Source organism: Candidatus Pelagibacter sp. PS_17 (genome assembly GCF_059417945.1).
In genome coordinates this window covers 57672-173014 of the sequence record NZ_CM182073.1, presented here as the reverse complement: position 1 = coordinate 173014, position 115343 = coordinate 57672, and the positions used below count along the sequence as shown (strand labels likewise).

At 27.4% G+C, this 115343-nt stretch carries 123 protein-coding genes, 5 tRNA genes, 2 rRNA genes and 1 riboswitch (2 of these 131 cut by a window edge); of the genes, 47 read left to right on the top strand and 83 right to left on the bottom strand.

Annotated features, from left to right (window positions below):
- The 3 genes in view from AC5SML_RS00920 to AC5SML_RS00910 are tightly spaced (each overlapping or abutting the next) and all read right to left on the bottom strand, a layout consistent with a single transcriptional unit that may run on beyond the window.
- Positions 1-928: the 5' portion of a GDP-L-fucose synthase family protein gene (locus AC5SML_RS00920; protein WP_494617326.1), read on the bottom strand. 17 nt of this gene lie to the left of the window's left edge; 928 of the gene's 945 nt are visible here — the first part of the coding sequence; it begins with the start codon at positions 926-928; its stop codon lies beyond the left edge, outside the window.
- On the bottom strand, positions 921-1964 hold the full coding sequence (gene gmd, locus AC5SML_RS00915) for a GDP-mannose 4,6-dehydratase (protein ID WP_494617324.1): 1044 nt from the start codon (positions 1962-1964) through the stop codon (positions 921-923). Before gmd ends, AC5SML_RS00920 begins: the two co-directional genes overlap by 8 nt.
- Positions 1961-2635 (bottom strand): glycosyltransferase family 2 protein, encoded by a 675-nt coding sequence (locus tag AC5SML_RS00910; RefSeq protein ID WP_494617323.1) that lies wholly within the window; start codon positions 2633-2635, stop codon positions 1961-1963. Before AC5SML_RS00910 ends, gmd begins: the two co-directional genes overlap by 4 nt.
- Before the next feature lie 50 nt (positions 2636-2685).
- Here AC5SML_RS00910 and AC5SML_RS00905 point away from each other — a divergent pair, with 50 nt between their 5' ends.
- Positions 2686-3480: a hypothetical protein gene (locus AC5SML_RS00905; RefSeq protein ID WP_494617322.1), complete on the top strand. Its 795-nt coding sequence runs from the start codon at positions 2686-2688 to the stop codon at positions 3478-3480.
- Here the strand turns inward: AC5SML_RS00905 and AC5SML_RS00900 are convergent.
- The 8 genes from AC5SML_RS00900 to AC5SML_RS00865 form a co-directional block, all read right to left on the bottom strand.
- Positions 3470-4189 (bottom strand): FkbM family methyltransferase, encoded by a 720-nt coding sequence (locus tag AC5SML_RS00900; RefSeq protein WP_494617321.1) that lies wholly within the window; start codon positions 4187-4189, stop codon positions 3470-3472. The two genes, AC5SML_RS00905 and AC5SML_RS00900, sit on opposite strands and share 11 nt — an antisense overlap.
- A 17-nt stretch (positions 4190-4206) precedes the next feature.
- On the bottom strand, positions 4207-5328 hold the full coding sequence (locus AC5SML_RS00895; RefSeq protein ID WP_494617645.1) for a DUF8201 family protein: 1122 nt from the start codon (positions 5326-5328) through the stop codon (positions 4207-4209).
- Positions 5325-5903, bottom strand: coding sequence for a DUF8201 family protein (locus AC5SML_RS00890; protein WP_494617320.1), 579 nt, complete (start codon positions 5901-5903; stop codon positions 5325-5327). The genes AC5SML_RS00895 and AC5SML_RS00890 overlap by 4 nt, the downstream gene beginning before the upstream one ends.
- Positions 5904-6929, bottom strand: coding sequence for a hypothetical protein (locus tag AC5SML_RS00885; RefSeq protein ID WP_494617318.1), 1026 nt, complete (start codon positions 6927-6929; stop codon positions 5904-5906).
- Positions 6919-7431 (bottom strand): D-glycero-alpha-D-manno-heptose-1,7-bisphosphate 7-phosphatase, encoded by a 513-nt coding sequence (locus tag AC5SML_RS00880; RefSeq protein WP_494617317.1) that lies wholly within the window; start codon positions 7429-7431, stop codon positions 6919-6921. The genes AC5SML_RS00885 and AC5SML_RS00880 overlap by 11 nt, the downstream gene beginning before the upstream one ends.
- On the bottom strand, positions 7428-8195 hold the full coding sequence (locus tag AC5SML_RS00875; protein ID WP_494617643.1) for an O-antigen ligase family protein: 768 nt from the start codon (positions 8193-8195) through the stop codon (positions 7428-7430). Before AC5SML_RS00875 ends, AC5SML_RS00880 begins: the two co-directional genes overlap by 4 nt.
- 507 nt (positions 8196-8702) lie before the next feature.
- Positions 8703-9659, bottom strand: a complete 957-nt coding sequence (locus AC5SML_RS00870; protein ID WP_494617316.1) for an NAD-dependent epimerase/dehydratase family protein — start codon at positions 9657-9659, stop codon at positions 8703-8705.
- 56 nt (positions 9660-9715) lie between these two features.
- Positions 9716-10459: a glycosyltransferase family 2 protein gene (locus AC5SML_RS00865; protein WP_494617314.1), complete on the bottom strand. Its 744-nt coding sequence runs from the start codon at positions 10457-10459 to the stop codon at positions 9716-9718.
- A 37-nt stretch (positions 10460-10496) separates the two neighbouring features.
- On the opposite strand from AC5SML_RS00865, the gene AC5SML_RS00860 reads away from it, so the two are divergent.
- A complete protein-coding gene (locus AC5SML_RS00860; RefSeq protein ID WP_494617313.1) occupies positions 10497-11597 on the top strand; it encodes a glycosyltransferase in 1101 nt (366 codons plus the stop codon).
- Here AC5SML_RS00860 and AC5SML_RS00855 read toward each other — a convergent pair.
- Positions 11594-12259 (bottom strand): methyltransferase domain-containing protein, encoded by a 666-nt coding sequence (locus AC5SML_RS00855; protein ID WP_494617312.1) that lies wholly within the window; start codon positions 12257-12259, stop codon positions 11594-11596. The two genes, AC5SML_RS00860 and AC5SML_RS00855, sit on opposite strands and share 4 nt — an antisense overlap.
- Between AC5SML_RS00855 and AC5SML_RS00850 the strand changes: the two genes are divergently transcribed.
- Positions 12247-12873, top strand: coding sequence for a class I SAM-dependent methyltransferase (locus AC5SML_RS00850; protein ID WP_494617310.1), 627 nt, complete (start codon positions 12247-12249; stop codon positions 12871-12873). The two genes, AC5SML_RS00855 and AC5SML_RS00850, sit on opposite strands and share 13 nt — an antisense overlap.
- Positions 12874-12876: 3 nt before the next feature.
- Here the strand turns inward: AC5SML_RS00850 and AC5SML_RS00845 are convergent, their stop codons facing one another.
- Positions 12877-14013: a glycosyltransferase gene (locus tag AC5SML_RS00845; RefSeq protein WP_494617309.1), complete on the bottom strand. Its 1137-nt coding sequence runs from the start codon at positions 14011-14013 to the stop codon at positions 12877-12879.
- Positions 14014-14053: 40 nt separating this feature from the next.
- Between AC5SML_RS00845 and AC5SML_RS00840 the strand changes: the two genes are divergently transcribed.
- Positions 14054-15055, top strand: a complete 1002-nt coding sequence (locus AC5SML_RS00840) for a glycosyltransferase family 2 protein (protein ID WP_494617308.1) — start codon at positions 14054-14056, stop codon at positions 15053-15055.
- A 5-nt stretch (positions 15056-15060) separates the two neighbouring features.
- Here AC5SML_RS00840 and AC5SML_RS00835 read toward each other — a convergent pair whose 3' ends face one another.
- Both AC5SML_RS00835 and AC5SML_RS00830 read right to left on the bottom strand, forming a co-directional pair.
- Positions 15061-15663: an SIS domain-containing protein gene (locus AC5SML_RS00835; protein WP_494617306.1), complete on the bottom strand. Its 603-nt coding sequence runs from the start codon at positions 15661-15663 to the stop codon at positions 15061-15063.
- Between the two features lie 17 nt (positions 15664-15680).
- Positions 15681-17366 carry an ATP-binding cassette domain-containing protein gene (locus AC5SML_RS00830; RefSeq protein ID WP_494617305.1) on the bottom strand — a complete coding sequence of 562 codons (1686 nt, stop codon included), beginning with the start codon at positions 17364-17366 and terminating at the stop codon, positions 15681-15683.
- 202 nt (positions 17367-17568) lie between these two features.
- Here AC5SML_RS00830 and AC5SML_RS00825 point away from each other — a divergent pair, with 202 nt between their 5' ends.
- Positions 17569-18153: an FkbM family methyltransferase gene (locus AC5SML_RS00825; protein WP_494617303.1), complete on the top strand. Its 585-nt coding sequence runs from the start codon at positions 17569-17571 to the stop codon at positions 18151-18153.
- Positions 18128-18799, top strand: coding sequence for an SDR family NAD(P)-dependent oxidoreductase (locus AC5SML_RS00820; protein ID WP_494617302.1), 672 nt, complete (start codon positions 18128-18130; stop codon positions 18797-18799). The genes AC5SML_RS00825 and AC5SML_RS00820 overlap by 26 nt, the downstream gene beginning before the upstream one ends.
- Position 18800: 1 nt before the next feature.
- Here AC5SML_RS00820 and AC5SML_RS00815 read toward each other — a convergent pair whose 3' ends face one another.
- The gene (locus AC5SML_RS00815) at positions 18801-19826 is read right to left on the bottom strand and encodes a zinc-binding dehydrogenase (protein ID WP_494617301.1); all 1026 of its coding nucleotides are present in this window, start codon (positions 19824-19826) and stop codon (positions 18801-18803) included.
- 21 nt (positions 19827-19847) lie between these two features.
- Between AC5SML_RS00815 and AC5SML_RS00810 the strand changes: the two genes are divergently transcribed.
- Positions 19848-20927, top strand: coding sequence for a TIGR04372 family glycosyltransferase (locus AC5SML_RS00810; protein ID WP_494617299.1), 1080 nt, complete (start codon positions 19848-19850; stop codon positions 20925-20927).
- 73 nt (positions 20928-21000) lie between these two features.
- Here the strand turns inward: AC5SML_RS00810 and AC5SML_RS00805 are convergent, their stop codons facing one another.
- From AC5SML_RS00805 to AC5SML_RS00775, 7 genes are read right to left on the bottom strand one after another with little or no spacing between them, the layout of a single operon-like run.
- Positions 21001-22023 carry a hypothetical protein gene (locus tag AC5SML_RS00805; protein ID WP_494617298.1) on the bottom strand — a complete coding sequence of 341 codons (1023 nt, stop codon included), beginning with the start codon at positions 22021-22023 and terminating at the stop codon, positions 21001-21003.
- A gap of 4 nt (positions 22024-22027) precedes the next feature.
- Positions 22028-23014 (bottom strand): GDP-mannose 4,6-dehydratase, encoded by a 987-nt coding sequence (locus AC5SML_RS00800; RefSeq protein WP_494617297.1) that lies wholly within the window; start codon positions 23012-23014, stop codon positions 22028-22030.
- The gene (locus AC5SML_RS00795; RefSeq protein WP_494617295.1) at positions 23014-24111 is read right to left on the bottom strand and encodes a DegT/DnrJ/EryC1/StrS family aminotransferase; all 1098 of its coding nucleotides are present in this window, start codon (positions 24109-24111) and stop codon (positions 23014-23016) included. Before AC5SML_RS00795 ends, AC5SML_RS00800 begins: the two co-directional genes overlap by 1 nt.
- The gene (locus AC5SML_RS00790) at positions 24112-25221 is read right to left on the bottom strand and encodes a DegT/DnrJ/EryC1/StrS family aminotransferase (protein WP_494617293.1); all 1110 of its coding nucleotides are present in this window, start codon (positions 25219-25221) and stop codon (positions 24112-24114) included.
- A gap of 2 nt (positions 25222-25223) precedes the next feature.
- Positions 25224-26303 carry an alpha-ketoacid dehydrogenase subunit beta gene (locus tag AC5SML_RS00785; RefSeq protein ID WP_494617292.1) on the bottom strand — a complete coding sequence of 360 codons (1080 nt, stop codon included), beginning with the start codon at positions 26301-26303 and terminating at the stop codon, positions 25224-25226.
- Complete coding sequence (locus tag AC5SML_RS00780) at positions 26293-27258, bottom strand: thiamine pyrophosphate-dependent dehydrogenase E1 component subunit alpha (protein ID WP_494617291.1); 966 nt, start codon at positions 27256-27258, stop codon at positions 26293-26295. The genes AC5SML_RS00785 and AC5SML_RS00780 overlap by 11 nt, the downstream gene beginning before the upstream one ends.
- On the bottom strand, positions 27245-28246 hold the full coding sequence (locus AC5SML_RS00775) for an NAD-dependent epimerase/dehydratase family protein (protein ID WP_494617290.1): 1002 nt from the start codon (positions 28244-28246) through the stop codon (positions 27245-27247). The genes AC5SML_RS00780 and AC5SML_RS00775 overlap by 14 nt, the downstream gene beginning before the upstream one ends.
- A 44-nt stretch (positions 28247-28290) precedes the next feature.
- On the opposite strand from AC5SML_RS00775, the gene AC5SML_RS00770 reads away from it, so the two are divergent.
- The 3 genes from AC5SML_RS00770 to AC5SML_RS00760 are packed head-to-tail and all read left to right on the top strand — an operon-like array spanning position 28291 to position 31463.
- Complete coding sequence (locus AC5SML_RS00770) at positions 28291-28956, top strand: class I SAM-dependent methyltransferase (RefSeq protein ID WP_494617288.1); 666 nt, start codon at positions 28291-28293, stop codon at positions 28954-28956.
- A gap of 13 nt (positions 28957-28969) precedes the next feature.
- On the top strand, positions 28970-29953 hold the full coding sequence (locus AC5SML_RS00765; protein WP_494617642.1) for a GDP-mannose 4,6-dehydratase: 984 nt from the start codon (positions 28970-28972) through the stop codon (positions 29951-29953).
- Positions 29946-31463, top strand: coding sequence for a PfkB family carbohydrate kinase (locus tag AC5SML_RS00760; RefSeq protein WP_494617286.1), 1518 nt, complete (start codon positions 29946-29948; stop codon positions 31461-31463). Before AC5SML_RS00765 ends, AC5SML_RS00760 begins: the two co-directional genes overlap by 8 nt.
- Positions 31464-31466: 3 nt before the next feature.
- On the opposite strand, the gene AC5SML_RS00755 is transcribed toward AC5SML_RS00760, so the two are convergent.
- From AC5SML_RS00755 to AC5SML_RS00735, 5 genes are read right to left on the bottom strand one after another with little or no spacing between them, the layout of a single operon-like run.
- Positions 31467-31895 carry an NUDIX domain-containing protein gene (locus AC5SML_RS00755; protein WP_494617285.1) on the bottom strand — a complete coding sequence of 143 codons (429 nt, stop codon included), beginning with the start codon at positions 31893-31895 and terminating at the stop codon, positions 31467-31469.
- On the bottom strand, positions 31892-32470 hold the full coding sequence (locus AC5SML_RS00750; RefSeq protein WP_494617283.1) for a phytanoyl-CoA dioxygenase family protein: 579 nt from the start codon (positions 32468-32470) through the stop codon (positions 31892-31894). The genes AC5SML_RS00755 and AC5SML_RS00750 overlap by 4 nt, the downstream gene beginning before the upstream one ends.
- A gap of 51 nt (positions 32471-32521) precedes the next feature.
- Entirely contained in the window at positions 32522-32683 is a 162-nt protein-coding gene (locus AC5SML_RS00745; protein WP_494617282.1) for a hypothetical protein, read from the bottom strand.
- 21 nt (positions 32684-32704) lie between these two features.
- The gene (locus AC5SML_RS00740) at positions 32705-33817 is read right to left on the bottom strand and encodes a radical SAM/SPASM domain-containing protein (protein ID WP_494617281.1); all 1113 of its coding nucleotides are present in this window, start codon (positions 33815-33817) and stop codon (positions 32705-32707) included.
- Positions 33814-34929: a hypothetical protein gene (locus AC5SML_RS00735; RefSeq protein WP_494617279.1), complete on the bottom strand. Its 1116-nt coding sequence runs from the start codon at positions 34927-34929 to the stop codon at positions 33814-33816. The genes AC5SML_RS00740 and AC5SML_RS00735 overlap by 4 nt, the downstream gene beginning before the upstream one ends.
- Before the next feature lie 43 nt (positions 34930-34972).
- Between AC5SML_RS00735 and AC5SML_RS00730 the strand changes: the two genes are divergently transcribed.
- Together AC5SML_RS00730 and AC5SML_RS00725 are read left to right on the top strand one after the other, a co-directional pair.
- Entirely contained in the window at positions 34973-35704 is a 732-nt protein-coding gene (locus AC5SML_RS00730) for a hypothetical protein (RefSeq protein WP_494617278.1), read from the top strand.
- Positions 35705-35759: 55 nt separating this feature from the next.
- Positions 35760-37031: a TIGR04372 family glycosyltransferase gene (locus AC5SML_RS00725; RefSeq protein WP_494617277.1), complete on the top strand. Its 1272-nt coding sequence runs from the start codon at positions 35760-35762 to the stop codon at positions 37029-37031.
- A gap of 86 nt (positions 37032-37117) precedes the next feature.
- On the opposite strand, the gene AC5SML_RS00720 is transcribed toward AC5SML_RS00725, so the two are convergent.
- From AC5SML_RS00720 to AC5SML_RS00665, 12 genes are all read right to left on the bottom strand, one after another.
- The gene (locus tag AC5SML_RS00720; protein WP_494617275.1) at positions 37118-37330 is read right to left on the bottom strand and encodes an ATP-binding cassette domain-containing protein; all 213 of its coding nucleotides are present in this window, start codon (positions 37328-37330) and stop codon (positions 37118-37120) included.
- Positions 37331-37412: 82 nt separating this feature from the next.
- Positions 37413-38654 carry a polysaccharide pyruvyl transferase family protein gene (locus AC5SML_RS00715; RefSeq protein ID WP_494617640.1) on the bottom strand — a complete coding sequence of 414 codons (1242 nt, stop codon included), beginning with the start codon at positions 38652-38654 and terminating at the stop codon, positions 37413-37415.
- A 186-nt stretch (positions 38655-38840) separates the two neighbouring features.
- On the bottom strand, positions 38841-39983 hold the full coding sequence (locus tag AC5SML_RS00710; RefSeq protein ID WP_494617274.1) for a hypothetical protein: 1143 nt from the start codon (positions 39981-39983) through the stop codon (positions 38841-38843).
- Entirely contained in the window at positions 39961-40797 is an 837-nt protein-coding gene (locus AC5SML_RS00705) for a hypothetical protein (RefSeq protein ID WP_494617273.1), read from the bottom strand. The genes AC5SML_RS00710 and AC5SML_RS00705 overlap by 23 nt, the downstream gene beginning before the upstream one ends.
- A gap of 55 nt (positions 40798-40852) precedes the next feature.
- On the bottom strand, positions 40853-42238 hold the full coding sequence (locus tag AC5SML_RS00700; protein ID WP_494617271.1) for a Coenzyme F420 hydrogenase/dehydrogenase, beta subunit C-terminal domain: 1386 nt from the start codon (positions 42236-42238) through the stop codon (positions 40853-40855).
- Position 42239: 1 nt separating this feature from the next.
- Positions 42240-43082, bottom strand: coding sequence for a hypothetical protein (locus tag AC5SML_RS00695; protein WP_494617270.1), 843 nt, complete (start codon positions 43080-43082; stop codon positions 42240-42242).
- A complete protein-coding gene (locus AC5SML_RS00690) occupies positions 43075-44283 on the bottom strand; it encodes an ABC transporter ATP-binding protein (protein WP_494617269.1) in 1209 nt (402 codons plus the stop codon). Before AC5SML_RS00690 ends, AC5SML_RS00695 begins: the two co-directional genes overlap by 8 nt.
- A gap of 4 nt (positions 44284-44287) precedes the next feature.
- The gene (locus AC5SML_RS00685; protein WP_494617267.1) at positions 44288-45061 is read right to left on the bottom strand and encodes a hypothetical protein; all 774 of its coding nucleotides are present in this window, start codon (positions 45059-45061) and stop codon (positions 44288-44290) included.
- A complete protein-coding gene (locus AC5SML_RS00680; RefSeq protein ID WP_494617265.1) occupies positions 45061-45657 on the bottom strand; it encodes a D-sedoheptulose-7-phosphate isomerase in 597 nt (198 codons plus the stop codon). Before AC5SML_RS00680 ends, AC5SML_RS00685 begins: the two co-directional genes overlap by 1 nt.
- 10 nt (positions 45658-45667) lie before the next feature.
- Positions 45668-46546, bottom strand: a complete 879-nt coding sequence (locus tag AC5SML_RS00675; protein ID WP_494617263.1) for an N-acetylneuraminate synthase family protein — start codon at positions 46544-46546, stop codon at positions 45668-45670.
- Positions 46524-47045, bottom strand: coding sequence for an SDR family oxidoreductase (locus tag AC5SML_RS00670; protein ID WP_494617639.1), 522 nt, complete (start codon positions 47043-47045; stop codon positions 46524-46526). Before AC5SML_RS00670 ends, AC5SML_RS00675 begins: the two co-directional genes overlap by 23 nt.
- 26 nt (positions 47046-47071) lie before the next feature.
- Positions 47072-47314, bottom strand: a complete 243-nt coding sequence (locus tag AC5SML_RS00665) for an SDR family NAD(P)-dependent oxidoreductase (RefSeq protein ID WP_494617261.1) — start codon at positions 47312-47314, stop codon at positions 47072-47074.
- Between the two features lie 49 nt (positions 47315-47363).
- Here AC5SML_RS00665 and AC5SML_RS00660 point away from each other — a divergent pair, with 49 nt between their 5' ends.
- The 3 genes from AC5SML_RS00660 to AC5SML_RS00650 are packed head-to-tail and all read left to right on the top strand — an operon-like array spanning position 47364 to position 49797.
- The gene (locus AC5SML_RS00660; protein ID WP_494617259.1) at positions 47364-48104 is read left to right on the top strand and encodes a class I SAM-dependent methyltransferase; all 741 of its coding nucleotides are present in this window, start codon (positions 47364-47366) and stop codon (positions 48102-48104) included.
- 4 nt (positions 48105-48108) lie between these two features.
- Complete coding sequence (locus tag AC5SML_RS00655; protein WP_494617258.1) at positions 48109-48765, top strand: class I SAM-dependent methyltransferase; 657 nt, start codon at positions 48109-48111, stop codon at positions 48763-48765.
- The gene (locus AC5SML_RS00650) at positions 48766-49797 is read left to right on the top strand and encodes a Gfo/Idh/MocA family protein (protein WP_494617257.1); all 1032 of its coding nucleotides are present in this window, start codon (positions 48766-48768) and stop codon (positions 49795-49797) included.
- Here the strand turns inward: AC5SML_RS00650 and AC5SML_RS00645 are convergent.
- The 6 genes from AC5SML_RS00645 to AC5SML_RS00620 all read right to left on the bottom strand — a co-directional run bounded on the left by AC5SML_RS00645 (position 49771) and on the right by AC5SML_RS00620 (position 55946).
- Positions 49771-50544 carry a sugar phosphate isomerase/epimerase family protein gene (locus AC5SML_RS00645; RefSeq protein ID WP_494617256.1) on the bottom strand — a complete coding sequence of 258 codons (774 nt, stop codon included), beginning with the start codon at positions 50542-50544 and terminating at the stop codon, positions 49771-49773. The genes AC5SML_RS00650 and AC5SML_RS00645 overlap by 27 nt on opposite strands.
- The gene (locus tag AC5SML_RS00640) at positions 50541-51230 is read right to left on the bottom strand and encodes an acylneuraminate cytidylyltransferase family protein (protein ID WP_494617255.1); all 690 of its coding nucleotides are present in this window, start codon (positions 51228-51230) and stop codon (positions 50541-50543) included. Before AC5SML_RS00640 ends, AC5SML_RS00645 begins: the two co-directional genes overlap by 4 nt.
- A 77-nt stretch (positions 51231-51307) precedes the next feature.
- Positions 51308-54061, bottom strand: a 23S ribosomal RNA gene (locus AC5SML_RS00635).
- A 149-nt stretch (positions 54062-54210) separates the two neighbouring features.
- Positions 54211-54286, bottom strand: a tRNA-Ala gene (locus AC5SML_RS00630).
- A gap of 11 nt (positions 54287-54297) precedes the next feature.
- Positions 54298-54374, bottom strand: a tRNA-Ile gene (locus AC5SML_RS00625).
- Positions 54375-54471: 97 nt separating this feature from the next.
- Positions 54472-55946 (bottom strand): 16S ribosomal RNA (locus AC5SML_RS00620).
- Together the 16S and 23S rRNA genes with 2 tRNA genes alongside form the textbook arrangement of a ribosomal RNA operon.
- 330 nt (positions 55947-56276) lie before the next feature.
- Between AC5SML_RS00620 and AC5SML_RS00615 the strand changes: the two genes are divergently transcribed.
- Positions 56277-57575 carry a M23 family metallopeptidase gene (locus tag AC5SML_RS00615; protein WP_494617253.1) on the top strand — a complete coding sequence of 433 codons (1299 nt, stop codon included), beginning with the start codon at positions 56277-56279 and terminating at the stop codon, positions 57573-57575.
- 2 nt (positions 57576-57577) lie between these two features.
- On the opposite strand, the gene AC5SML_RS00610 is transcribed toward AC5SML_RS00615, so the two are convergent.
- From AC5SML_RS00610 to AC5SML_RS00590, 5 genes are read right to left on the bottom strand one after another with little or no spacing between them, the layout of a single operon-like run.
- Positions 57578-58054, bottom strand: coding sequence for a DUF4167 domain-containing protein (locus AC5SML_RS00610; protein WP_494617251.1), 477 nt, complete (start codon positions 58052-58054; stop codon positions 57578-57580).
- Positions 58055-58066: 12 nt separating this feature from the next.
- Positions 58067-58909, bottom strand: coding sequence for a peptide chain release factor N(5)-glutamine methyltransferase (gene prmC / locus AC5SML_RS00605; RefSeq protein ID WP_494617249.1), 843 nt, complete (start codon positions 58907-58909; stop codon positions 58067-58069).
- A gap of 1 nt (position 58910) precedes the next feature.
- On the bottom strand, positions 58911-59984 hold the full coding sequence (gene prfA / locus AC5SML_RS00600) for a peptide chain release factor 1 (RefSeq protein ID WP_271564949.1): 1074 nt from the start codon (positions 59982-59984) through the stop codon (positions 58911-58913).
- Between the two features lie 5 nt (positions 59985-59989).
- The gene (gene ispG, locus AC5SML_RS00595; RefSeq protein WP_020169062.1) at positions 59990-61090 is read right to left on the bottom strand and encodes a flavodoxin-dependent (E)-4-hydroxy-3-methylbut-2-enyl-diphosphate synthase; all 1101 of its coding nucleotides are present in this window, start codon (positions 61088-61090) and stop codon (positions 59990-59992) included.
- 3 nt (positions 61091-61093) lie between these two features.
- Positions 61094-62305, bottom strand: a complete 1212-nt coding sequence (locus AC5SML_RS00590) for an aspartate kinase (protein ID WP_494617247.1) — start codon at positions 62303-62305, stop codon at positions 61094-61096.
- A gap of 65 nt (positions 62306-62370) precedes the next feature.
- On the opposite strand from AC5SML_RS00590, the gene ubiG reads away from it, so the two are divergent.
- The gene (ubiG, locus tag AC5SML_RS00585) at positions 62371-63093 is read left to right on the top strand and encodes a bifunctional 2-polyprenyl-6-hydroxyphenol methylase/3-demethylubiquinol 3-O-methyltransferase UbiG (protein ID WP_494617246.1); all 723 of its coding nucleotides are present in this window, start codon (positions 62371-62373) and stop codon (positions 63091-63093) included.
- On the opposite strand, the gene AC5SML_RS00580 is transcribed toward ubiG, so the two are convergent.
- Complete coding sequence (locus AC5SML_RS00580; RefSeq protein ID WP_494617244.1) at positions 63090-63521, bottom strand: DUF1178 family protein; 432 nt, start codon at positions 63519-63521, stop codon at positions 63090-63092. The genes ubiG and AC5SML_RS00580 overlap by 4 nt on opposite strands.
- Before the next feature lie 41 nt (positions 63522-63562).
- Entirely contained in the window at positions 63563-64864 is a 1302-nt protein-coding gene (gene argJ, locus AC5SML_RS00575; RefSeq protein WP_494617242.1) for a bifunctional glutamate N-acetyltransferase/amino-acid acetyltransferase ArgJ, read from the bottom strand.
- Positions 64865-64929: 65 nt separating this feature from the next.
- Here argJ and secA point away from each other — a divergent pair, with 65 nt between their 5' ends.
- Positions 64930-67494: a preprotein translocase subunit SecA gene (gene secA / locus AC5SML_RS00570; RefSeq protein WP_494617240.1), complete on the top strand. Its 2565-nt coding sequence runs from the start codon at positions 64930-64932 to the stop codon at positions 67492-67494.
- Here secA and AC5SML_RS00565 read toward each other — a convergent pair.
- Positions 67489-68595: an acetyl-CoA carboxylase carboxyltransferase subunit alpha gene (locus AC5SML_RS00565; RefSeq protein WP_006997392.1), complete on the bottom strand. Its 1107-nt coding sequence runs from the start codon at positions 68593-68595 to the stop codon at positions 67489-67491. The genes secA and AC5SML_RS00565 overlap by 6 nt on opposite strands.
- Before the next feature lie 91 nt (positions 68596-68686).
- A riboswitch (glycine riboswitch) is annotated at positions 68687-68774 on the top strand.
- A gap of 70 nt (positions 68775-68844) precedes the next feature.
- Between AC5SML_RS00565 and AC5SML_RS00560 the strand changes: the two genes are divergently transcribed.
- The gene (locus AC5SML_RS00560) at positions 68845-71040 is read left to right on the top strand and encodes a malate synthase G (RefSeq protein ID WP_494591993.1); all 2196 of its coding nucleotides are present in this window, start codon (positions 68845-68847) and stop codon (positions 71038-71040) included.
- Here the strand turns inward: AC5SML_RS00560 and recR are convergent.
- The 5 genes from recR to kdsB form a co-directional block, all read right to left on the bottom strand.
- Positions 71027-71638: a recombination mediator RecR gene (recR, locus tag AC5SML_RS00555; protein WP_006997394.1), complete on the bottom strand. Its 612-nt coding sequence runs from the start codon at positions 71636-71638 to the stop codon at positions 71027-71029. The genes AC5SML_RS00560 and recR overlap by 14 nt on opposite strands.
- Positions 71639-71642: 4 nt before the next feature.
- Positions 71643-71960 (bottom strand): YbaB/EbfC family nucleoid-associated protein, encoded by a 318-nt coding sequence (locus AC5SML_RS00550; RefSeq protein WP_006997395.1) that lies wholly within the window; start codon positions 71958-71960, stop codon positions 71643-71645.
- A gap of 3 nt (positions 71961-71963) precedes the next feature.
- Entirely contained in the window at positions 71964-73637 is a 1674-nt protein-coding gene (dnaX, locus tag AC5SML_RS00545) for a DNA polymerase III subunit gamma/tau (RefSeq protein WP_494617238.1), read from the bottom strand.
- A gap of 144 nt (positions 73638-73781) precedes the next feature.
- On the bottom strand, positions 73782-74612 hold the full coding sequence (locus tag AC5SML_RS00540; protein WP_494617237.1) for a prephenate dehydratase: 831 nt from the start codon (positions 74610-74612) through the stop codon (positions 73782-73784).
- A 1-nt stretch (position 74613) separates the two neighbouring features.
- Positions 74614-75354 carry a 3-deoxy-manno-octulosonate cytidylyltransferase gene (gene kdsB, locus AC5SML_RS00535; RefSeq protein WP_011281759.1) on the bottom strand — a complete coding sequence of 247 codons (741 nt, stop codon included), beginning with the start codon at positions 75352-75354 and terminating at the stop codon, positions 74614-74616.
- A gap of 103 nt (positions 75355-75457) precedes the next feature.
- On the opposite strand from kdsB, the gene AC5SML_RS00530 reads away from it, so the two are divergent.
- The gene (locus tag AC5SML_RS00530; protein WP_011281758.1) at positions 75458-75997 is read left to right on the top strand and encodes a c-type cytochrome; all 540 of its coding nucleotides are present in this window, start codon (positions 75458-75460) and stop codon (positions 75995-75997) included.
- Here AC5SML_RS00530 and argF read toward each other — a convergent pair.
- From argF to AC5SML_RS00515, 3 genes are read right to left on the bottom strand one after another with little or no spacing between them, the layout of a single operon-like run.
- Positions 75989-76918 (bottom strand): ornithine carbamoyltransferase, encoded by a 930-nt coding sequence (gene argF, locus AC5SML_RS00525; RefSeq protein WP_494617236.1) that lies wholly within the window; start codon positions 76916-76918, stop codon positions 75989-75991. The two genes, AC5SML_RS00530 and argF, sit on opposite strands and share 9 nt — an antisense overlap.
- Before the next feature lie 2 nt (positions 76919-76920).
- Positions 76921-78087: an aspartate aminotransferase family protein gene (locus tag AC5SML_RS00520; RefSeq protein WP_011281756.1), complete on the bottom strand. Its 1167-nt coding sequence runs from the start codon at positions 78085-78087 to the stop codon at positions 76921-76923.
- A 3-nt stretch (positions 78088-78090) separates the two neighbouring features.
- Entirely contained in the window at positions 78091-78903 is an 813-nt protein-coding gene (locus AC5SML_RS00515) for an ABC transporter permease (protein WP_027306772.1), read from the bottom strand.
- A gap of 123 nt (positions 78904-79026) precedes the next feature.
- On the opposite strand from AC5SML_RS00515, the gene AC5SML_RS00510 reads away from it, so the two are divergent.
- Positions 79027-79527 carry a GcrA family cell cycle regulator gene (locus tag AC5SML_RS00510; protein WP_006997403.1) on the top strand — a complete coding sequence of 167 codons (501 nt, stop codon included), beginning with the start codon at positions 79027-79029 and terminating at the stop codon, positions 79525-79527.
- A gap of 171 nt (positions 79528-79698) precedes the next feature.
- Here AC5SML_RS00510 and AC5SML_RS00505 read toward each other — a convergent pair whose 3' ends face one another.
- Positions 79699-80667, bottom strand: a complete 969-nt coding sequence (locus AC5SML_RS00505; RefSeq protein ID WP_494617234.1) for a complex I NDUFA9 subunit family protein — start codon at positions 80665-80667, stop codon at positions 79699-79701.
- Between the two features lie 16 nt (positions 80668-80683).
- On the opposite strand from AC5SML_RS00505, the gene AC5SML_RS00500 reads away from it, so the two are divergent.
- The 14 genes from AC5SML_RS00500 to AC5SML_RS00435 are packed head-to-tail and all read left to right on the top strand — an operon-like array spanning position 80684 to position 93113.
- Positions 80684-81295 (top strand): ribonuclease D, encoded by a 612-nt coding sequence (locus AC5SML_RS00500; protein WP_011281753.1) that lies wholly within the window; start codon positions 80684-80686, stop codon positions 81293-81295.
- Positions 81296-82267: a KpsF/GutQ family sugar-phosphate isomerase gene (locus tag AC5SML_RS00495; protein WP_494617233.1), complete on the top strand. Its 972-nt coding sequence runs from the start codon at positions 81296-81298 to the stop codon at positions 82265-82267.
- Positions 82268-82852, top strand: a complete 585-nt coding sequence (gene lptC, locus AC5SML_RS00490; RefSeq protein ID WP_494617232.1) for an LPS export ABC transporter periplasmic protein LptC — start codon at positions 82268-82270, stop codon at positions 82850-82852.
- Position 82853: 1 nt separating this feature from the next.
- Positions 82854-83630 (top strand): ATP-binding cassette domain-containing protein, encoded by a 777-nt coding sequence (locus AC5SML_RS00485; protein ID WP_011281750.1) that lies wholly within the window; start codon positions 82854-82856, stop codon positions 83628-83630.
- Positions 83631-83633: 3 nt separating this feature from the next.
- Positions 83634-84962: a 3-phosphoshikimate 1-carboxyvinyltransferase gene (gene aroA / locus AC5SML_RS00480; protein WP_494617231.1), complete on the top strand. Its 1329-nt coding sequence runs from the start codon at positions 83634-83636 to the stop codon at positions 84960-84962.
- Entirely contained in the window at positions 84959-85612 is a 654-nt protein-coding gene (locus tag AC5SML_RS00475) for a (d)CMP kinase (RefSeq protein WP_494617229.1), read from the top strand. Before aroA ends, AC5SML_RS00475 begins: the two co-directional genes overlap by 4 nt.
- The gene (locus tag AC5SML_RS00470) at positions 85612-87342 is read left to right on the top strand and encodes a S1 RNA-binding domain-containing protein (RefSeq protein ID WP_006997411.1); all 1731 of its coding nucleotides are present in this window, start codon (positions 85612-85614) and stop codon (positions 87340-87342) included. The genes AC5SML_RS00475 and AC5SML_RS00470 overlap by 1 nt, the downstream gene beginning before the upstream one ends.
- Before the next feature lie 3 nt (positions 87343-87345).
- Positions 87346-87636, top strand: coding sequence for an HU family DNA-binding protein (locus AC5SML_RS00465; RefSeq protein WP_006997412.1), 291 nt, complete (start codon positions 87346-87348; stop codon positions 87634-87636).
- Positions 87629-88318 carry an orotidine-5'-phosphate decarboxylase gene (gene pyrF / locus AC5SML_RS00460; protein ID WP_494617228.1) on the top strand — a complete coding sequence of 230 codons (690 nt, stop codon included), beginning with the start codon at positions 87629-87631 and terminating at the stop codon, positions 88316-88318. Before AC5SML_RS00465 ends, pyrF begins: the two co-directional genes overlap by 8 nt.
- The gene (locus tag AC5SML_RS00455; RefSeq protein ID WP_494578183.1) at positions 88315-88944 is read left to right on the top strand and encodes a phosphoribosylanthranilate isomerase; all 630 of its coding nucleotides are present in this window, start codon (positions 88315-88317) and stop codon (positions 88942-88944) included. The genes pyrF and AC5SML_RS00455 overlap by 4 nt, the downstream gene beginning before the upstream one ends.
- A complete protein-coding gene (gene trpB, locus AC5SML_RS00450) occupies positions 88934-90166 on the top strand; it encodes a tryptophan synthase subunit beta (protein ID WP_271623059.1) in 1233 nt (410 codons plus the stop codon). The genes AC5SML_RS00455 and trpB overlap by 11 nt, the downstream gene beginning before the upstream one ends.
- A 1-nt stretch (position 90167) precedes the next feature.
- Positions 90168-90965 (top strand): tryptophan synthase subunit alpha, encoded by a 798-nt coding sequence (trpA, locus tag AC5SML_RS00445; RefSeq protein ID WP_271485508.1) that lies wholly within the window; start codon positions 90168-90170, stop codon positions 90963-90965.
- Positions 90962-91891 (top strand): acetyl-CoA carboxylase carboxyl transferase subunit beta, encoded by a 930-nt coding sequence (locus AC5SML_RS00440; protein WP_011281746.1) that lies wholly within the window; start codon positions 90962-90964, stop codon positions 91889-91891. Before trpA ends, AC5SML_RS00440 begins: the two co-directional genes overlap by 4 nt.
- Positions 91845-93113, top strand: coding sequence for a bifunctional folylpolyglutamate synthase/dihydrofolate synthase (locus tag AC5SML_RS00435; protein WP_011281745.1), 1269 nt, complete (start codon positions 91845-91847; stop codon positions 93111-93113). The genes AC5SML_RS00440 and AC5SML_RS00435 overlap by 47 nt, the downstream gene beginning before the upstream one ends.
- Here the strand turns inward: AC5SML_RS00435 and AC5SML_RS00430 are convergent.
- The 4 genes from AC5SML_RS00430 to AC5SML_RS00415 all read right to left on the bottom strand — a co-directional run bounded on the left by AC5SML_RS00430 (position 93110) and on the right by AC5SML_RS00415 (position 96756).
- Positions 93110-93427 carry a thioredoxin family protein gene (locus tag AC5SML_RS00430; protein ID WP_011281744.1) on the bottom strand — a complete coding sequence of 106 codons (318 nt, stop codon included), beginning with the start codon at positions 93425-93427 and terminating at the stop codon, positions 93110-93112. The genes AC5SML_RS00435 and AC5SML_RS00430 overlap by 4 nt on opposite strands.
- A 75-nt stretch (positions 93428-93502) precedes the next feature.
- On the bottom strand, positions 93503-94930 hold the full coding sequence (locus AC5SML_RS00425) for an exonuclease domain-containing protein (RefSeq protein ID WP_494574092.1): 1428 nt from the start codon (positions 94928-94930) through the stop codon (positions 93503-93505).
- A gap of 1 nt (position 94931) precedes the next feature.
- On the bottom strand, positions 94932-95621 hold the full coding sequence (locus AC5SML_RS00420) for a hypothetical protein (RefSeq protein WP_041185804.1): 690 nt from the start codon (positions 95619-95621) through the stop codon (positions 94932-94934).
- 37 nt (positions 95622-95658) lie between these two features.
- Positions 95659-96756 carry a DNA recombination protein RmuC gene (locus AC5SML_RS00415; protein WP_011281741.1) on the bottom strand — a complete coding sequence of 366 codons (1098 nt, stop codon included), beginning with the start codon at positions 96754-96756 and terminating at the stop codon, positions 95659-95661.
- Positions 96757-96820: 64 nt separating this feature from the next.
- On the opposite strand from AC5SML_RS00415, the gene AC5SML_RS00410 reads away from it, so the two are divergent.
- A complete protein-coding gene (locus AC5SML_RS00410) occupies positions 96821-96952 on the top strand; it encodes a hypothetical protein (protein WP_269077266.1) in 132 nt (43 codons plus the stop codon).
- On the opposite strand, the gene hisG is transcribed toward AC5SML_RS00410, so the two are convergent.
- The 12 genes from hisG to AC5SML_RS00350 form a co-directional block, all read right to left on the bottom strand.
- Positions 96938-97627 carry an ATP phosphoribosyltransferase gene (gene hisG / locus AC5SML_RS00405; RefSeq protein ID WP_011281740.1) on the bottom strand — a complete coding sequence of 230 codons (690 nt, stop codon included), beginning with the start codon at positions 97625-97627 and terminating at the stop codon, positions 96938-96940. The two genes, AC5SML_RS00410 and hisG, sit on opposite strands and share 15 nt — an antisense overlap.
- Positions 97627-98679 (bottom strand): ATP phosphoribosyltransferase regulatory subunit, encoded by a 1053-nt coding sequence (locus AC5SML_RS00400; protein ID WP_011281739.1) that lies wholly within the window; start codon positions 98677-98679, stop codon positions 97627-97629. Before AC5SML_RS00400 ends, hisG begins: the two co-directional genes overlap by 1 nt.
- Positions 98657-100054, bottom strand: a complete 1398-nt coding sequence (gene hisS, locus AC5SML_RS00395) for a histidine--tRNA ligase (RefSeq protein WP_011281738.1) — start codon at positions 100052-100054, stop codon at positions 98657-98659. The genes AC5SML_RS00400 and hisS overlap by 23 nt, the downstream gene beginning before the upstream one ends.
- Before the next feature lie 5 nt (positions 100055-100059).
- Positions 100060-100134 (bottom strand) — tRNA-His (locus AC5SML_RS00390).
- Positions 100135-100369: 235 nt separating this feature from the next.
- Positions 100370-100582, bottom strand: a complete 213-nt coding sequence (locus AC5SML_RS00385) for a cold-shock protein (protein ID WP_006997426.1) — start codon at positions 100580-100582, stop codon at positions 100370-100372.
- 88 nt (positions 100583-100670) lie between these two features.
- Positions 100671-100746 (bottom strand) — tRNA-Phe (locus AC5SML_RS00380).
- Between the two features lie 5 nt (positions 100747-100751).
- A complete protein-coding gene (infA, locus tag AC5SML_RS00375) occupies positions 100752-100967 on the bottom strand; it encodes a translation initiation factor IF-1 (RefSeq protein WP_006997427.1) in 216 nt (71 codons plus the stop codon).
- 2 nt (positions 100968-100969) lie between these two features.
- Positions 100970-102256: a histidinol dehydrogenase gene (gene hisD / locus AC5SML_RS00370; RefSeq protein ID WP_494617226.1), complete on the bottom strand. Its 1287-nt coding sequence runs from the start codon at positions 102254-102256 to the stop codon at positions 100970-100972.
- On the bottom strand, positions 102256-102651 hold the full coding sequence (locus AC5SML_RS00365) for a DUF2948 family protein (RefSeq protein WP_011281736.1): 396 nt from the start codon (positions 102649-102651) through the stop codon (positions 102256-102258). Before AC5SML_RS00365 ends, hisD begins: the two co-directional genes overlap by 1 nt.
- Positions 102651-103904 (bottom strand): UDP-N-acetylglucosamine 1-carboxyvinyltransferase, encoded by a 1254-nt coding sequence (gene murA, locus AC5SML_RS00360; protein ID WP_011281735.1) that lies wholly within the window; start codon positions 103902-103904, stop codon positions 102651-102653. The genes AC5SML_RS00365 and murA overlap by 1 nt, the downstream gene beginning before the upstream one ends.
- A 2-nt stretch (positions 103905-103906) precedes the next feature.
- Complete coding sequence (gene dcd, locus AC5SML_RS00355) at positions 103907-104464, bottom strand: dCTP deaminase (RefSeq protein ID WP_006997431.1); 558 nt, start codon at positions 104462-104464, stop codon at positions 103907-103909.
- Positions 104465-104564: 100 nt separating this feature from the next.
- Positions 104565-104762, bottom strand: coding sequence for a hypothetical protein (locus AC5SML_RS00350; RefSeq protein ID WP_006997433.1), 198 nt, complete (start codon positions 104760-104762; stop codon positions 104565-104567).
- A 101-nt stretch (positions 104763-104863) separates the two neighbouring features.
- On the opposite strand from AC5SML_RS00350, the gene AC5SML_RS00345 reads away from it, so the two are divergent.
- Positions 104864-104937 (top strand) — tRNA-Thr (locus tag AC5SML_RS00345).
- A gap of 2 nt (positions 104938-104939) precedes the next feature.
- Here AC5SML_RS00345 and AC5SML_RS00340 read toward each other — a convergent pair.
- Positions 104940-105659, bottom strand: coding sequence for a TVP38/TMEM64 family protein (locus AC5SML_RS00340; protein ID WP_011281734.1), 720 nt, complete (start codon positions 105657-105659; stop codon positions 104940-104942).
- A gap of 92 nt (positions 105660-105751) precedes the next feature.
- Between AC5SML_RS00340 and rpmH the strand changes: the two genes are divergently transcribed.
- From rpmH to AC5SML_RS00290, 10 genes are read left to right on the top strand one after another with little or no spacing between them, the layout of a single operon-like run.
- Positions 105752-105916: a 50S ribosomal protein L34 gene (gene rpmH, locus AC5SML_RS00335; RefSeq protein WP_006997435.1), complete on the top strand. Its 165-nt coding sequence runs from the start codon at positions 105752-105754 to the stop codon at positions 105914-105916.
- Between the two features lie 10 nt (positions 105917-105926).
- The gene (gene rnpA / locus AC5SML_RS00330) at positions 105927-106271 is read left to right on the top strand and encodes a ribonuclease P protein component (protein ID WP_011281733.1); all 345 of its coding nucleotides are present in this window, start codon (positions 105927-105929) and stop codon (positions 106269-106271) included.
- Positions 106271-106522, top strand: a complete 252-nt coding sequence (gene yidD / locus AC5SML_RS00325; RefSeq protein WP_006997437.1) for a membrane protein insertion efficiency factor YidD — start codon at positions 106271-106273, stop codon at positions 106520-106522. Before rnpA ends, yidD begins: the two co-directional genes overlap by 1 nt.
- The gene (gene yidC, locus AC5SML_RS00320; protein ID WP_011281732.1) at positions 106522-108198 is read left to right on the top strand and encodes a membrane protein insertase YidC; all 1677 of its coding nucleotides are present in this window, start codon (positions 106522-106524) and stop codon (positions 108196-108198) included. Before yidD ends, yidC begins: the two co-directional genes overlap by 1 nt.
- Positions 108199-109065: an acetylglutamate kinase gene (gene argB, locus AC5SML_RS00315; protein ID WP_011281731.1), complete on the top strand. Its 867-nt coding sequence runs from the start codon at positions 108199-108201 to the stop codon at positions 109063-109065.
- Positions 109062-109733, top strand: coding sequence for a pyrimidine 5'-nucleotidase (locus tag AC5SML_RS00310; protein WP_271615770.1), 672 nt, complete (start codon positions 109062-109064; stop codon positions 109731-109733). The genes argB and AC5SML_RS00310 overlap by 4 nt, the downstream gene beginning before the upstream one ends.
- 29 nt (positions 109734-109762) lie before the next feature.
- A complete protein-coding gene (dapD, locus tag AC5SML_RS00305) occupies positions 109763-110590 on the top strand; it encodes a 2,3,4,5-tetrahydropyridine-2,6-dicarboxylate N-succinyltransferase (protein WP_006997441.1) in 828 nt (275 codons plus the stop codon).
- Complete coding sequence (gene dapE, locus AC5SML_RS00300; RefSeq protein WP_494617225.1) at positions 110591-111748, top strand: succinyl-diaminopimelate desuccinylase; 1158 nt, start codon at positions 110591-110593, stop codon at positions 111746-111748.
- The gene (locus AC5SML_RS00295) at positions 111745-112674 is read left to right on the top strand and encodes a histone deacetylase family protein (RefSeq protein WP_494617223.1); all 930 of its coding nucleotides are present in this window, start codon (positions 111745-111747) and stop codon (positions 112672-112674) included. Before dapE ends, AC5SML_RS00295 begins: the two co-directional genes overlap by 4 nt.
- A 31-nt stretch (positions 112675-112705) precedes the next feature.
- Positions 112706-113185, top strand: a complete 480-nt coding sequence (locus tag AC5SML_RS00290; RefSeq protein ID WP_271726402.1) for an SET domain-containing protein — start codon at positions 112706-112708, stop codon at positions 113183-113185.
- Here the strand turns inward: AC5SML_RS00290 and truA are convergent.
- The 3 genes in view from truA to def are tightly spaced (each overlapping or abutting the next) and all read right to left on the bottom strand, a layout consistent with a single transcriptional unit that may run on beyond the window.
- Positions 113175-113915: a tRNA pseudouridine(38-40) synthase TruA gene (gene truA, locus AC5SML_RS00285; RefSeq protein ID WP_494617222.1), complete on the bottom strand. Its 741-nt coding sequence runs from the start codon at positions 113913-113915 to the stop codon at positions 113175-113177. The two genes, AC5SML_RS00290 and truA, sit on opposite strands and share 11 nt — an antisense overlap.
- Positions 113908-114840 (bottom strand): methionyl-tRNA formyltransferase, encoded by a 933-nt coding sequence (gene fmt, locus AC5SML_RS00280; protein WP_271726403.1) that lies wholly within the window; start codon positions 114838-114840, stop codon positions 113908-113910. The genes truA and fmt overlap by 8 nt, the downstream gene beginning before the upstream one ends.
- Positions 114841-115343, bottom strand: partial view of a peptide deformylase gene (gene def, locus AC5SML_RS00275; RefSeq protein ID WP_020169025.1) — the 3' portion only. It continues 16 nt past the right edge of the window; only the last 503 of its 519 coding nucleotides appear in the window; its start codon lies off the right edge, out of view; it ends in the stop codon at positions 114841-114843.

The window sequence follows — 115343 nt, the reverse complement described above, 5'->3', positions numbered from 1 at the left end:
TTTTTAAAAAACTTTTATAAGTTTTTGTTATTGCGTCATCTAACTTTGTTTTGGTTTTCCAGCCATATTTACTTGCTAATTTAATATCTAAAACTTTTCTTGGTGTTCCATTTGGTTTTGATAAATCATATTTTATTTTAATCTTATTTTTTGGCATAACATGATTTATGATCATTTTTGCATATTGTTTAATTGAAAAATCTTTTCCTGTGCCAATATTAAGCACTGTTTCAAAAAATCTCTTTTTCATAAAAAAAATGCACGCATCAGCTAAATCATCGACATAAATAACTTCTCTTTTAGCGAGGCCATTCCCCCAAAGTGTTAATTCTTTTTTATTATTTAATTTTAAATCATGTATTTTTTTAATTAATGCGGGTATAAAATGAGAATTTAAAGCATTATAATTATCATTTGGTCCAAATGTATTTGTTGGCATTAAACACTTATAGTTTGTTTTATACTGAATATTATAACTCTCACACATTTTAATTCCTGCAATTTTAGCAATAGCATACGCATCGTTAGTTTTTTCAAGCTCTCCAGTTAATAAATCACTTTCTTGAATAGGTTGCTTACAGTTTCTGGGGTAAACACAACTAGATCCAAGAAAAATTAGATTTTTTATTCCACATAAATATGCAGAGTTAATTAAATTAGTTTGAATAGACAGATTATTAAAAATGAATTCTGCTCTATACTTGTCATTTGAGTAAATTCCCCCTACTTTTGCAGCAGCAATGAAGATAAAATCAGGTTTGTTTTTTTTTAAAAAACTATGAACCTTTTTTTGATTTCTTAAATCCAATTGTTTTTTGGATCTAAAAATAATATTTTTATAGCCTTTTTGTTTTAGTTTTCTTATAATTGCACTTCCAACTAAGCCCTTATGACCAGCAACATATATCTTTGATTTTAGACTAATCATTTTTTAGTTTGGAAATCTCAGAATCAACCATTTCTTTTATAAGCATATTTATACTTATCTTTGGTTTCCAATTAAGTTCTTTTTTAGCTTTAGTGGGATTACCAAGTAATGTGTCTACCTCTAAAGGTCTGAAATATTCTTTATCACATTGGATTATGCATCTTCCACTCATATCAAAGCATTTTGTATTTACCCCTGACCCTTTCCAATAATATTCTATTCCTAACTGATTAAGAGTTAAATCTACGAATTGTTTAACAGTATATTGCTTTCCAGTAGCAATTACATAATCGGAAGCTTTTTTCTTTTGCATCATCTTCCACATAGCCTCTACATAATCTTTGGCATGTCCCCAATCACGTTTTGCCTCTATATTTCCTAGGTATAGTTTTTTTTTAAATCCTAATTTGATTTTACACAAGGCTGCAACTATTTTTCTTGTTACAAATGTTTCACCTCTGACTGGGCTTTCATGATTAAATAAAATTCCATTACACGCAAATATATTGTAGGCCTCTCTATAGTTTACCGTTATCCAGTGGGCATAAACTTTAGCAACTCCATACGGGCTTCTTGGATAAAAGGGTGTATTTTCAGATTGTGGAACCTGCTGTACTTTACCAAACATTTCAGAAGTTCCTGCTTGATAGAATTTTGTGTTTTTTTGAAACCCATGAAACTTAATAGCCTCTAATATTCTTAATGCCCCAATAGCATCTGCATTTGCTGTATATTCAGGAACCTCAAAGGAGACGGCCACGTGTGATTGTGCAGCTAGATTATAAATTTCATTTGGTTTTATATTTTTAATCATTGTTGAAACAGAAAGTGAATCTGTGATATCTCCATAATGTAAGATAAAATTTCTATTTTTTACTTGAGGCTCTTGATATAAATGATCTATTCTTCCTGTATTGAACGATGATGACCTTCTTTTAACACCATGAACAATATATCCTTTATCAATTAATAATTCAGCAAGGTAAGAACCATCTTGCCCTGTGATGCCAAAAATTAAAGCAATTTTCTTTTTCATTTTATAAAAAACATTTTAACCATCTTGAATAAAATTAATAGTCCATCTTTTAATGCATTAACTTTTTTCAAGCCACCAATTCTATTTCTTTCATATGATGGCATAGTCTGATATTTTGCTCTGTGCCTTTTAGCTTTAATAGGTAGTTCAACACAAAAAGTAAAATCTTCTGAAGTTATTTTAAGATTTTTAAAAGTTTCTTTTTTTCCTAAAACATAAGTGAACAAAATATCAGAAATATTTAAAGAAAAAAATAAATTTCCAATATTGGTAAAAAAAAAATTACCTATTAATGTTATAAAATTGTCATCATCACTGCCTCCATTTGGCTTTTCATATCTACTTGCGAATAAAAAATCTAAATTATCATTTTTTACTTTTTCTAACATACTAAATAAGTATGAGGGATTCATGGAGCCATCAGCATTAATTATACAAAAAAAGGTGGTGTTAACAGAATTAATTCCTTCGATTAAGGCTGAACCATATCCTATTTTTTTTTGATACAAGATTTCAATATCATCAAATTTTTTAATTGCATCAACAGTTTTAAAGTCATTCTCATCCAATACGATAATTTTTTTACAGGGAAGCTGATTAATTTCTTTTAAAAAAATTGGCAAAGATTCACTTTCGTGCTTTGCAGGGATTACTAATGTAAGATCTTGCATTATTTAACAAAGGTTATAAATTTGTTACTTAAATAACTGGTTATCACAAATTGTCTATAAAATTTACAATAATAATTACAGCAGAAAAAAAAGAAAAATATATTTTGGAAACAATTAAGTCTTGTTTAGAGCAAAGTTTAGTAAAAAAATCAAGGATTATAGTAGTTTACTCAAAATTAAATAATGAGAAATTAGTCAAGAGTAGTTTTCCACATCTAAAAAATTTATTATTTTTAAAATGTCCTCTTAAAAAAATATCACCTACAAATGATCAACTTTATAAAATTGAAATGGCTACGAAATTTCTTAAAGACGAATGGGTGTTATTATTGGATGGGGACGACTTATTTTTAAAAAAAAAATTAAATACTTTACAAAATTTAGATCTAAATAAAGATAGGATATACTTACATGATCATAAAATAATAACAGGAAAAACTTTAACTAATTCTGCAAATCATAAAAAATACAAAAAATTATTCATATACAAACTTTTATTTAATGACTGGCCTGAAAAAATTAATACTAGCTCAATCTTACTATCTTCAAAAACATTAAAAAAATTTTATAGAACAACTAATCCGTATCGATGGAAATATTTAGCAATAGATGTCCAACTAGTTTTATATTTTTATTATAGAAATAAATTTGTTTTCTTAAATAAAGTTTTAACTTTAAAAAGAGAAAATATTAACAACTTGGACAAAGTATATTCAAATTATTTTAGTAAAATATATTGGTTAAGAAGACTTGAACAGCACAATATGACAAAAAGAAATTCAGGTAGAAATAATGTTTTTGACAGGCTTATTACTGTTTTTTTTTTAAAAATTTTTATATATTAGTATTTCTATATATATATTCAAAAGATTTTCTAAAAACCATTTTAGACTTATAAATTTTTTTAAAGCCTAAATTTATAAGTATTCGATTAATATCTGAGTATGTGTAATTCTTTTTTATCATATCATCGTAATGATGTTCGAAGTAGATATATTTTACAATATTACTGAATTCTTCTAAACTTTTAACAACATTTAATTCAAAGCCTTCTGTATCAATTTTTAAAATATCAATATTTGTAATCTTATTTTTTTTTATATAAGTACTTAATTTTATAATATTAATTGTTATCTTTTGGTAAAAATTATCTATTTTTTTAATATTTAAAATCTTTAATTTTCTTTTTAAGTAGTTGGAATGTTCATTAAATTCATTAATTGTGGAAGAAGAAGACTCCTCTGTTTGATTTAAAAAATTTTTGCCCTCTATATCACCAATACCAACGTTATTGAGTACACAAATATCCGTTAATTTATTTTTAATTAGGTTATCTTTTAATGTTATAAAATTTATGTTACTTGCTTCAAAACAATGAATTTTTTTAATATTAAAATTTTTGTTAAATAATTGAACAGTTTCTCCCAAATGAGACCCTACATCAAAAATAATTAAATCACTTCCACAATTTTTTTTTAATATATTAATAATTTTTTTTTGTTGAAATGAATCAAATATATTTAATATCTTTCTAATAGTTGAGATAAAGTTCATAGATTATTTTTTTAATATCATTTATTTAATTTTCTTTTAATAAAATAGTATCCATTTTTTTTAATTGAAAAAAGGTTATCTCCTCCACCTCCTGCACATGGAGTTGGTATGCCCCAACAATGACCACTATCCTGAGTATAAATGTTCAACCCACTGTCTAATTTAGTTCGAGTAAACTCTTTATTTTTGATAACAAAAAAAGGGAAATTTCTAAACTTAAAAATATCATTTCTATTGAATTCTTTATTAATTCTATCAAAATTTTTTAAATTAAAAACAATAATGACAAAAATTATTAAAAAATTTAAGTTTCTATCAAACTTTTTACATTCTTTAAAATAAGAAAAAATTAAGGATAATGGGAAGGATAATATTAAAAAAAATATTGAATATCCACCATATCTAAGAGTCGGGTGGTTAAAAAACCACACACTAAATATTATTATTAATATTGAATAAAAGTATATGATTTTTTTTATATTTGTAATTTTATACTCATCAAACTTTGTTTTCTTAAATAAGAAAAAAATAACTAAGTACGATGAAAAAAGTATTCCTATTTGATCAGAAAACTTTCCAATAAAATATCTTTCAATCCAATTATTTACCCAATTAAAACCCTGAATATAAAATGTGGGATTATTAGTTCTATAACCTGGTCCTGCACCTGCTTTTGCCCATTGTTCAAGCCATATTGAAAGATTATTTATATCACTGGTCTCCCTTCCCCACAAAGTTGAATCACCAAAACATGTGAAAACAATAGGTGATATTAAACATCCTGTAGAGATAAAATGATGCACAAATATTAAAAATAATAATGATAATAAAAATAAAAAAGACTTAGAAAGCAAAACATAGGAAAAGTTTTTTTTAATGTGATTATTTACAAATATTAAAACTAAACCTAAAAGCACATAGGGTAAAAAATAAGTCTTTAAAGTTATACAGAAACCAAATAAAGGAAGTAAATATAGTGTGTTCTCTAAATTTTTTTTTTCACTAAAGCATACCAGTTCAAATAGTTTTATTATAAGAACTACAATTAATAATTGGCCTACTTTATCAGTTCCATATTCAGCTATACGATTAAAAGAAAGATTAAAAAATAAAAATGAAAATAGGTATAAATATTTTATAATCTTGTTTTTTTTTTAGTAAAAATTTCTTTTAATACAAAATAATTGAAAAAAATTAAAAAAAATAAAAGACTAAAGTGGAATGAAAAAAACTTTATAAACGGAAGATAAAAAGTTGAGTTTAAGAAAAATAAAGAAGATAATAAATTATAGCCATGGTTAAGATGCCCCATACCAAAAATTATTTTTTGTTCTGTAAGGTATTTTGTAAATGGAAAATGATAATATGAAAAATCATCATTTGTTTTAGAAATAATTAAAGCAGAAATTGTTAGTAGAGAAATATAAAAAAGATGTTTTAAATAAATTCTTTTTTGTTTATTGAAATTGAAAAAAAAATAAAAAAAACCTAAACTGTGTATTGTGATATTATGATAAAAATTATGCGCTACAAAAATACTAGTGAATAAAGAAATCAATGTAATGAACATTAGTCCATAGAAACCTGTATAAATAGAGCTATTTTTTTCGTTATATGATTCTCTAAAACATATTTTTTTAAACAATCCACCATACCCAATAACAGAAATTAATAAAAAATAAAAAAATATGATGAAAATAAAAGAATTCTGCATTTAAGAAAACTTCTTTAGCCGAAAAAATATAAATAAATATATTAAGATACCTATAAATATCAAGTATATTTGTATGTTAGTTTTATCATTATGCATGTAGCCGATTGTATAAAAAATGGTTAGAAGTAAATTTATTGAGATACCAACAAAAGTACTAAGTAAATATTTTTTTTTAATAATTTTTTTTTTATCTAAAAATTTAAACAATATTTGATGTAAATGACCATTGTCTGGTAAATAATTTTTTTTTTTATTGAATAAACGCCTAATGATGGTGAATAAATTTTCAAAAGCTGGGTACCATAACAAATTTGCAATGAAATAAGGAGATATAGAATAATTAAGTGATGATAATTTAACTAAAATATATCCAATTAAAAAACTTACTCCGTATATGGCACCATCCCCCATAAAATTTTTTCCAAATGAATTATATATTGTAAAAACAATCATGCTTAACATTAATATCAATATTTTATTTTTTAATAACAATGAATCATTGCCCTCAAGTAATAAATATATAAAAATTAATATTACTAAAAAATTTAAACAACTTAGATTATTAACACCATCAATAAAATTAAAGCCATTAATCAAAACTAAGAAGAAAAATGATATTATAAAAAGTTTTAAAAAGGTATTTTGCATCATATCATTTAGCCCATTGATTCGTGTATCAATCGTAATACTAGGTGTAAGCGATATGAAAAATAATAATATTAATAATTGAAGTACTAATCTCATCTTAGGTGAGACAATTATTTTTAAATCAGAGGACATGCCCAATAAAATAAAAAAACTAAAAGCAATTGTAAGAATTGGCTCATACGCATAAAATAAAAATATTACCAAACTACAGAAATATAAACTGCCAGACAATGGTGTAGATTTATTTAAACTTAATAATTTTTTATGATCTTCATAATGCTTTATATTATCAATAAGTATTTTTTTCTTTTTTAAAAAAAAATTGATTAAGTATAAAATCAAAGAAAAAAAAACCATTATTAAGATTTCAAATTCCATTCATTCTTTCAATTATGCTTTTAACCTGTTTATCTAAGGGTATTTTTTTCTTATATTCAAATAAAATTTTTGTTTTTTTAGCAGATAAAAAATCTTCTTTCTGATCACCTATCATAAAGCATTCTGCAGTTTTAAATTTATACTCTTTTATTGCTTTTAATAGCATGCCATTTCCTGGTTTTCTAAAATTGCTTATCTTTTTATATTTTTTTATATTTCCACTAGGATGATAAGGACAATAAAAAAAATCATCAATTTTAGTTTCTTTTTTTGATAATGTTTTATTCATGAATTTATGAAACTTTTTCATATCATATTCAGAAAAGTATCCTCGAGCGATGCCTGATTGATTTGTAATTACAATAACCTTTATATTTAATTGATTTAAAAATTTGATTGCCTCACGTGATCCCTTCAACCACTTTAAATTTTTATTTTTGTAAACATATCCATAATTTTTTATTAAAACACCGTCTCTATCAAAAAAAACACATTTAATCATGTAATTTTATTGTTTTTCATCCTTACCAAATAACAGTTAATTGCAAAAATAGTCCAAAACATTATGGCGTTCCAATTTGTAAAAAAACTTCCCTTGGGAAGAAACGGTATAAAATAAATCATTAAAAAAATAGTATTACTAAATAAAAAAATATTTTTCTTTATAATACTATCTTTTATAAAAAGATAAAAAATATAGAAAAAAGAACAAAAAAATAAAATAACCCCTATTCCACCCAATTCTGATAGTATTTCAAATAATAGATTGTGTGGATGCGTTGTGCAATTTTTTTTTCTTAACGTTGGATAAATTTTTTCATCATATTTTGGGTCATTACAATAATTTCTAAAATTTTTAAGCCCTACACCCATTAATGGGTTTTCTTTAAAAATTTGAAATGCCGTAGAATAATGAGAAAAATAATGATTTTCTTTATTTAAAAATTCTTCTTTTTTTTCTGTTATGATTAATTTTTTTATAATATCATTATTTTTTACTATCATACGTTGAAATTTATAATTTTTTTCTAACTGCGAAAAATTGAACATTAATCCTAAAATTAGAATTCCCAGGATTGGTAAGATGTATTTTTTTAAATTTGAGAACAAAAAAAAAATTATTGAAAATAACAATAAAGAGATAAAATTAGATCGCTCTCCTGTAATATAGACGCTGTATATGGTCAGCAATGTTAAAGGTACGATTATTATTAGAGTCTTAATGATATCTTTTTTATAGTAAAAAGTGATAAACCCTAAGCACATTACAAAAAAACAATTAATTAAGTGTGCAATCTTAAGCTCGTCATCTAAGAAACCTCCTAATCTATAGAATCCACCCTGCGCAATAGCCTGATAACCTAGAATATTTTTACCTGTTATATTTTGTAATTGTAAATCTAAACAAATTATAATTAGAATATAACTCCATATAAAAAATATTTTTTTTATATCTATATAATTTTTATTCAAAAAATAACTCAAACTGATCACATAAAGTGGAAATCTGATAAAGAAAAATGACCTAGTAATACTGGGATCCTTTGAAATATTTATAAAATAATTTATTATAAAAAATAAAGTAAGTATAAATAAAGTAATAAATATCTTATCACAAACAATTAGCTTTATTTCTTTTTTGGTAACATTATAAAAAAAAAAATAATTATTATTAAAATTAAAGTTTCTGCAATTAAAACACTAAATAAAAGTGCAATTGGAAGAATGATTATTATTGATTCTAGAAATAAGTTAAAGTTTTTTTTGGCGATATTATGCATTATCTACTTTATACCATTCAACAAACTTTTTTAATCCTTTTGCTAAATTGACTTTTGGGTTCCAGTTAATTAATTTTTTAGCCCTACCGGTATTAGAGTAAGTTTTTTTAATATCTCCTAAAGGAATAGTTTTAGTAAATATGATTTTAAATTTTTTCTCATAATTTTTTTCTAATAAATTAATTAAGTCCATTAGCTTGTCAGGTTTACCTTTTCCAATATTTAAAACTTCATGCTTATTTGTAAATTTTTTTTTAATTACACTAACAATGCCATCTATAACATCATCTATATATGTGAAATCTCTCAACATATTACCTTTATTAAATACAGTAATTGATTTTTTGCTTCTCAAATTATCTAAAAAACTATAGTAAGCCATGTCGGGCCTCCCATATGGTCCATAAACTGTAAAAAAACGTAATCCAACGCAATCTAATTTAAAATTTCTCGCATATGACTCTGCTATAATTTCATTAGATAATTTTGTGGCTCCATAAACTGATACTGGAATATTCTGAAAGTCTTTTTCATTAAATGGATAAATTTTTGAATCACCATATACAGAGCTTGATGAAGCATAAATAAATTTTTTTACTTTTTTAACTCTACTAATTTCAATAATATTTAAAAAAGAAATAAGATTTTGCTTAAGTGTGTTGTGAGGATATTTGATAGAAATACGGACACCTGGTTGTGCCGCAAGGTGAATAACCTTATCAATTTTATATTTTTTTAATTTTTGATAAGTTTTTTTATAATCATTTAAATCTATTTTTAAGAATTTAAAGTTTTTTTCTTTTTTTATAATTTCTAATCTTTGATGTTTCTTAGACATTGAATAATAATTACTAATACAATCTAAACCAATTACTTTTTTGTTATTTAGAAGTAATTTTTTTGTAAGATGAAAACCAATAAATCCTGCACAACCTGTAACTAAAATCATATATTATCTAATTTCATAGTTTATATACACTAATATAATAATTAAAATAAATTTTATCAGTAAATAAATTTTTTAGTAAATGCATTTATATAAAGCCTAAAAACAAAAAAGACAGATAACAAAAAATTATAATTCAAATAATATGAGTATATCTTAAATGCTGACAAAATTTTATTTATATGTAGACTTGAAAGTGAATTGTTTCTAATCTGATAGAATGATAGAAATTTATTTAAACCGATAAATTTATAGCCTCTTTTTGAAAAATCTAACCATAGCATATAATCTTCTTTTGTTTTTAAATTTTTAAATTTAATTTTTTCAAATATTTTTCTTTTAATTACTACAGACGAGCAGCAGATCGGGCATTCCTTTAATAAAGAGGCGTATGAAACTGTTTTGGGTGATTTAATTTTGTAAAGTATGCGTTTATTAGTTATCCCTAAATAACTTGTATAGCAAATATCAGCATTGTATTTTTTAATAACTTTAAGCTGTAAACTAATCTTATTTTTTTTCCATAAATCATCACTGTCTAAAAAAGCTATTAGATCACCCTTTGAGTATTTAATTCCCTTATTTCTTGCTGCTGAAACGCCCAGATTTTTTTTATTTCTAATAATCTTAATTTTATTATCAATTTTTTTGATTTTATTTAGTATTTTTTTTGAGTTAATTGTATTTTCGTCATCAACTATTATGATCTCAATATTTTTATAAGTTTGTCCTAAAGCACTCAGCACTGCGTCCTTGATGTTTTTAGCATCATTGAAATAAGGAATTATTACTGATAAATACATTTACTATTTTTACAACTTAATATGAATTTAAGCAATAATGCAAAATGTTTTACTCTTTATTCCAAACATAGAACGTGGTGGAATTGAAAAAAATTTAGTTATTTTATCAAATTATTTTTTTAAAAAAAATTATAACGTAGAAATAATTTGTGGAAAAATTTCTCCTGAAATTAAAAATAAGATTAATAAAAAAATAATTTTAATTAAAAGTAAAAAATTTATTAAAACTACATTTCTTTCAAACAGACTTATAAATACTATTAACTGTTTTTTATATCTTTTAATAAGTTATAAATTTAAAAATAAACAACTTATTTTATCTTTTCAAGACCATCCTTTTTCAATATTAATTTCTAAATTAAAAAAAATTCCTTGTGTTTTACGCATAGCAAATCACCCATTAGGCTCATTAAAGTATTTTAATAATAATTTAATTTTTTTTATTAAAATTAACATAAAAAAAATATTCTATTTTTTTGCTTCAGGGATTATATGTAATTCTAAAGCATCAACATTATTTTTTAAAAAGATATATAAAAATAAAAAAATTATAAATATTTACAATCCTATTCAATTGATAAAAATTAAAACAAACTATGTTATGAAGAATAATTTTATAATATCAGTTGGTAGATTACAAAATCAAAAAAATTTTTCAGGTTTAATTAAAGCCTTCAAAATAGTTTCAAATAGTTTAAACAATATAAAATTAATCATTGTGGGGAGTGGTAGTGAAAAAAAATATTTAAAAAGACTTACACATCAATTAAAAATATCAAATATAGTAATTTTTAAAAAATATCAAAATGCCAGTAAACTAATTAATTCGTCAAAACTATTTGTGTTAAATTCGTTATGGGAGGGGTTGCCCAATATATTGATTGAGACACAAATGAATAAAACTCCTATACTTTCTTCAAATTGCTTAAGTGGGCCTGATGAAATACTTCAATATGGTAAACTAGGTTATCTTTCACCCACTAATGATGAAGAAAAATTGGCTAAAAAAATAATTTATATCTTTAATAATTACACTGAAGCAAAAAAAAAAGCCGAACTTGGGTATAAAAGATTAGGTAGATTTGATTACACCCAGCAATGTAAAAAATATGAGTATTTTTTGAATAAATTTATTTAGTTTTTCTTTGCTATGAAAAAATAGCCTAAAGGATTATTGCTTTTTATATTTTTTGAAAATAAGTTAACAAAATTATCTAATACTAAAAATACTGGTAATATAATTAAGTTTAATAATGGAATTTTTTTTGTCCAATTGAATATTAAGGAATATATACAGCAAAAAATACCTGCTCCAAGTGTTTTAACTTCTACATTTTCAAATCCATTTTCAAAAATATGTTCTTCAAGGAATTGTTTTGTGTATCTTAAATAATCATTTGGAGATTGGTGAATGGAATACATGAAAGGTGTAGATCCATATAAAATACCTTTATTCTTTAAAAGAGCTTTAATGTTGAGTAAACAATTTTGATGGTTTTTTATATGTTCTAGAACATTCATTAACAATATATTATCGAAATATTGATTTATTTTATTTGGATAATTTTCTAAATTAATTTGGATGGATTCATTGCCAGTAAAATTAGCATAAACTCTATTTTCCGTATTGTTCAAGTAATTAGAAACATTTGTTGTAGATGGACTTGAACCTAAATCTAATACTGTTCCTTTTAAATCTAATTGAAGAATTTCAAGAATTTGAAAAATTCGTAGTAACGAATAATTTTTTAGTGTTAATTTTAAAATTAATGTATATTTTTTATATAATGAATTTTTCATACAATAGAAACAAATATGTAGCAAATAAATTAGGTGAACTCAATGGTGATAAAGTTTTAGATATTGGTTGTCGAGATCAAGTTTTTAAAAAATATATAAAAGGTATTTTTGAATACACTGGTATTGACTATAATCCAAATTTTTCTCATCAAGAAAATAATCAACCAAAATTAATCAATCATAATCTTGAACTTGGCCTACCTGATGGAAAACAATATGATGTTATTAATGCACTAGACGTTCTTGAACACCTTGAAAATATTCACCAATTGTTTGGAGAGCTATTTGTGAAATCTAATAAAAAAGTTATTATTGCCCTTCCAAATATGGGATACTATAAATTTAGATTAAAATTTTTGTTTCAAGGAGAAATAAGTGGAAAATATATTTTTCACAAAAAAAAAGTTTATGATAGACACCGATGGATACCTAATTACCCAACAATCTTAAACTTTATCAAAGAAAATAAGCCTGATGGCTGGATACAAGAAAAATATAATTTTATAGCAGATAGAAAAAAAAATTTTGTTACTTATTTTTTGGAAAAATTCCTATCAAAATTTTTACCTGGTCTTTTTGTCTATGAGGTAATTTTTATTTTTGAAAAAAAATAAATTTTATAGTGAAATAATTTTTTTATAGAATTTAAATTCTGTGAAATTTGAAGTTATTTTTTTCATATTAGTTTTTACTTTATATAAATCCTTTTTACTCATCAGGTCAACATAAGCTATTTTTGCAACAAGGCTGTTCAGATCATTTAGTTTATATTTAAAACCGTTTATAGAATCTTTAATTATTTCACGTGGTCCGTTAGGGCAGTCACTAGTTAAAACTGGTATATTTAAATATCCTGCTTCGATCATTGTGTGCCCAGGCTCTTCCCAAGATGATGTGGAGATAAATAAACTAGATTTAGCAAGATACTTATAGGGGTTTTTCTTAAAGCCTAACAAATAACAATTTTTAATTTTTTCTTTTTTAATAAATTTATTTAATGCATTTTTTTCTTCCCCATCTCCAATAATTATCAAATTAACGTTATCATTTACTTGAGTTGAATAAAGTTTAAACCCTTTAAGCAATTCAAAATAATTCTTTTGTCTAGTAAGCCTACCAATTGAACAAAAAACTTTTTTTTTAAAAATCTCTAAATCTTCATTATCAATTTTCTCATTAGCCATTAATTTAATGTCACTAAATATAATTGGGTTATCTATTTTTGTTACTTTTGATTTATCTAACTGGAAATCAGCGCATAGTGAGGATTTAGTAATATTTGTCATGGTTATTATATGATCTGACTTAGAATATGTTTTTTCCCAAATAAATTTTCTAAAAAAATTAATTTTTGGGTATCCCTGAATACTATTGATTATAATAATATTTGAAAAAAAATTCTTTAAAATACAGGGTATATATCCTACCAGACAGGTTATAATTAATTTAGGCTTATACTTGATGGTAAAATAAAATAAACTAGGTATGGCAAGAAGAGTAAAAAAATAAATCAAAATTTTTGAAATAATTCCAGTTTTATAAAATGGAAAATTGTTAAAGACATTAAGTAAGATAAAATTATTTTTATCTTTATAATTGTTAAATTCACCAAAAATATTTAAAAGAAATACTTTTTTATTTCCATGCTTAATAAATGAGTTGCCCATACCAATTGCGGCTCTTATTGTGCCTACATGACTGATCATAGGTGACCAAATAAAAATATTGTCTTCTTTAGGATTTTTAATTTTCATTACTATAAAATATTTTATAATTATATATATATATTAATATATGAAAAAAAAACTAGCGATTGTAATTTTAACTTGGAATGATTACAAAAACACAGTTAAATGCTTAAAAAGTATTATCAATCAACTTGGAAATGATAAAAAAATTTTTTTAGTTGATAATAATAGCTCTAAAATTATTTTCGATAAAACAATTGAATGGATCAAAAAAAATTATAATCAAAAATTTTGTAATAAAGTTTTTAAAAGAATTGGTAAAATTTCAAATTTAAATTTATTAACAAAATCTATTTTTGTGATAAAAAATAAAAAAAATTTAGGTTGTGGTTTTGGCCATAATACAGGTTATAAACTTGCCATAAAAAATGGGTTTGAATTTATAGCAAGAATAGACAACGATATGATTGTACCTAGTAATTTTTTTAAACATATTTTAAAAAATTTTTCTAATAAAAAAATTGAGGCTATCAGCCCAAAAATATTATACACAAGTAATCCTAAAATGATTTGGTGGATGGGAGCAAAAATTGGTAATAGTCTAAAGTTTGATGGACATATGAGGGACTATCCCCATGGTCTGAAAGATAATAAACGATACACCGGACTTGTTGAAACAGATGCTATAGCAGGATGTGCTTCAATAATGCGATCTTCAAGATTAACAAAAATAGGACTATCAGATAAAGATTTTTTTTACGGCCCAGAAGATGTTGAATTTTCTAAAAGAATTTTTACAATTAAAGGAAGCTTAATAGTAGATAGAAATATCAAAATTTATCATTCTATTACTCAAAGCTTTGTTAATTTAAATAAGAGAAAAATTTATTATGAATATAAATATAGGCTACTTTTGATTAAAAAAATTGGCTCATTTATGGATAAATTTGTTGGATACACCTGGTCATTCGTTAAGTCTTTATTATACGTAATATTTTCATTTAAAAAAAAACATCGATACAAACTAGGGCCAGTATTTTTGGCTTGGAGAGATTTTATTCTCAATAGATTTGGGGAATACGATAGAAAAACCAAAAGCCCTTTTTAAAATTTTTATAAAATAGGATTTTTAATATTTTTGGTTAAATTACCAATCTTTATATACTGCATAACAAGATGCATAATTATATGGTTAACATCTTCACTTATTCCATAATTGTTTATCTTTGAATAGATGGGTATTGTGCACTTCCTCTTTAAATATCCTCCTGTAAAGCCACAAAGACCAATAGTCTTAATTTTATTTAGATTAGCAAAATCCAAAACTTTTTTTATATTCGAAGAATTTCCAGACGAGCTAATTAGTATTAAAATATCACCTTTTTTCATTAGTCGTTCGGCTTGATATAAAAAAATTTCATCGTAAGAAAAATCATTTGATATAGCAGAAATCAATGCATTATCTGAGCATAAACTTTTTATTTTAACTTTAAGATTTGTTTCTTGAGATAAAACTTTAAAATAATCACAAACATAATGATTTGCAATAGCATGCGATCCACCATTGCCACAAACAAAAATTGTTTTATCTTTTTTTATTGTATCCTCTAAAAGTTTTGTAAGCTGAAAAACTTTTTTTTTATCTAAATTTTTTAAAACATCTTGTAATCTATCATTGTAATCATTAAAGAAATTTTCAAAATTTTGTATTTTCATCATAATTTATATTTATACTAGAGGTATATTGTTTTATCAAAAAAATTTCGAAGATTTTTTTTATGTGTTGATATAATAATTATCTTATTTTTTTTAAGTTTTTGAATTTCTTTCATTGCAATATTTTCATTTTTACGATCTAAAGATGATGTAGGTTCGTCAAAAAACAAAATATCTCCACCTAAGAGAATTGTTCTAATTATGGAAATCCTTTGCTTTTCACCTCCAGATAACATACCATTTAGAGAATAATTTCCATCATATTTTTTATTTAATAGCTTTATTAATTTTCTCAATTTAAATATTGTTAGATATTTTTTTGCTTTTCCAAGTAATTTTGTATCAAAATTTTTATCTAAAAATAAACTATTACTCAAGCTATCATCAATTAGAATATTATTTTGTGACATGAAACCTAATTTTTTACCCCAATCAATTTCTTTATCAGCATAATTAATCTTATTAATTTTAAATTTTCCACTATCTAATCTAACTAAACCTGAAAGAAGCATTAAAAGGGTTGTTTTGCCTTTTCCACTTTCACCATACATGCCATATATTTTGTTAGTAGTAAATTTATAATTAAAATTTCTAATAATTTTCTTATCACTATAAGAAAAATTTGCATTCATAAGCATTAATGACTCTATATTTTCATTTATAATAATTTTAGTATTAGGGCTAACATTTGAAGAATAATACTTATTTTCATTAATTAAAATCTTACTTGAGGGAAAGTAAAATGTAATTAAATTTATATTTTGCAGAACTCTAGCAAGAACAGGAGCAATTCTAAATAATACAAAACCTATTAACGTGAACAATTCTAAATTTAGTCCAAGATCATTATAAATTAGATAATATACCAAAACAGTTGCAGTCAAAAATTCGATAATTGCTTTTGGTAATAAATTTGAAACTCCCTGAAAAACCATTGCTTTAGAAAAATTTTTTAAATAGGTTGAGTAACTATCTGTAAAAAACTTAATTTTTTTATATACCTTAATTTCGAGGTAACTTTTTAAAATATTTAGAGTATCTCTGTAATATTTTTGTTCGTAATTCACCCTATCAACACCCTTCTTTTTTAATTTTATGAGTAATATGGAAATAAAAAAAATGAAAACAAAAATGACAAATATTAAATTTATTGAAAAATCAATATCAATTAAATATATGCCCGTAAAAACTATCATCAAAAAGTATACGGTATCTATAGAGACATATAACAATCCATATAAAATTCCTAAATAACAATACCAAGTTTCTTTATTAAGATTTTTTAAGTAATAATCTATTCCTCGTTTATAAAATTTTATTAACTCAGACGATGCATATAATTTAAAAAGTTTCTTTGAATTAGTATTATATTGACTGAAAATAAAAGATTTTATTAAGTAGTCCTGCATTAAGTAAAAAACATTTCTAAACAACAAGCTTAGAGCAATCATTAATATCTGAAAGTGAAAATATGAAATTGACAAGTTACTTTTGTTTAAAAGAATTTCTAAAATGTCGTTAGTTTTTGATGATATTTGATTTTCGCTTTCAAAAAATATTAGTGTCAATATGGACAAGGTTGCCATATCAAAAAATATTACAAACAGTGAAAATAAAACTATTAAAAAAAATATTGATTTATCTTTATTTTTTAGATTTAAAAAAGGATAAAATACACAATATAAATTAGATATTTTTTTCATCTGGATTTATTGTAGATATATATGAAAGATATAAAAAATCTAATCAATAATAATTAATTAAAGCATCTCAAGCATCATGTTAAAAAAATTTTTATATATTTTACCAAGTAAATTTTCAGATTATGTATTTTTTTCTTATCAAAAACTGTTGTTTAAATATCAATCATATTATTTTTGTCAGAATGATTTAGATTTAAAAATTATGAAATATATCAAAAAAAGAAATGGGGTATATTTGGAAATAGGTGCTTTTGATGGATTGATAGGATCAGTAAGTTTAAGATTTGAAAACATGTTAAATTGGTCTGGTATCTTGATTGAACCATTAAAAAGTCGGTACGAAAAATTAAAACAGTTCAGAGGAGATAAAAATATATGTGTTCACTCTGCTTGTACTGAAAGTGATAAAAATAAAACTATAGAATTGAATAATCTTGGCAGAATGTCATTTCTAAATAATAAAAAAAAACTTCAACTAAATAAAAAAAAACATAGTAAAGAAGCTAACAGACTTTTACTGGGAAATAAAAAAGTGGAATTAATTCCTAATAACACTCTTACTAATATACTATTAAAATATAGATTTAAAAATATCGATCTAGCAATAATAGATGTTGAGGGCTCTGAGTTATTACTTTTAAAAGGTTTGAAACTTAAAGAAATTAATATAAAATTTATTTGTATTGAAACTAACAATATAAAAGAAACTAGTAAAGTATTGAAAAAAAATAATTATAGTTTTCTAGAAAAATTATCAAGTAATGACTACTTATTTAAAAAAAGATAAAATTTTAATTTTTGGTTCAGATAGTGATTTAGCTAAATCTATATTTGATATTTTTAAGGAAAAATATGATTTAATTGGTTATTCAAGAAATACAAATAATAGAACATTTAAAAATATAAAATGTAATTTTCAGAGTAAAAAAAATATACTTTTAAAAACTAAAGAAGTTTTAATTAAAGAAAACAATATCAAATCTATAATTATATTAGTTGGATCATTTAAAAGATCTAAAAATAATTATGATAAAGATAAATCAGAGGATTTTATTATAACGAAAAATATTTTTGAAGTAATCACAAATCTGTTGATTAAAAGAAAAATTAATTTGAATATAATTACTATAACTTCTATGGATTCAATTTTTCCAAATATTAATTCTTATAAATATAGTATAGGAAAATCTAGTATCTCTACTTTGATAAAACTATATAAAAAAACTTATCAAAAAAACAAGATAAGTTTTACCGAAATAGCCCCTGGTCCAATTAATACAAGAATGAGAAAGAATAAAAAAGAAAATAAAAAAAATATTTTACAACCTGAGGATATAGCTAAAGTTTGCTTAATGCTTTCAAGTGCAAATGAAAATATATCCTTTGATACAATAAAAATTTATCCAAAAAAATGGAGTTATAATTTTTATTAAATTAAAATTTTATAACGGGACGCAAGACCTTACCAGACCTAAAATCCTTAAATGCTTTATTAATTTCAGTTAATTTATAAGTTTTTCCAATCAAATATCTGTCTATATTAGACTTCAAAAATAATTTTAAAAATTTATAAAATTTTTTTTCAAAACTACCATTATCATTCCAAGCTCCTAACATTGTTTTTCCAAGTATAAATTGCCATGGATCTAATAATATTTTTTTTTTTGGCTTTGGATTTCCTATTATAAGACATTTTCCACCAAAATATTTTGTTAAATCCATTAAATCTTTGATTATTTTTAAATTGCCAGTGCAATCGATTGAGTAATCAAATTTGTTAAGTTTTTTATATAAGATTGTCTTTAAGTCTTTATTTTTATTGCAAATAATTTCAACATTTTTTAGTTTTTTAATTTTAAGTAATTTTTCTTTATTGATATCTACACATACAATTTTTTTACAACCAACATTAATTAATGCTTGCAAACAGGAAATTCCAAGACCACCCATTCCCACAACAAGCACTTTTGAATTTTTTTTTACTTTTAAAGCATTATAAACAGAGTTAAATGCCGTCGGTATAGCACAACCCATTAAGGTTAATTTTTTAATATTTTGAATTTGATTTATCTTATACAGTCTATTTTCAGATATTAACGAATAATTAGAAAATGTATTTACTGGGCCTGCATTTATATTTCCATATTTTCTTGATATGTAGATAGTTCCCCTAAATTCACCACCATTTCCCTTAATCCAACTCATAACAACAAAGTCATTTTTTTTTAACTTTTTGACTTTTGAACCAACCGCAACTACTTGAGCAACTCCTTCATGCCCCATACAATGGGGAAGGTAGTTATCCTTTCCTCTAGACATTGAATATTCCCCTAGTTGTGTGTGGCAAATGGAAGAATAGATATTCTTAGTCAAAACTTGATAATCCTTTGGGTTGGGGATTTCAACGTCAATTATCTTGATTTTCTCTTTAGATAATAATATTGCTGCTTTTGTTTTCATTTAATAGTGTTTATCATTACTATGAAGTTTTTTAAAAGAATTATATTTTTAATTTTTAAACCACTTAATCCTGTTGACGTAGAAAATGGACATTCTGTTAATAAATTTTCTCTTTATAAAAGGTTTGAATTATTGCTAAAAGGTAATAAATCTCAGTTTCTCTTAATTTTTAAACACATATCAATAAATCTAATTTCTATAATTTTTATTCCTGTAGCAATAATTTTATTCTTTTTTAAATATAAATTAATTTATATCAATTTTTGGCAAATAGGAGCGCCTCCACAGCAAATTGGAACACTATATAAATATTTAAAATTATCTAATTTTAATACTAAAAGAATTATTTGTTTAAACCCAAAACTTATATCAAATACTTATGAAGCTAATAAATTTTATAAACCAAAAATAATAATAATAGAAAATTTTTTTTTATATTTATTCTTTTTACCTTTACTAAATATTAAACAAATTACTTTAATGCCATATATTGCAGACACTTCACACGAGAAAACAAAATATAATTTAATTCATGGTCTATATGAAGATATAAATAATAGAAATGAAATATTTTTATTTAAGAAAAAAGATAAAAAATTACTAAAAAGAATTAATAAAAATATTAAATTGGAAAAATATATAATTTTAAATATAAGAGATAACCAAAATTATTACTCTAAAAGAAATGCAAAAGTAATTAATTATAAAAAAACAGTCAAATTTTTGTTAAAAAAAAAATATCAAGTAATAAGGCTAATGGATGAAAAAGATTTAAAGCTTAATATTAACAATAAACACTATTTGGAAATTTCAAATTCAGAAATAAATTTATATTTACAGATATTACTATATAAGTTTGCAAAATTTTGTATAGTTACCCAAAGTGGTCCAGCAGGATATGCATCAATAATTGATACACCTTTTTTACTAACAAACAGTGTAACTAAAAAATCAAGATTGGTTTCAAAAAAGAAGGACTCAATAATTTTTAAAAGAATTAATTATAGAAAAAAAATATTTTTTGATAATACTTCAAATGAAATTTTAAATGCCACCATGAAAATAGAAAGAAGTCAAAATAAAATTATTAATTATTATTAAAAAATTAATGATAACAAATAATTTTTAAAATTTGTAAATTCCTTGATTTTATATAGTACTTTAAATTAAATATTTACAATTTTAAATATTTTTTAAATAAAAAAATAAATTTAAAAAGAGAAGAAATTAAAAATAATATTAAAGAAAATAAATCAAAAACTATCATTTTTTTTAAACTAAAAGATTTTTTTTTATTCAGTGTAACAGTGAAGGTCTTTAAGTAACTATAGGGGTTAATTCCATCTATATTTTTATAATTAAAAATAATATGTAAAACTATTCTATTTAAAAATAATAAAAATAAATTTTTATTGTATTTGTGTACTAGACTGCTTTCTAAATTTTTCTCTAAAGACAACAACAAACCATCTTTTGGACTTAAAATATAACCCTTTCTTCCTTGATAATTTAGTGATGTATCTAATGTGTAGATATTTTTAATATCCTTAACTTTTGTTGGATTCATAATTATTGGTGATAAATGTAAAGATTTATATGAAATAACATTTTGAGTTTTAAAATAGTATCTTGGTTGGTGAGATGTGTAAAATTTATTATTAAAAAAGTCTTTCTTATTATATTTCTCTATACTTTTATATTTAATTCTAATTAATTTTTTTTCGGTTAATTTTTTAATTGACGAAATTTTAAAGTCTTTTAAAAAAATCTCATTTGATGGTGTGAACACATAATCGTAATATTTTATTTTTTCTAAAATTTTATTAGATAATTTTTCTGAATGAATTTCATCAGGATAAATAAAGCAACACATGGCACCATTTTTTTTGGCATGCATTAAAACATTTTTTTGATATTTCCCTAAAAATCTCCAGACACTTAGTCTTTTTAATTTTTTAAAATCATCAATTTTTTTTTTATAATTTACTAACTTAATCTGAATATTCTTTTTTCTTAAATAATTAATATCTTTTTTATATTTTTTATTAATTACTGAAAATTCATCTGTATAAATAAATAATTTATGTGAATTGTTTTTATCTTTAAACTTTGAAGAAAAGAAACTTTTTAATGAAAATTTAAATAAAAGATTTAAGTAATCTTTGCTCCAACAAAGCGAATAATAGTTAATTTTCAAAATATTATTTTTGGTGTTGATAAAATAATTTCTTTTTTTTTAGATAGTCAAAGTTATCTTGTATCCACTTGTATGTCATCATGAGGCCTAAATCAAAATCAGTTTTTGCTTTCCACTTTAACTCTTTTTTTATTTTTTCTGAAGAAATATTATAATATCTATCTTGACCAATTCTTTCTTCACTTATTTTTACACAGTTTGAAAATTTTTTGTTGCTATACTTTGCTATTTTTTGAACAACATTTTTAATACTTATTAATTTATTTGAGGATAAATGATAAACCTCACCTATCTTTCCTTTTTTCATAACTAACATCTCACCCTCTGAAATATCATCAATATATGTATAAGTTTTTTTTGCTTTACCTCCTCCATCTAGGCTAATTTTTTTGTTTTGATTAAATAAGATAAAAGATTTAGGTATTATTCTATACAATTGTTGGCATGGGCCATAGACATTTGAGGATCTTATAAATTTGACAGGAAATCCAAAAGTTTTATATAAAGTTAATAAATAAAGATCTAATGCAGCTTTTGATGATGCATAAGGTGAGGAAGGGTTTAGATTAAAACTTTCAAAAACAAATTCTTTATTTGTTCCATATACTTCTGGTGTTGAAATTTGAATATAATTTTCAATAAAATTAAATTTTTTAATTTTTTCAAGAAAGTTTACATGTGCCATGAGATTGGTTTGATAATGATCAAGGGGAAAATAAAAACTTGATCTAACCTCACCTTGTGCTGCAAAATTAAATATATTTTTAATTTTCTCTTTTTTTATTAAATTAGCTATTTTTATATTATCAAAATTAAGATTTAATTTATAAAATTTGAAATTTTTTAGATTAGCATTATTTTTATAAGGTAAAAAAATACTTGGATATTCATTAGACCTACTAATGCCAAAAACTTCATAACCTTGGTTTAAAAATAAATTTATAAGATTTGACCCACTAAAAGAATTGCTCCCAATTACTAAAATTTTCATCAATTATAAAATTTATTAATATTCTTTGAAATATATATGATTTCTCTTTTGCTTAAATAATCGTTGATTGGTAAAGATAAAATTCTTTTAGATTGTGCCATTGTTTTAGGCAGATAAACTTTAAAATTGTTTATTCTCTTATAAGCTTTTTGCATATGAATAGGTATAGGATAATGAATAGCTGTTGATATTTTTTTTCTTTTTAAATAATCAATTAATTTCTCTCTATTTTCAACCTGAATTACAAAAGTATGGTACGTATTGAATTCATTCTTAGTTTCTACTGGTATAAATATTTTTTTTGTATTTAGCAATTTTTGATAAAGTTTAGCATTTTTTCTTCTATTGTTAATTATTTTTTTTAAGCTTCTAAATCTATTAATTAAAATTGCTGCTTTTAAAGAGTCATATCTTGATACATATCCAAATTCATCAACAAAATTTCTATCTTTAATTCCGTGATTTCTTAAACTAACAATTCTTTCATAGTATTTCTTTGAATTAGTTAAAATTAATCCTCCATCTCCTACTCCATTGAAATTTTTTAATGGATGAAGTGAGATACAACCAATATCTCCAAAAGTTCCTGAAAATTTTTCTTTATATTTTGAGCCAAAAGATTGTGCTGCGTCTTCAACTATCTTTAAATTATATTTTTTTGCAATTCTAATAATTGGAGTCATATCACAAACTCTCCCTGTTAAATGAACAGGCATAATTGCCTTTGTTTTTTTTGTAATTTTTTTTTCAATTAATTTTGGATCCATATTTTGATCATCTTTAACATCAATAAAAATTGGTTTAGCCCCCAAGTGAACTATTGCAGCTGCCGATGCTATGAATGAATTTGAGCAAGTAATTACTTCATCTCCTCTTTTTACACCAACAACATGTAATGCTAGGGTTAATGCATCTGTTCCTGAGTTTAAGAGGGCACAATATTTAGCTTTTGTGTATTTTTCAATTTTTTTCTCTAATATTCTATTGTCATCACCTAATATAAAACTACTCTTCTTTAAAACTTTTTTAACTGATTTAATTATTATATTTTTTTCTAATTCAGATTGTTTTTTTAGATTAACAAAAGGAATTTGCATCTATTTATTATAAAAATTAATAACTGTTTTCGTTACGTAAGAAAGTTGTTTTTTAGAAAGGTATTGATCAACAGGAAATGAAATTATATTCTTACATTGCCAATCTGTTACAGGAAAGTCGCCTCTTTTGTGATTTAAAAATTTTAAACCCTTTTGTAGATACAATTCTTTAGGGTAGTGAATTTTACACTCTATACCTTTTTCTAAACAATATTTAAGCAATTGATTTCTTTTTTTCGCAAAAATTACGTATAAATGAAATACGTTTCTATTATTTTTTTCTCTTTTAGGTATCTTTAATTCTTTAACTTTTTTAAATTCTTTATCATAAAATTTAGCGTTTAATATTCTTTGATTTGTTAATTTTTTAACATCTTTTATTAAACAATTACCTACTGCTGCTTGAATTGTATCAAGTCTTGAATTGTATCCAGTTATGATAAATTCATCTCTATTTATCAATCCATGATTTCTTAATAATCGTAATCTATTATATATTTTTTTGTTATTTGTAGTTATTACCCCACCATCAGACCATACGTTTAAATTTTTTAATGGATGAAGGGAAAAACAACCAGTGATGCCCCATGTTCCTGAATTTTTTTTATTGAAGCTAGATAATATCCCTTGGCAAGCGTCTTCGATTACTGGGATTTTATATTTTTTTGATAAAGACATAATTTTAGACATGTTTGGTGTGTAACCAGTGAAATGTACAGGAAGTATAGCTTTTGTCTTTTTTGTTATTTTTGCTTCGATTAAATCTGCGTCCATACAATAATTCTCGAGCACATCAACAAAAACTGGTTTTGCACCTAACTCACATATACCACCGACTGTAGCAACAAATGTATTTGCAGCTGTTATTACCTCATCTCCCTTTTTTATACCAACAGCTGCCAACGAAAGTTTGATTGCATCTGTGCCAGAATTAACTCCAACAGCATATTTTGTTCCTATTAAGTTAGCAAATTTTTTTTCAAAAATTCCTAACTCTTTACCAAGAGTAAAATCACCAGACTGGATTACTTTTTTTACTTTTTTTAAAATATGATCAATTTTTTTAAATTGCTGTGGCAAATATGAGTATCTAACTTTTGGATTTTTCATAATTAAAAGGGACCTTTAAAGTTTAAATTTGGTAAATCGTGTGGAACTTTAGACATAATATCCTCACATTCTTTATGAATTTTATATTTAGTATCTTTTTTTATTGCAAGGCATTTACACACTTCATCACAAATATCTTTAATAGTCACATAATAATCGCTATTCAAATGAGGTGAGCTAGGTGTGGGATAATTTTTACAAGCTAAACGAGAAGGAACATTTTTTAATTTTATGTTTTTCTCAAGAATATTAGCAAAAATTTCAGCACCAACGCCAAAAGTTTTCCAACCATTATCAACAAAAATAAATTTCTTTGTTTTTCTTAAAGAGGAATAAAGTTTATTCAAATTTAATGGCCTTAAAACTCTTAAATCAAGAACTTCAATATCAATTCCATATTTTTTTAATATTTTTGCAGACTTCAAACTTTCAATAAGCATAATAGAAGATGATAATATTGTTAAATCCTTACCTTTTTTTTTAACATCAATACTTTCATTAAGATTGATCTTATAAAGATTTTTTTTATAATTAGATGAGTAATAATGTAACCACCTATGTTCAATAAAAACCACAGGGTTCTTATCAAAAATACTTGCTGCCATTAACCCTTTGCAATCACTTGCTGTAGAAGGAACAACAACTTTCAATCCTGGAAAGTGCGAGAATACACTTTCTAAACTTTGAGAGTGCTGTGGTCCTTGACCCCATCCTCTTCCTATTATTAATCTAATTACAATAGGTACATTCATCGTACCACCAAACATATAATGCCATTTAGCAGCATTATTTAACAACTGGTCAAACCCAAGCAAAGAAAAATCAACTCTTGCATGCATCAAAATTGGTTTTTTACCTAACAGAGACATGCCTAACTGAATTCCTGTTACGGCATTTTCTGAGACAGGTGTCTCGATAACTCTATTGGGGCCAAACTTTTTTAAAGCCAAATTTGTAGTATTAAATATTCCTTTTACATCAGTTACACCCTCTCCAAGTATAACAACATTTTTATCTTTTTGCATAGATTGTACGAGTGCCTCACTCATAGCATCAGTAAATAAATTTTTTTTATTCTGCATACTCTAAACTGTTTAATTTTTTTGATGAAAAGGCTTTTGCTTTTTTTGTTTTAATTAATGAATAGATAAAGTCTTTTCTTATTGAATTACAGAAATCAATATAATTCTCTTGATTAAATTTTTTCTCTTTTTTTAATTTTTTAATTTCCAAATCAATTGGATCTTTTTTTAACCAATATTTTACTTCTTCCTTGGGCCTATAATTGAGACTATCATCATTATTAGGTCCACAATGTTCAAGATGTCGATATGTTTTGGAATAAAGAAAAACTGGACCTTGAGAAATAGCATGTTTCTTGGCTATCGTGGCCTTTTTTTGAATATCATTCACATCATTTTTTTTTGTTTCAATATATTTAACATCCATTGATTTTATCATTTTTTTAATATCTCTATTTCCATGTCTCTCATATCTTGAGGTATAAACCGAGTATTTATTATCCTCACAAACAAAAATAACTGGCAATTTTTTTAACGCTGCAAAGTGTAAACTTTCAAAAAAAACACCTTCCTCTGTTGCTGCATCTCCAAAATATATTACAGATACCTGTTTAGTTTTATTAAGTTTTATTCCATAGCCAATTCCTACACCTATTGGTATTGATCCACCTACAATTGGAACTGACGCAAGATGATTTACACTTTTATCATACATGTGCATGGATCCACCTATACCTTTGCAGGTACCAGTTTCCTTCCCATATAACTCTCCAATCAATGAATCAATGGACCCTCCTTTTGCAATATAATGCGCATGACATCTATGCGTGCTGACTATGTAATCTTTTTTTGTCAGTACACTACTAACTCCTACTGGTATAGCCTCTTGCCCAATAGATAAATGCACAGGGCATCTCATCTCTTGGTTTTTGTACTCCTTAGCAATTTCCTCTTCAATTATTCTTATTTTAGTTAATTCATAAAGGTTTTTTAATTTTGAATTAATTATTTTCATAAATTTTTTTCATCACCTGAACATTATAGAATAATTCACTATCAAAAGGATTTTTTACATTCTGGTTTTCAAAATTTTGGTATAAACTTATTATTGCATCTTCAACAGAATTTTTTGGTGTAAAACCAAGCTTATCCTCTATTTTTTTTGATGTAATTCTATAAGACCTGTTATCATTAGAAGGCGTTGTTTCAATAGCAAAATCTTTTTTTACAATCTTTTTTACTAAGAAACCAATATCTTTAATTTTTAAATTTTCATAACCTACATTGAATATCTCTCCATTGATTAAATCAGAGTCATATTTTAGAGCCTCAACATAAAATTCAATCATATCTAAGATATTTAAATTTGGTCTATATTGCTCCCCACCAAATATTGTTATTTTATTTTTAAAATAAGCATGTGTAGTTAAAATATTAACACTTAAATCTAATCTTAATCTTTTAGAATATCCACATACAGTAGCTGGTCTTACAACAGTTCCTGTGAAACTTTTATCTACATATTTTATTAATATTTCTTCACATAGAGCTTTATATTTAGAATAATCAGTCAAAGGTTCTAATGATAACTCTTCGGTAACCTGTTCTTCTTTTTTTACACCGTAAACACTGGAAGAAGATGCATAGATAAATCTTTTAACACCGTTATCTTTTGAAATTTTTACTAAATTTTCAAAACAGTCATAATTAATAGATTTTCCTAAATCTGGATTAAGTTCGTAGGAAGGGTCATTGGACACACAAGCTAAATGAATTACACAATCTATATTTTTTTCTACAACAGCACTTTTAAATTTTTCTGGGTCTCTTATATCTGCCTTAATTATATTAATTTTATCTAAATTTGAATCAAATAAATTTTTTGCTTCACCATACCAAAAGGTGTCATAAACAGTCACATTTTTGTTTTCTGATAATAGTCTATGTGCCAACATCGTCCCCACATATCCGGCACCACCTGTAATTAAAATATTTTTTAACATTTAATATTATTTACTTATCAGAATTTAAGGGTTAATAAAACGTTATGAAACATTTTGATACTGGTTATTTTAAAAAAAAGATTAGTAAGCGAAAGCTTATATCAAAAAAAAGAGATATTACAAATCGTATAATAGCGTGGGGATTAGATAAGGCATATTATGATGGAGAAAGAATTAATGGTTATGGTGGTTATAATTATGACGGAAGATGGAAAAAATTCCTTCCAAAAATAATAAAAAGATACAAATTAACAAAAAATTCAAAAGTGCTAGACCTAGGGTGTAAAAAAGGGTTTTTTATGAAAGATCTTCAGGATTTATTACCAGGAATAAAAGTTTATGGGGTTGAAGATCATCATTATGCAATTAAAAATGCACATCCACATGTAAAAAAGAATATTAAATATTCAGAGTATTATAAATTACCTTTTAAAAATAAAGAAATAGATTTTATTTTTGCATTTAATTCAATTTACACACATAACTTAAGACATACAGTTAGTTCTCTTAAAGAAATGCAAAGAGTAGGGAAAAAAAACTATGTTGTTGTTGCATCATATGAAAATGAAAAAGAAAAAAATGCTTTTTTAAATTGGACAGTAATTGGTACTACTATTCTAAGTAAAAAAGAATGGTTAAAACTTTTTAAATTTATTGGCTATAAAGGTGACTATTATTTTTCTACAGCAAAAACTCTAGGTTTAATTTAATTAAGTGAAAAATATCATTGTAACTGGTGGATGTGGTTTTATTGGCAGTCATTTGTCAGAACTTTTGGTAAAAAAAGGATTTAAAGTTTTTGTAATAGATAACCTATTTTCTGGAAAAAAATCAAATCTAGTTAAATCTAAAAACATAATTCTCATTCAAGAAAGTATTTTAAATAAAAAAAAAATTTTAACCAAATTAAAGAATAAAAAAATTTATGGAATTTTTCATTTAGCTGCTATGGCTGATATTGTTCCATCAATAATTGACCCTATAAAATATATGGAAACTAATGTAATGGGCACAACAAAAATATTAGAAATAGCCAGAGAGAAAAAAATTAAGAAATTTATTTATATAGCATCTTCATCATGTTACGGAATTCCAAAAAAATATCCCACAAAAGAAAACTCAGAAATAAAATGTGAATATCCATACGCCTTAAGTAAAAATTTAGGCGAACAAGTTGTTATGCATTGGAAAAAAATTTACAAAATGAATTGTAACTCAATAAGATTGTTTAATGTTTATGGTCCAAGATCAAGAACGTCAGGTGCTTATGGGGCAGTTTTTGGAGTTTTTTTAGCACAAATTTTAAAAAATTTTCCACTTACAGTGGTCGGTGATGGAAAACAATCAAGAGATTTTACCTATGTTACTGATGTAGTTGAGGGTATGTATAAAGTATTTTTAAAAGGTAAAAGTGGTGAAATATTTAATTTAGGAACAGGTAAAGCTTCATCAATTAATAAAATAATAGAGTTATTAAAATATAAAAAAAGAATAAGGCTGCCTGTAAGACCGGGAGAACCAGATAAAACACTTGGGTCAATTAAAAAAATAGAAAAGGAAATAAAATGGAAGGCAAAAGTTAGTATAAGTAAAGGAGTGGAAGAAATGAAAAAAAATATAGAATACTGGAAAGATGCTCCACTTTGGACTAAAAATAAGATTAAAACAGCAACAAAAGACTGGTTTAAATATCTAAAAGATGAATAAAATATTTCTAAATAATGAATTAGCAGAAATAATTAAGAAGATTAAAAAAAAGAAACAGACTGTCGCGTTGTTACATGGGGTCTTCGATGTTCTTCACGTAGGCCATATAAGCTATTTTGAAGATATCAAAAAACAAGCTGACAAGTTAATTATATCACTTACAGATGATGAATTTGTGAACAAAGGTCCTGGAAGACCAATGTTTAAGATCAAGGAAAGAATAAAGATGTTGAGCAAGCTTGATCTTGTTGATTTTATAACAGTTAGTAAATCTGAAACAGCAGAAAGAATAATTAAAGTAATTAAACCAAATTATTATGCAAAGGGACAAGATTATAAAAATAAAAAAAATGATATTACAAAAAATATTTATAAAGAAATTAAAGCTATAAAATCAGTTGGTGGTAAATTCATAGTAGCTAACACACCTATGCATTCTTCAACTAAAATCATAAATAATGAAACAAATTTTTTATCTGATGAAGTTAAAGAATACCTAAAAGACATCGATAAAGATAATTTAAAAAATAAATATCTATCTTTTCTTAAAAAAAGATTGAATAAAAGAATCTTGGTTATTGGAGAGCCAATAATTGATGTTTATAATTATGTACAAATTCAAGGAAAATCTTCAAAAAATAATATTCTTTCTTCAAAACACCTTAATACTATTTCATTTGGTGGTGGAACTATTTTGGTAACAAATGTTTTAAAAGAATTTATGAATAAAATAGATTTTGTTACGTTTTATAATAATCATAATAAAAAATATACTAACAAATTTTTAATTGATAAAAAAATTAAATTAAAAAAAATTAAAGATAAAGATTGTAAATTTATAATTAAAAAAAGATTTATAGATAAATACTCAAATAATAGATTATATCAAATAAATTATAATGATGATTACTCACTTATAGACAAAGCTGGTTCAAAAATAAATGAGTTTATAAAAAAAAATCATAAAGATTATGATTACATTGTTGTGTTTGATTTTGGACATAATCTAATAAATGATGATGTGGTTAAAACTTTAGGAAAATTAAATAAAAAAACCTTTATTAATTGCCAGAGCAATTCATCAAATTTTGGATTTAATTTAGTTAATAAATATTCTAAGGCTAATACAATCTCAATGGATGAACAAGAATTTAGGTTGTCGGTTCAAGATAAAAACACCTCAATAAAAAAACTAATAAATATAAATAAAGATTTTATTAAAAAATTTGAAAACTTTATTATCACAATGGGTAAGTTTGGCTGTTATCATATTACAAAAAAATTGATAACTTTTAGCCCTACTGTTTACTCTACATTTAAAGATACTACAGGTAGTGGTGATGTTTTCTTTTCAATTTATATTGCTCTAAAGATTTCAAAAAAATTTACTGATAAAGAAATATGTTTAATATGTCATATTGCTGCTGGTCTTCATGCAAATAATATTGGTAATGATAAAGTATTTGATTTAAGAACTCTTTTTAAATCTTTAGATCTGATTCTTAAATAAAGTTTATTTTGGTCTAAATTCTTTTTTTTTAATTAAAAGTTGATGATAATATATAGCTGTAATATCCCAGGGGATCATATTGCTAAGTTTTATTTGATCAATAGAGAAAAATTTAAATCCTGCTCCTTCACTGATGATTAATTTTTTTTCAAAGTTTTTCTTTAAGTTTAGAATATAGTAATATCTGTCTCTTTTTTCTTTTAATTTTTTTGTTTGAAAATTCAAATTTATTAGCAATTCTGATTTTGTAATTGAAACATTTAATTCTTCTAAAATCTCCCTTTTAATAGCTTGATTTGGTGTCTCACCTTTGTCTACTAATCCTCCAAAGAAGCCATGAAAACCAGGAAACCAAATGCTTGGTTTTTTGTCTCTTACTTGAAACAAATATTTATTCTTTATATAAACAATGCCAGCTACAGACTTGATCATAGAAGTGGAAAAGGAGCTCCTTCAAATTTATCTCCTTTTTTTAATTCTATTTGTTTTGTAAATGCTGCACCTTGACCTGGTCTTGGATCAAAAACACAATCTTCAATTACAAACCTAACGGATACACCTTTTCGAGTATAATTAGGTTTTTTATTGGGTCCTGAATAATGCCAAGTATAACCATTATGACAAACAATATCGGTATTATCCATTTCCATGCAAACCACATCATATCCAGCTTCTGATGGATCTTTAGGTATTAAGTCTCTATCTTCACCATCAAAAGGTTTTCTATCATGAAGACTAGTCGAACCTTTTATTCCTTCTTTATGTGAGCCAATTGCATAATTAAGTGCTCCTGCCTGCTCATCAACAGCTTCAAGTGGAAACCACACCGCTACTTGATTGTTAGGTTTTAAAGGAAAATATGCAACATCTTGATGCCAGTGCAATGTATTGCTTTTTTCAAAAGGTTTGTTGAAAATAATTGTCTCTAATAATTGTAGTTTTTTTACTTTACCTTTTAAAATTTTTCTTACTATTGGAACTATATTTTTATTTATGTGAGTCCACATAGCTGGAAATTCCTTAAACGTGCATATTCTTTTTTGTTCACCCAATACATGTTACCAAAAAACAATAATTGGTTCGTTTTTTGGAATGTCTGTATTAGTAAGATTGCAATCCAAATCATCATACTCTTTTATTAAATTTGTAAGTTCGTTTTTTTCCCAAACATTCTTTAAAAAAGTTACTCCATCTTTCTCTAAATCAAATTTAATATCCATATCTTTCAATATAATTGTAAATTATATAAAATCAACATGAGGAGGATCTTCTCCAGTTGGTTTTTGAATTTTCACTTCACCTTTTACATATTTATCTAGAGTTTCATTAACCTTGTGCTGAAGACATAATGATCCACACATTTTTTGAGCATTAAATTCTGGAGATGATAAATATCTCATAACTTCCCAATATCTATCTGAATTCCAAATATTTTTAAATCTTTCTTCTGCAATGTTTCCAATATGAAATTTTTTATATCTATCATTGAACAACATGCCACATGGTGCAATTAGACCAGATCCAGAAATTTGGAGCATAAATGGAGCACCATAACACCTTTGATAACTTCTTGTACCTTTGTCTCCTATTTTTGACCACTTTATTACAACTTTATATTCCTCGTCAGAATAAGACTCAGCTTTTCTCAATTTGTCATAAAGCTTTTCATAAGCTTCATAATCAATACCTAAATCACCGTCCTCATTATCAGAACAATGTTTAATTATTGCATAATCAGGTCTAAGCTCTTTTCCTAATTTAGCTAACGGTATTATTTGATCTTCATCTTTGGGCATTAAAACCATTTGCATACCTACAGTGCAATTGAGGTTATTTTTCTTTTTTATTTCCATCATATCTCTTATATTTTGGCAAACTCTATCAAAAGATTTTTCTTTGGTTCCCATAATTTCAGCATATCTTTTTCTCTCTCCAGCTGAAAAATTAATTCTCAAATATGTTAGGTATGGAAGAATTTCTGCAGATTTTTTTTTTGTTAAAACAAATCCATTTGTACCCACTGCCATTGATAAACCTAACTCATAACCATATTTACATGCTTCCGTAAACACAGGTGAAATTGTGCTTTCTCCATCAGAAACAAAACTAATTCCCTTTACTCCAATCTCAGCACAATCTTCTAAAAATTCAAAAATATTTTTTTTATTTATTACTTTTCTCTCATTTTCTTGCAACATTGCGTAACAAAAACCACATGAATAATTACAAGCTCTTGTTAAAGCCATGTCTATTGTTATTGGAGCAATTTTTTCACCATTTTCCCATGCCTTAATTCTTTCAGCATGCCATTTTATTTTTGTACCATCTAAAATTAAATCTTGAAAATCTTTCATTTTTTCCTCATTTTGTTTTCATCTTCTCTATTAACATAATACACTTCAAATTTCATATCTAAACCTTTATTTAAAAAATTTTCAATTTCAAAAAAAAGATAGTTATCTTTATTGTCTATAAATAGCTCTTTTGTTTTTAAAAAAACTCTATTTTCACCAGCTAAATGAGATAATTCAAATTTTTTATTTATACTTGATGCATTAATTTCATTAAACTTTTTAATAATTTCAATTATTTTCAAGGATTTTTCCTCTTTATCAATATTTTTCCAAAAATCAGGAGTTGAAGTATTATAAAAATTAGGACCAAGTTTAATATTATTTTTATTAGTATAGTCAAAATAAACTTTATTAATTATTTCTTGAAAATAACCAAATATTGTTCCGCCTTTATGCTTTAATATAATCCCAACGTGACTTTCAATTTTTCTTGTTCTAATTTTATACTCAAATTTGGTCATTAAATGATCTTTAATTTCTTGGATTGGCAGACCCACCATTTGATTAAGTAAAATTATTCCAAATAATTTATAAGTTGCATTAACGTTTTTATTTAAAAAATAACAATCCAAAATAATATGATTCATTGGATTAATTAAAATTTCTAATTCACATATATCATCAGAATATGATATTGTTGATACAGATGATGGATTTATTTTTTTTTCAAAATTTCTAGAAAAACTAATTTTCTTCAAATTTAAAAGATATTCATCTTTTATAAGTTGATTATCTTTTTTGTCAGCATTTTTATATTCAGTTTTTTTTTTTGGATATATCTTTTTTTTTAAATTAGGGACAATTTTTATTTCATTTAACTCTGAAGTTCTTTGAAAAATTACTGAATTTGAAATCTCATCAATAGCAAAATTTCCTTCGTTAATAAGATTATCTTTAATTTTATTAAAATTTATTAATTTAAATTGATTTTCATCAAATTTTATCTGGATTTTACTTTCTTCACTTGCGTCAAATAAATTTAGTAAACTTAAGGTTATATCTTCATGGGGAACCCAAACAGATAAATTATCATCAACTTTGAAATCTCTAAGTTTATCTAGTAGATTATTATTATATAGGTTGATTATTTCTTTATAAATATATATTTTCATTTTTATTGAAATTTATAGAACAATAGATCATATAACATTCCTAATGAAAAAATCCAAACAAAGAAATTTATTTACAATTAAGATAAACAAGAATATTGATAAATATATTGGTGACATAAACTCGATAATTGATAGTCATATTCCAAAAACCAAAAAAATTAAAAATAAAGATTTACCAAAATATGTTTATAAATGTCAAAAAGAAATTAATCTTAAAAAAAAGAAATTAATAATCTTTAAGTTGATAAAAAAAGAGTTAATTAAAGAATTTAAGTCTTCAAAATTTGTAGTAAGTGATTTTATTTTAAGATATGTGCAAAAAGATAAAGTCATGAAACCAATTATACTTCACCAAGAAAAATTTTATGGTGATGAATCATGGGATAATATTTATAATCTTTGGATACCAATCAGAAATAATTTTAAATCAAATTCTATAAATTATATTAAAAATTCTAACAAATTAATTTTAAATAGAGATTTCATTATTGAAGAAAAAAATACCAAATATAAAAAAAAATCATATTGTCACAAAATTGGGATGCTTTATAATGAAAAACATATACATTTTTTGAAAAAATTTAAATTAGAAAAATTATTTGAAAAAGATAAAATCATGATATTTGATGGCAACTTAATTCATGGTAATGGAGTAAATAATTATAATTCACCAAGAATATCTTTGGATTTAAGATTTATGCTGAAGAAGCACCTTAAACATAATAAAATTTCTAGTTCAACCGGCAAGAAATATTTTTCTTACATTAATTTGTAAAATTAATATTATAATTATTATTAAAATTAATTAAATATTAAATTAATAAATTGTTTTGAATAAATTTTTAAAGTTACTTTTTTTTAATCATAATACAATATTTATTCATAAAAGAAAATTTTCTTACAGAAAAAAAAAATTGTTAGATACCTTAAAGTTATTTATAAAAAGTAAAAACAAATATCAATTTTTTTTTAATTTAAGAGAATTATTTTTTGAAATTATTTCTTATGCCTATATTCCGCCTGCTGTAATTTTATACTTCTTAAATTATAAGTTCATATGTACTTATCCTTATTCAATAGGAACTTACTCTGAAGAACTTGAGACAATCTTAATAAAAAATAAAAAAGATAAAAAAAAACTAATACTTCTTGAACCTAAAAGTTATTCTGCCAATAAATATTTCGTAGATATATTTTATCATAATTTAGTTTTTAAAATTACTTCAAATTTAATCTGTATTATTTTATTACCTTTTACATATATTAAATTTATTAGTGTTGATGCCTATTATCGAAATAATAAATTATATTTTCAAAGACAATTTTATCATTCAAATAATCAAGAAAAAGAGAAATTAAATTTTGATCATGAAATTTTATTTCATGCCAGATATGTAGCAGCCAGAAGTAATGTATTAAAATATAGAGAGCTTGAAAAACAGTATAATTATTATTTGAATAAAAATGAAATTAAAAAAATTTGTTTTTTACATATAAGATTTGAAACAAATTATGTTTTAAGAAATAGTAATTTTGATAAATACTTACCTTCAATTAAGTATTTAATTAAAAATGGCTATAAAGTCATTTTTTTTAGTAAATTTAATCCAAAACTAAATTTAAATGGATTCCAATATTTTGATTTAAATATTGAAGAGAATAAAAATAAACAAATCTACTATTTAATAAATTCAGAACTTTACTTTGGGCAAATTAGTGGCCCTTTTTCTATTGCAAACTTTTTAGATAAAAAATTAATAATCACAGATTTGATCGTATTTAATCATCTATTAATATCAAAAAATTTTACCGTAATAACTAAAAAATATATTAAGAATGGAATACAAATGAAGCTAAATGAAATTTTTAATAATAATTATCAATGTATTTGGGATCAAGCTACTCTTAAAAATTTGAATGTTCAAATTTTAGACAATAATGATCAAGAAATATTAGAAGCAACAAAAGAAATAATAGAAAAAAAAAATTCTAACCAATTTGAAGTTAAAGAATATTTTGAAAAAAATAAAATTAAATTTAAATTTATGAATTATTCTATTTTGAGAGGTACTTCAAAATTTTTTTTAGAAAAAATAATTTAATTAGATGATAATGTTATTGAATGAAAAGCTTTTTAAAAAAATATCTTTTATTTGGTCGATGAGAAACAGCTATACTAGTTAATTTTTTATAAATTTTTATCTAAAGTTATATTTTCCATCAAACTATCTTCAAACAAATAACTAGATTGAGGAGCATATCCAGTGTTTTTGAGTATTTTAACTTGGTTGCTATTTAAATTTAAATTATCAAATTTTATGTAATCTTGATTTGGCTTTAAAATGCCAAACAATAAATTAAAAAAAATTGTTTTCCCTGAAGCAGATTTTCCTAATAGCAATTATTAATCATTTTTATATATTCTAAAATTGTAATTAGAAATTTCTTATATATGTTATTGAAAACAATCTAGACTCAAATTTTTATAAAATTAGCTTATTAAAAAAAACTTCTTGCTCCTTTAATTTCTTATCTAAATTCGTATTTTTTAATTTAAATAATCTTTTAATTACTTTACTTGATTGAAGAAATATATTTATTTTTTTTTGTAAATTTTCTTTTGAAGAATTAAAATCTTTGCTTGTTAAATAAAATTTATTATTATTATAAATTTCTTTTGACAAAGCTTTTGTTTTTGGTGAGTCTGTATCAAATAAAATTAGTGGTTTGCAAAATCTAAAGGATAATAGTGAAAAATGCCATCTTCCAGAAATCATGAATTTACAATTTTTTATCAAAAAAATTAAATCTTCGGGCAAAGTATTGTCCATTCTTATTTCTATAATATTATTTGCATGTGTTAATTCAGAAATATAATTTTGCATAGTTGGATTATTACCATTTAAAAATATAACTTTTATATTTTTTTTTTTTAAAATTTTAAGAAGATTAGTATAAAATTTTCTGTAGTTTAATTTTACATTTGGTCTATTCATATGTGCTGAGTCACTTAAAATTATATAATTATTTTTATGTTTTTCACAAAATTTTTTGTACTTAAAGTGGTTGGAATAATTTACAATTTGCTTATTGTGAAAAATAAAATCCGGAAAAAAAATAGGTTTTAGTTTAAAATCTTTATTATTAATTTTATTTAATGACATTTTGTCTCTAACTATTATTTTATTTAATATCGAGTAATATGAGATAAATTTATCCTCTAATTTTTTTGGTGGAAAAAAACAATGATTTAAAATTATGATATCTTTGTTAGCTTTAATTTTATTAAATTTTTTTAAAAGATATAATAAAAACAAATAATACAATGTACTTTTTTTTATACTTCTGGGGTTTTCATAATTTTCTACAAGTGCTCCTTCTGCATTTATCAATATTAAATCTGCTGATTTAATTTTAATAAGTTCATCGATAAAAATTTTTTTTTGTAAGATCTTCTTATAAACTTTTGAAAACTCATAAAAATTATCAGGTAAGTAACTAATATTTTTCTTAAAATTAAAGGGATATATATTTTTTTTAAAAAAAAAACGCTCAATATATGACAAATTATCAAATCCATACAAGGGCGAGTTCAAGCTAAATGAATAAAATGGTATTGTTTCAATTATATATTTTTTATAATTCTTTAATTTGCGTAAAAAATTAAATAGACCATAAGATGTTAAAACTCCACCATAACTAGGTGATAATGATAAATCACCAATTACAACAATTTTTTTTTTTTAAGAAAATTATTTTTGATTTTGTTATTATAAATCTCATGTAACGTATAATTAAATAATATGTATCTAAAGATTGATAAAAAATTTTTAAACATATGTTTCTTATTTTTCTTACTAACTTAAAAAAAAAATAAAATGTAAAATTAATAATATTAGTCATATAAAATTCTATATATTCTTTTTGGTATATATATTTTCAATATATTCAAATTTTTGATTTTGATTTTGCCAAGCATTTCTTATTAACTTGTTTTTTATTTTAATTAGTACCTCACTATCAAATTTCTCATGTGTTCGCTTTTCGTGAGATAAATCATAAGGAATTTTAGAATTTTCTGCAAACCAACTAAGGCCACCTCCCCTATATTGAAAATATTTTTTACTGCGCATAATTAAATATCCATTATTAAAATAATTAGGATTTATATAATCGCATGAATAAAGTATCTTTTTTTTTAATTTTTTTTTTATATTTTCCAAATTTTTTCTATCAGATAAAATTAAAATCTTTTTTTTTTTATATTTTTTAGAAATATTATAAACTAAATATTTTATTTCATTTAATGAATTATTCCTGGTCACATCAACTTTTGAAGATCTTACGCCAATTGAAATAAATTTCTTAGGTAATTTTTTTTTTAACTTAACATTTTTGAAATTTTTTATTCTAATTAAAAAATTCTTTTTTTTATGTTTTTTTAAAAAAATAAAAAAATAATTATTTATATTATGTATTATTCTATGAATTGGAAAATTTGAAATAATCAATTTTTTATTAAAAATATTTTTTTGATCTAAAATTTTTTGAAATTCTTTTTTTTTATTAATTATATTTATGTTGATACCTAAATCAAAATCTCTTAAAAATTTTATTATATTAACTAATTCTTTCTTTCTTTTTTTTTTATAGAACTTTGGGTTTTTATTTTTTTTAATTTCCAAAGGGTTAATAAACGTTTTTAACTTTTTTCTTTTAAAGTTGTTGTCATAATAAAAAATTAAATTTATAGTTTCTATATCAAAGTTTAATTTCAACAATCTCGTTGAAGAATAAAAGTTCATTATATCAGCATGCGTAAAGGGTAAAATATTTAAATTATAAACAAAATTAATTTCTTTTGGTTTAAAGATTAAAATATAAGTAATTTTTTTAATAAAAAGATAAAAACAAAATAATAATTTTTTATTTTTATAAAATTGACCATAATTAGTTGCAAATTGAGATCCTGGTACAAATAATAATAATGGGTTTAGATTTAATTTTATAAACCTTAAAATTAACTTTATTTTATTTAAATTTGAATTCGGCATAATTAGATTTTACAAACTCACTTGTTTTACTTAAAGAATATAATTTTATTTTATTTTTTTTAAGATGCTGATCCAAAATATGCCAATTCGTAAGGATGTTAGTACCATCTGGTCCTTTTTTTAATGTTGCGTGTAAGTTTTTATCAAATGCTGGTTTATCTACTTCCCAGTTATACATCCCATTTTTTTTTAATTCCTTATCAAAAAACCTTCCGGCTTTATTTAACTCAATGCCCACTAAGTATATTTTTTTTGATAGCTTAAGTAATACAAGAATATTAATTAATGTAGAGAGACTTCCATGACATCCAAATTGATCTTCATCAAATTTTTTTGCTATTTTTAAATTTTTTCTAAAATATTTAAAATAAATCTTATCAAAACCGTATGGTAAAAAATATCTATAAACTTTATTAATTATAAATATTGGAATTTTTTTTTTCATAGTTACAATTTTTTTTATTGTAGCATCAAGTACTTTTGGTCCATTGAAGTCAAAATCTGATTGAAAATGATAATCTGGCCAAAGGCCAACTTTTTCCCAAAACAAAAGATATCCGTTTATTGATATGGTTGGGTATTTACTAATTTCTTTTTTTTGAATATTGTTGAGTTTTAAAATTGAGTTTGCACTTCCTAAAATATATATTTTTTTATATCTAAATTTTTTATGTTTCCTTAGTTTATTATTTTTTTTTATTTTTAAAAAAATATTATTGAAATTTATAAATTTAAATTGAACAAAATTTCTTAAAAAAAAATCAAACAAAATATTTTTTTTATGTATTAAAAAATAATATATAAACTTGATCATTAATATAAATTTTAGATAATTTTTTTTTATAAAATTCATGTCACAATAAGGATTTCTATGGCAAAAAATCTTTTAGAAAATTTTTATTTGAATTTTCTTTTTTAAATAAGTTTATTTTAGTTTTAAAATTATTGTAGTTTTCATTTATTAAACTTCTTGAATATTCAGATAATTTGAACTTATAAATAGTATAATTAAATTCATGAATATCTTCAGATAGTTTTTTTTCTAAATTATTAATTAATTTTAATTTCCTTAAAAACCTTAAAACATAGTACTTAAAAATAATCATATAATTCGCAGACATTCTTTTTTTAGGAACCCATTCTCCAGAAAGTATTTTGATAATCATTCTATTTCTTATTCTTTCTTTTCTATCTACAAAACCACCCCATTGTGATTTTATAAAATCTTGATCACTTATTTTTTTTAAGTTTATTTCATTATTTTTTTTTCCTAAATTAATTATATTTGTAATTTTTGGGCTTCTAGATATAATAACATTATTTCCTCTCCAGTCCTTATCAAATGGTGGGAACCATGCATCCCCAAAAACAACGTCTGCGGTTTCAGCACTAACATCATCACAAACATTGCAGCTATTGGCTTTAAATAAACCATCAGACCAGTTCGAGCCAAATAATTCAGCTGCCAATGATGTTTTTTTTTTATAATTATCGTATTTAATTTGAACTCCATAATTATGTGCATCACCATTGTTAATTTTTTTTCTAAAATCAAAATCATTAAATTTCTTTGATTTAATCATCTGCAGTTTGAGCATTTTTAAATAACCAGGTGTTTTCATATGTCCACATAAAATCCCAAAATAATATTTAATATTGCTAACTCTATTTTGATCTTGATTTTCAAGTCTTCTAAGAGCTTTTATGTAACATGGCACTCCAAAAATAATAAGTTTTTTTAATTTCAGTTTTTGTATTTTTTTAATAACTTCGGAATAACTCGCAGAATAATATCTTGTCTTGGCACCTTCTTTTATACTTTTAAGATTATTAGATATTGTAAAACAAAATTTTTGATTTTTTTTTTTAATATGTATAACCCCATCTATTTCACCTAATTCAAAAAGTTTTTGCGCCAACCATGTAGATAGCCCACCGGAACTGCTATTCATTCTCATTTTTGTTTTTGCTACATGACCCACGTAAATATCATCATAATATCCCGTCAATTTGTTAAAATTTTTTGTATTTGAGTAGTATTTTTTATTTATCTGATTTTCGTCAGGTCCACTACTAGTAAAAGGACATACATAATTTGCTTTGTATTGATTTTTATAACTTAAATTTTCTAAACTTTTTAGTGTAGGAGTTTCTAATTTTTCAGCATTTAATTTTAACTTTGTACCATAAATACTACAAACACCACAGCCAATACATAAATTATTTGAAATTACTTTTTTAATTTCAAAACTCATTTTATTTAGAGAGTTTTTTTAAAAATTTACCAAAAGTATTTTTACTTGTTTTCATTTCTCTTGAGCTAATATATTCAAAAATATTATCCTTTTCAAAAAATTGAATTTGCATTCCAAACCTATCATCAATTATTTCTTTTTCAAATTTACCCACACTGTGAAAACTAAATTCCGTATTAAAAAAAAGAAAAAAATTATTTGGTGAGTAATCTATTTTCTTAACTACTTTAAAATTTCTTTCATTATGATGTTTAAAACCCATACATCTTTGATTTTTTTTTAATGGTACTAGTATATTTGTACCATACTCTTCAAATCCTTTTTTTGATGGAAAAGAGAATAAAGCTGTTAATGTTCTTTGTGGAACATCTGTATGAACACTTAATTCATAACCCTTTTTATGCCTTTGTAAAAAATACTTACTTTCAAAAAAATTATAATTTTCATCATTAAAAAAATGACCATATTTAAATTTAAAGAAAGAGTAAAATTTTGCTTGTATTAATTTTAAAAACCAATCTTGATCACTAAATAATAAATAGTAATCTCTCCAAAATTTATAGAATTCATGTGTATTTTCACCATCTAATTTTTTCAAGTCAAATTGATAACGATTTTCATACTTAGTTTTTTCACTATAATTCAAATATTTCGCTAAACTATTATTCCATTTTTCACCCTCAATTATTTTAAAAGGATTATGTAATAATACTTGCTGATATAGTCTATCTGGCAAAAAATTTTTTATATTAATGAATGGGAAATATTCATTTTCAATTTGTGAATTTAAAATCTTTTCCTCTAGATAATTTCTGACATCTTTACGAGAAAAATAATTAGTCATTTTTTTTAAGCAATCTCCATATAAAATTTTGAAATAAAATTGAGTTTCCTTTTTCTAAATTCTTTTTTTCATTAATATTAATAAATTTAAAATCAAAATCTAAATGACTTAAAATTTGTATACTATCTTTTTTTACAGCAATATGACAAGTATAACTTCCACTTGCCAAACTACAGTTTGATATTTTAAAAATTAATCTATTATTACCTTTGCTTAAAATAATGTTTTCTTTTTTTTTATTTGGGATAGAATTTCTAAAAAGTAATAACCCAGAATAATCTTTAATGTAAAATCTTATATTTTTAATTTCTATTTTAGTTTTTGAAAATATATTTAAATTTATTAAAATATTTTGTTTTTGAATTTTATTTTTATTATCAAGAAAAATCTTGATATCATCAAATTGATTAATTTTTTTTAATGGTTTTTTAATTTTTTCTAATACTTTTTTTTTATTATAAGAATTTTCATAAAATTTAATTCCATCAATACTTTTGTTAAAAAATTTTCCAACGCCGTTCGTTAATACAATGCAATTGTCAGCATAATCATTTATTATATGAGAATTATGGCTAACAATAACCATAGCAATTTTTTTTTTTATTTCTGAGATATGTCTTCTAACCTTTTTAGTAAAATTAAAATCTCCTACAGAAAAAACCTCATCAACTAATAATATATCTGGATCTGAAAAAATCGCTATGGAAAATGCTAATCTCATTTTCATACCAGTACTATAGTTTCTAATTATCTGACTGAAATAATGTTTTGGTATTTCTGAAAAGTTTAAAATTTTTTGAATTTTCTCATCAATTTGATTTTTATCATAATTTAATAAATTTAAATTATATCTGATATTTTCAATAATATTTAACATTGGGAATAAACTAAATCCAAGATTTATTAAGGGAACTACATTTCCGCTTGTATAAATATAGCCCTTATTGCATTTAATATTTCCCAAAATAAGTTTTAAAATTGTTGATTTACCAGATCCATTCTCTCCTATGATACCTAGAGTTTCTCCTCTTTTAACTTGAAATGAAATATTTTTTATACACTCAAACTGACCTTTTCTTAAAGTCATATTTGAAAAAAAAGGATTATAATAATCTAAAAAAGAATCTAGTTGTGATTTTCTAAAATTTTTATAATAAAATTTTGATACATTACTAAATTTGATTAAATTTTCTGTTTCCATTTTCTTAATTTGAGCCCCTGTCGATTAGAATTGAAATTTTTTTTACTAAAATTTTATAAAAAAGAAAACTCAGCGAGGTAAAAACAATTAAAAAAATAAATAAATTTATATAACTTGAAAATTCAATCATTTCTTTATTAATTGATGATCTTAAAATAACCAAAAGATATGCAATTGGATTATAAGTATGAAAAATTTCAAAAATTTTATTTGTGGATGAGTAAATTACAGCAGAGGAAGATATAAATAAAAAAGAAATTAATGGTGACAAAATTTTTCCTGAGTCTTGAAATAAAAAAAATAAAGGAAAAAATAATAAATAAAATAAAATTCCTAAGGGAATTAAAGTAATAAATATTATAAAAATATTGAATATTAAAGCAAAGAAATTAAAATTTGGTAAAAAAATAGAAAGAATTATTAAAAATACTAAAAATCTAAGAATAAAGTTTAATAAAACTTCATAAAACGAACAAATAAAAATTGTTTTAAAATCTATTCTTAATTTGCCAAATATATTTTTTAACATAGAAAAATTATTGTTATTTATTTTTACGGTATCAGAAAAAATTGACCATATTGTTAATCCAGAAAATACATATATGAAATAATCTTGATTATTGGTATTTTGATTTATTAAGTTAAAAAAATTTGATGCTATTAGAATTATTGAAAAAGATAATGGATTTATTATTGTCCAAAAATAACCTAACAAAGAATCTCTATGTTTTAGAACTAAATTAATTTTAAAAATATTAAAAGATTTAATAAAAAGCATTATTTTTTAAATTTATTATTATTTAATAATTTTTTCTCAACAGCTTCTAAAATAAAATGACCTAAAAAAATATGACATTCCTGTATTCTTGCAGTGTTATTTGAATTTACAACTAGCTTACTATCACAATATTTTTTTGCCTTACCACCTTTGTTACCTAAAAATCCTACTGAATAAATCTTTCTTTTATTAGCCTCTTTCAAAACTTTTAAGATATTTTTTGAATTTCCCGATGTAGAAATACAAACTAACACATCCTTTTTAGATCCCAATGCCTGTAAATTTCTCTGAAAAAGTTCATCAAAATTATAGTCATTTCCACAGGCTGTTATTGTGGAAACATCTTGGACTAAAGACAATGCGGCTATCGGTTTTCTATTAACACCTGGTTTTAATCTAACTAGAAATTCTGCAGCTAAATGTTGTGCATCTGCAGCGGATCCACCATTTCCACAAAATAATATTTTTCCACCTTGAGATATGCATATTTTTAATTTGTTTATTATTTTTTCTATTTCATTAATTGACTGTAATAAACTAAAATGAGTTGATATATTCTCATTTAAATCAGTTTCAAATTTTTTTTTTATAAGCATAAATATTAAATTATATTTTGATGTGTGCTCTTAGTTTTTTTGCAATTTGAACCTCTGCATCAATAATCTTTCCAAGAGAAGGTTCTCCAATTGCTTTCATATATTTTTGAATGGAATCTGTTAGCTGCATCATTCCTTTAAACTCCAATGATGCAACTTGATCCGATCCATACATTGTTCTATCTAAAGTAATATGTCTTTCTAGAGATGAAATATTAAATTGTAGAGCTGCAAGCGAAACAACAATACCATTTTCATGACCACTATAACCAACATTGCATTTATATTTTTCTCTTAAAGAATTAATTGTTATCAAATTTGCATCCTCCACTTTCATAGGATATGTTGATACACAATGCATTAATTCAAAACTACAATTATTTTTTTTGAATATGTCAACAGCATTATCAATATCTTCAATTGTAGACATTCCAGTTGATATAAATGTATGTTTGCCTCTCTTAGCAGCCTCCAGCAAAAAAATTTTGTCAATAATCATAGCAGATGCAATTTTATTAAACTTTAAATTATATTTATCCAAAAAAAATAGGCTTGGAATATCCCATGCAGATGCAAACCACTCTATATCTTGAATCTTACAAAATTCATTAATTTCATCATAATCATTCTCAGAAAATTCGAGCCCATATTTCTGGTCACTAGTAGTTTTTCCCCAAGGACTTTCTCTAGCAGAATCTAAAATGTCTTTGGAATAAACTAATTCAATAGTTCTTTTTTGAAACTTTACAGCATCAAATTTTGCCTTTTTAGCATTAATGATTAACTCTTTTGCTATTTGAATATCACCATTATGGTTTATTCCTATTTCTGCTATTAAAAAAGGGCTTTTATGCACAGAAAAAATTTTACCATATGCTTCTTCCACCATCAACGATTATATTTTGTCCAGTCATATAACTAGATGCATCAGAGCACAAATACATTATTGTTCCAATATATTCTTCTTTATTTGCCATTCTGTTCAAAGGAATTAATTTTTTAATTTTTTTTTGAAAAGAATAAGATTGATTGTTTAAAACTGATCCAGGCGAAAGAGCATTTACTCTTATGTTATTATTACACCAATATGTCGCCAAATACTTTGTTAATCCAATTATGCCATGTTTAATAACAGAGTATGATACAGGCTTTTTGTAAATAAATTTTTTATTTTTGTATAAGTTTTGATTTGGAGCAATTATAGATAAATCAGAAGCTATATTCAAAATTATTCCTTTTACTTTTGCTTTTACAATTTCACTACCTATAATTTTACTACACAACATTGCTCCAGTTAATCCAACTTCAATTTCTTTGTTCCAGTTTTTTAAATTAAAATTTTCAAAAAAGTTTTTTTCTTTATTTTTTTTTGAAACTTTAGCGTCTATTGCAGCATTATTTATTAATATATTAATTATAAATTTTTTTTTTTCATATATTTAATTAAATTAAGTAAAGATTTTTCTGAAGTTACGTCTAATTTTTTGGATAATATTATTTGTTTATTATTTTTTTTTTTAATGTTTTTTAATTTTGTATTTAATAATTCTTTATCAATATCAGTCATCAATACATTATGACCCAAATTAACTAATGCTTGAGAATGATATTCACCTAACAATCCAGCAGCACCTGTAACTAAAGAAAATTGTTTCATAAGTTATTTATTAGTATAAAATAAACTTATTACAATATAATTTAAACTTATGATTAATAAGAATCTTGAAAAAGATAAACAGGGTAACACATATTTATCAGAAATCTATTCTGAAATTAGAAGACCAGTAACTCCTTACCCACTTCATCTTGCCAAAGAAATTTTAAAAAGAAATAAATTGGAAAAAAAATTAAATTTACTTGAAGTTGGTTGTGGGAGAGGTGATTTACTAAAAGCATTTAATAACCTTGGCCATATTGTAGAAGGTGCAGACTTATCAAGTGAAAGTCAAAAAATATTAAAACCGATAAAAGTTCATCATCAAAACTTAGAATATGAAAAGATAATCAATAGAGAAGAATATTATGATATCATTGTATCAAAATCTTTAATTGAACATCTTAGATCTCCTCTAAAATTTGTAAAAAATTGTAAAGACTTATTAAAAAAAAAAGACGGAGTTTTTGTATTAATGACACCTTCATGGTATCATCATAAATTTGGCCCCTTTTATTTAGACTTCACACATGTAACACCATTCACTCTGCAATCTCTTAGAGATCTTGGATTGTTAGCAGGTTTTAAAGATGTAAAAGTAAATTATTTTTATCAATTACCATTTACTTGGAAAAATAAAAAACTTGAAATTGTCCCAAAATTAATTTCTTTCTTAAAATTACCTTACATGCCAATGTATGAACAGCTCACTTACATAAAGTTTCCCGAAAAAATAAACACTTTAATAAGATTTTCACGGGAAGTGATGTTATATGCTGAGATGAGAAAATAGAACAATGAATAATAAAGACATATTTAAAGCTTATAATCTTTTAATAGAGTCTGACAATACTGACCGAATAGAAAAAATATTAATTCGGTACGAACTTTATAAAAAAACCATTAATGTAGCAGGTGACATTTTTGAATGTGGAGTATTTAAAGGTACAAGCTTAATTTTTTGGTTAAAACTACTAAATATTTTCGAGCCAACTTCACTAAAAAAAGTTATTGGTTTCGATACTTTTGGTGACTTTCCAAATTCGACACTAAAATTTGAAAAAAAATCAGTTAGAAAATTTCATAAAGAATCAAAGTTTACAAAAAAAAATATTTACTTTGATGTTAAAAAAAAAATCAAAGAAGCAAAACTTGGTAATAGATCTCAACTAATTAAAGGCGATATAATTAAAACTTCTAAAAATTATGTCAAAAATCATAAAGGTTTTAGAATTTCTTTATTACACATTGATCTAGATACATACAATGGAACCAAACATGCTTTAGAAAATTTTTTTCCTCTAGTTTCTAAGGGAGGAATTGTAGTTTTTGATGAGTATGGAAGTAGAGGTTGGGGGGAAAGTGATGCGGTTGATGAATATTTTCAAGAAAAGAAATATAAAATCATTAAAACTGAGTTTGGAAAAAAACCTACAGCATATATTGTTAAATAAATGAAAAATATTTTGATAGTTGGGTTGGGCTCAATTGGTCAAAGACACTATAGAAATTTAAAAAAAATAGATAAAAAATTAAACTTTTTTGCAATAAGAAAAAAATTTAGATCTCCAAAATTAGATAAAAGGAATCAAGTAATAGACTCGAAATTAAATTGTAAAGATTTAAAAATTAGTTTGATAAATCAAAATCAAATTCATCAAAAAAATATTGACTTGGCATTTATTACAAACCCAACAAGCTTACATGTAGAAACAGCAAACTACTTAGTAAAAAAAAATTGTAATATCTTTATTGAAAAACCACTCTCCAACTCAATGAAGGGTGTAGCTGTTTTAAACAAGATGATAATAAAAAGAAAAATAAATTGTGAAATTGGTTTTCAGACTAGATATGATCCACTTTTGAGTGAATTAAAAAAAATTATTAATTCAAAAAAATTTGGAAAAATTGTAAATGTAAATATAAATCACAATTCATATTTGCCATATCATCATAAATACGAAAACTATAAAATAAGTTATGCTGCAAAAAAAGAACTTGGTGGTGGTGTTTTGTTGTGTTTTTCTCATGAAATGGATTATGCTTTCTTTCTTTTTGGTAAACCAAAAAAAATATTCCCAAATTTTATTAACAACGGTTCTGCCTTAAAAATTAATGTTGAAACAGCAGTAGGATTTAGCTTGGAGTTTAATAAAAATGTTAACGTAAATTTTTCCCTTGATTTTTTAAGAAAAAAACAAGAAAGAGTTTGTGAAATTCAATTTGAAAGAGCGAACATAACTTGGGATTTGGATAAAAAAAAAATATTTAAAGATGGTTTAGTTCATAAAAAAACTCCTAATCTTACACGAGATAATTTATTTGAAATAATGTTAAGTAAAGTTATACATAATTTTAGAAAACAAAAAAATTCAAAAAATACTTTTGAAAATGCTATGAATAACTTAATTCTTATATTGAAAATAAAAGAGTCACTAAAGAAAAAAAAAATTATTAATTTAAATAAACTTTTTAATAAATCTTAAATTATAATAAGCTTCAACTATTGAATTTTTTTCCCTAAATGTTTCTAAAGTAACATTGGTAATTTCTTTATTCTTTCTAATTAATTTAAAAATTTTTTTAAAATTAATTAAGCCTGTTCCAAGAGAGACGTTTTTTCCTTTTTTGTCTCTATCTTTAATGTGAATATGATCTACATGATGTTTAATTTGATGATAATACTTTATAAGATCATAACCTGAATTAAATATATTTCCTGTATCAAATGTAAAGCCTAATTTTTTTGTATTAATTTTTCTGAATAATTCATTTATTCTTTTTGGATCAGGGTTTGCTTCAATGGATATTGTTGTAAAACTATCTGTGCTCTTTATGATTTTTTTTAAAAACAACGCTAAAAATTCTAAATTATTGAAATACTTATTTGCTATTGGGATTATTAATTTTTTCTTTTTAAACTTTTTATCAAGTTTATTAAATATATTTTCATAATATTTAAAAATGTTTTCTGAAAATAAATTTGCTTTTATTGAATAGTTGTCACACAAAATTATTTCATCATTTTTACTTAATTGAAAATTATTTTTTTTTATAAAATTTAAATTTTTAATATTCAAAAACTTATTATTAAAAGAACTGTCTATTAAAAATCCTTCAATATATGAATAACCAATAAATTTTGAAACGATATATTCTTTCTTCCAATCTTTTGGAAAATTTTGAAGTTTCTTAGAATCTGTTAATCTGCCTTGAACAATTCCTATATTCATTTTAACAAATCTTTTTTTTCATCAATATCTAAAATTTCTTTTGTAATAAATGGATAAATTTTTCCAAAAAGTTTTTTTTTTGAATTAAGAAAATAAGATGGTTTTAAAATATCTATATATCCATTCGGAAGATAACTTTGAAAAAAGCTTTGCCTTGGATAACTGTGATATTCAAATTTATATTTATCATCAAAATATCCCATCAGGGTTTTTTTTTTTATATAAAACATTTTTTGTGGTGGTTGGTTAAATCTTGATACAGATCTCATTGAGTCATATCTATTAAAATTTTTCATAAATTTTTTTATCCCTAAATCAACGATCTTGTAATCTCTCATTGGAGTTGTTGGTCTTAACAAAACAAAAAAAAATGAGTTCTGATCATATCTTTTAATAAAATACCTTGCGGCATGTCTCATAAAATCAATATCTAGAGATTTATCTGAACTATACTTTTTTGGTCTCAAATAAGGTACTTTAGCACCATATTTAATAGCAATTTTTTTATATTTTTTGGAGTCTGTTGATACAATAACTTCATCTATCAACTTAGATTTTAAAGCTACCCTGATACTGTAATATAATAATGGCCTACCTTTAAATGGAATTATATTTTTACCTTTAATACTTTTTGATCCTTTTCTAGCAGGAATAATGGCAATTATTTTTTTTTCAATTTTTTTCAAATTACTTAAGTTTAACTAAATAAATATAAAAGTTTTATAATTTTTTTTGCAATATCTTAAAAATTTTTTTCAGTGCATAAATCAAGCCAATTGAGCTATTAGTACTGGTCAGCTACACGCATTACTGCGCTTCCACATCCAGCCTATCAACGTGGTGGTCTACCACGGCTCTATAGGAAGAACTAGTTTTGAGGTGAGTTTCCCGCTTAGATGCTTTCAGCAGTTATCTCTTCCATACTTAGCTACCCTGCACTGCGGCTGGCGCCACAACAGGTCCACCAGTGGTATGTTCAACCCGGTCCTCTCGTACTAGGGTCAACTCCTCTCAATTCTTCTACACGCATAGCAGATAGGGACCGAACTGTCTCACGACGTTCTGAACCCAGCTCACGTACCACTTTAATTGGCGAACAGCCAAACCCTTGGGACCTGCTCCAGCCCCAGGATGTGATGAGCCGACATCGAGGTGCCAAACACTGCCGTCGATATGAGCTCTTGGGCAGTATCAGCCTGTTATCCCCGGCGTACCTTTTATCCGTTGAGCGATGCCCCTTCCACTCAGAAGCACCGGATCACTATGACCGACTTTCGTCTCTGCTCGACTTGTCAGTCTCACAGTCAGGCAGGCTTATGCCATTGCACTCTACGAACGATTTCTGACCGTTCTGAGCCTACCTTCGCACGCCTCCGTTACTATTTGGGAGGCGACCGCCCCAGTCAAACTACCCACCATACAATGTCTCGCTGCCGGATGACGGCTAGCGGTTAGATGTCAAGAAAAACAAAAGAGGTATTTCACTGGTGACTCCACAAAAGCTGACGCCTTTGCTTCAAAGTCTCCCTCCTATGCTAAATATGTTTTTCCTAACACCAATGTAAAGTTGCAGTAAAGGTGCACGGGGTCTTTCCGTCTAACTACGCGAACTCCGCATCTTCACGGAGAATTCAATTTCACTGAGTTGATGTTGGAGACAGCGGAGAAATCGTTACGCCATTCATGCAGGTCGGAACTTACCCGACAAGGAATTTCGCTACCTTAGGACCGTTATAGTTACGGCCGCCGTTTACTGGGGCTTCAGAAGTTAGCTTGCACCAACCGCATTAACCTTCCAGCACCGGGCAGGCGTCAGACCCTATACATCCACTTACGTGTTAGCAGAGCCCTGTGTTTTTGATAAACAGTCGCTTCTCCCTGGCTTGTGCCACCCTTCCATAGTTGCCTACAAAAGGGTCTTCCTTATCCCGAAGTTACGGAAGCATTTTGCCGAGTTCCTTCAACATCATTCTCTCAAGCGCCTAAATATACTCTATTAATCTACCTGTGTCGGTTTCGGGTACGGTCTTCATGATGGAGCTATTTCTTGGGACCTCTTCGCGGCAAGTTCAATCCATTAAGAACTCACAACTTACGAAATCCGTCACTACCATCAGGTCAAGGAATATTAACCTTGTTTCCATCGACTACGGCTTTCGCCCTCGCCTTAGGTGCCGACTAACTCTACGCGGATTAACCTTGCATAGAAACCCTTAGATTTTCGGCGACGAAGTTTTTCACTTCGTTTATCGTTACTTATGTCAGCATTCGCACTTCTGATACCTCCAGGATCCCTCACGGGTATCCCTTCGCAGGCTTACAGAACGTTCCGCTACCCCTTACAAAGTTCGAAAACTTTGCAAAGCCACAGATTCGGTACATGATTTTAGCCCCGTTACATCTTCGGCGCAGAAACTCTATTAGACCGGTGAGCTGTTACGCTATCTTTAAAGGATGGCTGCTTCTAAGCCAACCTCCCGGCTGTTAAGGAATTTCCACATCCTTTCACACTTAATCATGATTTTGGGACCTTATCTGGTGGTCTGGGCTCTTTCCCTCTCGACCATGGACCTTAGCACCCACAGTCTGTCTGCCGAAGAACAATGTCTAGCATTCGGAGTTTTATTAGGTTTGGTAAGAATCTCTTCCCCCTAGCCCATTTAGTGCTCTACCTCTAAACATCTATTTATTCGACGCACTACCTAAATAGTTTTCGCGGAAAACCAGCTATCTACGAATTTGGTTGGCCTTTCACCCCTTACCACAAGTCATCCAAAGACTTTTCAACGTCAACTGGTTCGGTCCTCCGGTTGGTGTTACCCAACTTTCAACCTGCTCATGGTAAGCTCATTCGTTTTCGGGTCTAATTCATTAAACTAATCGCCCTATTAAGACTTGCTTTCGCTGCGCCTACACCTAGATGGCTTAAGCTTGCTTAATAAATTAAGTCACTGACCCATTATACAAAAGGTACGCCCTCACCCTAAAAAGGGCTCGGACTGATTGTAGGCATGCAGTTTCAGGTTCTATTTCACTCCCCTAATAGGGGTTCTTTTCACCTTTCCCTCACGGTACTAGTTCACTATCGGTCACTGAAGAGTATTTAGGCTTAGAGGGTGGTCCCCCTATATTCGAGCAGGATTTCTCGTGTCCCGCTTTACTCAAGAATTTTGTTAGACATTACTCATACGGGACTATCACCCTCTATGGTTAGCATTTCCAAACTATTCAAATTTTTCTAACAAAACTACTGGCCTACTCCGCGTTCGCTCGCCACTACTAACGGAATCTCAATTGATTTCTTTTCCTCTGGTTACTTAGATGTTTCAGTTCTCCAGGTTGTCTCTTTAAACCTATGTATTCAGTTTAAAGTACCACATAAAGTGGTGGGTTTCCCCATTCGGAAATTTTCGGATCAAAGCTTACATACAGCTCCCCGAAACTTATCGCAGTATATCACGTCCTTCATCGGCTTTCAGTGCCAAGGCATCCACTACACGCCCTTAAACGCTTGATTTATGCACAGAAAAAAATTCTTTTAACAGAAAATTTATCTATGTTGTGATCAAATTTTTATTTTGAACATTAAATAATAACTTTTAATGTTCGGATATAGATATTGATATAAATTATTTTTATTTACAGTTTTAATAACTAAATGTTTCCTGGTGGAGGATACAGGGATCGAACCTGCTACCTCCTGAATGCAAATCAGGCGCTCTCCCAGATGAGCTAATCCCCCATTTAGGTTTTTGGTGGGCCGAGAAAGACTCGAACTTTCGACCCCACCCTTATCAAGGGTGTGCTCTAACCAACTGAGCTACCGGCCCTACAAGAAGGAAACATTACTTTAAGAAGAGAAATGAGGACGGTCAACATTACCGTGTATATTATTTAGAGTGAAATTTTACTTTCACTCATCCTTAGAAAGGAGGTAATCCAGCCGCAGGTTCCCCTACGGCTACCTTGTTACGACTTCACCCCAGTCGCTGACTATACCGTGGTCAAGGGTTTAAAACCTTGCCTTAAGGTAGAACCAACTCCCATGGTGTGACGGGCGGTGTGTACAAGACCCGGGAACGCATTCACCGTGGCACGCTGATCCACGATTACTAGTAATTCCAGCTTCATGCACTCGAGTTGCAGAGTGCAATCCGAACTGAGGCATCTTTTCGGGATTTGCTTAACGTTGCCGTTTTGCTTCCTGTTGTAGATGCCATTGTAGCACGTGTGTAGCCCAACACGTAAGGGCCATGAGGACTTGACGTCATCCCCACCTTCCTCCAGCTTATCACTGGCAGTTCTTTCAGAGTGCCCAACTTAATGATGGCAACTAAAAGTGAGGGTTGCGCTCGTTGCGGGACTTAACCCAACATCTCACGACACGAGCTGACGACAGCCATGCAGCACCTGTGTTTCGTCCGGCCGAACCGAAAACTCTAATCTCTTAGAGTCGCGACGAACATGTCAAGTGTTGGTAAGGTTCTGCGCGTATCTTCGAATTAAACCACATGCTCCACTACTTGTGCGGGTCCCCGTCAATTCATTTGAGTTTTAACCTTGCGGTCGTACTCCCCAGGCGGTGTGTTTATCGGTTTCCCTGCGACACTGAAAATAAATTTCCAACGTCTAACACACATCGTTTACGGCATGGACTACGAGGGTATCTAATCCTCTTCGCTACCCATGCTTTCGTTCCTCAGTGTCAGTAATGATCCAGAAAGCTGCCTTCGCAATTGGTATTCTTTCTAATATCTACGAATTTCACCTCTACACTAGAAATTCTGCTTTCCTCTATCATACTCTAGCTGAAAAGTTTTGATGGCAGTTCCAGAGTTAAGCTCTGGGATTTCACCACCAACTTTTTCAACCACCTACGAACTCTTTAAGCCCAGTAATTCCGAACTACGCTAGGTCCCTTCGTATTACCGCGGCTGCTGGCACGAAGTTAGCCGGACCTTCTTATTCGGGTACAGTCATTTTCTTCCCCGACGAAAGAGCTTTACAACCCAAAGGCCTTCTTCACTCACGCGGCATCGCTGCATCAGAGTTTCCTCCATTGTGCAAGATTCCCCACTGCTGCCTCCCGTAGGAGTTTGGGCCGTGTCTCAGTCCCAATGTGGCTGATCATCCTCTCAAATCAGCTATTGATCATAGTCTTGGTAGGCCATTACCCTACCAACAAACTAATCAAGTGCGGGCTCATCCAATGGTGCATAAAGCTTTCTCCGTAAAGACTTATCCGGTATTAGCACAAGTTTCCTCGTGTTATTCCAGGCCAAAGGGTAGATACCCACATGTTACTCACCCGTCTGCCACTAAGTATTGCTACTTCGTTCGACTTGCATGTGTTAGGCGTGCCGCCAGCGTACGTTCTGAGCCATGATCAAACTCTCAAGTTAAAAAACGGCGCACACTAGCTTCATATATAAATTGTAAGAATACAATCCATACGATTTTGAAGTGTGTACGACAAATTTTGGTAACCTTAACCGTCCACACTTCTCTTCTTAAATTTTTACTTTTTAAATAGCTAATTGAGTCTAAAACGCCCAATAATCCTCACTAATCTATTGAGTAAACAATAATTTTACTGAGAAAGTGTGCTGCTTATAAGCTAAAATAAAAGTAAATCAAGCATTTAGCATTTAAATAAATGCTCAAATATATCAATAAATACTAGGTTTTTTTTGATTTTTAGTCATTACTAAATTAATAATTCAAAGTTCAAGATGATATTTAGTTCAAATAAAATAATAAAAATAATAAAAAAAAACATTGAGATTGCTTTTCTTTTCTTGCTGTTGTTAATTACGATTTCAAGCACCAGTATTTATAACGAAAAAAAATTATTAATAGATGAAAACTACAAAAATTTAATAAATAATATTTATTTCCAAAAAAGTATTAACCAAATTTTTGACAATCTAGTTCCAAGATATAAAAATATTGATCACAAAATTTCTAATGGTGAAACCTTTGATAAAATTTTGAATAATTATTCAATACCAAATGAAGAAATTAATCAGATCAAAAAAAAATTAAATTCGGATTATAATATAAATAATCTTCAGCCAAATCTTGAAATAAAAATTACTATTGACCAATCAAATAATAAAAAAATTACTTCTTTTTTATTTCCAGTTTCTAGAACAGAAAAAATTCAATTAACAAGAAATCTAGATAATAACCTTTTTGAAAAAAAAACAATTATTACAAATTTAAATAAAAAAATTGTTTTTAAGGAAGGGAAAATTACACAAAGTTTATATAAAACAGCTATTAATTTGAAAGTTCAGCCAAATTTGATTATTGAGTTTGCAAGAATTTATGGATTCCAAGTTGATTTTCAAAGAGATATTAGAAAAAATGATAATTTTCAAATCATGTATGAAGTGTTTGAAGATGATGATGGTAAAATATTTGAAACAGGTAATATAATTTTTGCAGATCTAAGGCTAAGTGGAAAAAATAATGCATTATATTATTTTGAAAAAAAAGGAAGTGAAGGACACTATGATGAAAATGGTAAGAGTGTTGAAAAAGCATTGATGAAAACTCCTATTAATGGTGCAAGACTTTCTTCTGCTTTTGGCATGAGAAAACATCCTATAGATGGTTTTAATAAAATGCATAGAGGAACTGACTTTGCAGCCCCAATGGGCACTCCTATTATGGCATCTGGAAGTGGACTGATAACTAGAGCAAGATGGTGTGGTGGTGGTGGGAATTGTATTAAAATAAAACATAATTCAACTTATGAAACTATTTATGCTCATATGAAAAATTTTGCTAGAGGAATAAAAGAGGGAATAAGAGTAAAACAGGGTCAGATAATTGGTTATGTCGGGTCGACTGGAAAATCTACAGGTCCACATCTACACTATGAGGTAGTTGTAAATGGAAAAAAAGTTAACTCTCAAAAATTAAAGTTGCCTTCTGGCAAAACTCTTAAAGGAAAAGAAAGAGAAATATTTGAGGTAGAAAAAATTAAATTAGATGTTTTAAAATCAGAATTAATTATTGGATAAAATTAACTAGCAGCGACTTTCTTTTCAACCACTTTTTTATCTACACTTTTTACAACTTTTTTAACTTCAGGTTCAGTTACTTCTTTTTTAACCGTTTCAGCTTCAGTTTTAATAGTTTCTTCAACCTTTTTGTCTGAACCCGCTGGCTTAATAATTGCAGTTGCAGATGAATTTACTCTAGCCATTCTAAGGCTTTCTTGCTCGTTTTGGACTCTTGTAAAGTGATCCGCATGTTGAAAATAATTTTCAGATAAAATTTTATCTTCATTAGCTAAAGCCTCTCTCGCTAAATCATTGTATTTTTCAATAAGTTTAACGGCATTATGATTATTTCTACCTGGAACTTTTCTTTGAAAATTATCATTATTAGAAAATTTTGACCCTTCATTATTGCTTCTAAATGGAGGTCTTCTATTATTATTGCTTCTAAATGGAGGTCTTCTATTGTTATTACTGTTATTACTTCTAAATGTTACCATAATATTTTCAATTTAAATTTTAGTGCTGATTATACAGCGATCATTGTTGCCATAATCTTTTATGGCTTTGTTAACGTAAAAACCTTCTTCTTTTAATATTTTTATAACTTTATTTTTTTGATTAAAACCAATCTCTAAAATAAATTTACCATTTTTCTTAATCAGATTATTTGTCTTATTGATTACTTTTCTGATTTTTGAAAAACCATCAAACCCACCACTTAAAGCTAACTTTGGCTCAAAATTAACTACATCTTTTTCCAAATATTTTAAACTTAACTGTTCAATATATGGAGGGTTCGAAACAATGACATCATATTTGCCATTATTAAAATTGTCAACACTTGAGTGAAAAAACTTTACTCGATTAGTTAAGTTTAGTTGTTTTGCGTTAAATTTGCTTACATTTATACTTTTTTTAGAAATATCTATTCCAGTTCCATAAAAATTAGATCTCTCTTTTAATATAGATAAAAGAATGCATCCAGATCCAGTTCCAATATCAAGAATTTGTAGTTGATCATCTTTTGAATAAATTTTTAAAACCTGTTCTATTATTAGTTCACTATCAGGTCTTGGAATTAGCACATCTTTATTGACAAAAAATTCATCTTTCCAAAACTCTTTTTTATTTATTAAATAAGCAATTGGTTCACCTTTTTTTCTTCTATCAATTAAATTTTTAAATTTTCCTAATTGCTCTGAGTTCAAAACTTCTTTAGGATTTAAAATAATATGCTTTTTATCTCTTTTAATCGAGTTGGATAATAATATCTCACTATCAAGTTGAGGATTAGCTATCTTATTTTTTTGCAGGATTTTGATCCCTTCATTCAGAATGTTTTCTATATTCATTTTAATTAAGATTGCTCAATTTTTCTTCTTGTGCTTGCAGCGTTAAGCTTTCTACCATTTCATCAAAGGCTTCACCTTCTAAAAAAGCTTCAAGTTTGTGTAAGGTTAGATTAATACGATGGTCTGTTACTCTTCCTTGTGGAAAATTATATGTTCTAATTCTTTCAGAGCGGTCTCCAGTTCCTATTTTGCTTTTTCTATCCTCTGATCTTTCCCCTTCTATTCTTGATCTTTCTAATTCATAAAGTCTTGATCTTAAAATTAACATCCCTTTTGCTTTATTTTTGTGTTGTGATTTTTGATCTTGTTGAGATACAGATAATCCTGTTGGAATATGAGTAATCCTCACAGCACTATCAGTTGTATTAACAGATTGTCCACCTGGACCACCAGCTCTAAACACATCAATTCTTAAGTCTGAATCATTTATTTTTATATCAACCTCTTCTGCTTCTGGTAGTACGGCCACAGTTGCTGCAGAAGTGTGAACTCTCCCTTGAGTTTCTGTATCTGGAACTCTTTGAACGCGATGAACTCCACTTTCATACTTTAATGTTGAATAAATATTTTTCCCCCTAATTGATGCAATAACTTCTTTCAGCCCCCCCGCCTCACTCTGAGACATACTTATTAATTCTAATTCCCATTTTTTTTGATGACTAACTTTTTCATACATCTTAAAGAGATCCGCAGCAAATAAACTTGCCTCCAATCCTCCTGTGCCTGCTCTAATTTCTATAATTGCATTTTTTTTATCTGCTTCATCTTTTGGTAATAAAAATAGTTTTAATTTTTTTTCTATAGTTTCGTTTTCTAATTTTAAATCTTTTAATTCTACTTCAGCCATTTCTTTAAACTCATTATCACTACTAGAATCGCTTAATATTTTTTCTAGATCTTTTTTTTCTCCCTCATAAGAAAAATATTTTCTAGCATCATCAATTACCTCGTTTAAATCCGAGTATTCTTTTGATTTTTCAGCAAAAAGTTTTTTATCCACTTCACCTGATGATAATTCTTTCTCTAAAACAGAATGCTTAGATATTAAATCTTCAATAGTTTTTAGAGGTATCATTGTATTTATAATTTTTTATCAAGTTCAGCAGCTTTTTTTTCAACTTCACTTACAACTCTTGATATTATATCTTCTGATAAAACTTTTTCACTTTGAATGCCAGATAAATAAAGCATATTATTACCCTTACCGCCTCCAGTAATTCCTATATCTGTCATCGCTGCTTCTCCAGGTCCATTAACTACACAGCCAATAATCGATAATGTTAAAGGGGTTTTGATGTGAGAAAGTTTATCTTCTAATATTTTTACCGTATCAATTACTTGGAATGCTTGTCTTGCACATGATGGACAAGATATAATTTTTACACCTCTATTTCTTAAATTAAGTGACTTTAATATTTCATTACCAATTTTAATTTCTTTAACAGGATCATCAGACAAAGAAATTCTTATAGTATCACCTATTCCATCCATTAAAAGTGAGCCAAGACCTATTGATGACTTAACACTACCCGATACAAAACCTCCAGCTTCTGTGATCCCTAGGTGTAATGGATAATCTGTAACTTTTGATAGTTGACGATACGCTGCAATAGATAAAAATATATCTGAAGATTTTACACTTATCTTAAAATTAAAAAAATCTTGATCTTCTAAAATCTTAATATTCCTTTGTGCGCTTTCAACTAAAGCTTCTGGGCATGGCTCTTTATATTTTTCTAAAATATCTTTTTCAAGAGAGCCAGCGTTAACACCTATTCTAATAGAACAATCATTATTTTTAGCAGCACTAAGTACATCGTGTATTTTTAATTTATCACCAATATTTCCTGGATTAATTCTTAAACATTTTGCTCCATTTTCAGCTGCCTCTATTGCTCTTTTATAATGAAAATGAATATCAGCAATTATTGGAACAGATACATGTTTTGTAATTTCTTTAAGAGCTAATGAAGACTCTTCATCTGGGCAAGAAACTCTAACCAAATCTGCACCCTCTTCATGAATATCATTAATTTGTTTTATTGTGGCCTGAATATCGGTTGTTAAGGTATTGGTCATTGATTGAACAGAAATAGGATTGTCACCACCTATTTTTACATCACCAACATTTATTACTTTTGTTTTTTTTCTATGAATGTCTCTAAATGGTCTTAAGCTCATAAGTTAATCTAACTTAAATTCTTTGTGAAGCACTGCTACTGCTTTTTTTATCTGTTTATTTGAAATTAAAACTGAAATTTTAATTTCAGAAGTTGAAATAACCATTATGTTAATCTTTTTTGAAGCCAAAGCTTGGAACATTCTATAGGTAATTCCTGGTGTTGTAATCATACCCACACCAATAATAGATACTTTTGAAACATTATTGTCATACGTAAGTTTTCTAAATGAAATTCTTTTATTTTGTTTAATTATTTTTTCTGTTTTTTTTACATCCTCAGATTTAATTGTAAAAGTTAAGTCTGTTTCTTTTCCATTTAAAGAAATATTTTGAACTACCATATCAACATTAATTTGATTAAGTGATAATGGTTTAAAAACAGCAGCTGCTACTCCTGGTCTGTCCTTAACACCTACAATCGTAACTTTAGAATCATTTTTTGTAGAAGTAATTCCAGTTATTATTTGATTACTGAAGGTTTTTTTTGTACCAGTTATTAATGTGCCTTTCTTTTTTTGAAATGAAGATTTAACTGAAAAATTAATATTATTTAGTTTTGCATCTTGCACAGATGTAGGTTGCATAACCTTTGCGCCTAATGATGCCATCTCTAACATTTCATCGTAGGAAATTTTATGAATTTTCTTGGCTTTAGAATGATTTCTTGGATCTGTAGTATAAACACCATCTACATCAGTGTAGATATCACACGCATCAGTATTAAAAAATTTTGCAAGCATTATTGCTGATGCATCAGTTCCACCTCTGCCCAGTGTTGTAAGTCTATTTTCTGAGTTAATGCCTTGAAAACCAGTTATGATAGGTATTCCACCTGATTTCATGAAACTAAGTATTTTTCCTTTATTGATTTTGCTAATTCTTGAAGAGCTATAAGGTCCTTCTGTAATAATTGGTAGCTGCCAAGACATCCATGATCTAGCTTTAAAACCAAGGTGTTTTAATCTACCAGCAATTAATGCACAAGTTGCTTGCTCTCCTGTTGCTAACAAAACATCATATTCTGCTGCATCAAAGGTATTACTTAATTCTTTTGTTTTTTTTATTAATTCATTGGTTGTGCCACTCATTGCAGATGAAACCACAATGACACCCATTTTCTTCTTTTTGTAAGAGGAAATAATTTTTGCTACGCTCTTTATTCTATCTATACTTCCAACGGAGGTTCCACCGAACTTTAATACAACAGTTTTCATTGATAATTTTGTAATTTATATTTGATAAAATACATCTTAATTGTTATGTCCACAAGTTATCTATTATGAATTCAATAAATAAAAAAGAAATTGACAAATTTTCCAAAATTGCTGAAGAATGGTGGGATCCTAATGGTAAATTCAAACCATTGCATAATTTTAATCCAATAAGAATTAGATATATAAAAGAAAATATTATCAAAGATTTTAAAATTAGATCATCTGATAAGCCGTTAAAAAATATTAAATTACTTGATATTGGTTGTGGTGGAGGGTTATTATCTGAACCAATGTGCAGACTAGGAGCAAGTGTTGTTGGCATTGATGCATCAAAGAAAAATATTGAAGTTGCAAAATTTCATGCAAAAAAAAATAAACTTAAGATTGACTATAAAGTTGCATCTCCAGAGATGTTAAAAGATAAAAAAAAATTTGATGTAATTTTGAACATGGAAATAGTTGAACATGTTAATGATATAGACTTTTTTATTAAAGAAAGTTCAAAATTATTGAAAAAAAATGGAATAATGTTTATCGCAACCCTTAACAAAACATTAAAATCTTATGTATTTGCAATAGTGGGTGCTGAATATATTTTAAAATGGCTTCCAATTGGAACACATGATTGGGAAAAATTTGTTAAACCAAGTGAGCTAATAGATATAAGTAAAAAAAACAATCTATCTCTTAAAAAATTAGATGGAATGAATTTTAATATATTAGATAATAGCTGGAAAGTAACAAATGATACTTCTGTTAATTATATTACAAAATTTATAAAAAATTAGTTCGTAGTATCTTTTATCCAAGGCAGTATTTCTGCTTTTATACCCTCTTCCTTTAATTCGTTAAGATCTTTTTTTGTTGCGGTACCATAAATACCTTTAGCTTTTTTTTTGTCTTTATAATGTAGAGACCTTGCCTCATAAGCAAAATTTTCTCCCACATATTCAAAATTTTTTTTTATAAATTCTTGATATTTATAAATTGTTTTTTTTATTTCTTTATATTTTTCACTGGATGAATCAATCTCTGTTAAAATATTTTTTGAAGTACTCACATTAGGAGACATCAAGCCCTTTCCAACATTTAAAGAATTACAAAAATGACAATTTAAGAATTTTTTCTTTTTAAGTTTTTCATATTCCTTAGACGATGAAAACCAACTATCAAAAGTAGTTTCACAATCTTTACATATGAGCTTGTATTTGATCATGGTTTATAGTTAATAATTAATAAAGTTAATTCAATATCAAATTAGCTTCTATAATCAGCATTAATCTCAATATATTTTTTTGTTAAATCCATTGTGTAAGCAGTAAAACTTTTTGATCCCATATTTAAATTTACTGAAATATCTATTGATTGACTTTTCATATAGTTAGCCACTTCATTTTCTTTGTAATATTTAAAAATTTGTCCTTTTTCTATAATCTTAATACCACCAAAGTTTATTGCTAATTTTTTTAAATCTATTTTCACTCCAGATTTTCCTATGGCCATTATTATTCTACCCCAATTTGGATCTTCTCCTGCGATGGCTGTTTTAACAAGATTTGAATTCGCAATAGAAAAAGCTATTACTCTTGCTTCTTTCTCACTTTTTGATTTAGCTATATTGATTGTAATAAATTTAGTAGCTCCTTCACCATCCTTAACCACTCTTTTTGACAAATTTAATAATACTGAATGCAGTGCTTTATCAAAACTAAATATCTTTTTATCATTAATATTATTAATGATTGGGTTTTTTACTTTTCCTGTTGAAAAAATAGAAACCATATCATTTGTACTAGTATCGCCATCACAACTGATTGCATTAAAGGTTGTATTAATATTTTTCTTTAATAGTTTTTTTAAAACATCGTTTGAAAGATCTGCATCAGTGAAAACGTAACCTAATGTGGTCGCCATGTTTGGAAAAATCATTCCTGATCCTTTGGCAATTCCATAGATCTTAACTTTTTTATTTCCTATTTTGCATTCCTCCATGGTAATTTTTGGCTGTAGGTCTGTTGTCATTATGCCTAATGCAGCTTTCATCCAGGTAAATTTATTTTGTGTATATTTAATTTTTTTGATTAATTCTGGAATATTCTTTTTAATTTTTTCAGTTGGATATTTTTCTCCAATTGTTCCTGTGCATCCAAAAAGAACTTGATTTGATGATATCTTCTTTGGAAAATCTTCATCTTCAGTTTGTTTTTTTGTTAATTGTAATGCTGCTTCTTCTGCTATTTCTTTTAAACCTTGGTAACCATCTGATCCTGTAAATGCATTAGCATTTCTAGTATTAATAATCAGAGAGCTTATTTTTTTACTTTTAATATTTAAATTCCACTTAATGTTCTCTGAAACTATTTTTGATTGTGTATAAACAGACGCATAGTTTGCCCCGTCTCTAAAATAAAACATAACCAAATCATCCCTAGGTTTGCTGTATAAATTTGCACAAACTGTGGATATTGAAACTCCATCTAGATGTTCTAAATCTTGAAAGTCACTATTTTTTGACTTTAAATTTAGTGAGTTTATAAAGTTTTTAACGTTTATTGGCATGTGTTTAAAATATTTATTTAATACTTATATTAAAAGTTATAATTAATTATATACCAGAAAATTAAATGCTTAATCCCTTAAATTTTATCACAAAGTTTATTAAATCTAGCAATCAAAAAGAGCTCGATAGAATAAACAAAATAGTTGTAAAAGTTAACTCCTTGGAAGCATCTGTTAAAAACCTTAGTGACGAAGACTTTCCTAAAAAAACTACAGAATTGAAAGATAGACTTAAAAATGGTGAAAATTTAAACACTCTATTGCCTGAAGCTTTTGCACTTGTGAGAGAGGCTTCTAAGAGAACAAGAAATGAGAGGCATCATGATGTTCAAATACTTGGAGGTGTTGTGCTTCACGAGGGCAAAATTGCAGAAATGAGAACTGGTGAAGGTAAAACTTTAACAATAAGTCTTGCAGCTTATTTAAATGCTCTGACAGAAAAAGGAGTGCATATAGTTACTGTAAATGACTATCTTGCAAAAAGAGACTCTCAAGAAATGGGGGAGATATATAAATTTTTAGGATTAACCTTTGGTTTTATAAATAATGACCAAGATGATTTTGAAAGAAAAAAAAATTATAATTTTGATATTACATATGCAACTAATAGTGAATTAGGGTTTGATTATCTTAGAGATAATATGAAATTTTCAAAAGAACAAATGGTTCAAAGAGGACATGTTTATACTATTGTTGATGAAATAGATTCTTGTTTAATTGATGAGGCTAGAACGCCACTTGTAATATCGGGAGCTGCTGAAGACAAAACAGAACAATATCTTGCAATTGACAAACTTATAAAAAGATTATTACCAGAACATTATGAGATTGATGAAAAAGATAAAAATATATTGCTTACGAATGAGGGAATAAATAATGTGGAAAAAATATTCTCTGATGCTGGAATTCTAAAAAATAATAACTTTTATGACCCTGAAAACTTAAGTTTAGTTCATCATGTAAATCAATCTTTAAGAGCTCATCATCTATTTGAAAAAGGAAGAGACTATATTGTTAAAGATGAAACATTAAAAATTATTGACGAACTTACTGGTAGAATATTAGAGGGAAGAAGATTTGGAGATGGCCTACACCAAGCACTTGAAGCCAAAGAAAGAATAGATGTTCAAGCTGAAAATCAAACTCTAGCATCGATAACTTATCAAAATTACTTCAAACTTTATAATAAAATTTCAGGATGTACTGGAACTGCAGCAACTGAATCTCAGGAGTTTTATGAAATATATAATTTAATTGTGGTTATCATTCCTACAAATAAAGAAATGATTAGAAAAGATTGGAATGATCAAATTTTTAGAACTGAAGAAGAAAAAAATAAAGCCATCATTGAAAAAGTTCTAGAGTGTCACAAGCAAGGTCAGCCTATATTGGTTTTCACTTCTAGCATTAATAAATCAGAAATTTATTCAAAATTACTTAATGATGAAAAAATTAAACATGTAGTTTTAAATGCAAAAAATCATGAAAATGAAGCTGAAATCATTGCAAATGCTGGAAAAATGAATTCAGTTATAATCACAACAAGTATCTCGGGTAGAGGTGTTGATATCCAGTTAGGTGGAAAAAAAGGAAGTCAACCTGATGATGAACTTTTAGAAAATAAAAATAAAATAAAATCACTCGGTGGACTATTTGTTATTGGTACAGAAAGAATGGAATCTAGAAGAGTTGATAACCAAGCCAGAGGAAGAGCTGGTAGACAGGGCGATGAAGGAAGTTCAATTTTTTATGTTAGTTTAGAAGATGACTTAATGAGAATTTTTGGTTCAGAATCTATGAATAATATTCTTCAAAAATTAGGCTTAAAAGATGGAGAAAGTATTGATCACCCCTGGATTAATAAAGCACTTGAAAGGGCACAACAAAAAGTTGAGGCTAGAAATTTTGATATAAGAAAAAATTTATTAAAATTTGATGACGTGTTAAATGATCAAAGACATGTAATATTTTCACAAAGAAACGGTGTGATGAATAGTGAAAAAGTTTTTGATTATTCAGATGAATTCTTATCTGAAATTATTAGTCATCTAATCAGCTTAAAAACACAGAAACTATCAACAACTAAAAATAATGAATTTAATAATCAGTTAAAAACTTTACTAGGAAAAAGTGTTGATGATAATGAATTTAAAAATGTTACTGAATTAAAAGATGAAGAGTTCAAAAATAAAATTAATTCTAAATTTTTAGAAGCAAGAAATGAAAGAATTAAAATGTTGGATGAAGAAAAAGCAAAAGAAGTTGAAAAAAGAATTTTTCTTCAGTGTATAGATTTAAACTGGAAGTCACATATTCAATATCTTGAACAACTAAGACAAGTTATTGGCCTAAGATCTTATGGTCAAAGAGATCCATTAGTTGAGTATAAAAAAGAAGCCTTTTTTCTTTTCGAAAACTTATTGAATAAATTGAAAATGGATTTTGTTACAATTTTAATAAATTTAAAAATAGTTCAAGAACCTAGTGAAAGTATTTCAAGACCATTAAAAAAAGAAACATCTAACGATCCAAAATGTTTACTAATAAAAAGAAAAAATGAAAAAATTTCAAGAAATGAGAAATGTGAAGCTACAGGTAAAAAGTTTAAAAACTGTTGTGGGGCCTTATAAAGAAAATATAAAATAGCCCAATAAAACTATTACTCCAAATAAAACTGCTAAATTTAACTTTGATTTAAAGAAGTTTTTAATAAATAAATTAACCTTACTCTCTTTCATGCTGAGTGTACTTAGATCGTCTAGTTGATTTACGAAACCTTTAGATCTTCCAATAGTTAAAAATTTATTTTTTCTATGATTAAAAATTTCTTCTCCACTCATGTTAAAAAATTCATTCAAATTTTTTTCAATCGATTTTCTTACGTTATCTAATATTAGGTCTCTATCTCTGTGGGCACCACCAATTGGCTCTGGAATAATTTCATCAATTACTTTTAGTTCTAAAAGGTCTTTTGAAGACAATTTCATAGCTTTTGCTGCTTCTAAAGTTCTTTTAGGGTCTCTCCATAAAATGGTGGCACAGCCCTCTGGAGATATTACTGAGTAAATTGCATTTTCTAACATGATTACCTTGTTAGATGAAGCAAGTGCTATTGCCCCTCCTGATCCACCTTCTCCAATAACAATTGCAAGAGTTGGGACGTTTAAAGACATGCAGCACTCAATTGATTTTGCAATTGCCTCTGCTTGACCTCTTTCTTCTGCTCCTACACCAGGGTAGGCTCCGGGTGTGTCTATAAAAGAAATTATCGGAATGTTAAATTTATTTGCTAATTTCATTAATCTAATTGTTTTTCTGTAACCTTCAGGTCTCATCATTCCAAAATTTCTTTCAATTCTACTTTCAAGGCTGTCCCCTTTTTCTTGACCAATAACTAAGACAGATTTTTCATCAAATTTTGCAAATCCTGCTAATACGGATTTGTCTTCTCCATAATATCTATCACCTGACAATGGGATAAAATCCTCAAATAAATTATCGATAAAAAATTTTGCTTTAGGTCTGTCTTCATGTCTTGCAACTAGAGTCGTTTGCCAGGGGTCTAAGTTAGAGTAAATCTCTTGTAGCTTATTATCTATCTCTTTTTGAGACTCAGATATTTTTTTGGTATCTACTTCCGAAAGACCATCTTGATTATAAGGGTCTTTAAGTTTGTCTATTTCTATCTCTAAATTTTTAATATCTGTTTCAAAATTTAAATAATTTTTCATATGATTGTTTAATTATTAATTAATTGAGAAAAAAGGCAATAAAATGTTTTAAATAATTTATATTTGACATAATTCTATTAAAGGGTACTCTTAATTGATATCGGGAGAGACTATTAGATAATAGCGCCGAAGGAGCAACCACCCCGGAAACTCTCAGGCAAATGGACCGATAACAAACATAACACTCTGGAAAGAGATTTATCTCGCCGATGGAGCAAAACTCTCAGGCAAAAATACAGATGGGGTAAAATGGGTGCTATGAAAGAACAATATACAAAAATACACAATCTATCAGTTTCTAATAAATTGCTTAACTTCGTTAATGAAGAATTGCTTAAAGATACAAATATTTCTTCTGAAAAATTCTGGGAAGGCTTCGACCAAGTAGTTCATGAGCTAGCCCCAAAAAATAAAGAGCTATTAAAAATAAGAGAAGATTTACAAAAAAAAATAGACGATTGGCATATTGCTAATAAAGGTAATGAAATTAATCTTGAAGAGTATAAAAAATTTTTAAAAGAAATTGATTATTTAAAAGAAGTAGGCCCTGATTTTAAGATCAAAACAAATAATGTTGATGAAGAAATAACTAGTATTGCTGGACCTCAATTAGTAGTTCCAATCATGAATGAAAGGTATGCACTGAATGCAGCTAATGCTAGATGGATGAGTTTATATGACAGTTTATATGGTACAGATGTAATCGATCAATCTGAGGATAGTGCCACTCAAAGATACGATCCTTTAAGAGGAGAAATGGTTATAAAATATGGAAGAGACTTTTTAGAAAAATATTTTCCTCTAGAAAATTTTGAATGGCATAATATTACAGGCTTTAAAATTGATAATGGCTCTTTAACAGTATTAAAAGATAGTAATAAATCATCTTTAAAAAATAAAGATAAATATATTGGTCATAGAGGAGAGGCCAATGATCCATCAGCAATAATTTTAAAAAATAATAATCTTCATATAGAAATAATTATAGACCCAAATGCTTTTAGCGCTCAACAAGATCCTGCTAAAATTAGTGATATTATTGTTGAAGCTGCAGTTTCAACTATTTGTGATAATGAAGATAGTGTTGCTGCAGTAGATGCTGATGACAAAGTTATTTGTTATCGTAATTGGCTTGGACTTATGAAAGGTGATTTGAAATCAACTTTTGAAAAAAATGGAAAGACTTATGAGCGTAAATTAAATCCCGACAGAAGTTATGTTTCTAAAGATGGAAAAGGATTAAAGCTACATGGAAGAAGTTTATTATTGGTAAGGAATGTTGGACACCTTATGACTAACTCAGCAATCACTTTAAAAGATGGTTCTGAAATACCAGAAGGTATTATGGATGCCTTTATAACTTCAGCAGCTTGCCTTCATGATATTAAAAAAAAAGGTAATTCTAGAACTGGTTCCATTTATATTGTTAAACCAAAAATGCATGGCCCTGATGAAACCTCATTTACTGATTTAATTTTTACTAAAGTTGAAGAAGTTTTAGGATTGGAAAAATACACTTGTAAAATTGGAATTATGGATGAAGAGAGAAGAACCTCATCAAATTTAAAAGAGTGTATTAGAACACTGCAAAATAGAGTATTTTTTATTAATACTGGTTTTTTAGATCGTACTGGTGATGAAATGCATACTTCAATGGAAGCTGGTCCTATGATTAAAAAAGGAGACATGAAATCTTCTAAATGGATTGGGGCATATGAAAATAACAATGTAGACATAGGTCTTCAATGTGGTCTTTCTGGTAAGGCTCAAATTGGCAAAGGAATGTGGGCTATGCCGGACAAAATGAAAGAGATGATGGAACAAAAAACTGGGCATCTAAATGCTGGTGCAAATTGTGCTTGGGTTCCCTCACCTACAGCGGCAGCTCTTCATGCTCTTCATTATCATGAAATAAATATTTTTGAGAAACAGAAAGAAATTCAAAAAAGAGAATCTGCAAAACTGGATGATTTGTTAACAATTCCTGTAGCAGACAGACCAAACTGGTCAATGGAAGAAATTAACTCCGAAATTTCCAATTCTGCACAAACTCTTTTAGGGTATGTCGTCAGATGGATAGATCATGGAGTTGGCTGTTCAAAGGTACCTGATATTAATAATGTTGGTTTGATGGAGGATAGAGCCACTTTAAGAATTTCTTCTCAACATATAGCTAATTGGATACATCACGATATTTGTACAAAATCACAAGTTATGGAAGTAATGAAAAAAATGGCAAAAATTGTTGATGATCAAAATAAAAATGATGGTGCCTATACTCGCTCCGGAAGAGGAAGCTACGAAATGATGTCTGAAAATTTTGAGCAATCAATTGCTTTTAAGACAGCTTGTGATTTAATCTTTAAAGGTAAAGAGCAACCTTCGGGTTACACAGAACCGTTATTACATCTAAATCGATTAATAAAGAAATCTAGTCAGAATTAGTTTTAATTCCAGTTCTGTTTTTAAAAGCTGAATATAAAGTTCCATCATCGAGACTTTCTATTTCACCACCAACAGGAAGTCCTTGAGCAAGTTTTGTAACCTTAGTAGAAGTTTTTTTTAAACTATCCTCTATGTAATAAGCAGTAGTTTGACCTTCTACTGTTGCACTTGTTGCTAGTATAACTTCTTCAATATTTTCTCTTGAAACTCTTTCTACTAATGAATTAATCAAAAGATCCTCTTTTCTCTGGCCGGCAGAAGAAATAGTGCCACCAAGAATATGAAAGTAGCCTTTATAGATATTTGAATTTTCAATTGACCATTGATCTGCAATGTCTTCAACTACACATATTTTATTATATTTTTCTTTTGAATTTTCACAATTGTTACAGCCTAATGAATTAGATTTTAAAGTACCACAAGATTGACACCTAATAACATTTTTATAAACTTGTGCCAACGTGTTTGCCATTGGCTTTACAAGTTCATCCCTATTATTAATAAGTTTTAATACAATTCTTTTTGCAGATTTAGGACCTAAGCCAGGAAGTTTAGAAATTAATTTAATTAACTCTTCTATCTCATTAATATTTTGCATATTCTTAAAGTGGCCATTTAAAACCAGGAATACCTAATCCACTTGTAGACTTAGAAATTTCTTCAGATGTCTTAGATTTTAATTCTGATTTTGCATTATTATGGGCAGCCACTATCAAATCTTCGATTATAATTTTATTTTCCTTTAATATTTCGTCTGAAAGATCAATTTTGATCATTTCATTTTCACCATTTAAAGTAACCTTTACAGAATTTGAACCAGACGTTCCTTCTACCTGAATGTTCTTTATTTTTTCTTGGCTCTCTTTCATTTTAGCCTCTAATTCTTTTGCTTTATCTAAAATTTTTGTAAAATCAGTCATTCTTTAATCTTCTTTTCTAGGTTTAACATCAATAAGTTCTGCGTCAGGGAAACTTTTTAAAATATCTTTATAAATTGAGGAGTTCTTTACACTTTCTATCAGTTCTTTTTTTTGATTGATTTCTTCTTCTTTTTTAGATGGCTGTCCTTTAGTTTTGCTTAGACTTATAATCCATCTTTCATTGGTCCATTCAAAAAGTTTTGTTGAAAGATCTTTAATAAAATCTTTATCTAAATCTTCATTAAATGAAATTTCAATTCTTTTGTTCTCAAAACTTACAAGGTTAACATTTTTTTCTAATTCATATTTTAATTTAATCTCTTTTTTAGAAGAGCATGCTTTTAATAGATCATCAAATGAATTTATAAGACTGGTATTTATTTCAATGTTATTATTTTCTTTTTCTTTGATATCTTTTTCCTGAACAATATTTTTCATTTGCCCTATTGTTTCAGATTTATCTTTTATTCCAAAGATATCTTCGTTTGTTTTTTTTGGGGAAAAAGATGTTTGGTTTTCACTTTCAGATAATAGTTTGCTATCTTCTTTATATTTTTCACTTTCCTGTTTAATACTTTTTAAATGAATTAATCTAATTAAGAACATTTCCATTGATAAATGTTGATTAGAAACAATATCAAGCTCCTCAAGTGTTTTAATAGTAAATTGCCAAAATAATATTAGGGTCTCATTGTTAACTTTTTCTGAAAGATCTTTAATTTTATTAAACTCTTCATCATTCAATAAAAAATTATTACCATCCAAATTTAGTGAATCAATATTTTTAAAATAATATAAGAGCTCTAAGAAATCATTAATAAAAATTTTTGGTTCAACACCTTGGTTATATATTTCTCTGTAAGTGTTGAGAACTTCAGTTTCTTTACCTTCAAATATTAATTCAAATAAATCAATTAATTGAGACTTATCAAAATAACCAAATATTTTTTGTGCTGCTGCAAGATCTAATTCTTTGTCTTTATCCAAAGTAAGTAGAGCTCTATCAAGTAACGATAGCGCATCCCTAACTGAACCCTCAGAAATTTTAACAATTAATTTAAGAGCATCATCTGATGCGTTACCATTTTCTTTTTCTTTAATTTTCTTAATAAAATCAAACAACTCTAAAGATTTAATTCTAGATAAATCAAATCTTTGACAACGTGAGACTACTGTAATTGGAATTTTTTTTATTTCTGTTGTTGCAAAGATAAATTTTAAATATTCTGGCGGCTCCTCTAAGGTTTTTAATAATGCATTGAATGCTTGTTTGCTAAGCATGTGAACTTCATCAATTATAAATATTTTATATTTAGCAGTAGTTGGGCCATATCTAGAAAATTCAATAAGGTCTCTTACATCGTCCACCCCTGTTTTACTTGCTGCATCCATTTCCAATACATCAATATGATTTGAGTTAGAAATGGCATTACAATTTTCACAAAGTTCCTCTTTACACAAATTATCTATTCCATTTGAACAATTTAGAGATTTTGCAACAATCCTTGCTGTTGTCGTTTTTCCTATTCCTCTAATTCCAGTAAAAAGATAGGCATTAGGCACTTTATTAGCCTTAATAGAATTAGAAATTGTTTCCGCAACAACATCTTGCCCTATAAGATCATTAAATGTCTGAGGTCTGTACTTTAAAGCTAAAACTTTTGTATTTTTATTCATTTTATATAAAGGAGACTAGAACCTGAATAACTGTCTCTACGACTGCTTCCGTTAAGATCTGGTCGGGTTCAAGCAGTATCCACCTCTAGCCTCCAAAACTATTATAACAGTAATGTTTTCTATTCTACAAGAAAAGTTTCTAAGTTATTTTTCTCTAAACTTATCAGCCTCAAAAACACCTAGTACGTGAAAATCTTGGCAATGAAGTCCTAATTCTTCTAAAGACTTTTGTACTTTTGAATTGTCTATGTGTCCCTCTAAATCACATAAGAAAAAATATGACTCAAAGGAATTTTGCTCTGGATAGCTTTGAAGTTTTGTAAGGTTAACTCCATTGATCGCAAAGCCACCTAATGATTGATAGAGAGCTGCAGGCTTACTTTTTAACTTAAATAGAAAAGAAGTTATGTATTTTTTATCACCAAAATCAGGCTGTAAAACTTCATTACCCATTACCAAAAACCTCGTAGCATTTCCTTTTTCATTTTCAATATTTTTTGAAAGTATTTTTAGATCATAAATTTCAGCACTTAAAGTAGAGGCAATTGCAGCTTCTGTTTTAATTTTAGACTTTGAAATTGTCTCAGCTGAACCAGCAGTATCTGCACGAATATGTTCAACTAAATTATTTTTTTTAATAAATTTAGAGCATTGTGATAAAGCTTGAGCGTGAGAATAAACATCTTTGATATCACTTAAATTGCTATCTGGCTGTCCTAATAAATTATGTTCAATTTTCTGAAAATGTTCCGCATAAATATTAAGTCTATACTTAAAAATAAGATATTCGATTCCAATATTTCCTGTAATTCGATTTGATTCTGGAATTACCATTCTCGAATTTTTATCTTGAGATGTTTTTAAAAAACATTCATCAAATGTCTTACATGGAATTATTTCTGCTTTAGGATCTATTTCTAGAGCTGCTAAATGTGAATAAGCACCGAACGTTCCTTGAAAATAAATTTTGGTCATTTTAGGATTTATATTCCATAATTTTTTTTATAGCTAGATAATCTTCTTTTGTATCTACACCAATGGGAGAAAAGTTTGCCAAAGCAACGTTGATTTTCAGATCATTATCTAATGCTCTTAACTGTTCTAATCTATTTTTTTTTTCTTTAAATGTTTGGTCCAGACTAACAAATTTTTTTAATGTACTTGTTTTATACGAATAGATTCCAATATGATGATAAATATTTTGATCATTTCTTGAAAAACCATCTCTAGTAAAATTTAATGCTATTGGAAAATTATTCTTTTCTAATTTTGTTTCTGTAATAACCTTAACTATATTTTGATCAATTAACATTTTATCATTTTTAATTTCTGCTGCTAGCGTTCCAATTCCAGAATTACTATTAATCATAAAGTTATTTAAATTTATAATATCATTTTTATTGATATTTGGTTCATCCCCTTGCAGGTTTAATATAAAATCAATGTCTTTAATATTAAGCTTTTCGTAAGCCTCAAAAATTCTATCTGTGCCAGTTTTGTGAGTGTTACTCGTCAAAACAGCTCTACCACCATTTTTTTCAACATCATCGAGTATTTCTTGATCTTCGGTTGCTACTACTACCTCGCCAATATTTGTTTCTTCTGCCCTTTTAAAAACATGAGAAATTATTGATAAATTATTAATTGTTAAAAGCGGTTTACCTGGCAATCTACTTGCTGACATTCTTGATGGAATTAATATTAATGTTTTAGCCATTATAAATTTACCAATTTGTGCGTCTAACAGACGCAAAATTAAAAATTAAAAATTAAGTATTTTTTTAATTATCATGTTATATCTGCAAAATAATAAAATTTATATGGATTCGTTCGAGCTTAATAAAATTATTGCTGCTATTTTAATGGTTGCACTTCTTGTAATTGGTTTAGGAAAAGTTGCCGACGGTGTCTTTCATGTAAATAAACCAGAAAATCCAGGGTATCAAGTTGAAGTAGAAGGACAACCAGCTTCCACAGTATCTCAAGTTGCTGAAGTTGAGCAAAAAGTAGACATTGCCGCTATAATGGCTCTAGGCGATGTAACTTTAGGTGAAAAAATTTTTAAAAAATGTGCAGCATGTCACTCTATTGAAAAAGGTGGTCCAAATAAAATTGGTCCTGCTCTTTATAACGTAGTGGGCAGTAAAGTAGGTGCTGTAGAAGACTACAAATATTCTAAAACTTTAGCCTCATATGGTAAAGACTGGACTTTTGAAGAACTCAATGGTTTTTTAACAAAACCTAGCTCATATTTGAAAGGAACAAAAATGTCTTACGCTGGCTTGAGAAAAGAAGCAGATAGAGCCTCGATTATTAAGTACCTAAATCAAAATAGTGATAGCCCTAAACAGCTACCTTAATTTACCAAAACAATATAATAAAATACTTTTTTGAACATGCACTCTATTTAGAGCCTGCAGCCATACTTCAGAATTTTTTCCCAAAAAAACATCTGCTGCAACCTCTTCTCCCCTTGGAAGACAGTGTAAAAAAGTTGTATCTTTTTTAGCAAAACTCATCAATTTTGAATTGATTTGAAAGTTTCTAAAATCTTTAATTTTTTTATTTTTATTAACTTTATCGTTCAATGAAATTACTTTATCTGAAAAAATTACATCAGCATTTTTAACTGCTTTTTTAGCATCATAAAAGATGTGAATTTTTCTTTTATTTTTTTTTACCCAATCTAATACAAATTTTTTAGGCCCATAATTCTTGGGACAACCAATATTTAAGTTGAAAGAAAATTTAACTGAAGCAGCAATCAAACTATTTAGAACATTATTAGAATCTCCAATCCAACAAATATTTAATTTGGAAATAGATTTTTTTTTAATTTCTTCAACTGTGAAAATATCTGATAGCACTTGTGTTGGATGAGACGATGGACTTAGACCATTTATTACTGGTATCTTTAAGTATCTGCTAAATTCTTCTATTTTTTTATCACTGTCAGTTCTCAGCATAAAACCATCCCCATAAGTTGATAAAATTTTAGCAGTATCTGCTAGACTTTCCCCACCTTTTCCTAGGTGTAATTCATTAGCTCTAAGTGTTATAGTTCCTCCACCTAGTTGTTTTATTGCAAGGTAAAAACTTAATCGCGTTCTCGAACTTGCTTTTTCAAACATTTGAATGAGTAACTTGCCTTTTAAAGGTTTATCTTTATCAACTTCTAAAGTGTTATAATTTTTTCTTTTTTGTTTTCTGTTCTTTGCATCAATGATGATTTTTTTAAGATCTGCTGAAGGTATATCTTTAAGGTTGATGAAATGTTTCATATTTATTTATAAGTAGAACACACTTTTTCAATAATATTTATTGCTATTTTTATTTCTTCTTTTTTAACATTAAGAGGAGGTAATATTCTAATAACATTTTCAGCCGCTCTAATTGTTAATAATTTATTATCCATTAGTTTCTGTATAAATTTTGTTTGATCATTATGAAGTTGTAATCCTATTAATAAACCAACACCTCTTACTTCTTTAATTATTTTAGGAAACTTTTTTCTCAATATATTTAATTCTGAATGAAAGTATTTTGATAATTTTTTAACATTTGAAAGAAATCCTTTTTTTGATATTTGATCTAAAACTGCATTTCCAACAGACATAGCTAGTGGGTTGCCACCAAATGTTGACCCATGAGTTCCAGCTGTCATTCCTGATGCTACCTTTTTATTCATTAAAACTGCACCTAACGGAAACCCACCTCCAATTCCTTTTGCTATTGGAACAATATCGGGCTTAATTTTCGAATTTTCAAATGCAAAAAAATTTCCACTTCTTCCAATTCCACACTGGACTTCATCTAAAATTAATAAAATTTTTTTCTTATCACAAATTTTTCTTAATTCTTTTAAACACCAATTGGGTATAACTTTAATTCCTCCTTCTCCCATCACAGTTTCAACCATAATAGCAGCCGTTTTTTTTGTTATTTTTTTTTTAAAATCTTTATGATTTCCAAATTCAAAATGGTCAAATCCATCAACTTTCGGTCCAAAGCCCTCCGTCATCTTCTTTGATCCACTAGCATAAATTGTAGCTAATGTTCTTCCATGAAATGAATTTTTAACACAAAGAATTCTATTTTTTGAAGGTTGTCCTATCGAATAAAAATACCTTCTAGCAACTTTAATTGCTGCTTCTGTGGCTTCTGCTCCACTATTTTGGAAAATAATAAAATCTGCAAAAGTTTTTTTTGCCAATCTTTTAGCCAATTTTTCTCCCTCTGGAATGATAAATGCATTAGAAACATGCCAAAGTTTTTTAGATTGTTTGTTAACTGCTTTTATTAAATTTGGGTTTGCATGCCCCAAGGAATTTACTGCTATTCCCTGAACAAAGTCTAAATATTTTTTTCCATTAGTAGAATATAAAAAACTTCCCTTACCATATTTAAAAGAGATTTTTTTTCTATTATAATTTTTTGCTAAAGCGCTCATTAACTAAGATTTAATTTTATAACCTTTTTTGTAAAGAAGAAAAGCAACATACCACATGAGAACACTTAATATAATTAGATAGATTAAGCCTACTGTTATCGATCCATCTGATTTTCCTAAGAAGCCATATCTAAACCCATCGATCATATAAAAAAATGGATTAATATGACTTATCGTTTGAAAAAATTGTGGAAGTTTATCTATTGAATAAAATACTCCAGATAAAAAACTTAATGGAGTTATTATAAAATTTGTTACAGTTGCTGTATGATCAAATTTTTCAGCCCAAAGACCGGTGATAAAACCTAAGCTTCCCAAAATAAATGCTCCTAAAAAACCAAAGACAAAAATATAAAAGATATTATAAATTGTGATATCAACTATTAATGAAAAGACAGCTATTGAAATTATAGCTATTAAAAAACTTCTTGTTAAGGCAGCCAATATTATTGCCATTGATACTTCAAGGGCTGATAATGGTGCATAGAGCATATCAACAATATTTCCTTGAATTTTTCCTATCATTAGTGAAGAAACAGAGTGACTAAATGATTGTGTTAAGATGCTCATCGCAATTAAACCAGGAGCTAAAAAATTTATAAAAGAATAGCCAAGTACATCTCCTCTATTATTGCCTAAAGCTAGGGATAGAACTGATAAAAATAATAAACTTGAAACAAGTGGAGATAACAAAGTTTGCTGCCAAACTGCCATGAACCTGTTACACTCTTTAAGCCATAGACTTTTAAAGCCAATCCAATTTACAAAGCCAAACTTTTTAACTCCGATATGATATTTTTTATCCAATTCAACCATAAGTAATCATATATAAATTTTAAAAAAAGATGTGTATAAAACAGAAAAATCCGTTGTCTTTTTTTTAATCTTGTGTGATCTGTATATAGTTATAAAAATTAATTAACATACTAAATATAGAATATGAGCTGGAACGAAGAAAAAGTAGAAAAGTTAAAAGAACTTTGGGGCAAAGGAAGCACTGCAAGCCAAATAGCTGAAATAATCGGTGGTATTAGTAGAAATGCAGTAATTGGTAAAGCTCATAGATTAAATTTATCATCAAAAATTAAAACTAGAAATGCATCTTCAAGCCAAAATTTTGATAATAGTTCAGAAGAAAATTCTTCTAAGCAAAAAAGAGGCCGAAAAAGTAAGTTTCAATCCTTAATTATTGAAAAAGATTTTGAACCAGAAAATCCTAAGAAATTAGAAGAACTAGACGAGAGCTCTTGTAAATGGCCTATAGGTCATCCTGAAGAACAATCATTTTATTTTTGTGGGCGATCGTCTTTAAAAGATTTTTCATATTGCAAACTTCATTTGCTATATGCCTATCAGCCAAAAGGAAGAAAAGAAGAGCCTGTAGCTGATAAAGATGAAGAGACACCTCAGTATATTGATAAAAAAATTAATACTGCTTAATAATTATTAATTTAATTAATCTTAATTTTTTATTTCTTATTCTTCCCATTAAACCCTCTAATCAGAGATTTTATGATTAGATAAATTAGATAAGAGAAAATTGAGAATATTAAAAAATAAATAATATTAATTATCATAAATAATCATACAATTTTAGTATAGGAAATTCTATTAAGAATTAGCAGGGTTATATTTTTTTGTAGAAAATTGCCCACCTTCTCTCCACATATAGCTATATTTTTCTACTTCATTATCAAATACTCTTGTGCTTGGAACCCCAATATCAGCATTAGTTTGATATTTACCTGAAGGAACATTATCATATTTTAAAAGCGTAAGCTGATCTATTGTTAGGAGTGGTTTTGGAAATAATTGAAAAACTTTAGCAGACATAGTTGCTACAAAAAGAGGTAATGGTACTAATAATCTTTTTTTATCTATTAAATGTAATAATTTTTTTAAAATTTCTTTTAAGGATAAGATGTCAGGCCCAACACACTCTATAATTTTCGAGTAAATACTTTTAGAGACAACATGATAAATGGTATCAGTTAAATCCGAACAATGTATTGGAGCAAATTTAGTTGATCCATTATAATAAAGAGGGAAAAATGGAAGTCTACTGAGTAAAGTCATAAAAGACGAAGTAAAATTATCATCAACTGAATAAACTACAGAAGGCCTTAATATTGTTGCTAAAGGAAAATTTTTTTGAATATTAAGTTCGCCATCTAATTTACTTTTTGCATACTCTGAGTCTGGTGCATCATTTATCCCTAATGCTGACAAATGAATAAATTGCTGAACTTTATATTCCTTACAAAGTTTAGATAAAATAGATGGAAAAATAGAGTGAATATTTTTGAAAGTATTGCCCTTGCCACTTTCATATAAAATACCAATTAAATTTATACAAATATCAGTTTGAGAGAAAAGCTTTCTAATTTTTTTTTCATCAAAGATATTAGCTTCAACAATGTCTATGTAACCTGCATTAGCTTGAGTTTTTATTGCATATCCTTTTTGATGAAGGTTTCTAGTAACCACAGTTACTTTATAATTATTTTTAGTAAGCTTTCTTATTAAATGACGACCTATTTGACCACTACCGCCAAAAATTAGACAATTTTTTGCTTTCATATATATATAATTAAAAATGAATATTGATATTAAACTTCACAAGAATGATCTACCAGAAGATTTAGATTTAGGCAATATTATAGCGGTTGATGGAGAGTTTATGGGTCTCAATGTTAAGCGTGATCCTTTGTGCCTTATTCAAATATCAACTGGTAATTCTGATGCTCATATTATCCAGCTTGATAGGGAAAAATATGATGCTCCAAACTTAAATAAAGTTCTTTCTGACGCATCAATCATAAAAATATTTCATTATGGTAGGGCGGACATGGCTCACATTAAGCATTACCTGAAAACAGAAACTAATAATATTCTTGATACAAAAATAGCTTCAAAATTAGCTAGATCCTATTCTGATAGTCACTCCCTAAAAACATTAATTAAAGAATTTATGAACGTAGATGTAAGTAAACAATTTCAAAGTTCAGACTTTGGAGGAGAGCTATCTCCAGCACAATTAAAATATTGTGCTAATGATGTTATTTATTTGCATAAAATTCATGAAGAATTAAATAAAATTCTAGTAAGAGAAAAGCGAATTGATTTATATAAGAGCTGTTTAGCATTTTTAAAAACTAGAGTTGATCTTGATTTGGCTTTATTTAAAGACGATATATGGTCTCATTAAATGAAAAAAAGAAATTATAAAAAAATTGCAAAGAGTGTAATTGATCTTGAAATCAAAGCTTTAAAAAAACTAAAAAATTCAATTAATAATTCTTTTAGTGAGGCGGTAGAATCGTTGGCAAACTGTCAATCAAAAGTGATATTATGTGGGGTGGGCAAAAGTGGATTAATAGCAGCAAAAATTTCAGCAACACTTTCCTCTGTTGGCACACCTTCATTTTCACTATCTGCAAATGACTGTTCTCATGGTGATCTTGGTAGTATTTCAAAAAAAGATATTTTAATTTTGATAAGTTATTCTGGTTCCACAGAAGAGTTAAAAAATATTATTAAATATGCAAATCGAAATAAAATCACTCTAATAGGAATAATGTCTAAAAAAAATTCGATATTATACAAAGCGTCTGATATCAAAATACTCATTCCAGAAGTAACTGAGGCAGGTCTTGGTATCGTTCCAACTTCAAGCACAATTAATCAATTGAGCATAGGTGATGCGTTGGCAGTAGCAGTTTTAAATAAAAAAAATATTAATAAAAAAGATTTTAAAAAATTTCATCCCTCTGGAAATCTTGGTGCACAACTTAGAACTGTTGAAGAATTAATGATCACAGGAAACAAAATTCCATTCGTAAATGAAAGCTTGAATATGAAAAAAGCTTTACAAATTATTTCAAATAAAAAACTTGGTACTTTAATTGTTCAAAATAATAAGAAAATCACTACAGGAATAATTACTGATGGCCAAATTAGAAGAGTTAATGCAATGAGCAATAATCTCCAAGATCTATCTGTCAAAAAAGTTATGACCAAAAACCCTATAAGCATCAATCTAGACACTCTTGCTGAAAAAGCTTTATCTATAATGAATGCAAAGAAAATCACTTCATTATGTGTTCACAAAGATAAAAACAAAAAAAAGACTGTTGGTATTCTGCATATTCACAACATACTTCAGTCAAACATTCACTAAATGAACAAAAAGACAGGCCTACAAGTTGTAATGGTTCTTATTATTATCCTTATTTCATTGTGGTTTTATTTAAAATATTTCACTAAGTATTTTGAAGATGTAAAGGAAACTCAAGTTAGAGAAAAAATTGATGAAAATCAAAATAGCAACTCAACCTATATTAATGATATTAATTATGTTTCTACTGATGCTAAAGGTAATAAATATCAGATCACTGCAAAACAAGCTGAAATTAAAGTTGAAAATTCTGATGTTATGTTTTTAAGAGACGTTGTAGCTTTTATTTTTATAAAAGATTCAGACACAGTTAAAATTACTTCTAATTTTGGCAAATATAATTCAAAAAATTATGATACTATTTTTTCTCAAAATGTAATAGTTATTTACCCAAGACATAAGATATCAGGAGAATACTTGGATTTTTCCTTTTTAAGTAATCTTGGGACATTTACTGAAAATGTCGTTTATACTGGAGAAAAAACAAATTTATTTGCTGATAAAATTGAAATGAATCTTACTACCAAAGACACTAAAATTTTTATGAATGATACTGGAAAAAAAGTATTAATCGAAGGAACTAAATAAGATGGGTGTAATAAAAAAATTTAGAATTAAATCTTTTAAAAACCCTCAGCCCTTTATCTCTCTAGAAAATATATCTTTATCATTTGGCAAAAGAAAAATTTTAGACAACGTAAGCTTTAAGATTAATCATGGACAAATTTTAGGAATGTTAGGACCAAATGGAGTTGGAAAATCAACAATTTTTAATTTAATCACAGGTTTAATTAAACCTGACTTTGGTAAAATTAAATTTGAGGGGATTGATGTTGTTGATTACCCAATTTATTTGAGAACAACAAAATTTAGAATTGGGTATGTTCCTCAATATGGTGGTTATTTTAGTGATCTTACTTTGTTAGAAAATTTAAAAGCAATAGCTGAAATCGTAATCGACGATAAAAATTTAATTCATCATAAGATTGATATGCTTATAGCTAAATTTGAATTAGACGCTATCAGAGATATAAAAGCAAAGTTTCTATCTGGTGGACAAAAAAAGAAGCTAGTAATTGCTCTTGCCTTATTAAGTGACCCAAAGGTGCTTTTACTTGATGAGTGTTTTGCAGCACTAGATGTTCTGACTATTAAGATGCTACAGGAAATCATTGTTAATTTACAAACAGAAAGCAACATAACTATTTGTATTTGTGATCACCAAGCGCGAGATCTTCTTTCTTGTGTAGATGTAGCAGTCATTTTATCAAACTGTAAGATTGTAGCGCAAGGATCTCCTAATGAATTGATTAATAACACTGAGGCCAAAAATGCTTATTTTGGTGACTCTTTTAAATTTAATTAAAGCATGTCAAAAACACTCATAATTAAAGATAAAATAAAAAAATTTAATAAACAGATACGAGTTAGTGGAGATAAGAGTTTAAGCATAAGATGGGTTCTTTTAGCTTCTCAAGCAATTGGAAAATCAAAAGGTTACAACCTTTTAATGTCAGAAGATGTATTAGCTGCAATTGATAGCATCAAAAAACTTGGCATAAAAGTGTGGATACAAAAAAATTACTGTGAAATAGTAGGCAATGGGATTAATGGCTTTAAATACAATAAAAATTTAACAATAGATGCTAAAAATTCTGGAACACTTGGTAGATTAATTTTAGGTCTTTTAATTAAATCTACAAAAAAAATAAAGATAATTGGTGACAAAAGTTTATCTAAAAGAGATTTTTCAAGAGTAACTACACCTCTAAGAAAATTTGGGGTTAAATTTTATTATAAAATAAAGAATAAACTACCTTTAACAATTCTTGGCACACAATCAGCAAAAGGTATTAAATATTTTGAGAACAAAGGTTCAGCTCAATGCAAAAGTAGTGTAATGCTTGCAGCACTAAATGCATCAGGAACAACCTCTATTAAAGCAAAGAAATCAAGAAATCACACAGAATTACTTTTTAAATATTTAAAAATTCCAATCAAGGTAAGAGAGACTAAAAAGTTTGATTTTATAGATATTAAAAAACCAAAAAAAATTAATGCCTTCAATTATCAAATTCCAGGAGACATAAGTTCCAGTGCTTTTTTTATGGTACTAACAACGCTTGCTGATAATTCAAAACTTTTAATTAAGAATGTAAATATCAATCCTTCTAGAGTGGGAGTTATTACAATCTTAAAAAAAATGGGAGCCAAAATAACACTTGAAAACCAAAAAAATTATAGAGGAGAAAAAATTTCTAATATTTTAATAAAAAGTTCAAAAAAACTTAAAGCTATTAATTGTCCAGTAGAATTAAATAGTAGTGCCATTGATGAATTTTTGGTTATTTTTTTAATTGCCGCAAAAGCAAAAGGTATTTCTTATTTTAAAGACCTTTCAGAACTAAACCAAAAAGAAAGTCCGAGATTAATTTGGGGTTCGAAAATTTTAAATATGATGGGTATAAAAACAGATTTAACAAACGATTCTATTAAGATTTATGGACAGCCTGATTTAGAAATAAAAAAACCAATAACTGTTAAAAACTATCTAAAAGATCATAGAGTTTTTATGATGAGTACAATTGCTGCCTTAACCTTTGGTGGAAAATGGAAAATTCACAATAAAGATTCTATCAACACTTCCTTTCCATCTTTTTTGAAGATAATTAAAAATATAAACCATTCATCACTATGAAGCTTAAAAAAAAAATTAAAATCGCAATAGACTCGCCTGCTGCTGCTGGTGCCGGCACTCAAGCAAAATTAATTTCTAAACATTTTAACTTATTTTATTTAGATACAGGAAAAATTTATAGATTAATTGCAAATATTAAACTTACTCAACCAAATAAGTATAGTCATAGTTTAATAAAAAAAAAGATGCTCAAATTAACTATGAAAGATCTGCAAAATAAAAAATTATTATCAGATGAAGTTGGAACAATGGCATCAATTATATCAAAAGATAAAAACATAAGAAAACTTGTTCATGCATTTCAAATTAAAAGCGCTTATCATCCTCCCAAAAAGTATAATGGATCTTGTTTAGATGGAAGAGACATAACTTATAAGATAATTCCTGATGCTGATTTTAAATTTTTTATAACAGCAAATACTAAGACTAGAGCTTTAAGAAGGTATAAAGAGTTAAAAGGACTAAATAAGAAAATATCTTTTAATGAAGTCCTAAAAAGTATCAAAAACCGTGACAAAAGTGACTATAATAGAAAAGTTTCACCTCTTATGAGAACTCGAGATTCGGTCTTGATTAATACCACGAATTTAACTAAAAGATCATGCTTTTTAAAAATTAAACAAATTATGGATAGGAAACTAAAAGCTTAATGGAAATTTATAAAGACCTTTCAAACCCTGCCTCTAAAGAATTCGAACAATTACTAAATTCACAGTTTACTAAAACAGCAAATCTTGAAGAAGGAAAAATTATTACTGGTGTAGTAAACAAAGTTACGGATAACTTTGTATTTCTTGAAGTACCTGGTTTAAAATCAGAGCCTATCTTGGATATTAATGAATTAAAAAGCATGGGTATGCTTGATAAAGCAAAAGTGGGTGAAAAAATTTCTGTTCTTCTTGAAAGGTTAGAAGATAAAAAAGGTGAAGTACTAGTATCAGCTTCAAAAGCTCAAAAAATTCAAGGTTGGGACAAACTTGTTGAGGCGTATGAAAAAAATGAACCTATCATGGGTAAAATTACTGGTCGTGTTAAAGGTGGATGCATAGTTGAACACATCGATACTGGTTCTTTAATGTTTTTACCTGGATCTCAAATTTCAGATAAACCATTAAAAGACATTAGTCATTTAATGAATGAGCCTCAAAAATTTGCTCTAATAAAATTAGATAAAGTTAGAGGAAACGCATGTGTTTCTAGAAGAGAAATAATCTCTTCATTTAAAAAAGAAGATAAAATTAAAATTGTCGAAAAATTCAAAGTTGGAGATATAATTAAAGGTGCTGAAGTAAAAGGCTACAGTTCATTTGGTTGTTTTTTTAGTGTTAATGGTGAGCTTGATGTTTTAGTTCACTTACAAGAAATTTCTTATTCAAGAGTTAATCACCCTGATGAAGTTTTTACAATCGGCGAGAAACATGACCTTAAAGTAATCAGTGTTGATCTTGAAAAGCTTCAGGTTGGTTGTTCGGTAAAACAGCTTACACCAGACCCTTTTGAAAACATTTCAAATTATGAACTAAACAAAATCTATAAAGTAAAAGTAGTTAAGCTTATGGACTTTGGAGCTTTTTGTGAGCTTGAAAAAGGATTATCAACTTTATTGCACTCAAGTGAATTAAGTTGGACTAAAAAAAATATTTCTGCAAAAAAAATGTTTAAAGTTGGAGATGAAATTGATTGTGTAATCACTGAAATTGATAAAGAAAAAAGAAGAGTGGCAATATCTCACCGTTTAACAACTGATAACCCTTTTGAAACATTTGAAAAAACTTACCCAATTGGATCTGAGGTTGAGGGTGAAGTTGCAAGTAAAAATGAATATTCTATTTTCTTAAAAGTTGATGGCTTAGATATTGATGCTTTCTTGCATTGTAATGATTTAACTTACCTAAATAATGGTGAAGAAGAATTAGCTAAATATAAAATTGGCGATAAATTAAAAGTTAAAGTATTAGAAGTAAAAGCAGCAGAACAAAAAGTTAGAGTTGGTTTACGTCAAACTCAACCAGACCCTTTTGATTGGTTTAATGATAAAAAGGTTAAACAAACTATCACTGTTAAGATTATTTCAACTGACAACAAAGGTCTTGTTGTAAGACCTGAAGGCTGTGAAATGGACTTCATTATTAAAAAATCTGCAATAGCTATTAATGCTGCTGATGCAAGACCTGCTAGATTTACAGGTGGAGAAAGAATTGACTGTGCTATTCAAGAGTTAGATATAGATAAAAGAAAAGCAACATTAAGTATTAAACTTTTAGAAGAAATTGAGCGTAAAGTTGCACTAGATACTTATGGTTCTGAAGCAAGTGGTAAAAACTTACCTTTCTCATCATTATCTGATGATTTAGAGAAAAAGAAAAAAGAAGACGAATAAAAATTGGCTATTGTAAAATCAAAGCTTCTAAAACAACTCGCTAATAACTACCCAAATTTTTTAAAAAAAGACCTAGAAAAGTTTACTGATATTATTCTTACTGAAATAAAGCAGGCCCTTAAACGAGGAGATCGTGTTGAATTAAGAGGTTTTGGAATGTTCTCTACTAATATTCAAAAAGCAAGAATATCAAGAAATCCCAAAACGGGAGAGAAAGTGAATACACCTGAAAAAAAAACAATTCACTTTAAAATGTCTAAGGAAATGTTTAAAAAATTAAACAATGATGAATAAAAATATCTTTGTTGCTTGTGATACATCAAGCTTAAAAGAAATACAAAAAATAATTAGCGATACGAAAACTAATAAACTTCAAATAATTCCAAAATTTGGCTTACAGTTCTTTTATTCAAAAAGTGGGAGAGCTTTTCTTCAAAATTTTAAGAGAGATTATTTCTTAGATTTAAAAATAAATGATATTCCACAAACTGCTTTATCTGCAATGGATAGTTTAAAAGATTTAAAGAGATGTAAGTATATTACAGTTCATGTAAGCGGTGGCCTTGAAATGCTTAAAGCTATTACAAAAAAAGCTAAATCAATTAACAAAAATTTAAAAGTATTAGGAGTTACAATTTTAACAAGCCTTAACAAAAAATCTCTTGAAGAAATTGGTCACACCAAGACCGTAGAGCAGTTAGTATTAAAACAAGCTGGTCTTATAAAAAAATCAGGTGCAGCTGGAATTGTGTGTTCTGCACAAGAAGCAAAAATAGTTAGGAAAAAATACAAAAATTTATTTATTGTTACGCCAGGAATAAGGCTACCTGGAGATGATGCAAATGATCAATCTAGAGTAACGACTCCTAATGATGCTTTTAAAAATAAAGTTTCTGGTATTGTAATGGGAAGGTCATTAATAAAGGGTAATATCAAAAACAATATTAAAAGATTAATTAATCACTTAAATCAATGATCCAACCCTGCAAGATTTGTGGGATCTCCGACTCTAAAACTTTAGAATTTTTAACTTCCCATCCTACTCCACCTAAGATGATAGGGTTTATTTGTAATTGGCCTAAATCAAAAAGATTTGTTGAACACAACAAGCTTAAAAAGCTATTAAAAGTTGATAAAAAAAAATCAGAATATGTTGCTGTATTAGTTAAACCTAATGAAGATATATTAGAAAAAATAAAGGATTTACCATTCGATTATTATCAACTTTATGATTGTACACCTACTGAAGTTAAATCAGTTAAAGAAAAATATAATAAGAAAATTATCGTTGCGATAACTGTAAAAGATCAAAATGACACAGTTAAATATTTAGAATATAATGAGCTTGCAGATATAATATTATTCGACAGTAAAGGTTATGAAAAAAGCATGTCCTTTGATCATCAATTGATTAAAAATATTAAAATTAATAAAGAATTGATGCTTGCTGGGAATATTCAAATTGAAGATAACCTTGAAAATTATAAAGAAATAGCAGACATTATAGATATTTCTGGAGGTCTAGAAACATCTGGATTAAAAGATATTTCAAAAATAAATATTTTTTTAAATAAAATTAAATTAATTAACAATGAAACTTAAAAAAAAGATTCCTTTAATCGATCAGCACAACAAAAATGGATTTTGGGGTGGTAAATTTGGTGGTAATTTTATACCTGAAACTTTAAAAAAGCCTATTGAAGATTTAACTGAACTTTTTGAAAAACTTAGATACGATAAGAAATTTCTTAAAGAAAGAGACTATTATTTCAAGAATTATATAGGCTCTCCTACTTCATTTGTTAAACTTCAAAACCTATCAGATCACTTAAGTGGAGCTCAAATATATGCCAAAATGGTGTCAGAAGCGAACGGAGGAGCTCATAAAATTTATAATGCAACAGTTCATTGCCTTATTGCTAAAAAAGCAGGGAAAAAATATGTCGTTGGTGATACGGGCGCAGGTTATGCTGGAAAGATGCTGAGTATGGCTGCTAAAAAATTTGGCCTTAAATGCAAAATATTCATGGGTGCAAAGGATATTAAAAGACAAAAGCCTAATGTAGATGCGATGAAAAAGAATGGTGCAGAAGTTGTACCCGTTTATTCAGGAAGCCAAACATTAGTAGATGCTGTTAGTGAATGCATGCGTTATTGGGTTTCAAATTGCGATAACACCCATATGTGTGTTGGATCAACAGTAGGCCCTAATATATTTGTTAAAATTTGTGGCTGGAGTACAGCTCAAATTTCAAGAGAATTAAAAGTTCAAATTCAGTCAGAATTTAAAAAGATGCCTAAAAAAATTAAACTCATTAATTGTGTTGGAGGTGGAAGTTCAGCTTATGGGTTTTGGAGTGAGTTTATTGATTATGACAAAAAACAGATTGAATTAATTGGTGTTGAAGCTGGTGGACCAAAAAATTCAAAACTACATGCAGCACCTCTAACTAATGGAGCTAAACTTGGGATATTGCATGGAGCTGCAGCTTATGTTTGTCAAAATAGTGAAGGACAAATTAACGATACCGCTTCTATTTCTGCTGGATTAGATTATCCTGGGGTATCCCCTATTCACTGCTTCTTAAAAGATACTAAAAGAGCAAGATATACATCTGCAACTGATGAGGCGGCTTTAAATGCATACAAACTAGTTACAAAACTTGAAAAAATAAACCCAAGTCTTGAACCTAGTCATGCTTTTGCTGAAGCTATAAAAATTGCTCCAAAATTAAACAAAGATACTATCATTATTGTTAATTCTTGTGGTGATGCCAAAAAGGATCGTGATATTTTAAAAGAAAGATTGGGAAAAATTAACTAAGATGTCATTAATCAACTTAGCATTTAAAAAAGTAAAAACTGAAAAGAGACCTGCATTACTAACTTACACGGTAGCTGGAGATAGTACTAAAAAGAAGTCTCTTGAGATATTAAAATCAATTGCAAAATATGCTGACATTTGCGAAATAGGATTTCCTCATAACACTCCAATTGCAGATGGTGGACAGATTCAATCAAGCGCTTATAGAGCTTTGAAAAATGGTATCAAAATTAAAGATGTTTTTTCAATAGTTAAAAATTTTAAAAAATCAAAACAATCAAAACCCGTAATATTGATGGGTTATTATAATATGATTTATCAATATGGAGATAATAACTTTATAAATATTTGTAAAAAAGTAGGAGTAGATGGATTAATTGTTGTTGACCTTCCTTATCCAGAAAATAAAGAATTTGCAAAAAAATGTAAGAAAAAAGATATTAGTTTTATTCAATTAGTATCTCCTACTACGTCTCTAGATAGAATGAAAAAAATTATAAGAGACTCACATGATATGGTCTATTATATCAGTATGCTCTCAACAACTGGTGGCAAGCTAAAGGTTTCGCCTAAAAAAATTTTAGAGCGTTATAGTAAAATTAAAAAACTTAACAAGAATAAAAATATTGTAATAGGCTTTGGGATCACTGAAAAAACCATAGCATCTTTAAGAAAGGCTGATGGATTAGTGGTTGGCAGTGCTTTATGTAAAGAAATATCAAATTCTATTAAAAAACGCCAAAATCCTGTCACAAATGTAACTAATATTGTGTTAAAGTTAAGAAAAAAAATAGCATGAATTGGATTAAAAAAACTTTAAGATTTGGTGAAAAGATTAAAACCATCATTAAAGCACGTGCAACCAAAACAGAGATAGCTAATAGTGACTGGACCTCATGTTGTAAAGGGCCAATCTTAAAAAAAGATTTAGAAGAAAACTTATGGGTTTGCCCATCTTGTAACAAACACCACAGAATAAGCCCACGTCAGAGATTTGACATTATATTTGGCAAAAATAATTATGAAGTTTTAAAAACTCCAATTCCTCAAGATGACCCTTTAAATTGGAATGATGCAAAACCTTATAAAGATAGATTAAAAGCTGCTAGAAAAAAAACTGGCATGGATTGTGGAATGATGGTTGTTAATACTAATATTCTAAATTTAAAAATCACAGCGATTGCATCTGATTTTGATTTTGTAGGTGGCTCAATTGGTGCTGCAGAAGGTGAAGCTTTTTTATACGGAATTCAACATGCAATAGAAAATGAACAACCTTTTGTAGTGTTTACTTCTGGTGGCGGAATGAGAATGATGGAAAGTCTTATATCTTTAAGTCAAATGACAAGGACGACACTTGCAATTAACGAACTAAAGAAAAATAATTTACCCTATATTGTTGTTCTAACTGATCCAACTGCTGGTGGTATTACAGCATCATATGCAATGTTAGGTGATCTGCACTTAGCAGAACCAGGAGCTCTTATAGCTTTTGCAGGAGCAAGAGTAATTCAAGGCACTGTAAGAGAAGAGTTACCAGAAGGCTTTCAAAGAAGTGAGTATGTAGAAAAAACTGGCTTTGTAGATTTAATTGTAGAGAGAAAAGACTTAAGAGAAAAAATTGGATCATTATTATCAATATTGTTAAAGAAAAATTCTGCTATAAATTCATCAGAAAATGAAACTTCAGAAGATAGTAGAGCGCTTACAAAAGCTGCATCCTAAAGAGATTGATCTAAGTCTAGATCGAACTAAAAATCTTTTAGAAAAATTAGGCAATCCTCAAGATCAAATTAACTGCATTTCTATTGTTGGCACGAACGGAAAATTTTCAACTATCCAGGCACTTTATGCAATTTTAAAAGAGGCTGATTATAAATGTAATATTTATACCAGTCCTCACATTCAAAAAATTAATGAGAGATTTGTCTTTAACAATAAGCCTCTAACAGATGATGAATTAGCCAATCTTTTTTCTGAAGTAGAAGAAGCTAATAATCAAACACAAATCACTTTCTTTGAAATTTTAACGGTTGCTTATTTTCATTATGCAAAGAAATACCCTGAAAACATTAACTTAATTGAGTCAGGTCTATTTCATAGATTTGATGCAACCAATATTTTAAAAAAAAACTTAGCTAGTATTGTAACAGCTATTGGTCTGGATCACTTAGACTGGCTTCCAAAAGAAGAGCAAACAGTTGAAAAAATAATATTTGAGAAAACATCCACTTTGTTAAACTCTAAAATCGTAGTTGCAAAACAAAGTTCAAATGAAATAAGCAAAAGTATTGAAAATACAATTAAAGACAATACTTCTAAAAAAATAATCTTTAATAAAAATTATAATTTTACATTAAAAGAAAATGATTTTTTTTATTTTGAGGATGAATTTGGTGCTCTTAAACTTCCAAAACCTAATTTGCCTGGAGAATTTCAATTAGAAAATGTCTCTACGGCAATTGCAACTGTTAGACAATTAACAGACTATAAAATAACTGATGAACATATTAAGAGTGGTATTACTAAAATAGAAAGTATCGCACGACTACAAGAATTAAAATCTGGAAAATTAAAAGATTTAACTAGTAATAATTTATTATTTGTTGATGGATCTCATAACCCACTTGGCGCAAAGGTATTAAATGAATATCTTCAAAGTCTAAATTGTAACAAACATATTATTTTAGGGATGATGGCCAACAAAGACCACAATGAATATATGAGTTACTTTAAAGATATTAAATCATTAACAACAATTGACATTCCAAATCAACCCAATGCTATTAAGGGAAGTGAACTTAAAGAGAAAATTAAAAATTTTGAAAATATTAATTATAAAAATTCTATTGAGGAAGCAATTAGCTCAATTGATCTTCAAGAAAATGATATTATTTTAATTACAGGTTCTTTGTATCTTGCAGGAGAAGTTTTAAACTTAAACTAGATATTCTTATCTAGAAATTCTTTCATTTGACTTTCAGCAACTCCACCAACTTTTCTGTCTACTTCAACACCTTTTTTGTAAACAATAACAGTAGGTACACCTCTTACACCAGCAGCTGAACCTGTGTTAATTCCACCATTTTCTATGTCAGCATAATAAAAGTTTGCTTTATCTTTGTAGCTATCTGAAAACTTATCCATGATGGGTTTAAGGCTCTTGCACGGAGCACACCATTCTGCAGAAAATTGAACTACAGAGATATCTTCATTCTTAATTTTTGTTTCAAATTCTTCGTCTTTAAAATCAATAAGCATGATTCATATATAAATTCTTATTAGATTTATTCAATATGTAAAAAATGATTTTTTTAGTTAATTAACAGAGACTTATTATGCTTGTTCGTATTTTTTTTGAATACCTTCTACGAACTCATTAATTTCGTCTAGAAACTTCAGCTTTTTCTCATCTTTTTCGTTTGTATATCTATCTCTTAAATTATCACACTCAAAATAAAATTCTTTGCATGTCCACCATTTTTCTTTTTCATCACTTAATATTCTTTCGGCTATTCCACGCTTAATAGTCTTAAACATATCAGGTGGAAGTGTCTCAGGTGATTCTTGATATATTATCTTTTTTCCAAAGCTTACCATTCTCTCGTCTTCAAATTTATCTAATAATATTAATTTATCTTTCCAAGAAGCTGCATGCCATTTTGGAAATAAAGCTGTATCTTTTTGAGGAGTAAATTTTTTATAAATTGTCTCTTCTGCCAGTAAATCAACTTGTGAATCGAATTGTGCTTTTTCTTCAGCTGTTTCTCGTAATGCGGTTAAAACATTTTGAGAAAATCTCTCATTACTGTTTACTAATTTTGCACGCTCTTTAATTAGATCAGGATCAAGATTACTATATGGTTCAACTTGTAGTCCATAACTTGCGTCTAGAATTATAGGAGCTTTATTTGATCGTATAGTTCTTAAAAACTTTAATTTTTTAATAGCACTTTTAAGTTCAGAAATTGACATATCAAATAATGGAATAGGATCAATTTTAAGGTCAAAAGCTTGGCCCCATTGATAGATTGGGTGAATACAATGTTTTGGGTGAAGTGGTGCAACTACAAATCTATAATTTTTACCAAAATGATATTCAGCTAATGTAAACATTTTTTCTGTTTTAAATATTGTTTCTGTATCGCTCTTGTTTGCTGTTCTTAAAAATGTATCCCAAGTTTGAGGCTGATTTTTTTTAATTAATCCTAAAACCTTAACGGTTAGTTCTGCATCAAATAAAGCTGAGTGAGCACCACTTGATTCAAAACCATTCATTCTAGCTAACGATTCTAGTTTCATGACCGCATTCCCTTTTGCATTTATTTCAGTTTTTACAACACTTTCATCTACTGCATGAGCGCCTCTTGCAATGTTTAAACCATCATGTCTTTTGTTAGGAGTTGCGTTAGTGATATAAGGATATCTAATTCCTCTAAAGAATTCATTTCTTATCATTTCATCATCAAAGCCAATATTTGACCAACCCATAAACATTGCTGGGCTCCATTTTTTAAATGTTGCTTCTAACTGAGATAACATTTGGTAGTGACTTAAATTTCCTTTGGTTAATAAATCAACGCTAGTTTTGTTAACTATTAAAGCCATTGCTTGAGGAACTTCTCCTTCTGGCAATCTACATCTAAAATTAAAACGATCTAATTCTTTAAAATTTGGGTCAACTAAAATGCCACCTACTTCAATAATGCTTCCCCATGAAGTATTAGCGCTACTAGATTCGATATCCCATATTGCAAGGTTCATATTAGTTCATATTCCTTTGGTGATAGTATTGTTCGACTTTTTCTAAAAACTTATTTTGATATTCTTCTAGTTTAACACCTTGAATTCTAAAATCTTGGAATAAATTATCAACCGTACATAGCAGGACAATTCCTTGAGTGATATTTGAGTTATGAACAACGTTATGAGCTAATGAATAAGCCCCTAATTGAAGGTAATAGTCCTCAATCCACTCTTCTTTTTTCGGTTTGTTGGACTGTTTAAAATCAATGATAGTTTCTTGTCCCTCGTACACTCCACAAGCATCACATGTACCCGCATATTTTCCTGGATAATATAATGTTGCTTCAGTACCATAAATTTCTGACAATTTTCCTTTTATACCTTGTTCAATAATTTCATCTGCCATTTTTTTGGATTTACTAGCCTCTTCTTCTAATAGCTCTAAATTTAATTGACCTAATAAATATTTTTCTAAATGAGAATGCATCGATGTTCCTCTACTTGAAGCATCATTTTTAATTCTATTAGCTTCAGCAGCGCCCACTCTTGCTTTCCAATTTGCAAGAGATGCTTTTTTTTCTTCACTTTGTGTTGCTTGTAATATGGAAGTTACTGATGGAAGTTTTTCTTGATTTACAGCATACATTCTTGAGCCACTAACCATTGATCTCATAGATTTTGGATAAGTAAATTTATTATTCCACTGCATATAGTTTGTTATAAGGGGTATTGAAGGAAAAATGAAATTAATTTTTGGCTTGTTTTGAATGGTCAACAAATTTTTCTACATTTTCTGTTTGAACAGCTTTATCAACTTGTTCGGGATCTTTAATATTTTCTAGGCTTCTGCTGATCGATCTTGCATCTGTTCCAAACTTATCAACAACAATCATTGCTTCTTCTAATTTTTTTCTAAGAGCAATTATATTATCAAAGTGTTTTCCAAATCTTGAGCTAATTGTTTTTAGATGATCGTAAATTTCAGTTGCGCCCTTTTGAACTTTTAGAGATTGAAAGCCCATGTGTAATGATTGTAAATAAGCAGAAAGAGTATTTGGACCACAGATTACAACTTTATGTTTTTTCATTAATTCTTGAGTTAATAACTCTTTAGTAGTTGGATCTTGGTATTCAGTTAGCTCTTTATATAAACTTTCAGTCGGTGCATAAACTATTGCAAAATCTGTTGTCTTTGGTGGAACAATATATTTTTCATTAACACTTTTAGCTTTAGCTTTAAATGCAGTCGCTAATTTTGCTCTTGCATCTGCAACAGCTCTTTTATCATCCGCGTCATAACCATCGGTAATAGCTTTAAATTTTTCTACTGGAAAGTGAGAATCTACTGGTACTAAAACATCACCCTGAAGCTTAATTGCAAATTCAACATTTTCACTTGTGTCCTCTTTCATCTTAACGTTAGTCATGAATTGAGAAGCAGGTAATAAGTCTTTAATCAGTGCATCTAATGAAAACTCCGCAAGAGTTCCATATTTTTTAACTCCAGCTAAAATTTTTGTTATACCTTCTTGGCTTTTATTTAATAATTCGACCTGACTGTTGAAGTTTCCTACTTTTTCATCAACTTTTGTTAAAGCTTCTGTCATATCTTTAGTCACCCCAGTTGATAGAGCGGTAAATGAAGTCGACATTGAACCAAGTGAAGTATTAATAGTAGTATTTAAGGTATCTTTTAATGAAGTAATTTCTGTCTTTAAATTGGCCATCTCTTCAGCTTCTTTATTTTCGCTCTCATCTTTTGGCTTAGATCTTAAGTTCAGATAAAGGATTGCTAAAGCAACTCCTAGTAATAAGACTAAAACTGTTAATAAAATTATGTCCATGATTCTATGAGATATTTTATAGTAAAAATTTGATTTATATATGTAATTATTTAAAACTGTCTCTATGGAATTAATCTTAGTATTAAAAATACTACTTATTACAGGAACTATAGTTACGGCTTATGCAGTACTTAGAAACCTTGATATTATTAAGATTATTTTAATTTACGTTAAGGATACTCTACTTAGAAAGTAGCTTAACTAATTTTTTAACTAGACTATTTTTTAAAGAAGATTTTGAAGCCATCATGCAGGCTTCTGACTTTAAAATTTCGCCATCTTTAAGAATTCTAAGATTATTCGCTCTCAGAGTTTCACCAGATGAAGTAATATCGGTTATAATTTCAGATGACCCTGTAAAAGGATATGCTTCAGTTGCACCTAAACTACTAACTAACTTAAATTGAGTAACTCCTTTTGAAAACAAAAACTCTCTTGTTAAATTAGGATATTTCGTTGCCACTCTTAATCTTTTTTTCTTTTTATCTTTAAATTCAAAAGCAATTTCTTCTAAATCAGCAACTGTTTGAACATCAATCCAAGGGTCTGGGATAGCAACAACCAATGTTGCTTTACCAAATCCATAATTCTTAACAACACTTATCTTTTTTTGAATATTTACTTCACTTTCTTTTAATAAATCAAATCCAGAAAAGCCAAGATCTAAAGAGCCATCTCCAAGTCTTTCAACTATCTCTCTTGCATGAAGATATAATACTTTAACATTATTTAAGTTTTTAATAGATCCTAATAAATCTCTTTCACCTCTTTCTGAGACTAAATTTAATTTATTTTTTTTAAATATCTTTAAGATATCAGCTCTTAATCTACCTTTACTTGGAATTCCAATATTAATAATATTTTTTGTCATTAGTAGTTTAAATTTAAAGCAGCTCCTACTGCTGGAACTTGTTTTTTAGATCCAAGGTCTGAAATTAGTTTGTCGTATCTTCCACCATTGATTACATTAATATTTTTAGATTTAGATTTAATATCGATTTTAAATACCATGCCTGTATAATATTCTAATTGACGCCCAAAAGACGCTGAGAACTCTACATTTAATTTTTGAATTTTATTTAATGAAGTTGGGAAATATTTTTGATCCACAACTAAATTAATTTTATTTTTTTTAAAAAAAATATTAAGGTTTTCAGCAGCTTGTCCTATTGGACAGTTAATTTTTAAAAACTCTTTAATAATTTTTGAAACGTTTTTACCTCTACTAGCTCTTCTTGGATCTTTAATCTTGTTATCAAATCTCTTTAAAATCTCTTCAATTGATCGTCCAGCAACTATTGTTTGCTGATTATCTTTTAACATTTTTAAATATCTCTTTTTATCAACTTCAACAATCGTTGGGTCTACATCAGAGTTTGTCTCTAATCTTTTTAATAAGTCATTGAAGTATTCTTCTCTCCAAAAATGTCTTGAAAGTCTTAATTTCCATCTTTTTGGGATATCTAGCTTTGAAATTAATAAATTGAAAATCTCAACGTTACCAATTTTTAAAGTTCCTGATGAATATTGTAAATTAGATAGAGATTTTAAGGCTGTATTAATAATTTCCTTATCATCTTTCTTTTCATCTTTAGAGCCAATAATCTCAAAGCCAACTTGGTCTCTAATAATAGAATCTCTTTTATTATTTGATTTTCTATAGGCCTGACCGCTATAAAATATTTTCTCTTTTCCTTTAAGATTATTTTCTAAGTATCTTAAACATGATGCAATAGTTAGATCGGGTCTAAGACAAAGCTCACTACCATTTTGATCAGTAAATGAAAAAATAAACTTTCTAAAATTTTCCCCAGATCGTTGAACGATATGATTGGCCTCAATTACTGAAGGTAAATCAATATATTTAAATCCTTTAGATTTAACCGATCTAAGAATTTTTTCAGATAAATTTTTTGATTTCATTAATTAAATTTTCTTTTGGGAACGTTAACTGATTGTTTTCACCTTTAACTCCTAAAAGGTTTTTTAAAGTAATCGTATTATCTTTAAATTCATTTTCACCACAAATAACAGCTACCGGGCATTGTTTTTTATTTGCGTACGTTAATTGTTTGCCTAAATTTTTTTTACTATCTAAAAATATTTCAGAGTTAATATTATTATCTCTTAAAACTTTTAAAATCTCATAATAATTTTTTAAATACTTTTCGTCCATTACACAAATAATGACTGGTTTTTTTTCATCCACTTCAATTTGATCAAGTTGCATCATTGCAAATAATAATCGGTCAACACCAAAGCTCATTCCAGTTCCTGGAATATCAACTCCCTTAAATCTTGAAATTAATTTATTATATTGTCCACCTGAACAAATACTTCCTATATCAACTTCTTTACCTTTGCTGTTTTTTGCTTTGAAATTTAAATTGGTTTCAACACAAAACCCATCATAATAAGCAAGCCCTCTTACAATTGTAAAGTTTGTCTTTATTTGATCTAAATAATCTCCATAACTTACTATTTCTAATAAATCTTCTAATTCTTTAATTCCTTCTTGAGATAAAGGATTTTTTAAATTTTCTTTTAATTCTTTTAAATCTTTTACTTTTAAGAAATTGATTATTTGTGAAGCTTGATCATCTGTTAAGTTAGCACCCTTTGTAACAGCTCCACTTGCATCTACTCTTTCTTCTTTTAATAAATCTTCAACTCCTCTTAAACCAAAGCCAGGCTTATCTAATTTATCTATTGCTCTCATAACCTTTATCTTCTTATCATCGGATATTTTAAGGTCTTCAATTAAACCTTGAACAATTTTTCTATTACTAATGTTAACAACGAACTGATCTTTTTTTAAACCACAGGCAAGAAGTGTACTTGCAATCAAATTACATAGTTCAGCATTTGCTTGGGCTGGGTTAACGTTACCAACTATATCAGCATCACATTGTAAAAAGCTTCTATAACGAGCATTACCCGCTTTTTCGTTTCTCCAGACATCACCCATTTGATATCTTTTATAAGGTAAGGGTAATTCCTGATTATTTTGAGCAACAAATCTAGCTAGTGGACTTGATAAATCATATCTAAGTGTAATATTTTTCTCCCCATCTTTGAATGAGAATACGTCAGACATAGGATTACTATCATCATCTGCAAGAAATGATCCTATGTTCTCTGAAATTTCAAATGAAGGCGTTTCAAGAGCACCAAAACCAAATTTTACAAAATTAGCTTCAATAGTATTAATTAACTTTTTCTTGAGAATTAATTTTTTGCCCCATCGATCTTCAAATCCTGAGGGTAACCCAGGAATTAGTTTATTTTCTTTATTCATCTTTTTGGTACCCGCGCTTGGAATCGAACCAAATCCTATAGTTCCACAAACTATCGTACTAACCGTTATACTACGCAGGCATTCCTTGTGTTTATATTATTTTTGTGTGGATTTAAAATTATATTATAAATAAATAGCCTAAAGGCTATGGAAACAAAGTCTGTGAGTACTTCTTGAAGTCTCTCTGTATGTAATATTTATAATCATGATCAGTCTTTTAGACAATTAAGAATAATTTTCAACACCTAAATATAAAAGGACGTTAACCTTATTTTTAAGGATTAAACGCCCTTTTAGATTTTTGAAGTTTAAGAACTAGTCTATTTTTTTTAAATTTACAGCTGAAGGGCCTTTCGGGCCATCCTCCATCTCAAATTCTAGTTTATCACCTTCGTTTAAAAAACGCATACCTGCAGTTTTTACTGCTGATGCGTGAACGAATGCATCTTTTTCTTTATCTTCTCTTTCAATAAAGCCAAAACCTTTTTTACCGTTAAACCACTTTACTGTTCCTTTTAGTGTGCTCATTTTTACTCATCCTTTTATTATTTATATAAAAAAGTTATTTTATTTCTTTTATTTTTTCAATAATTTTTTAGATTTTTAAGGGAGGTGGTGGTGGCCCCAACTGGACTCGAACCAGTGACACACGGATTTTCAATCCGATGCTCTACCAACTGAGCTACAGGGCCCCATATTAACCTCTAAAAGTGATACGACCTTTGGTCAAATCGTAAGGTGTCATTTCGACTTGAACCTTATCACCTTGAAGTACTCTAATTCTGTTCTTACGCAATTTGCCTGCAGCATGAGCTGTAACAATATGGCCGTTTTCTAATTTTACTCTAAACATTGCATTTGGTAATAAATCCTCAACAATTCCTGAGAACGACAGCATTTCTTGTTTTGACAAATTTATTTTCTCCTAATTCTTTTTTCTACCGACTTAGCGTGTCCCACTAAACCCTCGTAGTTTGCAAGTGTTATAACTGATGGACCAAGGGTTTCAATCCCTTTTTTTGATAGGTTTATATATGAAATTCTTTTATAAAATTCATTAACACTAACTCCACTTGAATATCTTGCTGAGGAATTGGTTGGCAATACATGATTAGAGCCAACATTATAATCTGTCATTGCCATTACAGCATATTTTCCTAAACAGATAGATCCTGCATTTTTAATCTTACCCACTACCTTTTTATAGTTCTTAGTATTAAGCTCTAAGTGCTCAGGAGCAATTTTATTTACTGTGTTAATAATTTTTTGGTCAGACGGCATATGAATTAAAATTCCATTATTAAGTAGACTATTTTTTGCAATCACTGCTCTAGGCAATTCTTTTAATTGATTGATAATTTCATAATTAACTTTTTTAATAATTGATTTGTCTTTTGAAATTAAAATACATTGAGCAAGGTTATCGTGTTCTGCTTGACCTATTAGATCGCTCGCTATCCATTCAGGATTTGAAAACTTATCACAAACAATTGTCACTTCAGAAGGACCTGCAATCATTCCTTCAATTCCAACATCTCCAAATACTTCTTTTTTTGCTGCAGCTACATAAGAATTTCCAGGGCCAATAATTTTGTCAACTTTTTTGATTTTCTTAGTACCATATGCAACAGCTGCAATAGCAGATGGTCCTCCAATTGAATAAATCTCTTTAATCTTACATTTTTTAGCAGCATATAATACCGCAGGATTTTGTTTACCTTTTTGACCTGGATTAACCATAACTAGTCTTTTCACTCCAGCAACAATTGCAGGTACTGCATTCATTAAAACACTGGAAGGATATGAAGCTGTTGAACCAGGTACATAAATTGCAACTGATTCAATAGGTACGTATTTATACTCTAATTTATTTTTTAGTTTGTCTGTATAAGAAATGTTTTTAAATTTTTGTAATGAATGGAATTTATAAATTCTATCATAAGCAAGATCGATTGCCTTTTTAACTTTTTGATCTAAAGACTGAATAGCTCTATTAATTTGTTTTATGCTTGGGGCAATAATACTATTTTTATTAAATCTCTTTTCATACTTTAAAATAGCTTTATCTCCATTTTTCTTAACATCTTTAATAATTTTAATAACTGAAACTGAATTAAGTTGGACTTTATTTTTTCGTTTAGACAGTAATGCGTCTAAAGTTTTATCAAAGTTTTTATTTTTACTATCTAATATCTTAATCATTAATCAGCTTTGTTTTGGTCATCTAAAGTTACTTCAATTATTTCTGTCGATAATGTAATATATGCATTGTTTGTAAACATTAAGTTTATCTCATAATTGTCATTATTTTTTAAATAATCCATCCCAATTAACTCTAATTTTTCCTCAGGGTCGTTTTGTTTAATATTTTTAGATTTAACTCTATCTACAAATTCAAATTTGCAAATACTAATAATTTTTTTATCTTGTTCTTCCGTTTCTACTTTAGATCTTTTTAATGATAATAGAAAAACTTTGTTTTTCTGAAGATACTTAATTTCATTAACTTTAACTTCAGCTCCAGAGCAACATGCTGAGATTACTTGTAATCCCTCATTATCTGTAGCTATAATTTTTGATAAATATTTTTTATCCATTAATTAATTCTCTTAATTTTAGCCCCTACTTTTTTTAATTTCTTCTCTATATCTTCATAGCCCCTATCAAGGTGATATATTCTATTAATTACTGATTTTCCTTTAGCTGCAAGAGCTGCAAGAATTAAAGATACAGAGGCTCTTAAATCTGTGGCCATTAATTCTGCTGCTTCAAATTTGATATTTCCTTCTATGCTTGCTTGATTTCCATTAATAGAAATTTTAGCTCCCATTCTATTAAGCTCTGCAACGTGCATAAACCTATTTTCAAATATTTCTTCTTTAATATGAGATCTTTTATTAGCCTTACATAATAATACCATCATTTGTGCCTGCAAATCTGTTGGAAACCCTGGATAAGGAGATGTTTTAATATTTATATTTTTAATCTTTTTACTTCCTTGAATAAGGATTTCATTTTTTTTTAAAGTAATTTTTGATCCTACTTTTTTTAAGATATTAATTTCTGTACTTATTATCTTAGGATCAATTCCAGTAATTTTCAAATTTCCTTCAGTTAATGCTGCAGCTATTAAATAAGTTCCAGCCTCTATTCTATCCGGCATTACTGAGTAATCTAATTCTTTAAGATTGTTCACTCCTTCAATTCTAACCGTTCTCTTTGCAGTCCACTTAATATTACACCCCATATTAATTAAAAAATTAACTAAATCTTTAATCTCAGGTTCAATCGCACAATTTGATAAAGTTGTTTTTCCTTTAGCTAAACATGCGGCTATAATTAAATTTTCTGTAGCACCAACTGAAACTTTAGGAAATTTTATATTTGCTCCTATTAATCCTTTGGGTGCATTAGCATGCACATAACCTTGGATAATTTTATATTTAACTCCAAGTTTTGATAGAGCTTGCAAATGAATATCAACAGGTCTTGTCCCTATTGCGCAGCCGCCAGGTAATGAAACTTTTGCTTTACCAAATTTAGCAAGTAATGGTCCTAAAACTAATATTCCTGCTCTCATAGTTTTAACCAAACTATAAGCTGCAAAAGTTTTTGTTTGCTTGGTATTTTTGATAATCAATTCTTTTTTATTATCTTCAATAATTGAACCTAATGACTTTAATAAAAGTATCATTGTTTCAATATCTTTTACCCGTGGGAGGTTTGCTAAAGATATCTTTTTATTTGATAATAATGTTGCAGCTAAAATAGGAAGGGATGCATTTTTAGAACCTGAAATTCTAATTTGTCCCTTGAGCTTTGCTGCCCCAAAGACTTCCAATTTTTTCATGATTATACTTTTGGTAAAGTTACTCCAGTTTGACCCATATATTTTCCTTTACGGTCAGCGTATGAAGTTTCTGGAGACTGATCTCCTTTTAGAAATAAAAATTGTGCAACACCTTCATTTGCATAAATTTTTGCAGGTAGCGGTGTGGTATTAGAAAACTCAAGAGTAACTGTTCCAAAAAACTCAGATTCAATTGGAGTTACATTAACTATGATTCCTGTTCTTGCATATGTGCTCTTACCAACAACAATACACATAATATCTCTTGGTATTTTAAAGACTTCAATAGTAGTTCCAAGAGCGAAAGAATTAGGAGGAATGATAATATAATCAGAGCTTTTTTTGGTTACAAAATTATCTGAACTAAACTCCTTAGGGTCAACGATAGAAGAATTAACATTATGAAATATCTTAAATTCATCTCCTACTCTTGCATCATAGCCAAATGAACTAAGTCCATAAGAAATTTTACCATCCCTGACTTGCTTATCTATAAAAGGAGAAATCATTGACTGCTCAACTGCTAACTTCCTTATAGATTTATCAGAAAGTACTGACATTATTTACTTTTCTTCTTATTTTTTTTTTGAAAAATTTTTCTTTTTTTTAAATTTTTTCTAAGAGCCAGACTTAACTTCTCATTTTTTTCTTTATCATTCATTATTTGTCTGGATTAGTTAAAAAATCTAAAGTGATAGGCTTTGATGCATCTAAAGTTTTCTCTGGTTCTTCTTGAACTTTTGGTCCTTCTTTAGCTTCACGTTTTGCTTTTTTTTCAGCAAGCTTTTTTTCTCTCTTTGCCTGCTTCTCCATAAGCTTATTGCCTTTAGTAGATTTATAATCGTAATGAATGCCCATAAAATTTCCTCCGTAGGTATAAATCATTATATGAAAAAAATTAAGGCAATTTTTTGAAAAAATGATTTATTATAGAAATACTTCAATAAAATAACAAATTAGCCCCTATAGTTAAATGGCATAACATGTCCATGGTAAGGATAAATTTCAAGTTCGATTCTTGGTGGGGGCACCAAATTATTTTTTGTAGAATATTTTTCTAGCAACAATTGCAGCTACTAATAAAGCTCCAAAAGCAATCATTGGAATGTAGATATCTGGTGAATATATCAAATCAATGATTCTAGGAGCTTCTAAGTTTTGTTCTATGATTTTTTCAAGTCCACTTCCAATTGAAACAACTAAAAATAGTGGTGGAGTTAATCCTATTAATGTTGCCCAAAAAAAATTACTCACTCTAACATTAAAAATACAAGGTAACACATTTGATAATGCAAAAGGAATGCCTCCAATAAATCTATAAGCTAAAAGATAAATAAATTCTGATTTTTTAAATTTTACTTCTAAATTTTTAAATCTATTTAAAAACTTTTCTTTAATAATTTCTTTAAAAAAATAATTTCCAATGATGTATAAAATTGTTGCACCAATAGTCATTCCAATTATTAGAATAATCGTTCCAAGCCACTTGCCAAAAATAAACCCTGCTAAGAGTGCAACTGGCAAACCAAATCCAGCCATCACAACCCAGATAATTGTGGCTGTTAAAAATATTAAAGAAATTAAAAATAAATTAGTTTGTTTTAATCCAAAAAAATAATCTCTATTGTTTTTAATAAATTCATAGCTTGTTAATTCTTCGAGGGTGAATTTTGATAAAAAAAAGTATAAAAATGATGAAACAACTAGAAGATAAAATAAACCTAAAGTTATCTTAACTTTTTTTGATTTTTCCATAATTTATTGGTCGTATTATAAAATCTTCTATTTGCTATTTATACATATAATTACTATAAAGGGCGAAATTTAAAAAAACTTAAATAAATCCTATGAAAAGAACATATCAGCCCAAAGTTGGAAAACGTCTTAAGAAGCATGGCTTCAGATCAAAGATGGCAACTAAAGGTGGGAAGAAACTTATTAAGAGAAGACGTGATAAGGGACGTAAAAACCTTACAGTGTCATCCACTCAAAAAAAACCTCAGGGTAAATAGTTCAAAATAAATGAAAAGCAAAATTGTTGCTCTTTCTAAAAACGAAGATTTTAAAAATTTACTTAAGAAAAAAAAAATCTCAAATAAATATATCACTCTCTTTTTTGGTCCTCTTGCAGATAAAGATAATAAAAAATTAAATATTAGCTTTGTAGCTAAAAAAAAACTAATCCGTAGTGCTGTAAAGAGAAATAAAATTAAAAGAAGATTAAGAAATATAATGAACGAAGCTATAAAAAAAGTGTCTATAAACTTTAATTATTCTTACCTTGTGATTGCGAAAATAACTATGCTAAACAATGAATATGCGATAATAAAAGATACTTTATTCCAAGACATAGAAAAGATTAAGTAATGAATATTATATCAAACATTTTAATTGGCCTGATCAAATTTTATAAAATGGTTATTAGCCCCTACTTAACTCCTTCGTGCAGATATCTTCCAACTTGCTCAGAATATACAATTGAATGTTTAAGAACATATGGGCTTGTTAAGGCAATCTCAAAAAGTACTAAAAGAATATTTTCATGTCATCCTATTAAGATATTGGGTGGTGGTGAAGGATTTGATCCAGTAAATAAAGAATTCAAGGCTAAGAAATAATGGATACTAGAAACGTAATCGCAGCAATATCCTTATCAGCAGCGGTAATTATTTTATACTCTCTTTTTTTTCAGCCTGACCCTGCAACTATTAAAAAAAATCTAGCTGAACAAAATAAAATTGAAAATAATGAAGACACTCCTAGCTTAGATAAAAATGAAAATTTTTCAAAACTTTCAAGAGCAGATGCTTTAAAAGAAAATGATAGAATTCAATTTGAAAATGGAAGTGTTGTTGGGTCAATTTCTTTAAAGGGTGCGGCGATAGATGATCTGACTTTTAAAGAGTACAATATTGAACTTAATAGAAATGAAAAAATAACCTTATTAAGCCCAAGAAATGTTGAAGATGGTTATTTAATTGAAAGTGGCTTTGTAAGCACTAATAAAAATATAGATATACCTGATGCTTCTACCGTCTGGGAAGTTTCAGGAAATAACAAATTAACTAATAATAATCCTGTAAAGCTAACATGGAGTAATACTCAAGGGATTACATTTGAAAAACATATAAGTCTAGATGATCAATTTTTATTTACTGTAAAAGAAAAAATAATTAACTCATCAGATAAATCTTATAATTTTTACTCCTATGGGCAAATAATTAGAAACGAATTACCAGAAATATCTGGTTTTTATATTTTGCATGAAGGGTTTTTATCTGTACTTGATGATGAATTAATTGAGGAAGATTACGACGATATCCAGGATAAAAAATTTACTCAAATCGCACAAGATGGATTTGTTGCTATTTCAGACAAGTTTTGGGTTACATCAGTTATACCACCAAAGGGTAAAGAGTTTAAAACAACTTTTGACTATAAAAATAAATTCAGAGCAAATTACATATCTACCAAAGGTATTGAAGTTAAAGCAAACAGCTCTATAGAAGAAAAAATTCAAATTATAGTTGCTGCTAAAAGAGTAAACGTCATTGATGGTTATGCTGAAAATTTAAATATCAACAAATTTGATCTAGCGATTGATTGGGGTTTTATGTATTTCATCACAAAACCTTTATTCTTTGTATTAGATTACTTCTTTAAATTGCTTGGTAATTACGGTTTAGCAATTATTGCTGTCACTATTTGCATTAGATTGGCTTTCTTTCCTCTTGCCAACTTTAGTTTTAAGTCTATGGGTAAAATGAAGTTATTAGCACCTGAAATGGCTCGTCTGAAAGAATTGCACAAGGATGACAAAATGAAATTACAACAAGCAATGATGGCTCTTTATAAAAAAGAAAAAGTTAATCCTATGAGCGGTTGTCTGCCTATTCTGGTTCAGATTCCTGTTTTCTTTGCACTATATAAAGTATTATTTGTAACCATTGAAATGAGACACATGCCATTTTATGGATGGATACATGACTTAAGTGATAGAGATCCAACATCTTTATTCAATGTTTTTGGTTTAATTCCTTGGGATCCACCTTCTTTCTTATTAATAGGTGCGTGGCCTATTATTATGGGTATCACAATGTGGATACAGCAAAAGCTTAACCCAACGCCACCAGATCCTATACAGGCTAAAATATTTATGTTCTTTCCAGTATTTTTAACTGTAATTCTTGCACCATTTCCTGCAGGTCTTGTTATCTACTGGAGCTTCAACAACATCTTCACAATGATACAACAATATATTGTTCAAAGAAAAATGACTATCAAAACAACATAAATGTCATCGTTAAGAGAAGAAGAATTAATAAATATCCTACCCAAAGATGGCCCAACAGTTGAAGAAGTAAAAAAATATTTAGAAAAATATAATGATGAATTTATTATCATTAAGTGTGGTGGCAGTGTTTTAGTTGATCCAAAATTATTTAAAGTTTTTATTGAAGATGTAGTCGTTTTAAAAAAACTTGGTTTCAATCCTATAATTGTTCATGGAGGTGGAAAAAGAATTAATAGTAAGCTTTTAGAAGTTAATATTAAAAGCAATTTTATTAACGGACTAAGAGTTACTGATAAAGATACGATCAACATAGTTGAGGATGTATTAATCGAATTTAATAAAGAGATTGTTGAAGCTTTAAATGAGTTAGATTGCAAAGCAAAAAGAATTACCTCAAAAGAAAATAATATAATTACTGTCGTACAAGAAAACAAAGACCTTGGATTTGTGGGAAGGCCTACTGGGATTAACAAAGAGTTCTTAACTGAAATAATAAAAGCAAACAAAGTACCAGTCATTGCACCCTTAGGTTTGGATAAAGATAATCAGACCTTTAATATAAATGCAGATACTACTGCAGGATCGATTGCAATTGAACTAAAAGCTAGAAGATTAATGATTATTAGTGATGTTGAGGGCGTATTAGACAGTGAAAAAAAACTAATCCCTGAAATTAATTCTAAAAAAGCTAATGAATTAATTGATCAAGAAGTAATTTCTGGTGGAATGATACCTAAAATTAAGAATTGTCTAGATGTTGCAAGTAATGGAGTTAAGGCAGTTGTAATAATTGATGGAAGAAAAAATCACTCACTCCTTTTTGAACTATTATCTGATAAAGGTTCAGGAACTTTAATTAGAGAATGAAAAATTTAATTGATACTAAATACTGGATATTCGACTTAGATAATACTTTGTATTCTGGACAAACAAAGGTTTTTTCTGAAGTTGATAAAAAGATGTCTTCTTTTATTTCAAAGAAATTTAATGTCAATTTAATTAAAGCAAGAGAAATTCAAAAAAAATACTTCTATGAATATGGAACGACATTATCTGGATTAATGAGTCACGATAAAATTGATCCACATGAATTTTTGGAATTTGTTCATGATATTGATATTAGCTGGCTTCCTAAAGATGAGATATTAAGAGAAGAATTAATTAAAATAAAAGATAAGAAATATATTTTTACTAATGGTTCTCACGCTCATGTTGAAAATGTAACTAAACAACTAGGTATAGATGGTTTGTTTGATGGAGCGTTTGATATTGTTGATGCTAATTTTATTCCAAAACCAAAAATTGAACCTTATAAAAAGATAGTAGAAAAATTTGAGCTTGATCCAACAAAATCAATATTAATCGAAGATATTGCTCATAATTTAGAACAAGCGAAAAATTTAGGAATGAAAACTTGTTGGCTTGAGAATGATGAAGTATTTGCAAAAAAAGATGCCGATAAACCATATATTGATTATAAGATTAAGAACTTGCCTTCTTTTCTTCAAGAAATTAATATATTAAAAGCACAATAAAACTAACCTACTAAAGATAAGATAAAATTATGAAAGAATTTGAAAGCATTATTAATACAGCTTGGGAAAATAAAGATTCCATAAATGGTCAATCAGATAAATCTATATTAGATGCTATCAACCAAACAATTGAACTTGTTGATAAAGGTGAGCTAAGAGTTGCTGAAAAAAATGGCAATGAGTGGGTAGTTAATCAGTGGGTTAAAAAAGCAATAATGTTAAGTTTTAGAACTCATGATATGGATTCATTAAGCGGCCCGTATAGTAGTTGGTATGATAAATCTCATTTATTAAAAGGTAAAACAGCAAATTGGACTAAGGAAGATCATATAAAAGCTGGTTTTAGAATGGTTCCAAATTCTCCAGTTAGAAAAGGATCTTTTATTGGAAAGAATGCAGTGCTTATGCCTTGCTTTGTAAATATTGGAGCTTATGTAGATGAAGGAACTATGGTGGACACTTGGGCTTCTGTAGGGTCTTGTGCACAAATAGGAAAGAACTGTCACATATCAGGTGGTGCTGGAATTGGAGGTGTATTAGAGCCAATGCAAGCTAACCCTACTATCATCGAAGACAATTGCTTTATTGGAGCTCGTTCAGAAATAGTTGAAGGAGTAATTGTTGGAGAAGGATCTGTATTATCTATGGGTGTATTTATTGGTCAATCTACAAAAATTGTTTATCGAGAAACTGGTGAAGTAATCTATGGAAAAATTCCACCATACTCAGTAATAGTTCCAGGTAGCATTCCTAGTAAAGATGGTAAAGGTCCTGCTTTATATTGTGCGGTAATTATTAAACAAGTTGATGAAAAAACTAGATCTAAAACTTCTATTAACGACTTATTAAGAGACTAAATGCCAACTTATAATGAAATCACATTAGCTAAAGAGCTAATAAGATTTCCAAGCATTACACCAATTGATGCTGGGGTAATGAAATTCTTAGCTAAAAAATTAACTACTATTGGATTTAAATGTAAGATTTTAGAGTTTAAAGATAAAAACTCTAAACCAGTTAAAAACCTATATGCAAGATTGGGTAATACTCAACCAAACTTTATGTTTGCTGGTCATTTGGATGTAGTGCCTCCCGGAAATATACAAGATTGGACGATTAAACCTTTTAGTCCAACTATTAAAAAAAATCATCTTATTGGTAGAGGTGCTAATGATATGAAAAGTGCAATTGCAAGCTGGGTTGTTGCTGTAAACAACTATGTATTAACTAATAAAAAAATTAATGGATCAATTAGTTTATTAATTACTGGTGATGAAGAAGGTGTTGCAATTAATGGTACTAAAAAAGTAGTTGATTACTTAAAAAAGAAAAAAGAAAAAATAGATTTTTGCTTAGTTGGTGAGCCAACAAACCCTAATAAACTTGGTGAAATGATTAAAATAGGTAGAAGAGGAAGTATTAATGTTGAATTAACGATAATTGGAACTCAAGGTCATGTTGCATATCCTCATCGTGCTAAAAATCCATCGACTTCATTAATAAAAATACTAAGTGAAATAAAAGAAATAAAATTTGATAAAGGAACAAAAGACTTTCAGCCTACAAATTTAGAGGTAACTAAAATTAATATCAATAATACAGCTGATAATGTTATTCCAGGCCTTGCAAGAGCTACCTTTAACATAAGATTTAATAATAAACATAAGTCTTCTAGCTTAAAGAATAGATTGAATAAAATTTTCAAAAAAATTACTAAAAACGATAAATCTAATTTTAAAGTTGAATATCGTGTATCAGGTGAAGCTTTTTTAACTAAGCCTAATAAAACAACTTATATGATTCAAGATGTAATAAAAAAAATTACAAAAATTAAACCTCAATTGTCTACAACCGGTGGAACTTCTGATGCAAGATTTATTAGAAAAATTGCTCCATGTTTAGAATTTGGTCTAGTAGGTAAAACAATGCACAAAGTAGATGAGGCAGTATCTATTTCAGATCTAAAAAAATTGACTAAAATATATTATAATATTTTAGAAAATTATTTTAAATGAAAACTGGTTTAATAACCTCTGGCACTTATCAAAATCATAATACAGGCGACGGTCATCCAGAGAAAATTGATAGAGTTACAGTAGTTATCGATAACTTTAAAAAGTTAGATAATAAAGATTTAGTTTGGAAAAAACCTTCAAAATTTGACCGATCACTTTTAGAAATAACGCACAATTCTGATTATATAAATTTTGTAGAAAAATCTTTTCCTGAAAAAGGATTATCTTTTTTAGATGGAGATACAATAGTCTCCCCTGGGAGTAAGGATGCGACCTCAGATGCTGTAGGTTCAATTATAACAGCTATTGATGGTGTTCAAAATAAAGATTTTAAAAATGCTTTTTGTGCTGTTAGACCTCCAGGGCATCATGCAGAGAAAAATAAAGCTATGGGTTTTTGTATTTATAATAATGTCGCTGTTGGAGCCAATTATCTTATAAATAAATATAAACTTAAAAAAATAGCAATTATTGATTTTGATGTGCATCATGGAAACGGCACTCAAGATATTTTTTATGATAATGAAAAAGTTTTATATATTTCTACTCATCAATACCCTTATTACCCAGGCTCAGGCACTAAAGATGAAAAAGGAAAACATAACAATATATTAAATATTCCTTTACCAGCAGGAACAACTTCTGAAGAGTATTTAAATGCTTATGAATTTGTACTTAATAAAATTAAAGAGTTTAAACCTGAATTTATCTTGCTTTCTGCAGGGTTTGATGCTCATAAAGATGATCCATTGGCACAACTTCAATTAGAGTCAAAAGATTTTTATAGTATTACCAAAAGAACACTCGAGTTATCAAAACAATATTGTGATGGAAAAGTAGTGTCAATTTTAGAAGGTGGATACGATCTACAAGCACTTCAAGAAAGCACTGAGTTGCATGTAAAAGCTTTACTAGAATTTAATTGATAATTTCTCAATACGCATTAAAGAACTCACAATGAAACTTTACAAAATTAAAAAATCTGACATCGATAAAAAAGGTCGTGGCCTATATGCTACAAAAGATATCAAAAAAGGTACTAGAATTATTGATTATGTGGGTAAAATTATCACTAAGAAACAAACAGAAGAATCACAAAAGTTTGATAATGCAAAGCCCATATATTTATTTAATTTGAATAAAAAATATGACTTAGATGGAGATGTTTCTTGGAACACAGCACGTTTAATAAATCACTCTTGTTCTAATAATTGTGATTATAACGGGACAGGTTTAAAGTTATGGGTGGTTGCTATAAAAGATATTAAAAAAGGTGAAGAAATTACAGCCGATTATGGTTTTGGCTATGATGAAGATTACAAACAATTTCCATGCAAATGTAAGTCAAAAAATTGTTGTGGTTATATTGTTAGAGCAGAATCTAGATGGAGAATTAATAAAAAATTTAGCATTGGTCGACAAAAAACTAGTAAATAACTTTTTCTAAAAATAATCCCTCAGCAGGTGCTGGTGGCGCACAAAGAATTCTTTTTTTTGATTTAATAACAAATTCAAATTTTTTTAAATCCCATTTATTTTCAGCTAAGTATTTTAAACTACCTACCATTGATCGTACTTGTTGTTGTAAAAATGATTGTGATTTAAATTGTATTTCAATTCTTCCATCTTTTGATTTAATCTTAACAGATTTCATAGTTTTGATTGGACTTTTTGCATTACAGCTTGATGCTCTAAAAGTAGAAAAATCTTTAGTACCTAAAAGTTTTTTTGCCCCTTTTTTCATTAACTCAATATCTATTTTTTTGATTATGTGCCAACCTCTTTCTTTTTCAAGAGAAGGCTTACTTAATCTATTAAAAATTATATATTTATAAATTCTTTGTTTGGCAGAATGTCGTGCATGAAATTTTAGACTTCTTTTTTTAATTGCTAAAACAGAAATACCTTTATCATTTATAAAATGATTAATTGATTTTAATAACTTATCTAAATTTTGAATTTCTTTTTTGCAATCAAAATGAGCTGACTGCTCTATTGCATGAACGCCTGCGTCTGTTCTTCCAGATCCTATCAAAACCACTTTTTCTTTTAAAAATTTTGATAACTTGACTTGTATTTCTTTTTGAATTGATTTTCCTTTAGATTGTATTTGCCAACCAACAAAATTAGTTCCTATATATTCTATTAAGACTTGATATCTAAACATTTGTTATTCTTGAGCCTTTTGTAATTTGAGAACCAAGAACAAATTCATTAATATTTTGAGGCTTTTTTCCTTGTCTTTGAATTTCAATAATTTTGATAGATTTTTGGTTACCGCAGCTAATTTCTAAATCATTGGACATTACTTCACCTATCTCACCACTTTTATTTCCTAATTCTGCTTTTAAAATTTTGTATCTTTCATCTTTAAAAATAAAAAAGGCCCCAGGGCTTGGGTATAATCCGTTTATTTTTCCAATAATACTTTCTGCATTATCATTCCACTTAATTTCACCCTCTGATTTTTCAATTTTAGAAGCATAGGTTGCGCTTGTATCATCTTGTTCTTTAAATGTTAATTTATCTTCAAATATATTTTCTACATTTTCTATGATTTTTTCTGAAGCTAAAATAGAAAGTTTAGTTGATATTGTTTCTGCATTATCACTATCTTTAATTTTTATTCTATAACTATTGCCAACTGGACCAGTATCAAGTTTTTCTCCTATTTTCATAATACTAATTCCTGTTTCTTTCTCTAAATTCATAATAGACCTTTGAATGGGTGCAGCACCTCTCCACTTTGGCAGAAGGGAGGCGTGAATATTTATAAAACCTTTTTTGGCAAGATTTAAATATTCTTTGGGTATTATTTGACCATAGGCCACAACAATTACTAAATCTAAATCTAATTGTTTTAAATATTCATATTCTTCTTTATTTGCTTTTAATGTGTCTGGTGTTCTACAATCTATATTACAATCTTCTGCTACAATTTGTATTGGCGACTTATTTATTTTTTGACCTCTTTGAGATTTTTTTGGTGGCTGTGTATATACAGCAGGTATTATATAATTTTTTTCATATAAAGATTTTAAAATTGGTACAGCAAAAAATGGTGTACCCATGAAGACAATTTTCTTTGTCATTTAAACGATTATTCTATTCGACTTAATCTTAGAGAGTTTTTTAATTATCATAGATTTTTTTAATTTAGATAAATAATCTATAAACAAAACTCCTTCTAAGTGATCCATTTCATGTTGAATACAAGTAGCCAATAATCCATCTGCTTTTAATAATTGTTTTTTTCCATTGTAATCTAAATATTCAACTTCACATTCATTTGGTCTTTCTATTTCAGCAAACTGATCAGGAACTGACAAACAACCCTCTTCATATTTTGACGTTATATCATTTTTATTTTTGATTACTGGATTAACAAAATATCTTGGCTCCTTTTTGTCTTCATCTCTACTTATATCCATTACTATAATTCTTTTTGGTACCCCTATTTGAATTGCTGCAAGACCTATTCCCGGTGCTGCATACATAGTATCCAACATATCATCCATAAGTCTTCTTTCTTCATCACCAACATTTTCAACTGGTTTAGAAATCTGCCTTAATAGTTTATTTGGTTCTGTTAAAA

Excerpts from the sequence above, each read along its gene's own strand:
- gmd (WP_494617324.1), bottom strand. The coding sequence starts at position 1,964 with ATGAAAAAGAAAATTGCTTTAATTTTTGGCATCACAGGGCAAGATGGT.
- AC5SML_RS00910 (WP_494617323.1), bottom strand. The coding sequence starts at position 2,635 with ATGCAAGATCTTACATTAGTAATCCCTGCAAAGCACGAAAGTGAATCT.
- AC5SML_RS00900 (WP_494617321.1), bottom strand. The coding sequence starts at position 4,189 with ATGAACTTTATCTCAACTATTAGAAAGATATTAAATATATTTGATTCA.
- AC5SML_RS00890 (WP_494617320.1), bottom strand. The coding sequence starts at position 5,903 with ATGCAGAATTCTTTTATTTTCATCATATTTTTTTATTTTTTATTAATT.
- AC5SML_RS00885 (WP_494617318.1), bottom strand. The coding sequence starts at position 6,929 with ATGGAATTTGAAATCTTAATAATGGTTTTTTTTTCTTTGATTTTATAC.
- AC5SML_RS00880 (WP_494617317.1), bottom strand. The coding sequence starts at position 7,431 with ATGATTAAATGTGTTTTTTTTGATAGAGACGGTGTTTTAATAAAAAAT.
- AC5SML_RS00875 (WP_494617643.1), bottom strand. The coding sequence starts at position 8,195 with ATGTGCTTAGGGTTTATCACTTTTTACTATAAAAAAGATATCATTAAG.
- AC5SML_RS00870 (WP_494617316.1), bottom strand. The coding sequence starts at position 9,659 with ATGATTTTAGTTACAGGTTGTGCAGGATTTATTGGTTTTCATCTTACA.
- AC5SML_RS00865 (WP_494617314.1), bottom strand. The coding sequence starts at position 10,459 with ATGTATTTATCAGTAATAATTCCTTATTTCAATGATGCTAAAAACATC.
- AC5SML_RS00860 (WP_494617313.1), top strand. The coding sequence starts at position 10,497 with ATGCAAAATGTTTTACTCTTTATTCCAAACATAGAACGTGGTGGAATT.
- AC5SML_RS00850 (WP_494617310.1), top strand. The coding sequence starts at position 12,247 with ATGAATTTTTCATACAATAGAAACAAATATGTAGCAAATAAATTAGGT.
- AC5SML_RS00855 (WP_494617312.1), bottom strand. The coding sequence starts at position 12,259 with ATGAAAAATTCATTATATAAAAAATATACATTAATTTTAAAATTAACA.
- AC5SML_RS00845 (WP_494617309.1), bottom strand. The coding sequence starts at position 14,013 with ATGAAAATTAAAAATCCTAAAGAAGACAATATTTTTATTTGGTCACCT.
- AC5SML_RS00840 (WP_494617308.1), top strand. The coding sequence starts at position 14,054 with ATGAAAAAAAAACTAGCGATTGTAATTTTAACTTGGAATGATTACAAA.
- AC5SML_RS00835 (WP_494617306.1), bottom strand. The coding sequence starts at position 15,663 with ATGAAAATACAAAATTTTGAAAATTTCTTTAATGATTACAATGATAGA.
- AC5SML_RS00830 (WP_494617305.1), bottom strand. The coding sequence starts at position 17,366 with ATGAAAAAAATATCTAATTTATATTGTGTATTTTATCCTTTTTTAAAT.
- AC5SML_RS00825 (WP_494617303.1), top strand. The coding sequence starts at position 17,569 with ATGAAATATATCAAAAAAAGAAATGGGGTATATTTGGAAATAGGTGCT.
- AC5SML_RS00820 (WP_494617302.1), top strand. The coding sequence starts at position 18,128 with ATGACTACTTATTTAAAAAAAGATAAAATTTTAATTTTTGGTTCAGAT.
- AC5SML_RS00815 (WP_494617301.1), bottom strand. The coding sequence starts at position 19,826 with ATGAAAACAAAAGCAGCAATATTATTATCTAAAGAGAAAATCAAGATA.
- AC5SML_RS00810 (WP_494617299.1), top strand. The coding sequence starts at position 19,848 with ATGAAGTTTTTTAAAAGAATTATATTTTTAATTTTTAAACCACTTAAT.
- AC5SML_RS00800 (WP_494617297.1), bottom strand. The coding sequence starts at position 23,014 with ATGAAAATTTTAGTAATTGGGAGCAATTCTTTTAGTGGGTCAAATCTT.
- AC5SML_RS00795 (WP_494617295.1), bottom strand. The coding sequence starts at position 24,111 with ATGCAAATTCCTTTTGTTAATCTAAAAAAACAATCTGAATTAGAAAAA.
- AC5SML_RS00790 (WP_494617293.1), bottom strand. The coding sequence starts at position 25,221 with ATGAAAAATCCAAAAGTTAGATACTCATATTTGCCACAGCAATTTAAA.
- AC5SML_RS00785 (WP_494617292.1), bottom strand. The coding sequence starts at position 26,303 with ATGCAGAATAAAAAAAATTTATTTACTGATGCTATGAGTGAGGCACTC.
- AC5SML_RS00780 (WP_494617291.1), bottom strand. The coding sequence starts at position 27,258 with ATGAAAATAATTAATTCAAAATTAAAAAACCTTTATGAATTAACTAAA.
- AC5SML_RS00775 (WP_494617290.1), bottom strand. The coding sequence starts at position 28,246 with ATGTTAAAAAATATTTTAATTACAGGTGGTGCCGGATATGTGGGGACG.
- AC5SML_RS00770 (WP_494617288.1), top strand. The coding sequence starts at position 28,291 with ATGAAACATTTTGATACTGGTTATTTTAAAAAAAAGATTAGTAAGCGA.
- AC5SML_RS00760 (WP_494617286.1), top strand. The coding sequence starts at position 29,946 with ATGAATAAAATATTTCTAAATAATGAATTAGCAGAAATAATTAAGAAG.
- AC5SML_RS00755 (WP_494617285.1), bottom strand. The coding sequence starts at position 31,895 with ATGATCAAGTCTGTAGCTGGCATTGTTTATATAAAGAATAAATATTTG.
- AC5SML_RS00750 (WP_494617283.1), bottom strand. The coding sequence starts at position 32,470 with ATGTGGACTCACATAAATAAAAATATAGTTCCAATAGTAAGAAAAATT.
- AC5SML_RS00745 (WP_494617282.1), bottom strand. The coding sequence starts at position 32,683 with ATGGATATTAAATTTGATTTAGAGAAAGATGGAGTAACTTTTTTAAAG.
- AC5SML_RS00740 (WP_494617281.1), bottom strand. The coding sequence starts at position 33,817 with ATGAAAGATTTTCAAGATTTAATTTTAGATGGTACAAAAATAAAATGG.
- AC5SML_RS00735 (WP_494617279.1), bottom strand. The coding sequence starts at position 34,929 with ATGAAAATATATATTTATAAAGAAATAATCAACCTATATAATAATAAT.
- AC5SML_RS00730 (WP_494617278.1), top strand. The coding sequence starts at position 34,973 with ATGAAAAAATCCAAACAAAGAAATTTATTTACAATTAAGATAAACAAG.
- AC5SML_RS00710 (WP_494617274.1), bottom strand. The coding sequence starts at position 39,983 with ATGCCGAATTCAAATTTAAATAAAATAAAGTTAATTTTAAGGTTTATA.
- AC5SML_RS00705 (WP_494617273.1), bottom strand. The coding sequence starts at position 40,797 with ATGATCAAGTTTATATATTATTTTTTAATACATAAAAAAAATATTTTG.
- AC5SML_RS00700 (WP_494617271.1), bottom strand. The coding sequence starts at position 42,238 with ATGAGTTTTGAAATTAAAAAAGTAATTTCAAATAATTTATGTATTGGC.
- AC5SML_RS00695 (WP_494617270.1), bottom strand. The coding sequence starts at position 43,082 with ATGACTAATTATTTTTCTCGTAAAGATGTCAGAAATTATCTAGAGGAA.
- AC5SML_RS00690 (WP_494617269.1), bottom strand. The coding sequence starts at position 44,283 with ATGGAAACAGAAAATTTAATCAAATTTAGTAATGTATCAAAATTTTAT.
- AC5SML_RS00685 (WP_494617267.1), bottom strand. The coding sequence starts at position 45,061 with ATGCTTTTTATTAAATCTTTTAATATTTTTAAAATTAATTTAGTTCTA.
- AC5SML_RS00680 (WP_494617265.1), bottom strand. The coding sequence starts at position 45,657 with ATGCTTATAAAAAAAAAATTTGAAACTGATTTAAATGAGAATATATCA.
- AC5SML_RS00675 (WP_494617263.1), bottom strand. The coding sequence starts at position 46,546 with ATGGTGGAAGAAGCATATGGTAAAATTTTTTCTGTGCATAAAAGCCCT.
- AC5SML_RS00665 (WP_494617261.1), bottom strand. The coding sequence starts at position 47,314 with ATGAAACAATTTTCTTTAGTTACAGGTGCTGCTGGATTGTTAGGTGAA.
- AC5SML_RS00660 (WP_494617259.1), top strand. The coding sequence starts at position 47,364 with ATGATTAATAAGAATCTTGAAAAAGATAAACAGGGTAACACATATTTA.
- AC5SML_RS00655 (WP_494617258.1), top strand. The coding sequence starts at position 48,109 with ATGAATAATAAAGACATATTTAAAGCTTATAATCTTTTAATAGAGTCT.
- AC5SML_RS00650 (WP_494617257.1), top strand. The coding sequence starts at position 48,766 with ATGAAAAATATTTTGATAGTTGGGTTGGGCTCAATTGGTCAAAGACAC.
- AC5SML_RS00645 (WP_494617256.1), bottom strand. The coding sequence starts at position 50,544 with ATGAATATAGGAATTGTTCAAGGCAGATTAACAGATTCTAAGAAACTT.
- AC5SML_RS00615 (WP_494617253.1), top strand. The coding sequence starts at position 56,277 with ATGATATTTAGTTCAAATAAAATAATAAAAATAATAAAAAAAAACATT.
- AC5SML_RS00610 (WP_494617251.1), bottom strand. The coding sequence starts at position 58,054 with ATGGTAACATTTAGAAGTAATAACAGTAATAACAATAGAAGACCTCCA.
- prmC (WP_494617249.1), bottom strand. The coding sequence starts at position 58,909 with ATGAATATAGAAAACATTCTGAATGAAGGGATCAAAATCCTGCAAAAA.
- prfA (WP_271564949.1), bottom strand. The coding sequence starts at position 59,984 with ATGATACCTCTAAAAACTATTGAAGATTTAATATCTAAGCATTCTGTT.
- ispG (WP_020169062.1), bottom strand. The coding sequence starts at position 61,090 with ATGAGCTTAAGACCATTTAGAGACATTCATAGAAAAAAAACAAAAGTA.
- AC5SML_RS00590 (WP_494617247.1), bottom strand. The coding sequence starts at position 62,305 with ATGAAAACTGTTGTATTAAAGTTCGGTGGAACCTCCGTTGGAAGTATA.
- ubiG (WP_494617246.1), top strand. The coding sequence starts at position 62,371 with ATGAATTCAATAAATAAAAAAGAAATTGACAAATTTTCCAAAATTGCT.
- AC5SML_RS00580 (WP_494617244.1), bottom strand. The coding sequence starts at position 63,521 with ATGATCAAATACAAGCTCATATGTAAAGATTGTGAAACTACTTTTGAT.
- argJ (WP_494617242.1), bottom strand. The coding sequence starts at position 64,864 with ATGCCAATAAACGTTAAAAACTTTATAAACTCACTAAATTTAAAGTCA.
- secA (WP_494617240.1), top strand. The coding sequence starts at position 64,930 with ATGCTTAATCCCTTAAATTTTATCACAAAGTTTATTAAATCTAGCAAT.
- AC5SML_RS00565 (WP_006997392.1), bottom strand. The coding sequence starts at position 68,595 with ATGAAAAATTATTTAAATTTTGAAACAGATATTAAAAATTTAGAGATA.
- AC5SML_RS00560 (WP_494591993.1), top strand. The coding sequence starts at position 68,845 with ATGGGTGCTATGAAAGAACAATATACAAAAATACACAATCTATCAGTT.
- recR (WP_006997394.1), bottom strand. The coding sequence starts at position 71,638 with ATGCAAAATATTAATGAGATAGAAGAGTTAATTAAATTAATTTCTAAA.
- AC5SML_RS00550 (WP_006997395.1), bottom strand. The coding sequence starts at position 71,960 with ATGACTGATTTTACAAAAATTTTAGATAAAGCAAAAGAATTAGAGGCT.
- dnaX (WP_494617238.1), bottom strand. The coding sequence starts at position 73,637 with ATGAATAAAAATACAAAAGTTTTAGCTTTAAAGTACAGACCTCAGACA.
- AC5SML_RS00540 (WP_494617237.1), bottom strand. The coding sequence starts at position 74,612 with ATGACCAAAATTTATTTTCAAGGAACGTTCGGTGCTTATTCACATTTA.
- kdsB (WP_011281759.1), bottom strand. The coding sequence starts at position 75,354 with ATGGCTAAAACATTAATATTAATTCCATCAAGAATGTCAGCAAGTAGA.
- AC5SML_RS00530 (WP_011281758.1), top strand. The coding sequence starts at position 75,458 with ATGGATTCGTTCGAGCTTAATAAAATTATTGCTGCTATTTTAATGGTT.
- argF (WP_494617236.1), bottom strand. The coding sequence starts at position 76,918 with ATGAAACATTTCATCAACCTTAAAGATATACCTTCAGCAGATCTTAAA.
- AC5SML_RS00520 (WP_011281756.1), bottom strand. The coding sequence starts at position 78,087 with ATGAGCGCTTTAGCAAAAAATTATAATAGAAAAAAAATCTCTTTTAAA.
- AC5SML_RS00515 (WP_027306772.1), bottom strand. The coding sequence starts at position 78,903 with ATGGTTGAATTGGATAAAAAATATCATATCGGAGTTAAAAAGTTTGGC.
- AC5SML_RS00510 (WP_006997403.1), top strand. The coding sequence starts at position 79,027 with ATGAGCTGGAACGAAGAAAAAGTAGAAAAGTTAAAAGAACTTTGGGGC.
- AC5SML_RS00505 (WP_494617234.1), bottom strand. The coding sequence starts at position 80,667 with ATGAAAGCAAAAAATTGTCTAATTTTTGGCGGTAGTGGTCAAATAGGT.
- AC5SML_RS00500 (WP_011281753.1), top strand. The coding sequence starts at position 80,684 with ATGAATATTGATATTAAACTTCACAAGAATGATCTACCAGAAGATTTA.
- AC5SML_RS00495 (WP_494617233.1), top strand. The coding sequence starts at position 81,296 with ATGAAAAAAAGAAATTATAAAAAAATTGCAAAGAGTGTAATTGATCTT.
- lptC (WP_494617232.1), top strand. The coding sequence starts at position 82,268 with ATGAACAAAAAGACAGGCCTACAAGTTGTAATGGTTCTTATTATTATC.
- AC5SML_RS00485 (WP_011281750.1), top strand. The coding sequence starts at position 82,854 with ATGGGTGTAATAAAAAAATTTAGAATTAAATCTTTTAAAAACCCTCAG.
- aroA (WP_494617231.1), top strand. The coding sequence starts at position 83,634 with ATGTCAAAAACACTCATAATTAAAGATAAAATAAAAAAATTTAATAAA.
- AC5SML_RS00475 (WP_494617229.1), top strand. The coding sequence starts at position 84,959 with ATGAAGCTTAAAAAAAAAATTAAAATCGCAATAGACTCGCCTGCTGCT.
- AC5SML_RS00470 (WP_006997411.1), top strand. The coding sequence starts at position 85,612 with ATGGAAATTTATAAAGACCTTTCAAACCCTGCCTCTAAAGAATTCGAA.
- pyrF (WP_494617228.1), top strand. The coding sequence starts at position 87,629 with ATGAATAAAAATATCTTTGTTGCTTGTGATACATCAAGCTTAAAAGAA.
- AC5SML_RS00455 (WP_494578183.1), top strand. The coding sequence starts at position 88,315 with ATGATCCAACCCTGCAAGATTTGTGGGATCTCCGACTCTAAAACTTTA.
- trpB (WP_271623059.1), top strand. The coding sequence starts at position 88,934 with ATGAAACTTAAAAAAAAGATTCCTTTAATCGATCAGCACAACAAAAAT.
- trpA (WP_271485508.1), top strand. The coding sequence starts at position 90,168 with ATGTCATTAATCAACTTAGCATTTAAAAAAGTAAAAACTGAAAAGAGA.
- AC5SML_RS00440 (WP_011281746.1), top strand. The coding sequence starts at position 90,962 with ATGAATTGGATTAAAAAAACTTTAAGATTTGGTGAAAAGATTAAAACC.
- AC5SML_RS00435 (WP_011281745.1), top strand. The coding sequence starts at position 91,845 with ATGAAACTTCAGAAGATAGTAGAGCGCTTACAAAAGCTGCATCCTAAA.
- AC5SML_RS00430 (WP_011281744.1), bottom strand. The coding sequence starts at position 93,427 with ATGCTTATTGATTTTAAAGACGAAGAATTTGAAACAAAAATTAAGAAT.
- AC5SML_RS00425 (WP_494574092.1), bottom strand. The coding sequence starts at position 94,930 with ATGAACCTTGCAATATGGGATATCGAATCTAGTAGCGCTAATACTTCA.
- AC5SML_RS00420 (WP_041185804.1), bottom strand. The coding sequence starts at position 95,621 with ATGCAGTGGAATAATAAATTTACTTATCCAAAATCTATGAGATCAATG.
- AC5SML_RS00415 (WP_011281741.1), bottom strand. The coding sequence starts at position 96,756 with ATGGACATAATTTTATTAACAGTTTTAGTCTTATTACTAGGAGTTGCT.
- AC5SML_RS00410 (WP_269077266.1), top strand. The coding sequence starts at position 96,821 with ATGGAATTAATCTTAGTATTAAAAATACTACTTATTACAGGAACTATA.
- hisG (WP_011281740.1), bottom strand. The coding sequence starts at position 97,627 with ATGACAAAAAATATTATTAATATTGGAATTCCAAGTAAAGGTAGATTA.
- AC5SML_RS00400 (WP_011281739.1), bottom strand. The coding sequence starts at position 98,679 with ATGAAATCAAAAAATTTATCTGAAAAAATTCTTAGATCGGTTAAATCT.
- hisS (WP_011281738.1), bottom strand. The coding sequence starts at position 100,054 with ATGAATAAAGAAAATAAACTAATTCCTGGGTTACCCTCAGGATTTGAA.
- AC5SML_RS00385 (WP_006997426.1), bottom strand. The coding sequence starts at position 100,582 with ATGAGCACACTAAAAGGAACAGTAAAGTGGTTTAACGGTAAAAAAGGT.
- hisD (WP_494617226.1), bottom strand. The coding sequence starts at position 102,256 with ATGATTAAGATATTAGATAGTAAAAATAAAAACTTTGATAAAACTTTA.
- AC5SML_RS00365 (WP_011281736.1), bottom strand. The coding sequence starts at position 102,651 with ATGGATAAAAAATATTTATCAAAAATTATAGCTACAGATAATGAGGGA.
- murA (WP_011281735.1), bottom strand. The coding sequence starts at position 103,904 with ATGAAAAAATTGGAAGTCTTTGGGGCAGCAAAGCTCAAGGGACAAATT.
- dcd (WP_006997431.1), bottom strand. The coding sequence starts at position 104,464 with ATGTCAGTACTTTCTGATAAATCTATAAGGAAGTTAGCAGTTGAGCAG.
- AC5SML_RS00350 (WP_006997433.1), bottom strand. The coding sequence starts at position 104,762 with ATGGGCATTCATTACGATTATAAATCTACTAAAGGCAATAAGCTTATG.
- AC5SML_RS00340 (WP_011281734.1), bottom strand. The coding sequence starts at position 105,659 with ATGGAAAAATCAAAAAAAGTTAAGATAACTTTAGGTTTATTTTATCTT.
- rpmH (WP_006997435.1), top strand. The coding sequence starts at position 105,752 with ATGAAAAGAACATATCAGCCCAAAGTTGGAAAACGTCTTAAGAAGCAT.
- rnpA (WP_011281733.1), top strand. The coding sequence starts at position 105,927 with ATGAAAAGCAAAATTGTTGCTCTTTCTAAAAACGAAGATTTTAAAAAT.
- yidD (WP_006997437.1), top strand. The coding sequence starts at position 106,271 with ATGAATATTATATCAAACATTTTAATTGGCCTGATCAAATTTTATAAA.
- yidC (WP_011281732.1), top strand. The coding sequence starts at position 106,522 with ATGGATACTAGAAACGTAATCGCAGCAATATCCTTATCAGCAGCGGTA.
- argB (WP_011281731.1), top strand. The coding sequence starts at position 108,199 with ATGTCATCGTTAAGAGAAGAAGAATTAATAAATATCCTACCCAAAGAT.
- AC5SML_RS00310 (WP_271615770.1), top strand. The coding sequence starts at position 109,062 with ATGAAAAATTTAATTGATACTAAATACTGGATATTCGACTTAGATAAT.
- dapD (WP_006997441.1), top strand. The coding sequence starts at position 109,763 with ATGAAAGAATTTGAAAGCATTATTAATACAGCTTGGGAAAATAAAGAT.
- dapE (WP_494617225.1), top strand. The coding sequence starts at position 110,591 with ATGCCAACTTATAATGAAATCACATTAGCTAAAGAGCTAATAAGATTT.
- AC5SML_RS00295 (WP_494617223.1), top strand. The coding sequence starts at position 111,745 with ATGAAAACTGGTTTAATAACCTCTGGCACTTATCAAAATCATAATACA.
- AC5SML_RS00290 (WP_271726402.1), top strand. The coding sequence starts at position 112,706 with ATGAAACTTTACAAAATTAAAAAATCTGACATCGATAAAAAAGGTCGT.
- truA (WP_494617222.1), bottom strand. The coding sequence starts at position 113,915 with ATGTTTAGATATCAAGTCTTAATAGAATATATAGGAACTAATTTTGTT.
- fmt (WP_271726403.1), bottom strand. The coding sequence starts at position 114,840 with ATGACAAAGAAAATTGTCTTCATGGGTACACCATTTTTTGCTGTACCA.